Consider the following 115343-nt stretch of genomic DNA (forward strand, 5'->3'; position numbering starts at 1 on the left):
GCCGTATTGATTTTTTCCGGTGAAGCCAGAACGATGGTTTCCGCCGCCCTGGCGGAAAATGCGCGTTTGATGCACGCTTCTTCGTAATCGCCCGTGGTTAATCCCACTTCCGGGTGGATCCCTGTTGCCCCCATAAAAAACAGATCGGCCTGAATATTGCGGATACCTTCCACCGCCGCCGCGCCAACGGTAACGATGGAGTGTTTATACACCCGACCGCCAATCAGAATGATTTCGATGAGAGGATGATTCACCAGCTCCAGCGCAATGCCCGGACTGTGCGTGACTACCGTAATGTTGAGATCGTCCGGCAGACAGGCAATCAGCTCGGTGGTGGTCGTACCGCCATCCACAATGACCACCTGGCCGTTTGAGATAAGCGTCGCGCCTTTCTGCGCCAGTCGTTTTTTAGCATCGGTTTTGAGCGTTTTTCGCTCCACAAACGTACCAACGGCGGAAGAGGCAGGCAGCGCGCCGCCGTGGACCCGCTGTAAACGCCCTTCTGCCGCCAGCTCCCGCAGGTCACGGCGAATGGTGTCCTCCGAAACCGCAAAACGGCTGCTGAGCGATTTTGACAACACCTGTCCTTCTGCGGCGAGCAGATCGAGAATCAATTTTTTACGCTGATCGGTAAGCATCGGTTTATTCCTGGTTTTGCACGATAACTCTTGATCGTGCACGAATATGCTGTTTATGATGCCTACTCTACAAACGCAGGGCCTCTCAGGCAACAAAAACGTGCAGAAATACGCAATTCTGCGCACTCTTTTTCTTTAGTGAGGACATGATGACAGCACAACTTATCTTGATCGCCGGACCGTATCGCAGCGGTACAGACGGTAAACAGGCATTGATTGATGCGAATTTGCACCGTCTGGAAGCCGCCGCGCTTGCCGTCTACCAGCGCGGGCATATCCCGGTGATTGGCGAATGGCTCGCCTTGCCGCTGGCGAAAGCGGCGGGTTCAACCTCGCTGGGCGATGACATCAGCGAAGCGATGCTTTATCCGGTCGCACATCGGTTGATCACCCGCTGTAACGCCATTTATCGTATTCCCGGCGCTTCCCGAGGCGCGGATAAAGATATCGAGATCGCCCGCCAACTGGGACTGAACGTCTACACCACTCTGGAGGCTATTCCGCAGGCCTGATGATAAATTGTGCAGATATCAATCACCTGCCGGTATCTGCACCGCCTTGCCGTCCTTGCGAAGCCCACTATAGTTAATGTTGCATTACCTCAAATTTCCACGCCAACCCTCCGTTGTGCATGACATACCTAAAAGCCTATTCGCCATTCTAAAGAGAGGTTATTCAATGCAACTCAATACCATCGCCAGAGGCTTCATCCTCGCTGGGATGCTGACGTCATATTCCCTGCCCCTTCTGGCTGTCGAAGCGCCGAAAGACGCCACAGCCGCCACCCAACAGGCCAATAACGCGCTTTATAATCAACTGCCCTTCTCGGATAACACAGACTTTACCGATGCGCATAAGGGCTTTATCGCCCCGATACCGCAGGAGGTAATCAAGGGTGAACAAGGCAATGTGATCTGGAACCCCCAACAGTACGCGTTTATTAAAGAAGGCGATAAAGCGCCGGATTCAGTCAACCCAAGCCTCTGGCGTCAGGCGCAACTGATTAACATTAGCGGCCTGTTTGAAGTGACTGACGGGGTATATCAGATCCGCAACCTCGATCTGTCCAATATGACGATTATCGAAGGAAAAGAAGGTATTACCGTTGTTGACCCGCTGGTTTCAGCGGAAACGGCAAAGGTCGGCATGGATTTGTACTATAAGAATCGCGGAAACAAACCAGTTGTGGCCATCATTTATACCCACAGCCACGTTGACCACTATGGCGGCGTGCGCGGCGTGGTGGATGAAGCGGATGTGAAGTCCGGCAAAGTGAAAATCTACGCGCCCGCAGGTTTTATGGAAGAAGCGGTGTCGGAAAATATCATGGCTGGTAATGTGATGAGCCGCCGGGCCAGTTATATGTACGGCAACCTGCTAAAGCCTGATGTCAAAGGCCAGGTAGGCGCGGGACTGGGCACCACGACGTCTGCAGGTACCGTCACGTTGATCGCCCCGACCCACTACATCACCAAAACAGGGCAAAAAGAGGTGATTGACGGCCTGACCTACGATTTCCTGATGGCGCCAGGCTCTGAAGCCCCTTCCGAAATGTTGTGGTATATCGAAGAGAAGAAAATCATCGAGACCGCCGAGGATGTCACCCACACGCTGCATAACACGTATTCTTTGCGCGGCGCCAAAATTCGCCAGCCGTTGCCGTGGTCAAAATACATTAATGAAGCGCTCAATTTATGGGGTGATAAAGCCGAAATTATCCTCGCCCAGCATCACTGGCCGACATGGGGTAACGACAATGTCGTGAAACTGCTGAAGAGCCAGCGCGACCTGTACCGCTATATCAACGACCAGACCCTGCGCATGGCGAATCAGGGGCTCACCCGCGACGAGATCGCCGCTAACTTTACACTGCCGCCGTCGCTTGCCCACACCTGGGCGAACCGCGGCTACTATGGTTCCGTCAGCCACGACGTCAAAGCCACTTATGTGCTCTATCTCGGCTGGTTTGATGGCAATCCGGCTACCCTTGATGAGCTGCCGCCGGAAGAAGCGGCGAAGAAATTTGTCGAATACATGGGCGGCGCGGATGCCATTCTGCAAAAAGCGAAGCAGGATTACGATCAGGGGAATTACCGTTGGGTTGCGCAAGTGGTAAGCAAAGTGGTTTTTGCCGATCCGAATAATCAGGCGGCAAGGAACCTGGAGGCGGATGCGCTCGAACAGTTGGGTTACCAGGCGGAATCGGGTCCGTGGCGTAACTTTTATCTGACTGGCGCACAGGAATTGCGTAATGGCGTGCAAAAAATGCCTACGCCTAACACCGCCAGCCCGGATACCGTGCGGGCAATGACGCCGGAAATGTTCTTTGATTATCTCGCGGTTCACATCAACGGTGAAAAGGCGGCGGATGCGAAAGCAGTGCTTAATATTGACTTTGGGGAAGACGGCGGGAAATACAAAGTGGAGCTGGAAAACGGCGTCCTGAACCATACCGCAAACGTTGAAGATCCGCAGGCAGACGCGACGATCAGCCTGTCGCGCGACGCACTGAATCGCATTGTGCTAAAAGAGGAAACGCTGAAAGAGGCCACGGACAAAGGTGACGTAAAAATCACCGGCAATGCGGAAAAACTCAACGAACTGCTCGGCTATATGGATAAGTTCGAATTCTGGTTCAATATTGTCACCCCGTAATCAGCGTATGCCCGGCTCACTGCCGGGCATCGCTTTCTCCGTTTCCGCACTTATACAATTTCATTGCGCTTAAGCACCTGACGTAACGTCGGTAACTGGCAAACCGCATCCGCTATCGCGCTGATATTGGGCGTGTTGTCCTGAAACCAGTCGTGTCCCGGTCCCCATGTGCGCATCACGCAGAGGTAGCAGTCCAGCAGGGTTAACTGCTCGCCAAACGCATACGGCTCAGCGCTGAGCTGGTCATTTAGCCACAGATAGAGCGATTTACGGTATTCGATAACGTTTTTTTTCAGCGCTTCTGGCGCTTGCGGCGACCAGCGTTCAGGGTAATCGGCAAAGGTATAGGTCGGATAGACGTTAGCGACCAGCCAGATCAGCAAACGTTGAAACTGCTGTCGTTCCGCACTGCCAACAGGGGGAGCCAGTTCGGGACGGCGGTCGAGGACCATAAGCGCGATGGCCGCCGTTTCGCTCATTACCTCGCCGTTTTCCAGCGTTAGCGTCGGCACCTGACACAGCGGATTCAGCTTTAACAGTAAATCGCGCTGCGGCCCGTCGCGGTCAAATCCGCTGACATCAACGAACTGATAGGGAATGTCCGCCAGCGTAAGCATCAGCTCGCTAATCGCCGAACCCCAGCCCGGCGCGCCGTAGATCTTAATCATGCTGCCTCCACCCGGTTAAAAGAGTAAGTGTAGAGTAACCTGGCAGATGCCGCCCGTAGCCCGATCCGGCGCGTTGCAGGTGCGCATTGCTTATTTATTACGCAGACTGACCATTCGTATTCGTATATTTTGCGCCGTTTATTATTTGCAGGTAGGATGCTTCGCCGGTGGTTTTATCCGTACACAGAATGACGGGAAAAATTTACCGCGTCGCGGCGGCTGTCGCGACAACAGTATTCTCACTTAGACAGGTAACAGGAAACGGAATGAATACACAAGACACCACGGCGTCGGCGCAGCACGCGGCGAAACGACGCTGGTTGAATGCCCATGAGGAAGGCTATCACAAAGCAATGGGCAACCGTCAGGTTCAGATGATCGCCATTGGCGGCGCCATTGGCACCGGGTTATTTTTAGGCGCGGGCGCACGCCTGCAAATGGCCGGTCCGGCGCTGGCGCTGGTTTATCTCGTTTGCGGGATTTTCTCGTTCTTTATCCTTCGCGCGCTGGGCGAACTGGTTCTCCATCGCCCTTCCAGCGGCAGCTTTGTCTCTTATGCCCGCGAATTTCTCGGTGAAAAAGCCGCTTATGTGGCCGGGTGGATGTATTTCGTCAACTGGGCGATGACGGGAATTGTCGATATCACCGCCGTGGCCCTGTATATGCACTACTGGGGCGCGTTTGGCGACGTACCGCAATGGGTCTTTGCTCTCGGCGCGCTGGCCATCGTCGGCACCATGAACATGATTGGCGTAAAATGGTTTGCCGAAATGGAGTTCTGGTTCGCGCTGGTGAAAGTGCTGGCAATTGTGATCTTTCTGGTGGTGGGCACGGTCTTTCTGGGGTCCGGCAAACCGCTGGACGGCAACGCCACCGGTTTTCATTTGATCACCGATAACGGCGGATTCTTCCCTCACGGCCTGCTGCCCGCGCTGGTTCTGGTGCAGGGTGTCGTCTTTGCGTTTGCCTCTATCGAACTGGTCGGCACCGCCGCCGGTGAGTGTAAAGATCCGCAGACCATGGTGCCTAAAGCCATTAACAGCGTGATCTGGCGTATCGGCCTGTTCTACGTGGGTTCCGTGGTGCTGCTGGTTCTGCTGCTGCCGTGGAATGCCTACCAGGCCGGACAAAGCCCGTTCGTCACGTTCTTCTCAAAACTTGGCGTGCCCTATATTGGCAGCATCATGAACATTGTGGTGTTGACCGCCGCGCTCTCCAGTCTGAACTCCGGCCTGTACTGCACCGGACGGATTCTGCGCTCAATGGCGATGGGCGGCTCCGCCCCGAAATTTATGAGTAAGATGAGCCGCCAGCATGTGCCCTGGGCGGGCATTATGGCGACGCTGGCGGTGTATGTTGTGGGCGTCTTCCTCAACTACCTGGTGCCTTCCCAGGTTTTTGAGATCGTCCTCAACTTCGCCTCGCTGGGCATTATTGCGTCGTGGGGATTCATTGTGGTGTGCCAGTTGCGCCTGCGCAAGGCAATCAAAGAGGGCAAAGCCGCCGATGTCAGCTTCAAGCTGCCGGGCGCGCCGTTCACCTCCTGGCTGACGCTGCTTTTCCTGTTAAGCGTACTGGTGCTGATGGCGTTTGACTATCCGAACGGCACCTATACCATCGCTTCCCTGCCGCTGATCGCCATTCTGCTGGTTGCTGGTTGGTTTGGCGTTCGTAAACGCGTTGCGGAAATCCATCGCACTGCGCCATAAAAAATGACAAAGGCCTGACCGACGACGCCGATCAGGCCTGCTTTTCAACGGCGTCGACTAATCCGCTTCGATAAGCTGCGCCACGTCATTCCTGTTGATTTCCCGTGCATTCCCGTCCTGATCGGTATAGCGGGTCATTCCCGTCTCTTTATCAAGCTGCGGTTTTCCCTGCGTGACGATGGTTTGCCCGCTTTTGGTAGTCATAACGTAATTCGTGGAGCAACCTGCCAGCGCGAACAGCATCACGCCAGCGCAAAGGCAGAACAGTGGCTTTTTCATAGCATTCCCAAGTGATTCATTTAACCGAAGCGGGACAGTGTAATTCCCTGGGCTTATTCAGGCTATCAGCGGGATGTAACGAGGCGTATCGGTGGGTATGGGAACGTGAATGGAGGGGTTTCCCCCTCCTGCGGGTTTACAGCGCAATACGAATCACGTCGTCTGGCTGCGTGGCTTCTTTTTCGCGTGTCGACTTCTGCTTCACACTCACGTACAGGGTCTTGCCGTCTGCCGACAGCGCCAGACTGTTCGGGAAGGTCGGCGTATCGAAGGTTTTCACTACCTTGTAGCTTTTCGCGTCAATCACGCTCACTTTACCGGCCTGACGGTGGGTGACGTAGGCTTCATTACGCGCCGGGTTAAACAGCACGGCCAGCGATTCCGGCGCAGCGACTTTCGCCAGCACGTTGCCGTTGCGGGTGTCGACAACCAGCACTTCCGCCGCTTTCGAGTCGGTAATAAACGCGCGGTGACCGGCTGTGTCCAGGCTCAGATTAATAAAGAAGTGCTCTTTACCGTCATCAAGCAGTTTCTTACGGCTGATGATGTTGTTCGTGGCGGTATCGATGGTGATCAGCTCGCCGTCCGCATTGGTGGTGTAAAGACGCTTCGCGCCGCTGTCGATAGCCAGACCCGTGCTCATTTTACCGGTGTTTTCAATGGTCGCTTTCAGGGCGATCTTTTCGCCGTCCACCACCCAAATCGCGCTCTCTTTGCCAATCCCGCTGATATACACCGTATTCGTTGCTTCATCGGCAACCAGCTCACGCGGCTGCAGCGGACGGACATCTTCGGAGCGTTTGCGGGCGTCCAGCACCAGTCGTCCTTTCACTTCGCTGGTCTTCGCATCGATGGCAGTGACCGCGCTATTCACCGTGTTACCAAACCACAGCGTCTGGGTCGCGTTATTAATGGTGGCGCCAAACGGTTTGAGATCGTTGTGAATGATCTGCGTCACGTCCAGCGTGACCGGATCGAGACGATAAACAATACCGCCTTTATCCAGCTTGCGACTTTGCGAGGTGGCGAGCCACAGCGCGTTTTCCTGTTGGCTGTAGGCCATTTCGTAAGCGCCCTTGCCCACGCCTTTACGCAGCATCTCTTCTGCCGCCTGAGTGCTGAACGATGAGGCAACCAGCAGTGAACCTAACAGTAAAGCACCACGCAGGCGCGGGGAAAACTGATGACGAAAATGCATGACGACTCCCTTTGATATATCGCTATTTTGCTGCTTCACATCGCTTCGCTGAGCAAGATCATGGTTTTGCTCTCTTTTATAAATGGGAATGGTAATCATTATTTGTCAGAAAGTGGAGCACTTCTTCGCATCCTGACTACAATCTTCTTAATTTCTCCATTAATTCTTAACGCATTGTGCCGTTAAAATTTTCAAAATTTTACAAACGAATTAACATGTAACTTACATACCTATGGGTACGTTCACTTTAACTGGCCTTTTTTCATGAAGATTATTTCCATACGATATACCGCAGTTCCCGCTCTGCTCTTTCCACTCGTGTTCTCTCCGCTGGCCGCAGCGGACAGCGAAGCCGATGAACAAACGCTGATTGTCAGCGCCTCACCCCAGGCCGTTTCTGAACTGGATACCCCCGCCGCCGTCAGCGTGGTCGAGGGCGAAGATATGCGCCGGGCGGCGCCGCGCATCAATCTTTCCGAATCCCTGACCCGCGTGCCGGGCCTGCAGGTGCAGAACCGACAAAACTATGCTCAGGACCTTCAGCTTTCTATCCGTGGCTTTGGGTCGCGTTCAACTTATGGCGTGCGCGGCATTCGATTGTATGTTGACGGCATCCCGGCAACGATGCCGGACGGCCAGGGGCAGACGTCAAATATCGATCTCAGCAGCGTGCAAAACGTTGAAGTACTGCGCGGTCCCTTCTCCGCGCTTTACGGCAATGCTTCCGGCGGGGTCATGAACGTGACGACACAAACCGGACAACAGCCGCCGACCATCGAGGCAAGCAGCTATTATGGAAGTTACGGCAGCTGGCGCTACGGGTTAAAAGCGACCGGCGCGTTGGGCGATGGCACCCAGGCTGGCGATGTGGACTACACGGTGTCGACGACCCGTTTTACTACCCACGGCTACCGCGATCGTAGCGGCGCGCAAAAGAATCTCGCCAATGCGAAACTGGGCGTGCGTCTCGACGAGGCAAGCAAGCTGAGTCTGATTTTTAACAGCGTCGATATTAAAGCTGACGATCCCGGCGGCCTGACCGAAGCCGAATGGCGCGATAACCCGCAACAGTCGCCGCGCGCGGAGCAGTATCACACGCGTAAAACCATCAAGCAGACGCAGGCCGGACTGCGCTATGAACGACAGCTTAGCGCCCAGGACGACATGAGCGTGATGATGTATGCCGGGCAACGTGAAACCACCCAGTATCAGTCGATCCCGATGGCCCCTCAGCTCAGGCCGTCCCATGCGGGCGGCGTTATCTCGCTGCAGCGTCATTACCAGGGCATCGACAGTCGCTGGACGCACCGCGGGGAACTGATTGTACCCATGACGTTTACTGCCGGGCTGAACTACGAAAATATGAGTGAGAACCGTAAGGGCTACACAAATTACCGTCTCACTGACGGCGTACCAGAGTACGGCCAAAAAGGCGAGCGCCGCCGGGACGAGCGCAACCTGATGTGGAACGTCGACCCCTACCTGCAGACGCAGTGGCAACTGACCGACAAACTCTCCCTTGATGCAGGCGTGCGCTACAGTTCGGTCTGGTTCGACTCTAACGATCGCTACGTGACGCCGGGCAACGGCGACGACAGCGGCGATGCCAGCTATCATAAATGGTTGCCAGCCGGATCGCTGAAGTATGCCGTGACGGACGCCTGGAACCTCTATCTGGCAGCGGGCCGCGGTTTTGAAACGCCGACCATAAACGAGCTTTCCTACCGTGCGGATGGGCAAAGCGGGATGAATTTCGATCTTAAACCTTCCACTAACGATACGATAGAAATTGGCAGCAAAACCCGTATCGGCAACGGACTGCTGACGGCGGCGCTGTTCCAGACCGACACGGACGACGAACTGGTGGTGGATTCCAGCAGCGGCGGTCGGACAACGTATAAGAATGCGGGCAAGACCCGGCGTCAGGGGATAGAACTGGGGTGGGATCAGCGTTTTGGCGAAAACTGGCGCGTCAACGCCTCCTGGACCTGGCTGGACGCCACCTACCGTAGCAACGTCTGCAACGACCAGAACTGCAACGGTAACAGGATGCCGGGGATCGCCCGCAACATGGGTTTTGCGTCCCTGGGTTATGTGCCGGATGAAGGGTGGTATGCCGGAGCTGATGCCCGCTACATGGGGGATATTATGGCTGACGATGAAAACACCGCCAAAGCGCCCTCTTATACTGTCGTAGGGCTGAATACCGGATATAAAATCAACTACAGTAATCTGACGGTGGATGTGTTCGGGCGCGTCGACAACCTCTTTGACAAAGCGTATGTTGGCTCGGTCATTGTGAATGAATCGAACGGCAGATACTACGAACCTGCTCCGGGGCGAAATTTCGGCGTGGGTGTTAACCTCGCATGGCGTTTTGAATAACCTGCGTAATAAAGGTAGTCATAGCGGGGAGATTCCCCGCTAAATTTAAGCAGTACTTAATTAAGGTATTGTCGTTTAACGATGGCGACATTTTTATTGATGATGTCGATTAAACAGTCGCGACTGGCCTCTTTATTTCCTTGGGCAATAACCTTAAATAATTGATGGTAATGATCGACACTGTGTGGATACGCGCCCTCTTTTTCCAGATCATAGAGAAAATGCAGGCTTGGCCCCATTTGTACCCACAGCTGTTCGATCATTTCGCACAGCGTCGGCATGTTGGCGAAGTGATAAATTTTGAAGCGTAACGCCCGGTTTGCCCGCAGTCGCTCGGCTACCGAGCCTCTTTCATGCGCCTGCTGATACGTCGCAAGCAGCGCCTCCAGGAGTTCCATCCGTTCCGGCGTGATCCGCCCCGTGGCTTCCATAACCGCCATCCCTTCCAGTTCACAGCGAATACGGATGATTTCCGCGAATCGCGCCATATTGATTTCCGGCACCATGAAGGCTTGCGCGGGCGCAATGGTTAACGCGCTGGCAGACACCAGACGTAACAGCGCCTCACGCACCGGCGTGATACTGATCCCCAACTCCTCAGCAATATTTTTGGTAATTAATCTGGCGCCAGGCTTCAGCTCGCCCAGACTTAATCGATCTTTTAATCCTCTTTCAACGTGTGTTGTCAGACTGATGTGCTGCGACTTTTCCGTACCAGGCATTCTATTTCTTCACCTCATCATATAGCCAATCGCAATTAAACCTGAAAGATTTAATTGTTTAAGATTTCGCCTGGTGAAAAAATAAAACGACAACCGTGATCATTTACCCGCGTTATTTTAACGGCCCTGGCAATTTAAATTGCCTTGCACGCGGTGATTTAATTAAAGCCGGAAATTTAAAAACTGCCCATTTTTTTATGGCGGCCAGGGCCGCCATGTTTGTCAGTCATCTTCCGCGACGCGAATCACGACTTTGCCAAAGTTTTTACCACTCAACAGACCGATGAAGACCTCTGGGGCGTTTTCCAGTCCTTCCGTCACCTGTTCACGGTAATGAATCTTACCTTCTTTAACCCAACGTCCCATCTGCTGTTGGAACTCATGAATACGGTGACCATAATCCTGCGCAATGATAAAACCCTGCAGACGAATGCGTTTCTTCAGTATCGTCGCCATCAGCAGCGGCAGTCTGTCCGGCCCGGCGGGGAGTTCTGTCGCGTTATAGCCGCTGACCAGACCGCAAAGCGGGATCCGCGCGCAGGTATTCAACAGCGGAAGTACAGCGTCGAAGACTTTACCGCCGACGTTTTCATAATAGACATCAATCCCCTGTGGACAGGCATTTGCCAGTTGCTCTGCAAAGTCATCCGCATGGTGGTCCAGACAAACGTCAAAACCCAGCACTTCAGTGGCATGACGACATTTTTCCGCGCCGCCGGCAACGCCGACCACACGGCAGCCTTTGATCTTGCCAATCTGCCCCACCGTCGCCCCGACTGGACCGGTTGCGGCGGCAACCACCAGCGTTTCCCCCTCTTTCGGCAGACCTATATCCAGCAAGCCCATGTAAGCGGTGAAACCGGGCATCCCCAATACGCCGAGTGCCCAGGATGGCTGTTCAGGATCGTTGCCGAGCTTCACCAGCCCCGCGCCGTCGGAAATATCATAATCCTGCCAGCCGCTGTAGCTCAGTACCCATTCACCAGGCTTGTAGTCTGGATGGTTTGACGACACGACGCGGCTCACCGTTCCGCCGACCATGACCTCACCCAGCGCGACCGGCGGCGCGTACGACGGTTCGTCGCTCATTCGTCCGCGCATATACGGATCGAGGGAAAGGTAAACCGTGCGCAACAAAACCTGGCCTTCGCCCGGGGTGGCGACCTCGTCCTCTTCAAGACGGAAATTGTCCGCCACGGGCGCGCCATGGGGTCGGGAAGCTAAAACCCAGCGACGATTACGGTGTTCTTGTTGACCCATGATGTTCTCCTCAGCGTTTGGCATGAATCCATCAATAGTAGCAGGCCGCGCCTGTCTTTAACGTCCCGCGAGGTTTAAACGCACAACGAGGTAAACGCAGGTTTGCGCTGTTTCATTGATAAAACGGCAATCATTGGGCGGCCCCAGCTCAAGACAATCGCCCGCTTTCATCTCGTGGCGGGTTTCACCCTCAACGAACACCAGTTCCCCGTGCTGAAGCCAGATCAACTGCCGCGCCTGTACATAGGCTGAGGCGGGCATCGGGATATCACTTCCTGCGGGAAGCTCAATTTGCACCAGATCGAGAGGCAAGTCGCTGTGTGGCGAAACGTGGCGGCGCAAATACTGGCTCTGCGGATCGTGCCAGACGGGTTGATCCGCCGCACGCAGCAGTTTGCCTTCCTGCATTTCGGCGCGCGCAATCAGCGTTGACATACTGATGCCAAAGGCGCCGGAAAGCCTGCCGAGCAGCGTCGCCGTCGGGCTGCTTTCCGCACGTTCGATTTTATGGATCATCGCCCGTGAAACGCCCGCGCGTTCAGCCAGTTCAGTCAGCGACCAGCCGCGGGATTCTCGCTCAATGCGAATTCTTGCACTGATGCGTTGATTTATGCTGTCTTCAATAGTATTCATATCGTAATACTATAGTGAACATTTCCTGAGGTTCAAGATGCTTATTCGATTCGCGAGCAAAGAGGATTGCGGGGATATCGCAGCGATCTACAACCACGCCGTATTACACACGGCGGCGATCTGGAACGATCAAACCGTAGACGCCGATAACCGCATGGCCTGGTTCGAAGCGCGTCAGTTGCTGGGGTATCCGATGCTGGTAGCTGAAGAAAACGGTAAGGTGACGGGGTATGCCTCCTTTGGCGACTGGCGCAACTTTGACGGATTTCGCCACACGGTGGAACATTCGGTGTACGTTCACCCGGATCATCAGGGGAAAGGAGTTGGACGCCAGCTATTGAGCCGCTTGATTGAGGAAGCGCGCGCCTGCGGCAAGCACGTGATGGTCGCGGGCATCGAGTCGCAAAATCAGGCTTCGCTGCATCTTCATAGCACGCTCGGGTTCAAAATCACCGCGCAAATGCCGCAGGTAGGGACCAAATTTGGCCGCTGGCTGGATCTGACATTCATGCAGCTTCAGCTTGACGATCGTCTGCAGCCGGACGCGCGCGGATGAACACATCGCTGACGCTCGCCTTTCTGATCGCCGCGGGTATCGGCCTGGTGGTGCAAAACACTCTGATGGTGCGCATCACCCAGACCTCTTCCACTATTCTGATCGCCATGCTGCTGAATTCGCTGGTCGGCATCGTGCTGTTTGTCACTCTATTGTGGTTTAGGCAGGGTATGGCGGGATTTGGCGAACTGGCCTCCAGCGTTCGCTGGTGGACGTTAATTCCTGGTCTGCTGGGTTCGTTTTTCGTGTTTGCCAGCATCAGCGGCTATCAGCATGTGGGGGCGGCGACCACGATTGCCGTGCTGGTCGCCAGTCAGCTTATCGGCGGACTGGCGCTGGATCTCCTGCGCAGCCACGGGGTACCGCTGAGGGCGCTGATTGGTCCGGTTTGTGGCGCGGTGATGCTGGTGGTGGGCGCATGGCTGGTGGCAAGACGTTCGTTTTAACGACCGCCCTGCCGCCATCTGGCCCATCACAGGATCGTGCCGCCTTTTGTCAACTGCTCGCGGCGCGCTTCGGCGTCTTCTTTATGCTGCCGGCCATGATGCGCGATGGCGATTCTCAACCGTTGCTGCTGGGTGTAACGATCTTCGCGGCTTAATTCGCCATCGTCGCTCAGGGCGATCAACAGCGTGTTCATCTGGGCAATAACGCTTTCCGCAATCGCGGCATCAACGCGGGCGCTAACCTCATCCAGGTGCGACATAGCTTCTCCTTTTCAACAGACTGATGAAACCTTCATCATACGCTGAAATCCGTTCGCTTGCGGCATTTAATCCGTAATGCATATCCGTCAGTTTCCCTTAAGTCTTTTTCACAACGTCAACCCCTCTATGGCGGGATAATTCGCCCCTTTATGCCTTTCTTCCACCGTTTGCTCGCGTTATGACGCCGTAAAGTAGATGCGTGAAAAAGTCTTAAGGACCCTAACGTGGCAAAAACTCTCTTGCGCAGCGGCAATCTTGATGACTATCAGGCCGTCGGCGGTGGCGGCCAGGCCGTCTTTGATTCAGCGCTGCAAATTCGTGAAACACTCCGGCTGCGAAAGCAACTGGCGATGGTCGATTGTCTCGCCATTCCGCAAATTAACGACAGCGGTGACCGGGTGGACTGGTATTCTCCTGTAGAAGGCCAGGCCGTTGCGTGGAAAGCGGCTGACGTTGATGCGCGCCGTCGCGCCCTCCGCACGCTTTCCGCGACGCTGGACAGCGCCGCTGCCCTGAGCCGCAAGAGCCTGCAATCCGGAAAAACGGCGTTACAGCTTTTCGGCTCCTTGCTCGAAAAAGCGGTACAATTTCCCGGTGAAAACCACGTCTTCCTGGTGGATGGGAAACCGGTTATCACCTTCTGGGGTTTTATCAACCTTAACGAAAACGTGCGTGACGATGTGCTGGCATGCCTGTATCTCGAAGATTCGCCCGAAGCGGCCATTCACGCTGACCCCGTCCCTGCAGAAGAAACCGCGCCAGAGAACGCTTTTCCCCATGCGGATGAACCACTGCTGTCAGTCCCCGTCGTGCCGGTAACTCCGCCCGTCTCTGATACCATCAGCCCGCTAGTCGCGCCGTCCATCGTGGCGGAGGAAAAAGCGTCCGCGAAACCGGCGCGCCGACTGCCGCTGTGGAGCGTGCCGGTTGCCGCCGTCACCATTGCCGTGCTTGTCGCGCCGCTGCTCTGGCACGCGCAAACCCCCGCGGTCGCGACGGAAAGCGTCAGTGCGCCGCAACCCGCAATGCCTGCTCTGCCGGAACTGACCGCCACGCTACCGCTGCAGCAGGCGCACGTTATTCCGGAGGAGAAAAAGACCCCGCCCGCCGACGCGCCGGTGGTCATTGCTGCGATACCGAAAGACGCGCTGGTCATGGAGGCTAATCAGGTGAAGGCCGGTACGACCCGTTTTCTCAACGGTCGCTGGCGCGTAGTAATGGAGGTGAAAGACCCCGCGACCGGGAAAGCGCCCTCGTTGCGCTATCAGATCCAGAATAACAAAGGGACAGCGCGGCTGGTGCATGGCGACAGCATTGTTTGTCGCGCCGAGCTTTTTTCCGGTCTGCATCAGAGCGGCGAGCTCATGATCAAAAGCCGTGGAAATGCGCGCTGCGCCGATGGCTCCCGCTATCCGATGCCGGAAATCACCTGTAAAGCCGGGACAAATGACGTCGCCGCCTGTACCGCACGCTTCGACGGGCAAGCGGAGATTCCGTTGACGTTTAAAAAGATAGGTGCCTGATCTTATGCTGGTGAATTTGTGTGATTACAAACAGAGCGTCACGCTCATCGCAAACAGCGGCGTTCAGTTTCTTGACTTCGGCCTGACGCCGCAGGAGTCGGCACATCATGGCCGTTTTGTGCGGAAAACCGCTAACGGCCCGCTGCTGCGTCTGGACTACGATCTGGTAAACGGTCGCTACACGCTGCCGGCGCGTCCGGGAATGCAGCCAGAAGTGGTTAAACCCGAAAGCACACAGTCGCTACAGTACTCGCTTGCGGTACTGGACGGCGTCTGGCTACCGCTGCCGTTCCTGCGCTTCAACCCGCCGCGCACCTTTGTTGAGGGTCCGGATAACTGGGCGCGCGTGCAGGTTCGCAAACTCGCCTTACCTGACAGCGCAGGTCATACCCACCGCGTTACGCTCGCGCTCGACAGTCAGTTGAGCGATGCGACTCCCTCCGCGCTCGCCCCCAGTGAAAACGATGTACTGAACGGTACCCGCTTTGCGCTGGCCTGGCGCGATGACGAAGTGGCTGATTTTCTCGATCAGACGTGGATTGATGGCTGGCTGCGCGAGGTGTTTTTGCATCATGTCAGCCAGGTGGAAAACCGTCCGGAACAGGCCATCAATCAGGCGCTGCGCAGTTTTGAATATCAGGCGCACTGGCTGAATCTGCTGGCGTTACTCGGCGAACAGCTAACGGTGCCAGAGGTCAGGCTGGTCACAGAGACGCTGAGCACTCCCGCGATTCCGGTCGATTTGATCCTTGACGTTGGCAATACCCACACCTGCGGCGTGTTGATTGAGGATCACGGCGATGCCAACGACGGCCTGCGCCAGACGGCAGAACTGCAGGTGCGATCGCTGAGCGAGCCGCAGTTTTTGAACGATCCGCTGTTCACCAGTCGCCTTGAGTTCTCGGAAGCCCGCTTCGGCAAGCAGCATTTTTCCGTCGAAAGCGGACGCGAAGACGCGTTTATCTGGCCGTCGATTGTCAGGGTCGGCGACGAAGCGCGTAAACTGGCGATGCAACGAACCGGAACCGACGGCAATAGCGGTATTTCCAGTCCCCGCCGCTACCTGTGGGATGAAACGCCGGTACTGCACGACTGGCGCTTCAGCCAGATGAACAGCAAAACCCAGCGTGAACCCCTCGCGACCGCCTTTCCGCTGATGAATCTGATGAATGACGACGGCCAGCCGCTGTACGCGCTGCCGCAGGATGAACGCCTGCCGGTATTCTCCCCGCAGTACAGCCGCAGCACCCTGATGACCCATATGCTCTGCGAGATCCTCGCCCAGGCGCTGGGGCAGATCAACAGTGTGGCGACCCGTCTGCGGCTGGGGTTTCCCGCATCGCCCCGCCAGTTGCGTACGCTGATCCTCACCCTGCCCTCGGCAATGCCAAAGCAGGAGCGGGAGATCTTCCGCCAGCGTATGTTTGAAGCCATTGCCCTTGTCTGGAAAGCCATGGGGTGGCATCCGCAGGACGACGACTTTAGCAGCCGTAAACAGCAGGAAAAAAGCCGGGTGCCAGTGCCTGAGATCCAGATGGAATGGGACGAAGCCAGCTGCGGGCAACTGGTGTGGCTGTATAACGAAGCAATCTCCCATTACGCCGGACGTAGCGAAGCCTTTTTCCGCACAATGGCGCGTCCGGACCGCCAGCCCGAGCCGGGCGAAAGCAAAGGCCGGGCGCTGCGCGTTGCCTCGATTGATATTGGCGGCGGCACCACTGACATGGCGATTGTTCACTATCAGTTGGACGACGGCGTCGGTACAAATGTTAAAATCACCCCGCGCCTGCTGTTTCGCGAAGGATTTAAGGTCGCAGGCGATGACATGCTTCTGGATGTCATTCAGAGATGCATCTTACCGGCGCTGCAAACCCGGCTGCAGCAGGCAGGCGTTACCGATGCCGCCGCCCTGCTCGCCACGCTGTTTGGCGATTCCGGGCGCATAGATACCCAGGCGGTGCTGCGCCAGCAAACGGCGCTTCAGCTGTTTATGCCGCTGGGGCACGCGGTGCTTTCCGCATGGGAAAAGTGCGACATCAACGATCCGCTGGCCGGGGTGCATGCCACCTTTGGCGAGCTGTTACCTCAGCGCCCAACCCGCAACGTCATGAACTACATTCAGCAGGCCGTCGACCATGCGCTGCCGCCCGGCACGCCAGCGTTCGATGTGCTTAGCGTGCCGTTACAGGTGCAGTTCAGCCAGTTGCAAGAGGCGATGCTGGCCGGGCAATTCACCCTTACGTCGCCGCTGCATGCGGTGTGCGAAGCCATTTCGCACTATTGCTGCGACGTGCTGCTGGTGACCGGCAGGCCCGCCTGTCTGCCTGCGGTGCAGGCGCTGATCCGCCATCTTCAACCTGTTCCGGTCAACCGGATCGTATGGATGGATAACTACCGGGTGCATGAATGGTATCCGTTCAACCAGCAGGGACGGATCGGCAACCCGAAATCCACTGCCGCCGTCGGTGCGATGTTGTGCAGTCTGGCGCTGGATCTGCGTCTGCCGCGCTTTAACTTTAAAGCAGCCGATATCGGCGCCTGGTCAACGGTACGCTATCTCGGCGTGCTGGATAACACCGTCAACATCCTGCGCGACGAAAATGTCTGGTATCGCGATATTGATCTGGATAAACCCGGCGAAAAGCTGGATACCCGCGTCCACTTTCCGTTGCGTGGTAACGTGACGCTCGGTTTCCGCCAACTGGCGAACAGCCGCTGGCCCGCAACGCCGCTCTATACGCTGAGCATCAACTCCGCCGAACTGGCTAAAAATATTGCCGGTGACGGTGTGCTGAACGTACGGCTTCAGTTGCGCGGCGGCAGCAAAGAGAACGGTCCCGAATCGTTTGTCCTCAGCGACGCCTGGTTACAGGACGGCACGCCCGTTCCGGCGGATGCCCTGACCTTAAAATTAAATACCCTGGCTGACCGTCGACACAGCGGCAGTCATTACTGGATCGACAGCGGGAGCGTGTACCTGAAATGAGCAAAACGTTAACCCTTTCTCAGGCCGCTATTGCCTGGGTAGAGCGCACCCGCCGCTACGCCGTCACGCTGGATGCCGAAGCAGACGCGCTGTTGACGCAGCTTCACGCCGCGAACGCCACGGAGATTGCGCTGGAAACCGCCCGTCAGTCACGCGCCTGTATCGGGCTGTACGGTTATTCCCAGTCAGCGAAAGCCCATTTACTTTCCGCCCTGTGCAGCAGTGGAAACGGCAGGATGAATGTGGTGATGCCGGACCGCTATTTCGACTATTTCAGCCATATTAACCCCGGCCATGCCGCCGCCAACATGGCGCTACGCTTTACGCGGCAGGCCAGTTCGCCCGATGACGAGTGGCCGTTACGTCTGCGGCTTCTCGCCGAAGCCGAACTGGTGCAAATCTTTATTACGATGGCCCACACGCAGCCAGCATGCCGCCAGGCAGAAAAAGCGATGATTGAATCGCGTCTCGAAAAATGGCGGTCGCTGCGCCAGCGTCATCCCGTCCCCGGCGTTACGGCGGCGGAAGTCGCCACCGTCGCCCGCTTCTGTCGTCAGTGCCGACCGGCTTCTCAACAACAGATTGACGATGCGCTCTGGCATCAGTTCGCGCTTGTGCTTCCGTATGTTGATCTCACTACCCGCGCCAGCATCTGGTCGCTGCTGTGGGGCGAACAGCCGGAACTAACGCAGCAGTGGCTGGCGCTGGCGCATGTGCTGCAACAGACCGGTAACGCTGGCGAAGTTGCTGCGCCGCTCAGCCTGCTGGTCGATCAGTTTGGTTTACCGTCCGAGCGTTTTATTACCCAGGAAGCCCATGCCTCACCGGAAGCGCAAAATGACGTGGTGGTGCATCCCGTGGTGGAAGGCGCGCTGCTGGCGGCCGTGAGCCTGCCGCAAGATCCCCTTGCGTTGCTTACCCGCGAGCTGGTGCTGAGCGTGGAGGACGGCGTACTTGACGAGGTCGATCTGCTGGATATTCCGCTGGCGCCCGTCACCTCTCCACAGCCCTTATGGCAGGCTAAACTCGGCTGGCTGCTTGAGCACTATCGTCAGCAGCGGCAGCCTGACGTGTTAGTCATCTGCAATGCCACCGCTAACCGCACGCAAACGCCCGCTACCGCCAGGCGGCTACTGAACTGGGTCCACGAAACCCAACCCTTGCGCGACACAGCGCTACCGGGCGTAGTATGGGCGATCACCCCGCAGGACGCGCGCTTTGTAAGCGGAGAGAATCTGGATGAAACCATCCAGCAACTGATGGGCAATCCCGGTCAGCACTGGGGCACCCTTCAGGCGCTGGATAAAAACAGTCTGCAACGATTGATCGAATGGCTGTCCCACGCCACGTCGTTCCCCCAGCGGCAAGCACGCATTGAGGCGCTTCATGCCCGGCATCGGCAGTATCTGCGTGAACTGCTGTGCCTGCTGCCTGACAACCTGTCCAGCGCCGAAACGGTTGTCCGTGAATTACAGCAACAGGCAGCACATCACGGCGATCTGCTGGATGGCCTTGTTCCCGAGGTGCAACAGTTTGAGAGCCTGCTCCAGATACGCCAGCCGAGGGAAGAAAAGGTTAGCGGGCTGTTCAACGACGCTGTCGATCTTTTTGCGGAGGTTCACGACGCGCCTCAAACGGTTGGGGGTAATGATACCGGCGACCGGGCGCACAAACTGTGGATCAACCATCTTCGCCAGTGGAGCCGCGACGACAGCAATGCCACACGTTTAGGTCTGAAGCCCGCCACGCTCAGGCAGGTGGTCGCAATACTGATCGCCGCCAGCTACCGCTTGCAGCTTGCGCAGCAGTTACAGCAAATTGTGCAACAGGACGAGAACTGCGGCGCGCAGTTGCACGCCAACATCGCCAACTTTGTCGCCTGGCTCGGTTATGCCGACGTTGAGGAAAGCGAACGCCCTGCCAGTCGAATGGCCAAAGGCGAGACGATTTTCAGCGCGGCAAAACGTCCACCTATGGCACGCCTGACAGCGTTAAACGACCGGCCGGTACATGCCGCCAGCCGCTACGTCTATGACTGGCTGGTGGCGCTGTATACGCGCGCGCAGGAGAACAATGGATTCAGCCATCCACATGAAGTGACGCCAGAGGATAAAAACGCGCTGAACACGCTGTTGAATGGGGGACAATAACAGGCAGGAGGTGCATCACCGCCCTCCTGTTCAGCCGTGTTAAAACAGCGAAAACAGCAATGCGACCGGGAAGCTCATAGGCCAGGTCGCTCCCACCAGAAAGGCGCTCAAAAAACGGATACGTTTTTTATCGTGCGATAAAAACCAGGTGATGAGAAAAGTCAGTGCGGCCATTACCGCATAAAAAACGAGCATTTTTTGATACAAAGACATTGACGGGACATCCGGCCAGAGAAGTGAAACGCGCGCAATATGCTCTTTTTTTTGATGTACATCAAGTTTTATCGCTCTGGTCTGGCGCTGTTCCGATTTTGTCGCTGCCGATGAATAACCCCGGGTTGTCCTATTGCGCAATTTGCGATCCCGAACTATACACAAAGGGGTAATAACTCAGGGTGGCCTAAATGAATGTCTCAAGCAGAACTGTCGTAGTGATCAATCTTTTTGCTGCCGTCGGACTGGTAACGCTTATCTCATTGAGATTTGGTTGGTTTATTTAATTTTTACATCCCTGCGGCGCAGACTGGCAGAGAGATTTTTCTCTCTGCCTGCAACGTACGATCTTTTCCCGCCCGTTCGATCCCGCACTGATCATAAAGGCTATGAATGTTTAACCATGACGTGACGAATAACGGTGTAATCTTCAAGCCCATACAGCGACATGTCTTTCCCATAACCTGACATTTTCTGCCCACCGTGCGGCATTTCGCTGACCAGCATAAAATGGGTGTTTACCCACGTACAGCCATACTGGAGCCTGGCGCTAACCCGGTGCGCGCGCCCAACATCCTGTGTCCACACCGACGAGGCCAGACCGTACTCCGAGTCGTTGGCCCACGTCAGCACCTGTTCCTCGTCGTCAAACGGCGTCACGCTCACTACCGGGCCGAAGACTTCCCGCTGCACGATTTCGTCCTCCTGTTTGGCCCCCGCCAGCAGCGTCGGCGCAAAATAATAGCCGGGACCGTCCACCTTCTGTCCGCCGGTAACCACCTTAATGTGTCCAAGCGCTTTGGCCCGTTCGACCGCTTTTGCGACCCGCTCAAGGTGCGCCAGTGAACTCAGTGGCCCCAGTTCAGTAGAGTCTTCCTCCGGCGCCCCCGTTTTCAGGCTGGCAACCGCCGCCCCAAGTTTCTCCACCAGCGCGTCATAGATCCCCTTTTGCGCATAGATTCGGCAGGCGGCGGTACAGTCTTGTCCGGCGTTATAAAAGCCGAACGTACGCACGCCCTCGACCACGGCGTCAATGTCGGCATCATCAAACACGATAACCGGCGCTTTGCCGCCCAGTTCCATGTGTGTACGCTTAATGGCGGGCGCGGTATGACGGATAATGTGTTCGCCAGTGGCAATCGAACCGGTTAACGACACCATGCGCACTTTTTTATGCCCGGTCAGCAGATCGCCAACCGTTTTACCACGACCAAACAGCACATTCAGCACGCCCGCCGGAAAGATATCTTTGGCCAGTTCGGCAAGTTTGAGCGCGGTCAGCGGCGTGATTTCGGAGGGTTTTATCACCACGCAGTTACCGGCTGCCAGCGCAGGCGCCAGTTTCCACGCGGCCATCATCAGAGGATAGTTCCACGGCGCAATTGAGGCGACGACACCCACCGGATCGCGCCGGATCATAGAGGTGTGTCCTTCCAGATATTCCCCGGCAGCCATACCGTTGAGACAACGAGCGGCGCCGGCAAAGAAACGGAACACATCGACAATCGCCGGGATCTCATCATTGAGCGCGCAATGCAGCGGTTTCCCACAGTTGCGGGACTCCAGTTCGGCAAAAACCTGCGCGTTCTGCTCTATCGCGTCAGCCAGCGCCAGCAACCGTTCACTGCGCGTTTTAGGCGTCGTTTGTCCCCATTCGCTGAACGCCCTGTCGGCTGCGCGAACGGCGGCGTCAACCTGCGCAGGAGAGGCTTCGGCTATTTCCAGAAGCACTTTGCCCGTCGCCGGATTATAGACGGGCTGCCTCTCGCCTTCACCGCAGACCAGCTCGCCGTTAATCAGTAAGAGATGTTGCATAGCATTTTCCCATGTCATTGTTTATTTACCGTTTCCGGCGACGCTGTCACGACAGTCGTACCGCGGAATGTTGTTCTTTCCACAGAATAGTCGGCGCACAGAAAGCCCACCGCCCAGAGAGAAGAAATTTGACCAGGATGTGACGTAACGCGCATTACGTCGCGGACAAGGGTAAAGAGTCTCTCTTCCCTAATATAGACAAGGCGTTAGCGAGCAAAAGGAAAATTGACGGGTATTGATATTTCCTATGAATGACAGGCAAAAGCAGGCTCATGGATAATCAGAACCTGTTTTACACATTACGACGCGCTATTTCAGCTGTTCGCGAATAAGCTGACCGAGTTGTTTAACGGCGCTCTCCTCTCTTTCCCCCCACTGCCAGGCGGTGTTGAAGCGGAAAAAACGTTTCCAGGTGTCCGAGGTGGAAAACATTTTCCCGGGAGCGATACTGATTTGGTGCGCCAGCGCCTGCGCGGTCAGTTCTCCTGCATCCATTGATTCCGGCAGTTCGAGCCAGAGAAAATAGCCGCTGTTGTTATGATGGAACTTCACGTCGGCAGGCAGGTGACGCAGCAGCGATTGCCAGGCCTGTTGTTTGCGCTCAGCAAGCTGACGGCGCAAGCGTCTAAGATGGGCGTCATAGCGACGGGTAGACAGGTAATCGACCAGCGCCAGCTGCATGGGCGAACTGGTCGACAGCGTGCTCATTAATTGAAGGCGCTGAATAGTGCGGGCGTGCTTGCCGGCAGCCACCCAACCAATGCGAAAGCCCGGAACCAGACACTTCGAGAATGAAGAACAGTGCAGGATCCGGTCGCTGCGATCCCAGGCTTTGGCGGGTAATGGTTTTTCGCGGCCAAAGTAGAGTTCGCTGTACACGTCATCTTCAATCAGCATCACATTATGCTTGTCAAGGAGCGCGACTAGCCGCGCTTTTTTCGCCGGACTAAGCGTAAAGCCAAGCGGGTTCTGACTGTTGGTCATCAACCAACACGCTTTTACCGGATAATCCTGTAACGCCTGTTCCAGCGCCGCGAGATCGATCCCCTCTTTCACGTCGGTCGCCACTGACAGCGCTTTAAGCCGCAATCGCTCCAGCGCTTGCAGCGCGCCATAGAAACAGGGGTTTTCCACAATCACCCAGTCGCCGGGCTCGGTGACCGCCTGTAAGCTCAGATTAAGCGCTTCTAACGCACCGGCGGTGATGACAATGTCATCCGGCGAGACGGTTATGCCCTGCTGGGCATAGCGACGGGCGATGGCATGACGCAGCTCTGCGTTGCCAGGCGGCAGATTTTCGAGCACGCTCATGGCGGTCGCGGTTTTGCTCACCTGCGCCAGCGAGCGGTTAAGCTGCTGGAGCGGAAACAAGCGCGGATCGGGAAACGCCGAGGCGAACGGCATGACCGAGGCATCACGGCTGGCCTGTAACATCTCAAAAATAGAGGTATTGATGTCGACAGCCTCGTCACGCATCACCTGGGCTGGCTGCACGGTCGGCTGGAGAATCGGGCGTGGCGCGACGTAATAGCCGGACTGCGGACGCGCAATAATTCGCCCCTGACTTTCCAGCAGTTGGTAAGCATGTCCGACGGTCATGAAGCTCATGCCGCTGCTGGCGACCTGTTCGCGCAGAGACGGCAGACGATCGCCGGGTTGCCAGACGCCAGAGGCGATCTGTTCGCAAAGTTGTTCAGCCAGACGCTGGTATTTTTTCATTCTGGTTTCTCGTCGGTCAATGCAGGTGAGCCTCGCAGTGTATAACAGTGAATAAAATTCACAACGATTTGCAAACTGTTATGGTTAAATATGCCTGTTCTGTTTCTGCCCCTCATTGCCTCACACGCCTAGAATTGCGCTGAATCAATTTTTAGTGCGGAGTCAGGCATGTTTGGTCTTGATGCGTTTCACCTGGCAAGGATCCAGTTCGCCTTTACGGTTTCTTTTCACATTATCTTTCCGGCGATCACCATTGGGCTTGCCAGTTATCTGGCGGTGCTGGAAGGCCTTTGGCTAAAAAGCAAAAATCCGGTCTGGCGCTCGTTGTACCTTTTCTGGTCAAAAATATTCGCCGTCAATTTCGGCATGGGCGTGGTTTCCGGTCTGGTGATGGCCTATCAGTTCGGCACCAACTGGAGCGGCTTTTCGGAATTCGCAGGCAGTATTACCGGGCCGTTGCTTACCTATGAAGTGCTGACCGCTTTCTTCCTTGAAGCCGGATTCCTCGGGGTGATGCTGTTTGGCTGGAATAAAGTCGGTCCGGGTTTGCATTTCTTCTCAACCTGCATGGTGGCGCTTGGCACCCTCATTTCCACCTTCTGGATCCTGGCGTCTAACAGTTGGATGCAAACGCCGCAGGGGTTTGAGATCGTCAACGGCCAGGTTGTGCCCGTGGACTGGTTCGCCGTTATCTTCAATCCTTCGTTCCCTTATCGCCTGCTGCATATGTCCGTCGCCGCATTTCTCAGTAGCGCGCTGTTTGTCGGCGCTTCGGCAGCCTGGCATCTGCTGCGCGGCAACACAACGCCAGCCATTCGCACGATGTTTTCCATGGCGTTGTGGATGACGCTTATTGTCGCGCCGGTGCAGGCGTTAATCGGCGATATGCATGGGCTGAACACCCTGAAACATCAGCCAGCTAAAATCGCCGCGATTGAAGGTCACTGGGAAAACCCGCCGGGTGAGCCCACGCCGCTGCTGCTGTTTGGCTGGCCGGATATGGAACAGGAACGCACCCGCTATGGACTGGCGATCCCGGCGCTGGGAAGCCTGATCCTGACGCACAGTCTGGATAAACAGGTTCCGGCGCTAAAAGAATTCGCCAAAGAGGATCGCCCTCACTCGACGATCGTGTTCTGGTCGTTTCGCATCATGGCCGGCCTGGGCATGTTAATGGTCCTGCTGGGGCTCTGTGCGCTCTGGCTGCGCTACAGGCAGCGCCTCTACACCTCGCGCCCGTTCCTGCGCTTTGCGCTATGGATGGGACCCTCGGGGCTCATCGCCATTCTCGCGGGCTGGGTGACCACTGAGGTCGGACGCCAGCCGTGGGTGGTGTACGGTTTACAGCGTACTGCCGACGCGGTGTCGGCCCACGGCGATTTACATATGAGCATTTCGTTGCTCGCTTTCTTTGTTATCTACAGCTCTGTCTTTGGCGTCGGCTACAGCTACATGATTCGCCTGATCCGCAAAGGGCCGCTGGAAGATGATTCCGCGCCGCCGACGGGCACACCCGCCAGGCCGCTTTCCGCCGCCGTCCTCGATTCTCAACATGAGGCACATCGCTAATGGGTATAGATTTATCGGTTATCTGGTTTGTGATCATCGTCTTCGCCACGCTAATGTATATCGTGATGGATGGATTCGATTTGGGTATTGGCATTCTGTTTCCTGTCACACGAGACGCAGAGGATCGTGATGTGATGGTCAATAGCGTCGCGCCGGTATGGGACGGTAATGAAACCTGGCTGGTGCTGGGCGGCGCGGGGCTGTTTGGGGCTTTCCCGCTGGCCTATGCGGTTATTATCGATGCGCTGACCATTCCGTTGACGCTGATGCTGATCGGACTGATTTTTCGCGGCGTGGCCTTCGAGTTTCGCTTCAAGGCCACGCCAGCCCACCGCCCATTTTGGGACCATGCTTTTCTCGGCGGGTCGATTCTGGCTACCTTCGCACAGGGGATCGTGGTTGGCGCAGTGATCAACGGTTTCCCGGTGACCGGTCGCCGCTACAGCGGCGGGCCGTTCGACTGGTTAACCCCCTTCACTCTGTTCTGTGGCGTCGGACTGGTCGTTGCCTATGCGCTCTTAGGCGCAACCTGGCTGGTGATGAAAAGCGAAAATCCGCTGCAGGATAAAATGCGCAGCGTCGCGAAAAAACTGCTGCTGGCCCTGCTGTTGTCAATCGCGATAATCAGCCTCTGGACACCGTTAGCGCATCCGGCGATCGCCGACCGTTGGTTTACGCTTCCCAACCTGGGTTATCTGCTGCCAGTTCCGGTGCTGGTGATCGCGTTCAGCGTCTGGTTATGGCGCACACTAGGTCGTCCGGAAAACCACACGTTCCCGTTTGTGCTGACGCTCGGGCTGATCTTCCTTGGTTTCAGCGGCCTGGGCATCAGTATCTGGCCGCACATTATTCCGCCTTCGGTTACCCTCTGGCAGGCAGCCGCCCCCGCCCAGAGTCAGGGGTTTATGCTGGTCGGTGCGCTGCTCATCATTCCGGTGATTTTGGTGTACACCTTCTGGAGTTACTATGTGTTTCGCGGCAAAGTGCAACATGGCGAGGGGTATCACTGATGCAACATTCTCTCTGGAAACGCCTGATGTGGCTGGTCATCCTTTGGGGCGGCAGCGTGTTGGCGCTGGCGGCGGTGGGCATGTTTTTTCGCCTGCTCATGACCGCGGCGGGGTTTAAAGCGCATTAAGCGGACACCTCGCCGGATGTCGGCTTTGGGCCAGGCGTTAACCGGCGGAAATAAATACCGACACAAAGGCCCGGTAAACGCCACCGGGCTGATGTCGCAAAGGATTAAGGTTTACGCTTCGGCAGCGTTTTCATCAGATCTTCCGGACTGACGGAACCCACCACGCTGCCCGGCAGCGGCATTTTAAGAATGTGATTTTTAATCTTGCCGATAACGTGCATTTCACACGGGCGACAGTCAAATTTCAGCGTCAGCACCTCATCACCGTTGACCAGTTGCATTGGCGTCGCTTTCCAGCTTTTGATGTTACCTTTCGCCTGTTTCGGGCACAGATTAAAGGCAAAACGCAGGCAATGCTTGGTGATCATCACAGGCACATCGCCCTTTTCTTGATGCGCTTCATACGCCGCGTCGATCAACTGTACGCCATAACGATGGTAGAACTCACGCGCCTTCTGGTTATAGACGTTTGCCAGAAAACTCAAATGCGTCTGCGGGTAGACCGGCGCGGGATCTGAGACCGGTTTGCGCACGCCGCGTTTGTAGCGGGCAAGTCGCGCCTTATCCAGCATCTCAATGGCTTCCCGACGGAACGCGTTGAGCAGCCCGTTTGGCACAAACAGCGCACCGGGTAGGTTAACCTGAATGTCACGCGCGTAGTAGAGCGTCTGCCCCAGCTTCGCCAGCCCGTCCTTGAGGTTACTCAGCGCTTTTTCAGCGTTGTTGGCGTCGTCAAACTGACCGTCCAGCGTGTGCGTTACGCTCACCCCTTCCTCGCTGGTTAACGTCAGGATCAGCTGTTCCTGCCAGCCGCCGAGTTCGATATCCACCGCTACCCGCCGCTCGCTGGAGGTTTTGGTTAACGCCTGCTGCCAGTTATGATCGAGATTACGGTTCAGTGGATGTCGCGGGCGCACTTTGTGCAGGTCGGCAGGCATCTCGTTCGGCCAGACGCGATAACTGTTTTCCCCGGTTTTTTCGACAGTATTGGCACGAAAACCAACCACCTCACGTTTGATCAGTACGTTCAGGCCATCGCCGTTCGCCAGTGGTTCACTGGCTTCAACATCAAGGTGATCTTTCGCCACTTTCAGCACTTCGCCAACGGGTAAGCCGATGAATTTTGGTGAGTCAAAGGCGCCAATATCGCCTTTGCGCGCATTGACAAAATAATCGGTGCTGCCGCGATGGAACGTTTTATCCGTGGACGGGATAAAGAAATGCTCGGTGCGACCGGAAGACGCGCGCGCCAGATCGCTGCGCTCTTCAATGATCGCATCCAGCATTTGCCGATAGTGGGCGGTGATATTTTTTACGTAACTCATGTCCTTATAACGCCCTTCAATTTTGAAGGAGCGTACACCTGCATCAATTAACGCGCCGAGGTTAGCGGTTTGATCGTTGTCTTTCATCGACAGCAGATGTTTCTCGTAAGACACAACCCGGCCCTGATCGTCCTTCAGGGTGTACGGTAAACGGCACGCCTGGGAGCAGTCGCCGCGGTTGGCGCTACGTCCGGTCTGGGCGTGAGAAATATAACACTGGCCGGAATATGCGACGCAGAGCGCGCCATGCACGAAAAATTCGAGAGTGGCATCGGTCGCCTGATGAATCGCCTGAATTTGCGCAAGGCTCAGCTCGCGCGCCAGCACAATCTGGGTGAAACCGACGTCAGCCAAAAATTTCGCTTTTTCGACGCTACGGATGTCGCATTGCGTGCTGGCATGCAGTTCAATCGGCGGAATGTCAAGTTCAAGGATCCCCATATCCTGAACGATCAGCGCGTCGACGCCGGTCTGGTAAAGATCGGTAATCAGGCGCTGGGCGGGTTCCAGCTCATCGTCATGAAGAATGGTGTTCAGCGTAACAAAGATTTTCGCGCCAAAGCGATGGGCAAACGGCACCAGTTCGGCGATATCTTTCAGGCTGTTGCTGGCGTTATGACGCGCGCCGAAGCCGGGACCGCCAATATAAACGGCGTCCGCGCCGTGTAAAATGGCTTCGCGGGCGATGGCGGTGTCACGTGCCGGGCTTAACAATTCAAGGCGATGTGGGTGCTGGCGCATAGCGTTGTTTTTATCCAGTAGCAGCAAAATGGCGGCTATTGTAGTCAGAAGCGCGGCATTGCGAAATAGTTTTCCCGCTTAACTGCGCGGGTAATGAATCAGCGAATGAAAATGGACTGTTTGCGCGCTGGTGTTGCGATAGGCATGGGCGTGATCACCGGCGAAACGAACGCCTTCTCCGGTTTTGATCGTCCGCCACTGCGCGTTAATACACATCTCCAGCTCGCCATAGATCACCACGACGTGCTCAATTACCCCCGCCTCGTGCGGCGTGGATTCGCTGAGCGCGCCGGGCGCCAGAAGAATGGAAAAATGGTCGAAGCAAAGTTCCGGATCCCACGGAAACAGCGGCGTCACCACCATTTCCTGCTGCTGAGGATCAAACGTCGGCAAAGGCGTCGATTCCGGCGGTGAAATAAACGTAGAAAACGGGACATTCAGCCCGGTGGCGATCTTCCACAGGGTCGCCACGGTCGGGCTGGATTCGTTCCGTTCGATCTGCCCAAGCATGGCTTTCGACACCCCTGTCGCGTCCGCCAGGCGCGACAGGCTCCAGCCGCGCTGGGTGCGCAACGTTTTCAGCGTGCTCGCCAGATACTGTGTGAGATTGTCCATACGCGTTCTCCCAAAAACAGCAGCTTACCACTTGTGCGCTATAACGCTCAAATGGTAGATTCAAGCGACCGTTATAACGCACAAGAGGTTGCTATGCGCGCTTTCTCGCTTCCGCTACCGACGCTTCTGTCAGGGTTTGTGGCGGTCCTCATCGGCTATGCCAGCTCGGCAGCTATTATCTGGCAGGCCGCCGTGGCCGCAGGCGCCAGCGCCGAACAGATCGCCGGCTGGATGACCGCGCTCGGCATCGCCATGGGCGTCAGTACGCTGGGCCTGTCACTGTGGTATCGCGCTCCGGTATTGACGGCATGGTCTACACCTGGCGCGGCGCTGTTGGTCACGGGCTTGCAGGGGGTAACGCTGACGGAAGCGGTTGGCGTGTTTATCGTCGCTAACGCGCTGATTGTCATCTGCGGAATAACGGGTCTGTTTGCGCGCATGATGAGGATTATCCCCCACTCGCTCGCCGCCGCGATGCTGGCTGGCATTCTGCTGCGTTTTGGTTTGCAGGCCTTCACCAATCTGGAGGGCCATTTGATGCTGTGCGGCAGTATGTTGCTGGCCTGGCTGGCGTTAAAGCGAGTTGCTCCGCGCTATGCCGTCATTGCCGCACTGTTCACGGGCGCACTGGTGGCATGGCTTGAGGGCGAAGTGGTGACCCGTACGTTGAGCGTCGCTCCGGTTATACCGACGTTTATTGCGCCTTCGTTTTCTCTGGCGCACGCGTTAGGCGTGGCGGTACCGCTATTTCTGGTCACAATGGCGTCACAGAATGCGCCCGGCGTAGCGACAATGAAGGCCAGCGGCTATGACGTGCCTGTTTCACCGCTGATCGTGGTGACGGGCCTGCTGGCATTGCTGTTATCGCCATTTGGCGTGTATTCCATCTGCATTGCCGCCATCACAGCGGCAATCTGTCAAAGTTCGGATGCGCATCCGGATGCGTCAAAGCGCTGGCTGGCGGCAGCGTCAGCCGGGGTGTTTTATCTTCTGGCGGGGATTTTCGGCAGTTCGATTACCGGCATAATGGCGGCGCTACCGGTGAGCGGCGTGCAGATGCTGGCAGGATTAGCGCTGTTAAGCACCCTCTCCGGCAGTCTGTATCAGGCGCTGAACCATGACGCGGATCGCGATGCGGCTATCGTCACGTTCCTGGTCACCGCCAGCGGTGTGACGCTGTGGGGTATCGGCTCGGCATTCTGGGGGCTGATGGCGGGTGGTGTCTGCTTCGCCACGTTAACCTTCTCCCGCCGCGCGTAGCTGCGAGGGTGTTTTCCCCGTCACCTGCTTAACGCGGTTGCTGAAATGGCTCGGGGAGCTGAACCCGCAGGCCAGCGCAATGTCGGTTAACGGTTGACGGGTGTGACACACCAGTTGCTTCGCCAGCGCCATGCGTCGCTGCATCACATACTGATGCGGCGCCATTTTCATCGACTGGCGAAACATACGGGCGAAATGAAATTCGCTGAGCGCCGCCTCGCGGGCTAAGTCGGCAAGTGTCAGCGGTTCCGCCAGATGGGCATCGATGTACGCCAGCACGTTGCGCAGCGTCACGGGCGCCAGTCCGCCGGTTACGGTAGGCAGGCGCCACTGGACGTTGCTGTAGTGCTGGATCAAGTGAGTCATCAACAGCGACGAGGCCGCGCTCAGCGTCAGGTGATTGGCGGGCTGCTGCCAGTCGTTACCGAGAAAAAACTGGCGATAGACGGCGGTGATACCCGGGTCGTTGCCAAATAACCGTTCTTCGAGTGTGAAACGGTAAGGACTTTTGTCCCACACTTTTTCGCCCACTTCGCGCAGGTGCACATCGGTGCAGTAAAGATGCACAAAGGATAAGTCGTCGCGAATATCCCACGTCGATTCGCTCTCTTTTGGCATCAGACAAAACCGATCCGGCCCGCCGCCGTTTTCCCAGCCGCTGGACGTTTTGTGATAACTCTCATAGCCATCCTCAATGTACAGACTGAGGGTGTGATGATCGCAATATTGCGTAATGGTATCGCGCTTGTTCGACCAGGCCGCCAGCTGGACGCCAGAATGCAGCGCGACTGACTCATGCAGCACAGCATTATGTTTGCGCAGGTTTTCAAACGCATCGTAGGACCGGGACATATCACCATATCGACAACATTTAGCAGATCCTCAGTCTATCGCAGGTTGCCGCGCTTACCATGCCCTCAAAGGAAAAAAGCGCAAGATTTTGCAAGTGTGGCGCAAGGGGATGAAAGCGCATTCCCGGCAATTTTGTGACAGTGAGTCATCGTTTGATAAGAGGTAAAACGTGATGAATGCATTGTTGTACTGTCTGGTGGTAATGATTTGGGGCACGACGTGGATCGCCATTTATCTGCAACAGGGCCCCGTGGCCGCCCCGGTGTCTATCTTCTGGCGTTTTGCCGTAGCGACGGCGCTGATGATGGTCATTCTTCTGGTACGGGGCAAACTGCGCAAACTGACGCCCCGCGACCATCTGTTCTGTCTGTTGCAGGGCGCGTGTGTCTTTTGTTTTAACTTCTGGTGTTTTTATACCGCCGCCGCGTGGATCAACACGGGGCTGGAATCGGTGATTTTCTCTATGGCGGTGCTGTTTAACGCAGTGAACAGCTTTATTTTCTTCGCACAAAAGCCGCCAGCTCGCTTCTTTGCCGCTGCCGCGCTGGGACTGACGGGGATCGTGACGCTGTTCTGGCAGGATCTGGTCGGCAGCGGCTTTAGCCAGGAACTGCTCTGGGGAATTGGACTTAGCGCACTGGGCACCTTCGGCTTTTCACTCGGTAATATGATCAGCCTGCGACATCAAAAGAACGGGCTGGAAATCATGACCACGAACAGTTGGGCAATGCTGTACGGTACGCTTTTGATTGCCATCATCGCCCTGCTGCGCGGCGACAGTTTTATGCCGCAGTGGACCGTCAGTTACCTGGGCGCCCTGCTGTATCTGGCGGTTTTTGGTTCGGTGATTGCTTTTGGCGCTTATTTCACCCTGGTCGGGCGTATCGGCCCCGGCAACGCCGCTTACAGTACGCTGCTGTTTCCGCTGGTCGCGCTGTCGATCTCCACTTTCTACGAAGGCTATGTCTGGCAGATGAATGCGGTCGTGGGGCTGGCGCTGATCTTACTGGGCAATCTGGTGATGTTCGCAAAACCGCCAGCGCTTTTGCGTCGGCGGCTGGCGTAGTCACAGCGCCATCGGGCGATGGCGCGAGAAGAACGGCGTTATTTCTGGCGAACTTCAAACATGGTGGCGTCGGTGGCCATGTTATCCACGACCTGCTTAAGCGTTTCAAACGCCATCGGCGTACTTTCGTTGTTCAGATCTTTCCCTTCGCCCTGGCGAACCACTTTAATAACAGGCTTGTTGGTCGCCGCGTCGATTAACTCGCCTTCAAAGTAGAGATGGGTGTCCATGGTACGGTGTCCCGTCGCCATTTGCGTTCCGGCAACCAGCAGCGCAACCGGCACCACTTCATAGAACTGCAACCCTTCTTTGCTGGCGTCAACACCGGTAATGGCGCCACGGAAGATCAGGCTACGCGGGCCAGGCGTGGTCACCAGCGGTTTACGCTGCGCAATGGCGCCTTTCATTTTGGTGTTAGTGTAATTCAACAACTCGTCGAGGACCTTCTGACCGACCTGCGTGTTCGGCTTGGGTACCGGGTAATACGTGATGGGCGTCCAGACAACGCTGTCGTAATTGGCGGCATTATAGTCAGGATCAACCCAACGCAGCACCGGCTGTCCTGATGCCGATGTCGTTTCCTCGAGGCTGGAGTAATCCTTTAAAAAGCCAGAATATTTTTCCGGTTGTGTGATTTTTGACGCACAACCGGATAAGGTCAGTAACCCTGCAAGCATAGCAACGCTGAAAAAAGTACGAGTACGCATGAAACGATCCCTTAAATGTGCACATATGCATGCGCAATAATAGCAAAGGGAAATCATTTATGTTGCATTAAAAATGGTAAGTAAACCACACTTTACCGACCCTTTTTTGTCCAGAAATAAATGGCGTACTCATCCTTCCGGCATCACGCCATTTTGCGAGCTAACAGGGTGGCAAAACGCAGCTTAATCCGGTTGCCGTTCGCATCGGTACGATGTAGCTCACCAACATCTTCATTGTATTTCAGCTGCTCCCAACCTGCGTAGTAGTCGCGCAGTTCCCCTTCCCTGAAGGCAAACGGAAAACCAACGGTGCAGGGGTAGTCTGCCGTATCCATCGCCGCGACGATCAGGTTATACCCTCCCGGTTTAGTACAACGCTGCATGTTAGCGATGAGCCCCGGGATCGTGTTGGCCTCAAGGAACATCAATACCACGGTCGAGAGGATAAAATCGTACTCGCCGTCAAAACGTAGAGCATTAAGATCCACCACGTTGGTTTGCAGATTCTCCAGCCCTTCGGCTGCTTTAATACGCTCAACATTCTTGATGCTCATCGGGTTTTTATCCCATGCGGTCACATCAAAACCGTTCGCTGCCAGATACAGACTATTACGGCCATTGCCGCAGCCCAAATCCAACGTTTTACCCGGCTTAACCACCCTGACAGCATCCAGCACTTCAGAATGGGTGCGGGTTAAATCATATTTTTCAGTAAAGTAATGTTCGTCGCGAAGGGTCATTTTTTATCCTCAGTTTTTAACAGCGCCGAACGTTCAGTGCGGATAAGCAGTTTACCTTCCACCAGTAACGCGAACGTACGGACCAGCAATAATGCAATAATAACATTCGTAAAGATGAATAAAGGCACGGCGAGGCTGTGGAAAAAACCGGACTCGCTGGCATGACCGAGATGCAGCCCTGTCGTGGCCAGCGCTGACACGCCGAACGAGAAACTCCAGAAGGAGGCATTAAAGGGTTGTGACAAATACCACGGCATCAGCCGCAGCATAAAAAGCAACTGAAGCAGGCCATAGCCAAACAGCATCTTCGCCAGCGTATCGCTTTCGCCGCCGTTAACGCTAAGCCAGGCGCTACAGGCCACCAGCGCGGGCGCCAGTTGAATGCCAAGAGATGTCCGCAGTACGGTGGGGAGTTCTCCGGCGCTACGCAGGCGCTGCAGGATCACCGGCTCAAGGCTGAGCCACGAAAAGACCCCCGCGCCCAGAAAGACCAGACCGGCATCGGTATAACCCAGCGCGCCGCAGGCCATCGCGCTGATAAAATTATTGGCGACGGTCGGCAGATACAACCCCGGCGTGGTGGCCTCTTGTGGATGTGCGCCGCGCCACAGCCCCGCCGTTTGCCAGGCGGCATAGGCCAGTTGGATCACCACGCCTATGCTGAACAGCGCCACCGCCAGCGGCCGGCTCCAGGGAACAAACCCGATAGCGACCAGCATTGTGGTCGCCGGAAACAGGCTGACAAAACTGCTCATGACCGGATGGCGAATTTCCGCAATCACGCTGTGCGGAAAACGCACCAGCCGGGTCATAAATGCCAGCGTCAGCAGTCCCCATATCGCCATCGCCAGGATCACCAGCGCGTCGCCAATCCAGTGGCTGACGGCCCAAATATGACTGGCATAGCGCCAGGCAAAGCCCATCCCAATAGTCCCCAGCACCATGCCAAAATAGCCGGCGGGCAAATTCAGAACACAATCACCTGCTTTTTCTTTACGCATTTTGTTTAATTTATAAAGTATATTTTAAATGCATTTTATGTAATTTCTCTGCGTTTAGCCAGCGACGTAAAATTTGCTACGGTTATAGTGAGCGAAACCACGGATACCTTGTATGCAAAAATACCGCCTTGATGAGACCCCGCGCGCCTTCAGCTATCAGGAAAACGATCGGAAACAGCATGTCCTTTTGCGCCAGATTATCGCCCTGATTGACTTCAACGATGTCAAAGCCGGCGATGTCGGCGGCTGGCTCGATCACGAAAGCGCATTGTCTCAGGAAGGCACGTGCTGGATCTACGATGAAAATTCGCTGGTTTTTTCTGGCGCTAAAATCAGCGGAAACGCCCGCATCACCCAGCCCTGCGTCATTCGCGACGGCGCACGTATTGGCGATAATGTCTGGATAGACCACGCGGAGATAAGTCACGGCGCTGAAATAAGTGACAACGTCACTGTTCAGGCGTCCACCGTACGCGGTGAGTGTCGGTTGTCCGGCGATGCACGCATTCTGCACCAGTCAGAAATTTTTGCCGCGCGGGGAATGACGACCGAATGCGATCAACTTTTACAGATTTACGATCGTGCCACGGTCGCTCATTCTCAGATTGTACATCAGGCGCAAATCTATGGGGACGCCATTGTCACCCATGCGTTTATCGAACACCGGGCCGAAGTGTTTGATTTCGCGCTTGTTGAAGGCAACGCTGAAAATAACGTCTGGTTGTGTGATTGCGCCAAAGTATACGGCCACGCGCGCGTCATCGCGGGTTTCGAGGAAGACGCGATCCCCACTCTACGCTACAGTTCGCAGGTTGCCGAACAGGCGACGGTAGAAGGCAACTGCGTGCTCAAACATCACGTAATGGTGGGTGGAAAGGCGCGACTGTGCGGCGGCCCGATGTTACTTGACGATCACGTGTTGATTGAGGGCGATGCGCGTATTAACGGCGAAGTAGTGATCGAAAATCACGTGGATATTGGCGGTTCAACCGTTATCGAGGCTTCAGGCGATGAGGCCATTCATCTGCGTGGCCCCAAAGTCTACCAAGGCGAGCAGTATATCACCCGCACCCCGCTGGTTGGCTCAGTCTGATGACGCGCTGATAATACGGGCATAAAGGTTCACGTCGTCATAGCGGCCGTTCAGGTATTCAGCCTGTTTCAGACAGCCTTCCAGTTCAAAGCCGTTGCGCCGGGCAACCTGATTACTGGCGTGATTGGCCACCCGACATTTAATCACAAAGCGCCTCACCTCGCCGCGCTCAGCGTAGTGGCGCATTAGCGCCTGAAGCGCGCGTGACATCGTGCCTTTTCCCTGATGCGACTCATCCAGCCAGTAACCGATATATGCAGCTTTATTTAATGGCTCAATCTGATTAAACGACAGTACGCCCACCAGTTCATCGCCGGCCATAATCATGTACATTTTCGCATAGCCGCGTTGATGCAACAGGATATTCCCCTGCACGCTTTTACGCGTGTCTTCTTCCTCGCGCACTGACGCAGGCCAGTTCAGCGACTGCTGCAGCCAGGCGCTGTTTTTGCGCACCAGCTGATGCAGTGGCGCAATATGATGCTCCGCAACCGCCTGCAGCTGCAGGTTCTCGCCCGCGTTGATTGTTTCTGTCATATTGACTCCTGTTTTGCCGTACCGCCGCCCAGCATTCTGTTTAGCAGATTTTTCAGCGGTAATGCAAACACTTAGCCAAAACAAGAAGGGCCTCCCGATGCGTGGGAAGCCCTTTTCAGAGAACGGGAGCGGTTATACCTGACTCTCGTTAGCACTCTCTTTCTGTAAGATTTTGAGCATATCGTCCTTTAGCTGGAGTTTCTGTTTTTTAAGGCGAACGACTTCGAGATTGTATCCCCGACCATCGGCGCCTTCCAGCCTGGCTATTTCGTGATCAAGGTTATTGTGCTTTTCGAAAAGAGACAGAAAGCGAGGGTTCTCGGTTTTCAGTCGGGAAATCAGATCTCTGTATTCTGGAAACATACGCTCTCCCTGTTAGTGAACAAACGCGTGTATAAGAAATACACATCTTCAGCTTACTCATTTGAGTCAGGGAAAAATGCGAACGGGATCGTGTTTAGTTCTTGTACAGATATTTCGGGGAAACGCTGACGCCCCTTGCCTTGCAAAGGGCGTCGCGAGGATCAACGCATCACGCGATCATCGACATAGCGACGCTTGTCCGGCGCGGGAGGAAAATACTGATACAGCCAGGTTTCGCTAATCGCCTCGCCCTGGCAACGCAGGAACACGCGCATATCCACCGGTTCGGTCGAATCAGAGGTAGGATACCAGTCAAACTGGATGCGGTAGCCGTCGAACGGTTCGACGTAGAGAATTTCAATCTGCTTCGCTTCGCCGCTGGAAAGCGTAATCACCGGCTCAATGCCTTTAGGCGCCGCAGCTTTCAGATCGCCGCCAACGAAATCAATGGCAAAACGACGCGCCCATTTTTCCGGATAATGCTCGCCCGGTGCCCAGCCTTCCGGAAATCCGCCCATACCGGTACGGGTAGCCATCACGCGCGCCAGCGGCGAACGAACCGGCGGCTGCGCGCTCCAGTACAGTCGGTATTTGTACGTCAGTTCATCTCCCGCCTTGATCGATTTTTCCGGCTGCCAGAAACAGACCACGTTATCCAGCGTTTCGCCCGTGGTCGGGATCTCCATCAGCCCGATGGTGCCCTTGCCCCACTGGTTACGGGGCTCCACCCACAGGCTCGGACGCTTGTTGTACCAGCCCATAATGTCCTGATAGTGGCTAAAGTCCCGATCCAACTGCAGCAGACCGAAGCCTTTCGGGTTGTTGTCGGTATAGGCGTTAAACTGCAATTTTTGCGGGTTGTTCAGCGGGCGACAGATCCATTCGCCGTTGCCGCGCCACATCGCCAGTCGGTCAGAGTCGTGGATCTGCGGATGAATGGTATCGCACATGCGGCGTTCGTTATTGCCGCAGCTGAACATGCTGGTCATCGGCGCAATACCCAGTTGTTTGATGTCCTTGCGGGCGTACAGGCGATTTTCAACGTCCATGATCACCTGGCTCTTCTCACAGTGGATCACGAATTTATAGGCGCCGGTAATGCTTGGGCTGTCTAACAGCGCATACACGGTAAACGTGGTGGCCCCCGGCTTCACTGTATCAAACCAGAAAGCGGTAAAGTCCGGGAACTCCTCTTTCGTGTCGGTGTAGGTGTCAATCGCCAGACCACGGGCAGACAGGCCGTACTGATAGGTATCGTCCACCGCGCGGAAATAGCTGGCGCCAAGGAATGACACGACGTCACGTCGCGCCAGTTCGGGCGCTTTGAATACGCGGAAACCGGCAAAACCGAGGTCGGTTTGGCCCTCAAGCTGTTTAGTGTCCACGCCCGCGTCGTTATATTTGAACAGCTCCGGGCGGAAGTGGATTTCACGCGCCATATGCGTGGCGGCGTCGACAGAGAACATGCGCACCCGGCGACGGAAGCCCATCCCCACGTGGAAGAACTGAGCATCCAGTTGGCGGCCCTCGACGTTATTCCACAGCGACCGGGCGGCGTCATACTGAATGCTGTTGTAAGCCTGAGGCGTCAGATTCGCCAGGGTGTCCGGCAACGCGCGTGGCGCGCCGCCCCACGGTTTCTGCGCGAGATCGTGGGCCATGGATTGCAGCACCGAATAATCAAACCGCACAGTTTGCCCGTCGGCGATATCTGATTCGGCCGCGTATGCGGCGCGGGTAAAGAGTGAAGCAATACCGCCGGTACCGCACACGGCGGCCATTGCCATTGAACCTTTAATAAATCGTCTGCGATTCATACCTGAAAATCAGTCCTTCTGGTCTCGTGAATGGTCCCGCGCTGGCGCTCGACAGCGGCAAGAGGAAGCATAATTCTGACCGCTCACTCTAGACAAATTTCATTAATAATCCAATTGTTGGCCGCTGATTATCTGAGCAAAACGTAAAATATTTTCTGTCGATCGGAACTGACTGATTCCCATGTAAACTTGCTTCTCGCGACCTTCAACTTTTGCAAAGCTAGTCGAGACTGACGTGTTGGGTCATGACTCGCTTAAACAGCGCCAGACGCGCGCGCATAAACCGGTTTTCAACCTTGAAACCCGCTCGCTTGTTCAGGCCGATTCGCAGCAGCCGGTCGCGTCCTTTGATACAGGCAGGCCAGCGTACCGGGCCGTGAAGCGTATCGCAGGTACGGCTGGCGTGACGGGCAAAGTTGACCCAGTAGTCGGCGACCTGCGCGGCGAAGGCCAGATCGTTTTCATTCACGTAGTCTCGCGCAGGCTCGGCGAGCGTGAGGGTATCAAACACATAAGGCACCTCGTTGCCATGCCACGCGCCGTTGGCGTAGGTATCGTGCTCGGCTTCCGCCACATAATCGAACCAGTAGCGCCAGCAGGGTTCTCCTACCCGCTGCTGCGCCTGCATCACCACATAGCCGAGCGCGGTAAAGGCCATGTCGCGACACACCTGACGCCCCAACTCTTCGTCCCCTTTCACGCCGGGATAGAGCAATTTAATCAGGCCGAGACCCAGCCTGCGTTCGCGGCGCAGTTTCTGGATTTGTTCAGCCAGATCGACGCCGAAAACGGCCATCACACTCGCTTCGTCACTGTTGGAACCGATCATCAGCGGGACCGGATGCTGCTTCGCCGCAAAAAAGACATCCAGCATCGGTTCGGGCAACACGGCGTCGCCAGAGATCGGCGTCGGGGCGATTTTGTACGGCGCGCCGAGCGGCCAGAAAGCCTCTGCCGGAATCGCACGCAGCTGTTCAGCCGTCGCGTTTTGCAATCCGAAGTGCCCCGCCAGCGCAATACCGTTTTCAAGGGCAATCTCGCGCGGCGTATCCGGTAAGGTGTAACCGCTCTGCACAATCGCTTTGTGAAACAGGCCGTTGCCCTTAGGCGACGCCAAAAGGGAAAGTACGCTGCGCGCGCCTGCGGATTCACCAAACAGCGTCACGTTCTGCGGATCGCCGCCAAACGCAGCGATATTTTCCTGTACCCAACGCAGCGCGGCGATTTGATCGAGCAGCGCAAAATTATTCACGCACTCATCGCTTTCCCCTTCCAGCGCCGGATGAGCGAAAAAGCCCAGGTGACCCAGACGGTAATTGACGGTGACGACCACAACCTCGCGCTTCGCCAGCGCAAGGCCGTCATACGGTGGAAGGCTTGCAGCGCCCAGGGTATAGCCGCCGCCATGAAGCCAGACCATCACTGGCAGCGGTGCGCGCCGCCCGGCAGGAGACCAGACGTTAAGGTAGAGACAGTCTTCGGAGAACGCGCCCGGATCGCCGCCGCCCAGCGCTTTACAGTATTCGATGTCCTGCCAGCTGGCACGGGAAAACGTATCAGCCTGACGCGTACCGGACCAGGGAGTGACCGGCTGCGGCGCGCGCCAGCGCCGTTCGCCGACCGGCGGCGCGGCATAGGGAATACCGCGCCAGATATGAATGTCTTTCTCAACGACACCGATCAGTTTTCCCTGTACGGTATCGGCCAGCGGAATAGTGGGATTTACCATGTCCATGTTTACCCGGTAATTGCAAATTCCTACAGCATACCTTGATTAAAGCAGGCCGCAACGCCGTTTACTGCGCTCCTCCGCCTCCTGGTACAGCGTAAACTCGTCCAACACCGGGCATCCCAGCGCCTGCTCAAACGCGTCGCGGCTGGCATTACCATGACGGCGCGCCTGGGTTTCATTTCCCAGGTTTGACTGGAAAATGCCCGCTGCGCTGACCGGTAAAAAATCTTCGTAGGTAATGGGCTGCGCCGCCACCCAACCGCGTTCAATGTGGGGCTGCGGGTCGTCACCAGGGTGAATGGCATGACGATGCGCTTCGCCCGTCGGCGTCAGTCGATAGCGAAACCAGGCCAGCCCTTGCTGGCGCAACAGGAATTCGCTGTCAGGAAATGCTTTAAACACCTCCTGCAAATGCAATTGATGCGTCAAATTGTCTTTCCCGGTCCCGGCGCGCTGGAGCAGCGCGTCATAAAGCTGCCGTCCTTTGACGGTCAGCGCCACCCCACGCTGCTCAATTTCGCCAAAGCGCGCGGTATGTGTGCCCTGCTTTTCGCCAGCAAACAACACGGGTTCTTCCAGCGCTTTAAAGCTGGTCTGGCGCAGCAGGATCGGCACGTCGCGACGCGGCGGGCCTTCAATCAGTATTTTGGGTTCGATACCGCATTCCGGCATCATCGCCTGTACACGGTCAATATCCAGCGTGCGCGGCGTGAGATGATTAATATGGCAGCCAGGAAAACAGACCACGTCGGCAATCAGCCGGTGCTCATTATGCAGCGCCAGATAGGTTTGCGCGTCCACGGTAGCATGACGGTGCCAGCGGAACGTTTCCAGCGCTTCCTCGACGAACTCCTGCGCCTGTGCCGCGTCGAAACCGTTTTGCTTGTCCCAGACATCAAGCAGTTCCCGGCAACGCGGCGTAAAAATATCACGTTGGGCGAGGATTTCCGCCGCGCGCTGACGTAACGCCGCATTTTCAATCAGCTCCAGGCGAAGCAGCGAAGTAAAGACCCGGAAAGGGTTTCGCGATAACGAGGCGTCATCGACGGGCCGGAACGCCGTCGAATGCACCGGTACGCCAGCCTGAGAAAGATCGTAATAGCTGACCGGAAACATGCCCATGATCGCAAACATGCGCCGTAACGTGGAAAGTTCCTCTGCCGTCCCGACGCGTATCGCCCCGTGCCGTTCTACGTTCAGACGGGCCAGTTCGTCGGCGTTAGCCAGTTTTTCGTGCAAGGTGGGGTTATTTTCCAGTACCGCCAGATTCACATCAGCGACCAGTTCGAGCAGCGTGCCGTACTGCGGAACTTCCTGCTGGTACATCGCTGACATTGCTTGCGAAAAATGTTCCCGAATCTCATCTGCCGTGATGCTGTTCGCCATAATGTCATGTCTCCAGTGAATGTTACCTGGAGTGTAGAAAAGGCCGTTCATTCCGTGGGGAAGAATTTACAAAGTGTGATCCCGCCGAAAATCGGCCCGTCGCGTTGCGCCCCCCCCTTCTATAACTCACGGCTATGTAATAATCGACATAAATTCACTTTTAATTAACATTGTATTTACAGAAACTCTGACAGGCGACCTGAAAACAATAATTCTCTTACCCGTACAGGAGCTCGCTATGCAAGATAACCGTTTCGCCCGCGAGGTCATTCATCGCGACTACAACAGCCATCCGCCGGCCTTTGCCCCTGGCTACAAAACCAGCGTGCTGCGTTCGCCGCGCAATGCGCTGATCTCTTTGCAAAACTCATTATCGGAAATCACCGGTCCGGTATTCAGCGATAGCGATCTGGGTCCGCTGGACAACGACCTGATCATGAATTACGCCAAAGACGGTTTACCGATTGGCGAACGTATTATTGTCCACGGCTATGTTCGTGACGGCTTCGGTCGTCCGATGAAAAATACGCTGGTTGAAGTCTGGCAGGCGAATGCGGGTGGCCGCTACCGCCACAAGAAAGATCAGTATCTCGCGCCTATCGACCCCAATTTTGGCGGCTGCGGACGCGTGTTAACCGATGAAAACGGCTACTATTTTTTCCGCACCATCAAACCAGGTCCCTATCCGTGGCGTAATCAGGCCAGCGACTGGCGTCCTTCGCATATTCATTTTTCACTGTCCGGCGATGCCTTCGCCCAGCGTCTGATCACCCAGATGTATTTTGAAGGCGACCCGCTTATCAGGCAGTGTCCCATTGTCAGAACCCTCAACAACGACGACGCTGTTCGCACCCTGATTGCCGAACTGGACACACACGCCGCCGTTCCGCTGGACTGTCTGGCGTACCGTTTCGATCTGGTGCTGCGAGGCCAGCGCGCCACACTGTTTGAAAACCGGACTCAGGGGGTCGCACGATGAAAGATTATTTACCGGAAACCGCCTCACAAACGGCGGGACCGTATGTGCATATTGGGTTAGCGCCGGACGCGGCAGGCTTTCAGATCTTTGAGAAAAACGTCAGCGCCACGCTGACCAACAGCCATACCGAAGGTGAGCGCATTACCCTTGAAGGCCGGGTGATCGACGGTTCCGGCACACCGGTGCGCGATGTGCTGCTGGAAATCTGGCAGGCCAATGCCCACGGACGGTATAACCATCCAGCCGACCATCAGGAAGATAAGAAACTTGACCCTGATTTCCGCGGTTGGGGACGCGCCTGTTCCGACTTCGACAGCGGCGTCTGGCGCTTTGAAACCATCAAACCGGGATGCGTCGTCGGGCGTGACGGCAGGGTCATGGCGCCGCACGTTAACCTGTGGATTGTCGCCCGGGGCATCAATATTGGCCTGCACACCCGGGTGTATTTTGCCGATGAACCTGAGGCGAACCAGCGCGACCCGGTGCTAAACCTGATCGAATGGGAAGTTCGCCGCCAGACGCTCATTGCCCGGCGTGTTCAGCGCGGCGACGAGACGGTCTATACCTTTGATATTCATCTGCAGGGCGAAAAAGAAACGGTCTTTTTTGACGTTTAACGGTAGCAGCGGGCTGGCGCTTCAGCCCGCTGACGTTTTGCATCAGGCCAGATGCTTCTCCAGCCAGGGCAACATCTGTTTCTTACGACTCAGCATACCCTCGACCGTCACGGGCTGCGACAGCGCCGGCTGATGTGAACCGGCAAACCACAGCTGCGAATGCCCGGCGTTAATATCGGTCAGCATCAGCGCCACCAGATCCGCGCCGTTGCGGGTAGCGTATTCCGCCATCTCGCCTCGCAGGGCTTCCAGCACGCCGGATACCTGATCCAGAGAGTAAAGCTCGATCTGCGCGACGCTGACCTGCAACCCATGAAGAGTGAAGCGCTTGATATCCTTTTGCAGAAGCGCGCTGGCGGTTAAGCCTTCCACGCTGGTTTTCGCGCTTAATAATCCCTCACTAAAGGCGCTTAACGTCACGCCTGCCTGTTCCGTCAGTTCGGCTACCGCCTGACGATCGTCGTCAGTGGTCGTGGGCGATCTTAGCGTGACAGTGTCACTTAACAGGGCGCCCAGCAGTAATTGCGCTTGCGCGGAGGTGACTTGCACCCTGTGCTGCGGCGTCATTAACTGCCACAGCAATGTGGCGCTGCTGCCAACCGGTTTAATCCACACCTCCGGCGGCAGGCGGGTCATTAGCCCGCCCAGTCGGTGATGGTCAATAATGCCAACAACATTGCTGGACTGAAGGGTTTCCGGCCCTTGTGATGGCTCCGTAAAGTCCACCAGCCAGACGTCAAGCCCGGTAAGCGGCAGGGTCAACAACGGCGGCATGTCCAGCCCCGCCTGTTCGAAGATAAAGCGGGTTTCGCGATTCGGTTCGCCGAGACGCCAGGCCGTGGCCGGTAAGCCGCGCATCTGAAGCCAGCACGCGGTCATATACGCCGAGCATATCGCATCGCTGTCTGGATTAAGGTGGCCTATGACATGAATCATTTTCCCCTCCGCAGAGAAATCGCTGTTACTTAAATGAGTTAAATGTTAATTATATTTTGCAATCAAGTTATCAAAAACAAACAACTTTACTTGTCACCGGCACGGCTCTGTTTTTAACATCGCTTATGGAAAAAAATAGTTTGTTCAGTCAGCGCATCCGATTGCGCCATCTTCATACATTTGTCGCTGTCGCTCAACAAGGAACACTGGGGCGTGCAGCCGAAACCCTTAACCTCAGCCAGCCCGCGCTGTCAAAAACGCTGAACGAGCTGGAGCAGTTGACCGGAACCCGCCTGTTTGAACGCGGGCGACTTGGCGCCCAACTGACCCTTCCGGGGGAGCAGTTTCTGACCCATGCGGTAAAAGTGCTTGATGCGCTCAATACGGCCGGACAGGCGCTAAACCGTAAAGAAGGTCTAAACAATGATGTAGTGAGAATCGGCGCGCTGCCCACCGCTGCGCTGGGTATCCTGCCTGCGGTGATTGGCCCGTTTCATCAACAGCAAAAAGAGACCACCCTGCAGGTGGCCACCATGAATAACACTATGCTGCTGGCGGGACTGAAATCCGGCGAGATTGACATCGGCATTGGCCGGATGTCCGATCCGGAACTGATGAGCGGCCTGAATTACGAACTGCTGTTTCTCGAGTCATTAAAGCTGGTTGTCCGCCCCGGCCATCCGCTATTGCAGGAAAATGTCACTCTCAGTCGGGTCATGGAGTGGCCCGTGGTGGTGTCGCCGAAAGGCACCGTGCCACGGCAAAACGCCGAGGCGTTATTGCAAAGCCAGGGCTGCAAGTTGCCCACCGGCTGTATCGAAACGCTTTCGGCCTCGCTGTCGCGCCAGCTTACCGTCGACTACGACTACGTGTGGTTTGTGCCATCCGGGGCGGTGAAAGAAGATCTGCGCCAGGCGACACTGGTCTCCCTGCCGGTGCCGACCCAGGGCGCGGGCGAGCCCATTGGTATTCTTACCCGCGTGGACTCAGCGTTTTCTTCCGGCGCGCAAACGCTGATAGGCGCGATTCGTAAATCCATGCCGCTATAAACGCAACCGCCTGGCCGGATGGCGGCGTGAATGCGCCCTATCCGGCCCGTGGTTGATAACCGTCAGAAGGTTTCCCAGTTGTCTGTGCCAGCCGTGACCGGCGTCGGAACAGGTTCCGGCGCGCGGCGGGCCGTTATCGTCCGCGTGACGCCGCTTCCGCTCTGTAAACGAAACGCGCCTACGGCTTCCGTCAGTCGTGCGGCCTGCTCCTCCAGTGACGCGGCGGCGGCAGAAGCTTCTTCCACCAGTGACGCATTCTGCTGAGTGACTTTATCCATCTCGGAAATCGCCTGGCTTACCTGGACGATGCCGCGACTTTGTTCATCCGACGCCGCTGCAATCTCCAGCATGATATCGGTCACCCGTTTCACCGCGTCGACAATATCGGTCATGGTGTTCCCCGCCGCCACCACTTCGCCAGACCCCTGATCGATAAGACGCACCGATTCGCTGATCAAGCCTTCTATCTCTTTTGCCGCCTGGGCGCTACGGCTGGCGAGTGTACGCACTTCGCTGGCGACAACGGCGAACCCGCGTCCCTGCTCACCGGCGCGGGCGGCTTCAACCGCCGCGTTGAGCGCCAGGATATTCGTCTGGAACGCAATGCTGTTAATCACGGCGGTAATTTCGGAAATCTTCTTCGAACTGGTGGAAATATTGCCCATTGTCTGCACGACGCCGGACACCATCTGGCCGCCACGGCTGGCTTTACCAGACGCGTCTTCCGCCAGTTTACTGGCGTGGTGCGCATTGTCGGCGTTTTGTTTTACCGTCGCGGTCAGTTGTTCCATGCTGGCGGCGGTCTGTTCGATTGCCGCCGCCTGCTCCTCGGTACGCGACGACAAGTCGGTATTGCCTGCGGAGATCTCGCTCGTGCCGCGATAGATTTCCTCTGCCCCCTGACGCACCGCGCCGACGGTGTTTACCAGCGAACGCTGCATCTGCTGCAAATGGCGGCTCAGACGGCCAATCTCGCTGCGACCTGTCGGCTCATCCTGCATGGTGAGATCGCCCGCCGCGATTTGCTCAATGCGCTGGGCGGCATGTTGTAACGGACGAATCACGGTGCGACGCAGGACGATAAAGGTCATCAGCGTCAGCACTAACGCCAGCGCAAAGGCGCCAATCATAAACATTACCCCTAAACGGGTGCGTTGATGCGCCTGCTCGCTTAAGTGTGTAGCGCGCGCCGTGCGTATCTCAATGGCCTTCAGAAGGATTTTGTTGTAGTTGGCGTCAAGCTGCCGCGCCTGTTCGCTTTCGTGATTAATGATAGCTTCGAACATGCCGTTTTTGGCGTATTTCAGCATAGGCTGTAGACCGGCCAGGTATGCCTGAAAACTGCTGTTCAGATCGCCATCCAGCGCTTCATCAGCAGGGGTTTTCACCGCCCGCGCCATATAGGTATTAAACCCATCTTCAGACTGTTTAATCCGCTTTTCCGCCGCCGCGATATTCGCTTTCATGTCGTCCATTTCGGCAATACGGCTTGCCGCACCGGCGTGGATCATGTTGATCCGCGCGGTACGCAGATGGTTAGAACTGTTTGATAACCCCATTCGCACCTGAATTTCATCCGTGACATCGCGCTGATCGCGGTCAGCCTGCATCAGAAAATAACCGGCCAGGCCGGAGCTCAGCGCGAAAAGTAAAAGGATGCCACCGAGAATGGAGGAAAACAGCGGAACCAGCCTGATTTGATGCAGGAAGCCCAGCTTATGCGGTGCTTGCATCGATGATGTGTTGTCCATGACCGTCGACTCTCTTATTGGATTTATGCGTGATACACGCCCGTTAGATAGTCATCGGCATTCAGGAAGGTTTACTTATCGCAAAAAGCGCTGACTTCGTCACACTTTGACAACATTTTTGCTAAAGAAAGGAGAAATGCCAGCGGAGGCTCCGCTGGCAAAGGGATTACTTATCGCCGAAATGGATAACGGTACGAATCGATTTGCCTTTATGCATCAGGTCAAAGGCCTCGTTGATTTGTTCCAGCGGCAACCGGTGCGTAATAAACGGATCCAGTTGGATCTTACCCGCCATCGCCTCTTCTACCATCCCGGGCAGTTGCGTACGCCCTTTTACACCGCCAAACGCGGAACCGCGCCAGACACGGCCAGTCACCAGCTGGAACGGACGCGTTTTGATCTCCTGACCCGCACCGGCTACGCCAATAATGATGCTCTCGCCCCAGCCTTTGTGGCAGCATTCCAGCGCGGCGCGCATGACGTCGACATTACCGATACATTCAAAGCTGAAATCCACCCCCCCGTCGGTCAGGTCAACAATCACGTCCTGGATCGGCTTATCGTAGTCCTTCGGGTTAATAAAGTCGGTCGCACCCAGCTCGCCCGCCAGGGTGAATTTCTCCGGATTCGTGTCAACGGCAATAATGCGCCCGGCTTTCGCCTGAACCGCCCCCTGAATGACAGCCAGACCAATTCCGCCAAGCCCAAAGACCGCAACGGTATCGCCTTCTTTTACCTTCGCCGTGTTGTGGACGGCACCGATACCGGTGGTCACGCCACAGCCCAACAGGCAGACTTTGTCCAGCGGTGCCAGGGGATTAACCTTCGCCAGCGAAATCTCGGCGCACACGGTGTATTCACTGAAGGTGCTGGTGCCCATATAGTGATAAATGGGTTCGCCTTTATAAGAGAAACGGGTAGTACCATCCGGCATCAGACCTTTACCCTGCGTGGCGCGTACAGCCTGGCACAGGTTGGTTTTTCCGGATTTACAGAATTTACATTCGCCACATTCTGCGGTGTAAAGCGGAATAACGTGATCGCCGGGTTTCAGGCTGGTGACGCCTTCCCCCACCTCGACCACCACACCGCCGCCTTCATGGCCGAGCACGGCCGGGAACACGCCTTCCGGATCGTCGCCGGACAGGGTAAACGCATCGGTATGGCAAACCCCGGTATGGGTAATCTTCACCAGTACTTCGCCTTTTTTGGGCGGCGCAACGTCAATTTCAACAATTTTAAGCGGTTGACCAGGGCCAAAAGCAACTGCAGCACGTGATTTCATATCTCTCTTCCCTATTATTGCGAGGTGATGTGTTTATTTTAGATAAGCGCGAAGAAGGTGACCGATTTCCGCCATTCGCACAGCACGCTGGTCCGGCGTGGTTTCTCCACTCACCAGTTCATCTTTGAGATGGATTTCAACCATTTCGCCCATCAGACCATTAGACGCACCGCGGACAGCGGCAATCTGTTGCAAAATAGCCAGACAAGGTTCGCCAGACTCCAGCGCGCGTTCGAGCGCATCAACCTGCCCTCGTATGCGCCTGACGCGGGTCAGGATCCGTTTTTTATCTTCAGGTGAATGCGGCATAGGCCCTCCTACATACTATAGGGGGGTATAGTAACAGGTACAGGCTATCATTGAAATAAAGAGATCCCTGAAAGACATAGGCCCCGGTTGATCTTTTTCTCCACCGGGGCCGAAAGGTACAGCAGACAATATCAAAGCCAGCATCTTACATAGCGCACGCCAGACCCCGCGCGTTCGACGATCAGCGTCCGTTTTTATCCCCGCTTACGGGGCATCATGCGCAGCAACGTATTGTCCTTCCACATATAGTGATGCATCAGCGCGGCGGCGGCGTGTAACGCAATGACCAGGTAGCCCAGGTTCGCCAGCACAATATGCCAGGATTTCAGCATAGCCACGGCATCTGGATTGGCCTGAGCCGCATGCGGCATCACCATCCCAAACGCGAACCACGGATTTCCGCGGTTATACATCATCATCAGGCCTATCACCGGCAACGCGATAAACAACAGGTAAATGATCAGATGCCCAAGATGCGCCAGGCCGGTCATCATCGGCTTAGGCTTTGGCTCAATCGGCGGCGCGGGGAATTTCAGTCGAACGACGAGCCGCGCGACCATCAGCGCCAGTATGCTCATCCCACATGAAACATGCACCATATTGATAACCGGACGGTAGCTGCGAGGGAACAGCCCACGAAACTCCATCGCGCAGTACGCCACAATCACCAGTAAGAATACCAGCCAGTGAATTCCAATCTGCAGGCCTGAATACTTATTGCCCATAATACGTCCTGAGTAAATTCGTAAAGCGTCAACATAGCGAGCTTTTGTTAAAAATTCATTAACTTTTCTTCATCGTTTTTCAGTCAGTTAGGCTTAACGGCAAGAAGTGCGATTGCTCATCCCGCCAGAGTGAACTAAGCCTGGAAAGGAAAAAGAGACCGCACTGCTACATCCTGACAGGAGTAAACCATGAGTAAAATTGGCATTAACGGTTTTGGTCGTATTGGTCGTCTGGTACTGCGTCGTTTACTGGAGGTCAAAAGCGACGTCGATGTCGTCGCCATTAACGATCTCACCTCGCCGAAAATCCTCGCTTATTTGCTGAAGCATGATTCCAACTATGGTCCTTTCCCGTGGAGCGTTGACTTCACCGAGGATGCGCTGATTGTCGATGGCAAAGAGATTGCCGTGTATGCGGAGAAAGACGCGAAAAATATCCCATGGAAGGCCAAAGGCGCGGAAATTATCATTGAATGCACCGGATTTTACACCTCGAAGGAGAAATCTCAGGCGCACATTGATGCCGGGGCTAAAAAAGTGCTGATTTCCGCCCCCGCTGGCGACATGAAAACCATCGTCTATAACGTTAATGATGACACGCTGCAGGCAAGCGATGTGATTGTCTCGGTCGCATCCTGCACAACTAACTGTCTGGCGCCAATGGCTAAAGCGCTCCACGACAGCTTTGGCATTCAGGTGGGCACCATGACAACCATTCACGCCTATACCGGCACCCAGTCACTGGTCGATGGTCCCCGAGGAAAAGATCTGCGCGCCTCCCGCGCGGCAGCGGAAAACATTATCCCCCATACCACCGGCGCGGCGAAAGCCATTGGTCTGGTGATCCCGGCACTGAGTGGCAAGCTGAAGGGCCATGCTCAGCGTGTCCCGGTGAAGACGGGCTCCGTTACGGAACTGGTCTCCATTCTGAATAAAAAAGTCACCGCCGAAGAGGTGAACAACGCACTGAAACAGGCCACCGATAACAACGAATCTTTTGGTTACACCGACGACGAAATCGTCTCATCGGATGTTATCGGCTCGCACTTTGGCTCTGTGTTTGACGCCACTCAAACAGAGATTACCGAGGTGGGCGATCTGCAACTGGTGAAAACCGTGGCCTGGTATGATAACGAGTATGGATTCGTCACCCAACTCGTTCGTACGCTGGAAAAATACGTTACGCTTTAACAACAAGGCGGAGAGGCTCCTCCGCCCTTTTTTCTTCTGCTCGCCTGCGCTGTGAATACCCCGGCCTTTACGCTACGACTGGAGATAAACCACCTGCGTTTGCAGATACTCGTTCAGTCCGTGCTTACCGTCCGCGCCACCGATACCTGATTTGCGCCAGCCCGCGTGGAAACCCTGCATGGCTTCAAAGTTCTCACGGTTGATGTAGGTTTCGCCGAACCTGAGTCCCTTGATAGCTTTCATCGCCACATTGAGATTCTGCGTATAAATCGACGAGGTCAGGCCATAGTCGCTGTCGTTCGCCATAGCCAGCGCGTCATCCAGCGTATCAAAGACGACGACGGGCAGCACCGGACCAAAAGTCTCTTCATGCATGATCGCCATCTCCTGGCGCACATCCACCAACAGCGTCGGTGGATAGAAGTAGCCTTTCCATTCCACCGCGTGACCCCCAAGCACCACTTTCGCGCCTTCTTCAACCGCACGCGTCACTTTTTGCGCCACACGTTCCAGCGCAGCCGCATTAATCAACGGTCCCATCGCAATGTCGTTACGCTCGGCGGGATTGCCAAACTGAACCGCTTTCATCGCGTCAGCCAGACGCGTGACAAACCGATCGTAAATGCCTTTCTGGACATACACCCGCTCGGCACAGTTACAGACCTGCCCGCTATTAATGATGCGAGAATCAACAATCGCCTTCACCGCCAGCGCCAGATCCGCATCGTCCATAACGATAGCTGGCGCTTTGCCCCCCAGTTCAAGGCATACTTTGGTGATGTTCTTCGCGGCGGTGGCCATAATTTTTTCTCCCGCCGTCACGCTGCCGGTCATGCTGACCATCGCCACCTTAGGATTCCCCGCCAGCTCCTGTCCGACTGTTTCACCACGACCGAGCACAAGGTTAAAGACGCCGCGCGGCAAACCAATATCATCGACGATCTTCGCAAAAGCGATGGCATTATTCGGCGTAAACTCGCTCGGCTTGATCACGATGGTATTGCCCGTGAGCAACGCGGGCGCCAGTTTTCGGGCGATCAGGAAGAACGGGAAATTCCACGGCAGGATACCGGTGGTCACGCCCAGCGCGCGCTTAAACAGCAGTATATTCTCGCCGGGACGATCGCTTTGCAGAATCTCGCCCTCGTAACGGCGCGCCCACTCGGCCATATAGTCAAGATAATCGGCGGTAAATGACACTTCCACCTCCGCCAGCTGTTGGATCTTGCCGCCCTCGGCAACAATCAGCGCGCTGATCTCATTAGCTCGCTCGCGGATGCCAGCGGATATTTTGCGTAACCATCCTGCGCGTTCAATGGCCGGCAGCGCTTCCCAACCGATCTGCGCCCGTTCTGCCGCCTCAATCGCTTTACGCGCATCTTCCGCCCGCCCGTCCGGGATACGGGAAATCACCTCTTCCGTCGCCGGGTTGATGACATCAATCCAGGCTTCTCCGTGCCAGGTCACAAACTGTCCGTCGATATACATAGGATGTTGTACGGGTACTGACATGCGCTACTCCTGTGATTGAAATGTTTTTAACAAGTGAAATTGTTGTTAATAAACATCAATCATGCCGTCAGTATTCCAACTGGTGTTTTGATAATGTGAGCGGCCTCATAAAAGAGGCCGCTCAGGGGCAAAGAACGCCGCTGGCAAGGGCAGCAAAAATGCCCGTTTGGGAGAAAACAAGGCTAAACGGGCAGGGTTCAGCGCAAAGCGCGATCGCTGAGGGCCGCATAGAGTGCTTCATCGTCGTGCAGCGTTTGCCATGCGGCTTCCACGTCCGCCGGAAAATCAACGTGAACAATAAAGTCGCGACCGCAAGGTCCGTAGCCCGATTCGTCGTTACGCAGGCGTGGTATTTCGCCCGCCACCAGCGCTAAATAACGCTCAATGGTCCATACGCGATCATCAATGTTGGAAAAAGCAAGACCGTCGTCATGCCGGCAAAGCAGCGGTGTGAAGCCAGGATGACTTAACCAACGCGGCGCATCCGGGTTGTCACGGGTTACCCGGCGAAACGTCGCAATAGTGCGCCGCTGCATGGTGGGGTCCTGAACCACAATCGCCGTATTGATGGGATCGGTGGCCTCGGTAAGCAGGCTGACGCTAAAACGGGCATTTTCACCGCAGTTAGTGGAACGTTCTTCCAGCCAGATTTTATCCGCCGGGATCTGCCAGAACTGGCGTGCGATATCTGCAAGGATAGCCGCTTCGGTGCGTCCGGTGGTACGAATCGTATTGTAACGGGGATGCTGCGCAATGGCGGCATACAGAAAGGTCGTTGAGTGCCCGATCCCGCCGGTAATCAACAGTGGAATAGATTGCTCTTTCGCGATGCGGCAGGCGGCATCAATGGTGGGGATCACGGCATTACCGGCAAGCACGACGCAGTCGGCCGGATAAGCCGCACCGCCGTGAAAGTCATCCTGCGCCAGCCACTGCCCTACAGTATTAATCGCCTCAAGGGAGGCGTCGGAAATGTTCAGGAACGTTCGCATAGTGGGCTCCTCCTCTTTCTCAGCAGCCTACCGCAGCCCGACAGGATAAACAGCAGATCTCTCTGAAAGGTTAAGCGTTAAATTTCGCCGCTTTTTTTGTCACATTCATGAAATAACCAGAAACGTCTAAAAACGTATCGGTTGCACCTGTCGATTATCCTGTTTTTAAGCCGTTTAATAAATCATCCCTGTCATATCTTCTGCTCTCACAGAAAATTCGCCTGGTAAATTGCCTTATTTTTGGCGCATGTCTTTCGCCTCCCTCTTGTCAAATGTAACCAATCTACCTAGTTTGATTAACAATTTCACAACCAACCGACTGTTTCAGGTTGCACCTTCCGCACCGCCAGGTGTCACCTTTTTCTACTCTCTGGCTGAGGTTTAACGTCAATGACAACGCATGAAAGTAGCACTGCCATTCTGAAGAAAAACAAAAAAGTCCTCATCGCCAGCCTGACCGGCAGTGCGATTGAGTGGTTCGATTACTTCCTGTATGGCACCGCCGCCGCGCTGGTGTTTAACAAGATTTTCTTTCCGATGGTTGACCCGGTTATCGGTCTGATCCTCTCGTATCTGTCTTTCTCTCTGACCTTTTTCATTCGCCCGATCGGTGGTGTTGTCTTTGCCCATATCGGCGACCGGATTGGCCGTAAGAAAACGCTGGTCTTAACGCTGTCGCTGATGGGCGGCGCGACGGTGATGATTGGCCTGTTGCCGACCTACGAGATGATTGGTATCTGGGCGCCCATTTTGTTGATTCTGATGCGTATCATTCAGGGAATGGGGATAGGTGGCGAATGGGGCGGCGCGCTGCTGCTGGCCTATGAATACGCGCCGGAAAAACGTAAAGGCTTTTTTGGCAGTATTCCCCAGGCGGGGGTCACCATCGGCATGCTGATGGCGACGTTTATCGTGTCGTTAATGACGCTGTTCAGCGAAGAGGATTTCCTCTCCTGGGGATGGCGCATCCCGTTCCTGCTCAGTTCCGTACTGGTGCTGCTGGGGCTATGGATCCGCCGCGATATTGACGAAACGCCGGATTTTCAGAAAGTGAAGCAATCCGGACAGGTCGCCAAAGCGCCGCTTCGCGAGACGCTCACCCATCACTGGCGTGAAGTGCTGATCGCCGCAGGACTCAAAGTGGTAGAAACCGCGCCATTTTATATTTTTTCGACCTTTGTGGTCAGTTACGCGACGACAACGCTCACCTACCAAAAGTCGCAAGCGCTGGAAGCCGTTACCCTTGGCGCGCTGGTGGCTACGGTAATGATCCCGCTGATGGGCCTGTTGTCGGATAAAGTGGGCCGTAAACGGATGTATGCCGTCAGCGTCTGCCTGCTTGGTCTGTTTATCGTGCCGTGGTTTCTACTGCTCAATACCGGCACGACCTGGGGAATCGTACTGGCGACGGTGGTGATGTTCGGCATTCTCTGGGCCCCCGTCACCGCGGTTCTCGGCACGCTCTGCTCAGAAATTTTCAGCGCTAACGTTCGTTATACCGGGATCACCCTGGGTTACCAGATTGGCGCGGCACTGGCTGGCGGCACTGCCCCGCTTATCGCGACGGGTCTGCTGGCGAAATATAACGGCGACTGGGTGCCGGTGGCGTGGTATTTGCTCGTCACTGTCGCTATCTCCCTCACCGCCATCTTCTTTGCAAGTCGGGTAAAACGGTCTTCTGCTATTCACGCTCAGCCGAACGAACTGTAATAGTCATAAGCCTCACCCGGTATTTGCCGGGTGAGGCGCTACGTTCACGTCACAGTGCAAACAATTACCCGTTTATCTGCTCCATCGCCTGTAAAATACGCTTATCTGAAATCGGATAAGGCGTACCGAGCTGCTGCGCGAAGTAACTGACGCGCAGCTCCTCTATCATCCAGCGGATCGCCTTCACATCTTCATCTTCACGTCGCGCAGGGGGCAATTTATTGAGCCACTGCTGCCACGCCTGCTGCACGCTCTCTACTTTCAGCATTTGGGCGCGGTCGCGGTGCGGATCGACAGCCAGCTTCTCGAGCCGTTTTTCGATCGCCTGTAAATAGCGCAGCGTGTCGCCGAGACGTTTGAAGCCGTTTCCGGTGACAAAGCCGCGATACACCAGCCCGCTCATTTGCGCTTTAATATCCGACAGCCCCAGCGCCATCGTCATGTCCACGCGCCCTTTCAACCGCTTGTTGATGGCAAACACGGCAGTCAGGATCTGCTCAACCTGCTTTGCTATCTCCACCACGGTGTCGTTCAGTTCGGCACGCACCTTTTCGTGTAACGCGGTAAAACCTTCCTCTGTCCAGACCGGGCCGCCGTTGGCGTCGATCAATTTGTCTACGCCACAGGAGATACAGTCGTCTATCAGTTCCAGCACCTTCCCATACGGGTTGAAGTACAGACCCAGCTTAGCTTTGTTCGGCAGCTTCTCGTGCAGGTACTTAATGGGCGACGGTATGTTCAGCAGCAGCAAACGCCGCAGGCCGGACCACATTGCCTGCCGCTGTTCCAGCGGGTTATCGAACAGTTTGATCGCCACACTGTCGCGCTCGTCCACCAACGCTGGCCAGGCTTTGACCTTATAATTGCCGCGTTTCTGCTCGTAGCTTTCCGGAAGCTGGCCAAAACTCCAGATATGCAGGCCGCTCTGTTCGATACCGTCGTCCGCCACGGCAGACAAGGTTTCCTGAACCTTGCCCTTCAGCGCCTCTTTCAGCGCCGTTAACGAACGTCCTTCCTGCAGTTTTTTGTTCTTCTCGTCGACAACGCGGAACGTGACTTTCAGATGATCGGGCACCTGTTCCCAGTGCCAGTCTTCGCGGTCAACCGTCACGCCGGTCATGCGGCGCAGCTCACGCTCAAGGGCCTCCAGTAGCGGCAGTTCGAGCGGGGTTACACGGCCTAAAAACGCCTCAGCATAATTTGGCGCAGGGACAAAGTTGCGCCGTACTGGCTTCGGCAGCGACTTGATCAGCGCAATCACCAGCTCACGGCGCAGGCCGGGGATCTGCCATTCAAAACCGCTCTCGTCCACCTGGTTCAGCAGCGGCAGAGGGATGTGTACCGTCACGCCGTCGGCATCCGCGCCCGGTTCAAACTGGTAGCTCAGGCGCAGCTTCAGATTGCCCTGATGCCAGAAGTTGGGATAGTCCAGCTTGCTGATCTTTTCCGCCCCCTCTTTGATCAGCATGCTCTTTTCAAAATTGAGCAGGTCTGGCGTTTCCCTGCTGACCTTTTTCCACCAACTGTCAAAATGACGCGCCGAAATCACGTCATGGCTGATGCGCTGGTCGTAGAACTCAAACAGCGTCTCATCATCCACCAGAATGTCGCGGCGACGCGATTTGTGTTCCAGCTCTTCGACCTCAGCACGCAGCTTCAGGTTATCGCGGAAGAATGCGTGCCGCGTTTGCCAGTCGCCTTCGACCAGCGCGTGGCGGATAAACAGCTCGCGACATAACGCCGGATCGATCTGGCTGTAGTTCACCTTGCGGGCGGCGACAATCGGTAAACCGTACAGGGTGACCTTTTCAGTCGCCATCACTGCGCCCTGCGCCCGCTCCCAGTGCGGTTCACTGTAAGAACGTTTAATCAGGTGCTGGGCAACAGGCTCCACCCAGTCCGGATCGATTCGCGCCGCAATACGGCCCCACAGACGGCTGGTTTCCACCAGTTCTGCCACCATCGTCCATTTTGGCGGTTTCTTGAATAAACCAGAGCCGGGGAAGATGGAGAAACGCGCGTTGCGTGCGCCGGTATATTCCTGCTTGTCGGCATCCTTCATCCCGATATGCGACAGCAGCCCGGTAAGCAGCGCAATATGAATTTCACGGTATTCCGCCGGTTCGCTATTGACCGGAATGCCCAGCTCTTTCACCACCTGACGCAGTTGGGTGTAAATATCCTGCCACTCGCGCACCCGCAGGTAGTTGAGGAAATCCACGCGGCACTGGCGGCGGAACTGGTTCGATGACAGCGCCTTCTGCTGCTCGCCGAGATAATTCCACAGGTTTACGAATGCCAGAAAATCGGACTCTTTATCGTGGAAACGACGATGTTTTTCATCCGACGCCTGCTGCTTGTCCATTGGCCTTTCGCGCGGGTCCTGAATGGAGAGCGCGGAGGTGATGATCATCGCCTCGCGCACGCAGCCGTGTTTTTGCGCTTCCAGCACCATGCGCGCCAGGCGCGGATCCACCGGCAGCTGGCTGAGCTGGCGACCCAGCGGCGTTAGCTTATAGGCGTTCGCCTGTTCGTCAGTCGTAATCGCGCCCAGTTCTTCCAGCAGGCGCACGCCGTCCTGGATATTGCGCTTGTCCGGCGCTTCGACAAACGGGAACGCGGCGATATCGCCCAGTCCCAGCGCGGTCATTTGCAGAATAACCGACGCCAGGTTGGTACGCAGAATCTCCGGATCGGTAAACTCCGGGCGCGACAGGAAATCGTCCTCGGAATAAAGACGAATACAGATCCCTTCCGAGACGCGACCGCAACGCCCCTTACGCTGGTTAGCGGAAGCCTGAGAAACCGGCTCGATAGGCAGACGTTGTACCTTTGTACGGTAGCTGTAACGACTAATGCGCGCGGTGCCGGGGTCAATGACGTACTTAATACCCGGCACGGTGAGCGAGGTTTCCGCCACGTTGGTCGCCAGCACAATGCGCCGTCCGCTGTGGGACTGGAACACCCGGTTCTGTTCGCTATTGGAGAGCCGGGCATACAGCGGCAGCACTTCCGTATGGCGTAAATTGAGCTTATTAAGCGCGTCGGCGGTGTCGCGGATTTCGCGTTCACCGCTCATAAAGATCAGAATATCGCCGGGGCTTTCACGTCCCAGTTCCTCTACCGCATCGAAAATAGCCTGTAGCTGGTCGCGTTCGGTATCGTCCGCCTCTTCTACAATCGGGCGATAGCGCACTTCCACCGGATAGGTCCGTCCTGACACCTCTATAATCGGCGCATTGTTGAAATGTTTTGAGAATCGCTCCGGATCGATAGTCGCGGAAGTAATGATAACTTTCAGGTCCGGGCGACGAGGCAACAGCTCTTTCAGATACCCCAGAAGAAAATCGATGTTCAGGCTGCGCTCGTGCGCTTCATCGATAATGATGGTGTCGTACTGCATCAGCAGACGATCCTGCTGGATTTCCGCCAGCAGAATACCGTCGGTCATCAGCTTAACCATCGTGTTATCGCTGACGTGGTCGTTGAAACGCACCTTATAACCGATGCAGCCGCCCGGCTCCGTTTGCAATTCTTCAGCAATACGGTTCGCCACGGTACGCGCAGCCAGACGGCGCGGTTGCGTATGGCCAATCAGCCCTTTAACCCCGCGCCCCAACTCCATGCAAATTTTCGGTAGCTGGGTGGTTTTTCCCGACCCGGTTTCCCCGGCCACAATCACCACCTGGTGATCGCGAACCGCTTCAAGAATGGCCTGTTTTTTCTGGCTAACCGGCAGGTTTTCCGGATACACGATCGCCGGACGTGACGCTTCGCGTAGCACGACTTTACCGGCTGCCTGTTCGATCTCTTTTGCCATTTCCTGGTAAATGGCCTGTTGTGCATCAGGATTTTTAACCTTCTTCACGCCGTGGAGGCGGCGAGCAAAACGCTGGCGATCGCGCAGCATCAACGCATCTAACTGCTGTTGCAGGAGGTGGAAGGTTAATTTTTGTTGTTCTGTCATAAGGTTAGATGGCAGTGCTCTGCCTGGTTAAATCTCTTTAAATTGATAGGTATAGAGTACCACATCAGCGCATGTTGTGTGTCGTTCAATAAATTCGAACATAGGCTTCGATATATTGCGCTATCTCTGTGGCAGGATTGTGAATAAAGTGTCAACACGCAACGGGGCACAGCCCATTCAAACACCTATAAGGAAACACCCATGAGCAAGGTATTAGTTCTTAAATCCAGTATTCTGGCAGGGTACTCTCAGTCTGGTCAGTTGTCTGATTATTTTGTTGAACAATGGCGTGAAAAACATCCCGCTGATGCCGTAACCGTACGCGACCTGGCGGCAAACCCTGTTCCGGTTCTGGATGGCGAACTGGTCGGCGCTCTGCGCCCGAGCGATGCGCCGCTGACGCCGCGTCAACAGGAAGCGCTGGCGCTGTCTGATGAGCTGATTGCTGAACTGAAAGCCCACGACGTAATCGTCATTGCCGCCCCGATGTACAACTTTAACATCCCGACACAGCTGAAAAACTACTTCGATCTGATCGCACGCGCTGGCGTCACGTTCCGCTATACCGAGAAAGGGCCGGAAGGTCTGGTCACCGGTAAACGCGCCGTGATCCTCTCCAGCCGCGGCGGTATTCACAAAGATACCCCGACCGATCTGATCGCGCCATACCTGAAAGTGTTCCTTGGATTCATTGGGATCACCGACGTGAACTTTGTGTTCGCCGAAGGAATCGCCTACGGACCGGAAGTGGCATCAAAAGCGCAGTCCGACGCGAAAGCCGCTATCGACAGCGTAGTAGCCGCGTAAGCGCTCACCTCCCGCTGCGGCGGGAGGTGTTCATTTTGGCTGATAACTCAGATACCCCACCACACCGCGACTCGCGCCATCACTGGGATGATTCACCCCATCGGTTACCTCAACCGGTGAAAAGTCAAAAGGCGAGACGTCTTCAATACAGGCCACGTTCACGCCATACTGATCCGGACTGGAACGGCGCTGGTGAAAGGTGTAGATCCCGCAGACTGAACAAAAATAATGCTTCGCTTCGCCAGTATTAAACCGGTACTCCGTGAGCTTATCGCGCCCGGTGAGGACGTCGATACCGTCGAGCGGCGCAGAAACCACCACGGCGCCGCGCATCCGGCAAAACGAACAGTTACAGCGGCGCACGGTGTGAAACCCGTCGCTAAGCTGAACGGTAAAGGTGACCGCGCCGCAGTGGCACTGAGCAGAATATTTTTTTGTCATCATGTTGTCCCGCAATGAGTCGATAACGCCGTTGCAGTGGACAGTATAGAAACAAACGCTCAAGACAACGTGCCTGATAGCGCAAAACGGTGCGCTATCAGCCAATTTGCTTTATTGCGAAAGCGTCAACAACTGCGCCCGGAGGTTATCCATGAACGCGCGCTTGTCGGGATCCGCATACATCGCCCCGCCAATGGACACATCGATAAACAGCGGCAGCGGTATCCGGTTGCCCTTCGCCATTACCCGTTCGGTTCCGGTCAGCCAGACAGGAATAATCGGCACCTCCGGAAAACGCTGGCTCAGATGCCATAACCCGGACTTCAGCGGCGCCAGCTTTCCAGGCTCGCCGCGGGTACCTTCCGGAAACAGAATCAGCGTCTTGCCTTCTCGTAGCGCCTGTTCGCAACGGGCCAACGGGTTAGCGTCGCCGCCTTTACGCATCACCGGGATAATGTTGAGAATATTCAGCGCAAACCAGGCCATCCACTTATTACGCAGAAAATAATCCGCCGCGGCAACCGGATGCACCTGACCCTGACGACGTAAAGAAAACAGCGAAAGCAGCGCAAACACGTCCATATGGCTGTTGTGATTCGCCACAATAATCGCCGGACCGTGTGTCGGCAGACGTTCCCGGTGCCGGACACGCAACCCCAGCCATAGCCAAATGACCGGCCAGACAACACAAAGAGTAAACAGAGTACGAAGTAGTCGCGTCATGGTAGTTAAAAGTAAAAATAGCGGATGAAATGAAAGAAGACCGGCGCAGTGAAGATAAGTGAGTCCAGCCTGTCGAGAATACCACCGTGTCCGGGCAAGAGAGTGCCGCTGTCTTTGACGCCACAATCCCGTTTGATCGCCGACATCACCACGTCACCACAAAACCCCGTCACGCCGATAATCACCCCGGCAAGCAGCGCCATCGCCCCGCTCATTGGTGTCAGTAACGGCCCTAACAGCAGGGCAACCAATGCCGTTGTCGCCACGCCGCCCAGCAATCCTGCCAGCGTTTTATTCGGACTGACCGTCGGCGTGACCTTAATGCGCCCGAACGACTTACCCCAGATGTACTGCGCAACGTCGTTAAATTCCGTCAGACCGACCAGAAACAGCACCAGTAGCGCGCCGGTCTGTTTGCCATCAGCAGGAAGCACCAGCAGAAAAGCCACATGGCTGAACGCAAACACGGTGGTCATTAAACTCCAGTGCAGTTGGGAAGCGGTACGCAAAAAGCCCTGCGTGTCGCCGGCGATCACCATTCGCGCGGGAAGGAATAAAAAGACATATACCGGAATAAACACCACAAACATGCCGTACCAGCCACTGCCGATAAACCCGTAGTTAACCGGAATAGCGATAAACATCCACAACAGCGGCATACGGTCAGCCTGACGGGACGGCGCCAGGGTCAGAAACTCTTTCAACGCCATAAAGCTGACCAGCCCGAAAAAGGTCAGCGCCAGCCAGGCAGGACTCAGGATCGCCAGCGAAAACAGCACCACGATGACCCACCATGTGCGAATGCGTAGCGTTAATTCGCGCCAGTCTTTCTCCGGACGCAGCGTAACCAGTAGCACATTAACCACGCTTGCCGCCAACAGCAGCGCGAATACCGCCGCCAGGGATGTCTCCAGCATCATCACTTCGCCACCTCGACCCGCAACGCGCTGCGACAGCGATTACCCGCCGTCCACAGCAGCAGAAGGATGGCGCCACACCAGACGGCGTTATTCCATGTCGCCAGCTGTGGCCACAGCGTCAAAAGCAGTCCCCAGCAGCCAAACAGCAGCGCGCGATCGCTTTTGCCTAACGGACCCGCGTAGCTGCGCACGCCGTTAATGGTTTGCGCCAGCACGCCGCAAAATTCCGTCATTGCCGCACAGAACAGCATCGCCACAACCAGCATTGGGTTACTGTCCGGGATCAGCATAAACGGCAGATAAAGCGCGAGGTCGGAGAGGACATCGCCGGTTTCATTGAGAATCGCACCCAGCCTTGACTGCTGATTGCACTCTCGCGCCAGCATGCCATCCAGCGCATTAAGCGGCATGCGCACAAAGAGCACGACTGGCAGGAGGACCAGCAGTTCCAGACGGGGGAAACACACCAACACGCCGCCCGTCAGGAATGAGAGCGCCATCGCGGCAAGGGTAATGTGATTAGCCGTCACGCGGTGTCGGTGCAGCCAAAACATGAGGGGACGCAAAAGCGCCTGAAAAGCGGGCTTAATTTGATAGAGGGTCATTATCATTCCCTGATAATTAAAAAGTCGCGTAATAATGCCTGACTTTATCGATTGATGCGCCATCGCCCCCTGCTATCAGACAACATTTCAGAATTTATCAGTTATTTCCGCAGCCACTTACCGTTGATTCCCTGCACGTACTCGCCCGGACGGGCGCGCTCAACCAGCTTTTGCCCGGCCATTTTCGCGACCTCCTCTACCGGAATATTGTGGCTTTCAGCAAGCTGCTGGTAGCTGACGCTTCGCGCCTGGTTGATCTCTTTCACCAGCGTCCGGGTTTCGGCATCCTCTTTCAGCGCCACGAGGTAGCCGTTCAGGGTCTCCCCAACCCGTCCTTGCGTTCTGGCCTCATTGAGGGTCAGCGCCAGCGCATTTCCGCTCAGCAGGCTGAGAATCAGCGTCGTCAGAAGTAATGTTCGTTTCATCCTAACCTCAGAACAAGTCGCTACGTGATTTGAGCAGGCTTTCTACGTCTTTATCCACTTTGATGTGGATCTCATGCTCAATCCTGACATTCATGTTGATAGTGATTGGCTCTTTTGGCGCCGCGACTTCAATGCGCGGCGTACAGCCCGTCAATACCCCTGACAGGAGTAGCGCCAGCATGGCTGTCATCATTTTCATTGGGAGTCCTCACATTCCTTGCCTTCCGGGCAGTGTTTCAGGGGCAGCGTTGCGTTCTGTTCAAGCCATGCCTGTAGGTTGTCGCCAAAGCGCAGACTGCGCCAGAGCGCAAATACATTTTCTTCGTGGGTGTAGTTGAGATTGACCGTCCCCGACTTACCTTCTACGCGACTGTTGCCGGTGATGGCCGCCTGCATGGTCAGTACGCCGAGATTGTCTAAATTGATTTTGGTCCAGGAATGGGCGATCTCCATGTAACGCAGCCAGTTGATCGCCGCGCCCGCCGCCATATTATCCTTCACCACCGCATCGGCGGTGTCTTTGTCGATGCGCAGGGTCATTGGACCCGGATTCGTTAACCAGCCGTCTTTAATGATCCATTTTTCATTATTCAGCCACAGTGGGAGCGCGCCGCTGACCGGGCCGGACAGGGCAAATTGCTTGGGATTCACTGCGCTTATCAGCTCGCTGGACGAAATATTTTCCACACGAATCAACGCCGGGCCATGCTGCGGCATACGCAACTGCTGCATCCTCACCTTACCGCCCAGCACGTCGACGCTGACGTCGGTGAGTAACAGCGGCTCCTCTTCACGCCAGGGGTACGCGCCCTGCAGATCGGCGCTGAGATTGGTAGCTGTCACCTGATTGACCACTTCGGCGATCCGCAGCGAAACCGGTCCGCGCGTACCCAGTTGCCACGTACCGTTGCCAAAACGGAATGGCAACACGAAATCCACACCGTTGATCTGGTTGTCGGGCATCCATGCGCTGCCGCCTTTGAGCACACCGTGGCCGCCCGCTTCAAACCCTTGTTCCGGCGCGGCAGAGAACGCGACCTGGGCGTAGAGCTCGCCTTCGCGCAGAGTCATTTTCCAGTCTGGCGGCACCAAAGGTTGAAACACCGTTAGCGACTGCTGCGGCCACCAGGCCTGTCCGCGCAGACGAATGCCGTCCCAGCGTCCGTTAACCCGAACCGGCCCAATCGCCCCGGCATGTAAATCGCCTTTGAACTGGAACAACGTCGGATCGCTACCGTCAACGCTGAACTTGAGCGTCGACGGCGGCAACACGCTGCCGCCCGAAAAATGGGTTTCGCCAGCGTCGAGCGAGAGCGCGCCGCTAAACCGCGGCTGTGCTTCATCGCGCACCCACTGAACCGGCTTGTCGAGTATCAGCCGCGGGGAGTCGATCGTCATGGTGCCGTATTGAAGCTGATTAAAGCCAGTGGAGAGATCGGTCAGGGTGATGACCTTATCGCGCCATTCCCCTTTTCCCGCCACGTCCCAGGCGGCATGCATAGGGGTAAAACGGCCCTTCCCCCAGTAGCGCCACTGCCAGCGCCCTGCATCCGGCAGGAAATCGTTCGCCAGACCGTCGAGATGCAGCACAAAGTCACCCATTTGATTTTCATGCGCGCGCAAAATGGCCTGCAGACGACCGTCCACGCCGCGCTGCGTCACCGTCACCCCTGCCAGCGGCCAGCGAATCTCATCAATGTCCAGCGAGTCGATGACCCGCCCGCGCGAACGCAGCAGCGCGCCAGGCTCAAAGGCCAGTTGCGGATCGCTCAGGCTTCCGCTCAGTTGGGCGGGTAGCCTGGCGTAAAAAATCAAATCGTCCTGCTTCGCTTCGCCGGTTAACTGAAGCGGCATCGCGCTATTATCCATGCTGAGTTTGCCTGGGCCAAAGGTCAGCACCGCGTTTCCTTTGCCCGCGTCGCCCTGGGTAAGGACATTAAGGCGACCGCTAATCAGCGCCCTTTCTGTCCCCTCCTGCCAGTTATCAACCTTAATGCCCAGACGCCCGCTTAAGGGAAAATCCTCATACGGCCACGTCCAGCGGCCGTCGCTGATGGAGAGTTGCTGAGACGTAAGGCTCCACGGCAGGTCGAGCAACGGCTCATGCTGCCCGCGCGCCATCACGATCAGTTGCCCCGTATTGTCACGCCATTCCAGTTCCGCATCCACCAGCGAAGGCGCCTGCGGCAGAGTCAACGTCGCAACGCTATGACCGCTTGTCGGCAGCCCATCCGGCACCAGCGGCATCGTGAATTCACCAACCAGTCTGACGGGCGGCTGCCCTTCAAACGCCGTCACGTCCAGTTCACTCACGGACAGCATCTGGCCGCGCAGTTGCGCCCGAAGGGTGACCTTTTCCCCCTGATAGCGCACTTGTTGAACCGACGGGGTAAGCGAAAGGTTCAGTTTTCCCTGCCATACCTGCCAGGGAGAAAGCGCCACATTGTCGATAGTGACCCAGGTATTCGGCAACATCGCCTGCCACTCGGCAAGGGTGCGAGGCGCGGCGGGCGACGACTCGCTTTGCGGGAGTTTAGCCAGGCAGGCGGAATCAAGCTGAAGGGTTTTAATCGTAAGCTGCCAGCGGCTGGGATGGGAAATGTCCGCATGGGTGACGCGCGCCAAAGGACATTCACCGACTAAATATGTCATCTCAGGAATATGCAAGCCCTGACGCGTCAGGCGTGGGCTTTGCTCAAAGGCTATGCGCGTCCCGAGCGGCAGCCAAATGCCCGCCAGCGTTGGGACCCACCACCCAAGCGTCATCACCAGCGTCAGCGGTATGAGGATAACCAGCAAAGCGATCGCCAGAACGGCTTTGTATTTACCCTTCATGGGCAGTTAATATCCTGATTTAGCATTAAATTAAGCCGAATAAGGCCACTATTGTGTCATGTTTGCCGAAACATGCCCAGTTTAAGGATAGATGCTCTAGAATTATTCATTATATGTATCACTTTCAATACTTTTTTATATTTTGTAAAATAATTTGAATTCAATACGTGTGATTCAACATCACTGGAGAAAGTCTTATGAAACTCGCCGTATACAGCACTAAACAGTACGACAAGAAGTACCTGCAACAGGTTAACGAGGCTTTTGGCTTTGATCTTGAATTTTTTGACTTTTTGCTGACGGAAAAGACAGCGAAAACCGCCCATGGCTGCGAGGCCGTCTGTATTTTCGTAAACGATGACGGAAGTCGACCGGTACTTGAAGAGCTGAAGAAACAAGGCGTTAAGTTCATCGCGCTGCGCTGCGCGGGTTTCAACAACGTCGATCTTGACGCGGCAAAGGAGCTGGGTTTACAGGTCGTGCGCGTGCCGGCCTATTCGCCGGAAGCCGTCGCTGAGCACGCCGTTGGTATGATGATGACGCTGAACCGTCGCATTCACCGCGCTTATCAGCGCACCCGCGATGCTAACTTCTCGCTCGAGGGCTTAACCGGTTTCACTATGCACGGTAAAACAGCCGGGATCATTGGTACCGGTAAAATTGGCATTGCCGCTCTGCGCATCCTGAAAGGTTTTGGTATGCGACTGCTGGCGTTCGATCCCTACCCGAGCGCTGCTGCGCTTGAGCTGGGGGTGGAATATGTCGATCTCGCCACGTTGTTTGCCGAGTCGGATGTGATCTCCCTGCACTGCCCATTAACGCCGGAGAACTATCATCTGCTTAACCACGCGGCCTTTGACCAGATGAAGGATGGCGTGATGGTGATCAATACCAGTCGTGGAGCGCTGATCGACTCCCAGGCGGCTATTGAAGCGCTGAAAAATCAGAAAATTGGTTCGCTGGGTATGGATGTTTACGAGAACGAACGCGATTTGTTCTTTGAAGATAAGTCTAATGACGTCATTCAGGATGATGTGTTCCGTCGGCTTTCCGCCTGCCACAACGTCCTGTTTACCGGGCATCAGGCCTTCCTCACGGCGGAAGCGCTGACCAGCATTTCAGAAACTACGTTGCACAATTTGCAGCAGTTAATGAACGGTGAATCGTGCCCTAACGCCCTGTTTTAACGCTCATCCCTCCCACGTTTGGGAGGGGTTTTCAGATTTTCCCCAAAGCCATATTCGGTAAGATCGTTATTCTGTTATTGATTGTTAAGATTCAGAGAGTTGATATGAAGAAGGTAGTCGCGCTGGTTGCGCTGAGCCTGCTGATGGCAGGTTGTGTGAGTAATGGAAAAGTGTCTGTCAGCCGCGAGCAGCTACAGCATCATCGCTTCGTGCTGGAAAGCGTGGACGGAAAACCGATCGCGGCAAGCCAGCAGGCTCCCGAGCTGAGCTTCGGAGAAAAGATGACGATCTCAGGCAAGATGTGTAATCGCTTCACCGGTCAGGCCACGCTGTCAGATGGCGAGCTGAAAGCCAAAAATCTGGCAATGACGCGGATGATGTGCGCCGACCCGCAACTTAATCAACTGGACGCCACGCTGAGCGCCATGCTCAGCAAGGGTGCACAGGTAGACCTGACCGCTAACCAGCTTACGCTGGCGACGGCGGAACATACTCTGAGCTATAAACTGGCCGACTTAATGCAGTAGTATCAATAACTACCACAGCTTCCCGCGGCGAGAGATTGTTCGCTACAGCGTTTGCCGTTGGGAAGCGCGCACATACCAATGGCAGAACCGTCCAGTTGACGGGCGACAGAGAGCGATCCCCCTATCATGGCGCAATTGGCCTCGCCGGAGCTGGTCATCGCCGCTCTTAACCCCGGAGCGACATGCGCCGCCGTCGCCTGCTGAACAGGTTCATTGTCACTGCTGCACGCCGACAATAATAACGCGGCACATCCTACCCAAAACGCTGCGCGCATTTCTCTCCCCTTATCTGCTGAAAGCCAAACGAACCGCACTAATAATAGGCATGCGAAGCTGTCGCGTCGAGAGTCAACGCGCGCATTTATGCGCCGTAGCCGCATTTTATCGCGTTATTCGTGCGGTTTTTGATCTCACGCGGCCCCACGAGCCTTAAACACTCACCCGACGAGCGGTCACATAGCGCGACTGCCAGTATCGGTTTGAAAGATGTGACAACGTCACACCTTCCGAACTGGATGCATGAATAAACGCATCATTTCCGATATAAACCCCAACATGATGGACGTTTGGTTTCGTTTCGAAAAACACCAAATCACCGACGTTAAGTTCATTCTGATGTATCCGACGACCGATATGACTTTGCTCACGGGCAGTCCGCGGCAAGTGTTTATGAATCGTCGAGGCAATAATACGACGCGTAAAGGCGGAGCAATCAATGCCACGGCGGCTGTCCCCGCCCCAGCGGTAATGTGTACCCTGCCACTGTGCGAATTCACGCATAATGCGTTGTTTAAGCTGTTTGTTGTTACGCTGAGCTGACGACCGATTTACGGAATTATCAGCATAAGACAACGTAGAAAAGGTATTGAAGCCCCAGTCTTTGGCCTGAATTTTAACAAACGCAAAAGACGATGATGAGGTAGATATAAGTAAAGCAAGCAAAAATAAACGAATCATAATTTAATCAAAACAAGTAATTACATTATCACATCCTGACTTTTTCGCGCACAAAGAAGATTCACGTTATTACGTGTAAATAATATGTTTAAATTGCGTGTATCCGCAACTGGCTGGTTATTATCACTGTGCTAACAGCAAAAAATAACAAGGCTTTCCTGCCCAGTTCTGCACCCAGTGTAGAGACAGCAGACCTAAAGCCAAACTTAAATCATCTTATTAAGAACAGTCATATCCCAAGAGAACGGCAAGGATAATAATTTTCTTAAGAAATTTCTCAAAGAAAATTACGGTCCAGTTTTGGACCTCACTTAAAAAATAAGATAAAGCTGTTAAACCCACGTTAATAAACAATCGACTTTTTGATGACAACGTAAAAATATATTGCACACCTTGCCCCCGGAAAAATAAAAACGTGGGCATCATCGGGGTTAAACAAATATTAAATTTCCGATCTTGTTTCGCGATCTGTGTGTCAATTTGTGCACTCGAAAGCCGCATAACTTCAAGGGAATACAGGAAAGTCCTATACTGAAAAGATAACTATCGGGACGCCATGCTGTAGAGAGCGTCTTTCAATTTGCGCAATGTAAGGGTGTCATATGATCACAATTGACGGTAATGGCGCGGTGGCCTCCGTAGCGTTCCGCACCAGTGAAGTTATCGCCATCTACCCCATAACGCCCAGTTCAACAATGGCTGAACAGGCGGACGCCTGGGCGGGGAACGGGCTTAAAAACGTCTGGGGAGATACCCCGCGCGTGGTCGAAATGCAGTCTGAAGGCGGCGCGATCGCTACCGTGCACGGTGCGTTGCAAACCGGGGCTCTGTCGACCTCCTTTACGTCCTCCCAGGGTCTGCTATTGATGATCCCGACGTTGTATAAACTGGCGGGACAGCTTACTCCGTTCGTACTGCACGTCGCCGCCCGTACCGTGGCGACACATGCGCTGTCTATTTTCGGCGATCATTCCGACGTAATGGCCGTCCGCCAGACCGGCTGCGCCATGCTGTGCGCGGCCAGCGTTCAGGAAGCGCAGGACTTCGCGCTGATCGCCCAAATCGCCACATTGAAAAGCCGGGTGCCCTTTATTCACTTTTTTGATGGTTTTCGTACTTCGCATGAAATCAACAAAATCGTGCCGCTGGCTGACGATACGCTGCTGAACCTGATGCCACAGGCTGAAATCGACGCCCATCGCGCCAGAGCGCTTAATCCGGAGCATCCGGTGATTCGCGGCACGTCGGCAAACCCGGATACGTACTTCCAGTCGCGGGAAGCGACAAACCCATGGTACAACGCGGTTTACGACCATGTTGAGCAAGCGATGAATGATTTTGCCGCGGCGACGGGTCGTCAATATCGCCCCTTTGAATACTACGGTCACCCACAGGCTGAACGCGTGATCATCCTGATGGGGTCGGGTATCGGCACCTGCGAAGAGGTGGTCGACGAACTGCTGACGCGCGGTGAAAACGTTGGCGTGCTGAAAGTACGTTTGTTCCGCCCGTTCTCCGCACAACACCTGCTGCGCGCTCTGCCAGCGTCGGTACGTTCGGTCGCCGTACTCGATCGTACCAAAGAGCCGGGATCCCAGGCAGAGCCGTTGTATCTGGACGTCATGACCGCGCTGGCGGAAGCCTTTAACCGCGGCGAGCGTGAGACACTGCCGCGCGTTATCGGCGGACGCTACGGTCTTTCTTCGAAAGAGTTCGGCCCCGACTGCGTGCTGGCGGTCTTCACTGAACTGAGCAGCACGCAACCAAAATCGCGTTTTACTGTGGGTATTTACGACGATGTGACCAATTTGTCATTGCCGTTACCGGAAAACACCCTTCCCTCCAGCGCCCGGCTGGAAGCGCTGTTTTACGGACTGGGCAGCGACGGCAGCGTCTCGGCGACCAAAAACAACATCAAGATTATCGGTAACTCGACCCCCTGGTACGCGCAGGGTTACTTCGTCTACGATTCGAAAAAGGCCGGAGGTTTGACGGTTTCGCATCTTCGCGTCAGCGAACAGCCGATCCGTTCCGCCTACCTTGTTTCGCAGGCCGACTTTGTTGGCTGTCATCAATTGCAGTTTATCGACAAATACCCGATGGCAGAACGTCTCAAGCCTGGCGGGATCTTCCTGCTCAATACCCCCTATAACGCCGATGAGGTCTGGGCGCGTTTGCCACAGGAAGTCCAGGCGGTGTTGAATCAGAAAAAGGCGCGTTTCTACGTCATTAACGCCGCGAAAATCGCTCGCGAATGCGGTCTGGCCGCACGCATCAACACCGTCATGCAGATGGCCTTTTTCCATCTGACGCGCATTTTGCCTGGCGACAGCGCGCTGGCTGAACTTCAGGGCGCAATCGCCAAAAGCTACAGCAGCAAAGGACAGGATCTGGTGGAGCGCAACTGGCAGGCGCTGGCGCTGGCCCGCGAATCGGTTGTTGAAGTGCCGCTACAGTCGGTGAATCCGCAAAGCGCCCACCGTCCACCGGTCGTTTCGGACGCAGCCCCTGATTTTGTCAAAACGGTCACCGCCGCGATGCTCGCCGGACTCGGTGACGCGCTTCCGGTCTCCGCCTTACCGCCGGACGGTACCTGGCCGATGGGCACCACGCGCTGGGAAAAACGCAATATAGCCGAAGAAATTCCAATCTGGAAAGAGGAACTGTGCACTCAGTGTAACCATTGTGTCGCCGCCTGCCCGCATTCGGCGATTCGCGCCAAAGTCGTGTCGCCACAGGAGATGGAGAACGCCCCAGCCACTCTGCATTCGCTGGACGTGAAATCTCGTGATATGCGTGGCCAGAAATATGTGCTGCAGGTCGCTCCGGAAGATTGCACCGGCTGCAACCTGTGCGTCGAGGTGTGCCCGGCGAAAGATCGCCAGAACCCGGAAATCAAGGCGATTAATATGATGTCCCGCCTTGAGCATGTGGAAGAAGAAAAAGTGAACTACGACTTTTTCCTCGCTCTGCCAGAAATTGATCGCAGCAAACTTGAACGCATTGATATTCGTACTTCGCAGTTGATCACCCCGCTGTTTGAATATTCCGGCGCCTGTTCCGGCTGCGGCGAAACGCCGTATATCAAGTTGCTGACCCAGCTGTACGGCGATCGCATGTTGATTGCCAACGCCACCGGGTGTTCATCCATTTACGGCGGTAACCTGCCTTCAACGCCGTACACCACCGATGCGAACGGACGGGGGCCGGCATGGGCTAACTCGCTGTTTGAGGATAACGCCGAATTCGGTCTGGGATTCCGTCTGACGGTCGATCAGCATCGCGTGCGGGTGATGCGCCTGCTGTCGCAGTTTGCCGAACAGATCCCAACGGCGCTCTACGAGGCATTGCACGCCGAAGCGACACCGGACGTTCGCCGCGAACAGGTTGCCGCCCTGCGCCAGCATCTGCAAGATGTCGACGGTGCGCGCGAGCTGGTCGCCGATGCCGATGCGCTGGTTGAGAAATCAATCTGGCTTATCGGCGGAGACGGATGGGCTTACGATATTGGCTTCGGCGGTCTCGATCATGTGCTGAGCCTGACCGAAAACGTCAACATTCTGGTGCTGGACACGCAGTGTTATTCCAATACCGGCGGCCAGGCGTCAAAAGCCACGCCGCTTGGGGCTGTCACAAAATTTGGCGAACACGGCAAGCGCAAGGCGCGTAAAGATCTCGGCGTCAGCATGATGATGTATGGTCACGTTTACGTCGCGCAGATCTCGCTTGGCGCGCAGCTAAACCAGACGGTGAAAGCCATACAGGAAGCGGAGGCGTATCCAGGACCGTCGCTGATCATTGCCTACAGCCCATGTGAAGAGCACGGCTACGATCTGGCGCTGAGCCACGACCAGATGCGTCAACTGACGGCGACTGGCTTCTGGCCGCTTTATCGTTTCGATCCGCGTCGCGCGGATGAAGGCAAAGTGCCGCTGGCGCTTGACTCTCGTCCACCGTCAGATGCGCTGGCGGAAACCCTGCTTAACGAGCAGCGCTTCCGCCGTCTTAATGCGCAGCAGCCCGAGGTCGCGGAGCAACTATGGAAAGATGCCGCCGCGGACCTGCAAAAACGCTATGACTTCCTGGCGCAACTGGCGGGGAAAGCAGAAAAAGCGAACAGTGAATAACGGCCTGGCGGGATTCACCTGGAAATAAAAAAAAAGCCCGAACATCGTTCGGGCTTGTCAGTATGTTTGCTGGTAAATCAGTACGTTTCGCAATGGACCAACAAAAAGCAGAGTTTGACAATAAAGGCATATAACCCGCGCAGAATATCGCATCAAATTTAACTTGTATAATTTTTATTTTATATATTTTTGGTTAATACATTCACGCTAATTATTACTGTTACCATAGAATTATTTAATTAAGGTTTTACTTAAGACGTAACAATTCATACTTATCTCTTTACGGAACTTCTCCTTTAGCATGCTTTTACTCCCCTTAAGAGGGAGTCACAGGTAAATAATAAACGAAAGGATTATTTCGATGAAAAGAAAAGTACTGGCTCTCGTAATCCCTGCCCTGTTAGCCGCTGGCGCAGCGCATGCCGCTGAAGTCTATAATAAAGACGGCAATAAATTAGATCTCTATGGCAAAGTAGATGGTCTGCATTATTTCTCTGACAACAATAAGTCTGACGGCGATCAAACGTATGTTCGTGTTGGCTTCAAAGGCGAAACCCAAATTAACGACCAACTGACCGGTTACGGCCAGTGGGAATATAACGTACAGGCGAATACTACGGAAGGCGAAGGTTCAAATTCCTGGACCCGTCTGGCATTCGCGGGCGTAAAATTCGGCGACTATGGCTCATTCGACTACGGTCGTAACTATGGCGTACTGTACGATGTGGAAGGCTGGACCGATATGCTGCCGGAATTTGGCGGCGACTCATACACCCAGGCTGACAACTTTATGACCGGTCGTACAAACGGCGTCGCAACCTACCGTAACACGGACTTCTTCGGCCTGGTAAACGGACTGAACTTTGCGCTTCAGTATCAGGGCAACAACGAAAACCAGAACGGTCAGGAAGGCACCAATAACAACGGCCGCGATCTTCAACACTCCAACGGCGACGGTTTCGGTATTTCGACGACTTATGATATGGGCATGGGCTTCAGCGCTGGCGCTGCTTACACAACCTCTGACCGGACCAACGAGCAGGTTAACGCTGGCGGCAAAGTGGCTGGCGGCGAAAACGCGGATGCCTGGACTGCGGGTCTGAAATACGATGCCAACAACATCTACCTGGCGACGATGTATTCTGAAACCCGCAACATGACCCCGTACGGCGATGACGGCGTAGCGAACAAAACGCAAAACGTGGAAGTGACTGCGCAGTACCAGTTCGACTTTGGCCTGCGTCCGGCGGTGTCTTTCCTGATGTCTAAAGGTAAAGACCTGAGCGGCCAGGGTAACGACACCAGTAAAGATCTGGTTAAATACGCTGACGTCGGCGCGACCTACTACTTCAATAAAAATATGTCGACCTATGTTGATTATAAAATCAACCTGCTGGACGAAGACGACAACTTCTATGCTAACAACGGTATCAACACCGATGACGTTGTAGCGCTGGGTCTGGTTTACCAGTTCTAAGCTCTTCAGCCCGCTGGCGACGGCGGGCTATTCTCTGCGCTAAATCTCCCTGTCCTTCTCTGTTGCGCGCTTTGCTGTGCTGACACATGCATACCATATAATTAAAATCATAAATATGTGATGCCAAAATGTGACCATCGTCGTTATACTTACCGAGCTAAAAGGCGTTACACTTTATATGGATACATTAACAGGAGGTTTTTATGAGCAGAACGATTCTGGTACCTATCGATATTTCAGACTCAGAATTAACTCAACGGGTGATTTCCCACGTTGAAGCCGAAGCAAGGATTGACGATGCGCAGGTGCATTTTCTGACCGTGATTCCGTCACTGCCTTATTACGCATCGCTGGGCCTGGCCTACTCCGCAGAGTTGCCCGCCATGGACGATCTGAAAGCTGAAGCCAAATCTCAGTTGGAAGAGATGATAAAGCAGTTCAATATCCCGGCGGACAGAGTCCAGGTACATATTGCTGAGGGTTCGCCAAAAGACAAGATTCTGGAAATGGCGAAGAAATTGCCGGCGGATATGGTCATTATTGCCTCGCACCGTCCGGATATCACCACCTACCTGTTAGGGTCGAACGCGGCGGCTGTCGTGCGTCACGCTGAATGTTCGGTACTGGTGGTTCGCTAATCCTTTCAGCCCGCACCCCGTTGCGGGCTTTTTCTTCTCTTACCTGCCCCCTGCGTTTTGCCTGTTAAATGTGCTGACATTTTTCTCGCTAATCCGTACCATACGCTCCACGGTTTTTATATCAGACAGCGTCCGCGGATCCTTCGGCGTGATGTCGCCCCCTCTGATGCCACACAATGAATTGAGCCTCTATTACATGTCGCAAAATCAAGAAATGAGTAAGAAAGAGCAGTACAACATCAATAAATTACAGAAGCGTCTGCGCCGAAACGTGGGCGAAGCCATTGCCGATTTCAACATGATTGAAGACGGCGATCGCATCATGGTTTGTCTTTCAGGCGGCAAAGACAGCTATACCATGCTGGAGATTTTGCGCAATTTACAACAAAGCGCACCGATCCAGTTCTCGCTGGTGGCGGTGAACCTCGATCAAAAACAGCCCGGTTTTCCTGAGCATATTCTTCCTGAATACCTCGAGCAACTCGGCGTGGAGTACAAGATTGTTGAGGAAAACACCTACGGGATCGTAAAAGAGAAAATTCCGGAAGGCAAAACCACCTGCTCCCTGTGCTCGCGTTTGCGCCGCGGTATTCTTTACCGTACCGCTACGGAGCTGGGCGCCACCAAGATTGCGCTTGGACACCATCGCGACGATATTCTGCAAACCCTGTTTCTTAACATGTTCTACGGCGGAAAGATGAAAGGCATGCCGCCAAAGCTGATGAGCGACGACGGTAAACATATCGTGATCCGTCCGCTGGCCTACTGCCGGGAAAAAGATATTGAACGTTTTGCCGAGGCGAAAGCGTTCCCTATCATTCCTTGTAACCTGTGTGGTTCACAGCCGAACTTACAGCGCCAGGTGATTGCCGACATGCTGCGCGACTGGGATAAACGCTACCCGGGTCGCATTGAGACCATGTTCAGCGCCATGCAGAACGTGGTGCCGTCTCACCTGAGCGACATTAACCTGTTTGACTTCAAAGGGATCAGACACGGCGCAGAGGTGGTAGACGGTGGCGATCTGGCGTTCGATCGCGAAGATATCCCGCTACAGCCTGTAGGCTGGCAGCCAGAAGAAGATGAACATCAGCTTGCTGAGCTACGGTTGAATGTGGTTGAGGTGAAGTAAGCGTCGTTTGACGCTTTTACCCTGCCGGATAACGGCTTTGCCGTATCCGGCGTTAACGTCAAAGGGCTTACTTCAACAGGCGAACCCGACAGGACTTCCCTTTAATTTTCCCGTTCTGTAACTGTTTCCACGCCTTATGCGCCACCGCCTGACGCACCGCGACGTAGACATGCGCCGGGTGCACGGTAATTTTTCCAATGTCCGCGCCGTCCAGTCCCAACTCGCCAGTTAAAGCGCCCAGCACGTCGCCAGGACGCATTTTGGCTTTCTTCCCGCCGTCAATGCATAGCGTGGTCATATCCGCCTCGAGCGGCATTAGCGTCACGTTCGTTGGCGCATCCTGCCAGTTCAGCGTTAACTGCAACATTTCCGAAAGGATATTGGCTCGCTGCGCCTCTGCTGGCGCGCAAAAGCTGATCGCCAGACCGCTATTCCCGGCGCGGGCCGTTCGACCAATACGGTGCACATGGACCTCCGGGTCCCACGCCAGCTCGTAATTGACGACCAGTTCCAGAGACTTAATATCCAGCCCGCGCGCTGCCACGTCCGTGGCGACCAGCACGCGTGCGCTGCCATTAGCAAAACGCACCAGCGTCTGATCGCGATCCCGCTGTTCCAGATCGCCATGCAGCGCCAGCGCGCTTTGCCCCGCTGCGTTCAGCGCATCGCATACCGCCTGACAATCTTTCCTGGTGTTACAGAACACCACACAAGACTTTGGCTGGTGCTGGCTGAGTATTATTTGCAACAGCGGAATTTTGTCCTGGGGAGCCGTTTCGAAGAACTGCTGTTCAATGGCCGGAAGCGCATCAACCGTATCGATCTCAATGGTTACCGGATTTCGCTGAACGCGGCTGCTGATCGCGGCAATCGCCTCGGGCCAGGTCGCCGAAAACAGCAGCGTCTGGCGTGACGCAGGGGCAAAGCGAATCACCTCATCAATGGCGTCGCTAAACCCCATGTCCAGCATCCGATCCGCTTCATCCATCACCAGCGTCGAAAGCGCATCCAGCGAAACCGTGCCTTTTTGCAGATGGTCCAGTAGCCGTCCAGGTGTCGCCACGATGATGTGCGGCGCGTGCTGGAGAGAGTCGCGCTGCGCGCCAAAGGGTTGGCCGCCGCACAGGGTCAATATCTTGGTATTCGGCAGGAAGCGTGCCAGACGGCGCAATTCCCCCGCGACCTGGTCGGCCAGTTCACGCGTCGGGCATAACACCAGCGACTGGGTTTTAAACAGAGCGGCGTCGATATGCTGTAAAAGCCCAAGGCCAAACGCCGCCGTTTTACCGCTGCCGGTTTTGGCCTGAACCCGAACATCCTGCCCGGCCAGAATCGCCGGTAGCGCGGCGGCCTGAACAGGCGTCATCGACAAATAGCCCAACTCGTTGAGGTTATCGAGCTGGGCGGCGGGCAGAACGTTCAGGGTTGAAAAAGCGGTCACAATTTAATCTCGCGGTAACGACTCACAGTCAGCAGGCGCGTATCCTCGCAGATCTGCGCCTGTGATGCGACAATTTAATCGGTTCTTCATCAGGCGGTGGGTCAGGCATGGGCTGCGGACGCGGCACCGGGTCAGGAACAGGAACCGGATCGGTCGGTACAGGATCGGAAAAACGAATTTCCAGTTTCAGTGACACCATCAGACGAGTCATTTTTGCCTCCGGTAGATCGTGGGCTCCCTTTTAGGGTAGTCGTTGATAACCTGCTGGCAAAAAAAAGCCGACTTATTTAAGTCGGCGTCGTACGAATCAATTGTGCTATGCAGTAATTCAAAAAAGGAAGTAAGACAATATGGAGCGCAACGCCCATCGCTTGACGTTGCATTCACCTGCGAGAATGATATTGCCGCGAACGGGCGCGATGTTTATTGACTTCGCTCAATTTTAAAGCCGTTTTAGCAGAAGAAATCTCTTAAAAGCCCCGTTTTTACAACCATTTACTACGATGCAACCATAAAGTAACACCACCAATCACAACCACTAACAGAATGCAAAAGATCGAAAAACCAAAACGCCATTCTCCCCCAGGAATACCCCCCAGATTGACGCCAAATAGCCCGGTCAGAAAGGTGCTGGGCAAGAATACCATTGCCATCAGCGACATCGTATAGGTCCGACGGGCCAGTGACTCTTGCATGACCTGCGCGATCTCATCCGCCATTACGCCGGTACGGGCGATACAGGCGTCGATCTCATCCAGTCCGCGGCCCAGCCGGTCAGCAATATCCTGCATCCGGCGCCGCTGGTCATCGCTCATCCACGGCAAACGCTCGCTGGCGAGCCGCGCATAGACGTCACGCTGGGGGGCCATGTAGCGTCGCATGACAATCAGTTGCTTACGCAGCAGCGCAAGAAATCCCCGCGGCGGTATTTGCTGATCGAGCAGGTTGTCTTCGAGGTCGATGATCCTGTCGTGCAACTGTTCAATAAATTCGCTGGCATGGTCGGTTAACGCATCACAAACGTCCACCAGCCAACCGCCGCAGTCAACGGGACCGGTGCCTTCCTGCAGATCGCTCACCACGTCATCCAGCGCCAGCACTTTACGCTGGCGGGTGGAGACAATCAGCCGTTCATCCATGTACAGACGCATCGCCACCAGCTGGTCCGGACGTTCATCGGTGCTGCCGTTAATGCAGCGCAGGGTTATGAGCGTTCCTTCTCCCAGACGGCTGACGCGTGGGCGTAGGCTTTCCCCTGCCAGCGCGTCCCGAACATTGTTTGGCAGTAACGGCGTTGTGGCCAGCCACTGCGCGCTGTCGGGGTGCGTATAGTTAAGATGTAACCAGCAGGGATGCGCGCTGTCGATAAGATCGTTATCCTCCAGCGGCTTCACCCCGCCTTTGCCATCCAGCAACCAGGCAAACACCGCATCCGGCACACTCACTTCCGACCCTTTTATGGCTTCCATTTCGCCTCCCCTACGTCGCGCTTTTCTGGTTAGTCTAGCTATCGGCGTAGGTTAAGCAACTTCTCGTTATCCCATAATGCTGATATTTATCATGAAAACCTGGGCTGCCCGTGCTGTTGCGCCGACGTAGTGGTGGCAGATAAACGAAACTGCTGCGTCTTAGACTGCAACTCAACCACCTGCCGTTTCAATACTGCAGAAGAACCCGTTAATTCCTCTACCATCAGCGCATTGCTCTGGGTAACACTTTCCAGTTCGCTCATGGCCTGCGATATCTGGTTGATGCCTTTTTCCTGCTCCACGGTAGTGGCAGAAATTTCATGCATGAGCTGGCTTAATTGCCCTGCGCCCTGGACGATGATCTGCATATTTTTTTCTGTTTCGCTGACCACCTCCGCCCCCTGCCGAACATTTTTATGGGTTTCTTCAATCAGCATTTTTATATTTTTCGCCGCTTCTGCGCTTCGGTGCGCCAGATTCCGGACCTCTGTCGCCACCACGGAAAATCCTTTTCCGTGTTCACCCGCGCGTGCCGCTTCTACGGCAGCATTTAACGCCAGAATATTGGTCTGAAAAGCAATATCGTCAATCAGCGTAATGATTTCCGTCATCTGCTGCGCGCAGTGCGCGATGGATTCCATATTATGTGAAACCTGCGCCATTAATTCGCTGCCGTGATACGCGCACTGTTTTGACGTATCGGCCTGATGATTGGCCAGACGGGTGTTATCAGCATTATTACGGGTGCTCGCCGCCATTTCTTCCATACTGGCCGCGGTCTGAATCAGTGAGGACGACTGCTGCTCGGTTTTCACCGAAAGTTCCGCACTGCGGGCGGCGAGCTGTTCAGACAGCGACAGCGCGGTGTGAGAAGAATGGCGGATCTCACGCACCAGCGTCGCGATATTACCCGACAGGCTGTTAATTCCGGGAATGAGTCTTCCCGCACAGTTATTACCAAACGCAGGGATTATCACCCCCAGATTTCCGGCGGTAACTTCGGCAATACTTCGCTTAACCGTGTTGATCGGCGTGACAAGATATATTGTCATATACCACCATAAAAACAATAACGCTGTCAGCGAGATCACATTCGTTAAAACAACCAAGCGGATATTTGATGAGAAAAGTATATGAACAATATTGAATAACAGGAAAACGCCTACCAGGAAGCCAATAATAAACGTTCTGACACTCATGTTTTTTAACATTTCAGATCCGGGAGAAAATACATTGCAGGTGAATAGTTATATAGCATCAGGAAACACTATTTTCATCTGCTTTTCACATTGCGCCAACATTTACGATATACCATGGATAATTTCACTAAACGCCACTCCCCATCACCTTAATTTGCAGTAAGGACGCATAAAACACGGACAATCTGCTATTTACTCCTTTCCGTTGTTTTATACTTAAGCCACGCAATATCTCTGCGCAGATAATTTCATCAGCGCTTAACTGTTTAGTTTTTACTATTTTTAATTCCGCTTCTGTTTTTGCCTGCAGACAGCGATCCCCGTACGGCCATTTCAGCGCTGCTTTTTTTAGGCGTTGCCACGCCGTTTCCTCATGCGTAAGAGTGAAACCCTGCTAGATTAAAACTTGCGCACTTATCTGGCTCGCATATTGCCGCCGTCTCGCCACGCTTGCTTCTTGTTCTGTTTTTTTGCGCTTACGCAACATGTCATGATTAAAAAACAGGATCCATAAAAATGACCCACAACTTTAACGCTCTGGATTTATTGACCCTGCCTGTCTGGATCGTCTTTCCGCTCACGGGGGAAATGTTGTTTGCTAATCGCGCCGCCGCTGCGCTTATGCCGGAAAATGACTTCAATCAACTGCGTCAGGGCGCGTATTCTGTTCATGCGCGCCGCCAGCTCGCAGATTACATCACCGATTTACGCAGCCGCCGGGATATTATCGAAATCCTGACCGTAAGCCGTGACAATACGCCGGGCACCCTCTCGTGCCGTCTTTCGTTAAGACAACTGCCTGACGATCGCGAGGTGATTCTGTTTGAAGGGATAGATATCTCGACCGTTCAGGGGTTAAAAGCGAGCCGTTCGGTGGCCTACCAGCGCAAAAAACAGGGATTTTATGCCCGTTTTTTTCTGACCAACACCGCGCCTATTCTGCTGATTGATCCCTCGCGCGATGGACTGATTGTCGATGCCAATCTCGCGGCGCTCAATTTCTACGGTTACAGCCTTGAGGCGATGTGTCAAAAGCATACCTGGGAAATTAATATGCTGGGACGACAAATCTTACCCATCATGCATGAAATTGCCCGGTTGCCCGGCGGCCATAAGCCATTACATTTTGTGCACAAGATGGCGGACGGCTCTCCCCGTCATGTCCAGACCTATGCGGGGCCAATCGAAATCTACGGCGATCGCTTGATGCTATGCATTGTCCACGACATTACCGAACAAAAACGGCTGGAAGAGGCGCTGCACTATGCGGCATTACACGATGCGCTGACCGGTTTACTTAATCGCCGCCAGCTTTATCTCCTGACTGACCCCGAACAGAGAACCCCATTTTCCCTGGCGCAGGATTACAGTCTCCTGCTCATTGATACTGACAGGTTTAAGAGCATTAACGATATGTACGGGCATTTAAAGGGTGATGAAGTACTCTGCGCGCTGGCGAACTGCCTTCAGCAGAGCGCGCGCCAGGGCGATCGGGTTTTCCGTTGGGGCGGCGAGGAGTTTATTCTGCTGTTGCCGCGCACGCCGCTGGATGATGCGCTTTTACTGGCGGAAGCGATTCGCGCGTCGGTGGCAAAGCTCACGCTGTTGGGCCTGCCGCGTTTTACGGTGAGTATTGGCGTGGCGCAACATGAACCAAATGAAAGCCTTGATGACCTGTTTAAACGCGTTGATGCTGCCTTATACCGGGCCAAAAACGCAGGGCGCAATCGGGTACTCGCAGCCTGACAGAGACATTTCCGGCGACGCTTCAGGTCGCCGGCAGCGTGTCTTACAGACCGGCGGCATCACGCTCATCGAAAACCTGCTGCGCCAGATGCAGCGTAGCGTTGGCGGCAGGTAAACCACAATAGAGCGCGGAATGCATGATCAGTTCTTTTAGTTCTTCCCGCGTCACCCCGTTATTAAAAGCAGCATGCAAATGCATCTTCAGCTCCGCTTCCCGGTTGAGCGCTATCAGCATCGCAATGGTGATGAGGCTGCGCGTATGGCGTTCCAGCCCGGGGCGGCTCCAGATGTCTCCCCAGGCATAGCGGGTAATAAAATCCTGAAAATCGGCGTTAAGCGAGGTCAGGTTTTTCACGGTGCGATCGACATGCGCATCGCCCAGTACGCTGCGACGCACCTTCATGCCTTGTTCAAAACGGTCTTCATCCTGCATTCTGTCCTCCCAGAAATGACAGCAGCGCCGCGTTCACCGCGTCTGGCGCTTCAATCGTGGATAAATGCGACGCCTTCACCACGACCATCGTTGAACCCGCAATGCGCTGGTGCATATACTGCGCATCGGCCACGGTGGTCACCGGATCGTCATCTCCGGCAATAAGCAAAACCGGGCGCTGAATGTCGGCTATCTCGTCACGCATATCGGCGGTCGCCAGCGCATCACAACAGGCGGCATAGCCTTGCGCAGACGATTCTACGAGCTGCTGACACAGGTCGGCCACGGTCTCTGCTGACGCCAGACGAAACGGCAGACTAAACCAGCGCTCAGGCGCGCTGGCGGCAATCGCGGAAAGCCCGCTGGCGCGGACCTGCTGCGCCCGGTCGCGCCAGCCGGCTTCATTACCTATCCGCGCCGCGCTGTTTATCACGGTCACACTGCGCATTCGTTGCGGCTGATGGCATGCGAGCCATAAACCGGTCAGCCCGCCCATTGAAATACCGCAAAAATGTGCTGTCGGGATGTCCAGATGGTCCAGAAGCGCAATTACATCCTGCCCGAGCCGCGCGAGGTCAGTTTCTCCCCGTTTACGCGTTTCGCCGTGTCCATGCGTGTCGTAACGCAGCACCCTGTAATGCGCGGTTAACGCCGCCATCTGCGGTTCCCACATGGTCAGCGTCGTACCCAGTGAATTCGATAACACCACCACCGGGGCGTTATCCGGCCCTTCAATCTGAAAGTTCAGTTCCATGCCGCCGCTCCTCATAGCGCGAAAGTACGCGCTGGACAAAGTGTTCTGCGCTGCCTGTGGCCTGCGTCGGGTCAAGCAGCGCTGTTAAACGAGATTTATCTACATGCGCGGTCACGCGTGGTTCATCGACCAACACCGACAGCAGAGAACACCGCTTTTCGATTGCACGATGGCAAAGATCTTCCATCAAATGATGCGCTTCTTGTTTACCGACAAACGCTGCGAGCGCCAGGGTCACCGACTCTGCCATCATCAGGCCATGCGTGATCTCCAGGTTCTCAAGCATCTTTGGCGGGCAGACCTGCATCCCTTCAACCAAGTGTTGCGTTTCCTGCATCGCGTGACCGACCAGCATGATGATTTCCGGCAAGACTTCCCATTCGGCCTGCCAGCCGCCGAGCGCCCGTTCATGTTGTTGAAGCTGACTGCTGTAGAGGGTTGCCATTAACCCCGGCGTTCGTTGCATCGCAGTCAGAATGGCGGCGCAGCTTACCGGGTTACGCTTATGCGGCATAGTGGAGGAACCGCCACGTCCGGCGGTAACGGGTTCGCTCACCTCCGCCACTTCGGTCTGCATCAGCAGTGCGAAATCCTGAGCGAATTTGCCCAGCGTTCCGCCGATCCCGGCATACCACGCGGCCACTTCCAGCATACGATCGCGCTGCGTATGCCAGGGCGTATCCGGCAGCGTAAGGGCCAGCTCCTGCGCCAGACGCGACGCCACCGGCAGCGCGTCCTGCCTGAGCGACGCCAGCGTGCCCGCCGCGCCGCCGAACTGGACCACCAGCACACGCGGAAGCAATTGCTGTAAGCGCTCCTGCCAGCGTAATAACGCGTCGAGCGTTCCGGCAAGTTTCAGACCCCACGTCACCGGCAACGCCTGCTGCATCCAGGTCCGTCCCGGCATGACGGTTTGCTGATAACGCGATGCCTGGCTGGCAACGGTATCCACTAACCGTGCGAGATGCGCACGGGTTGCGTTCAGCGCCGCGCGCAGTTGCAGCACCATCCCGGTGTCAATAACGTCCTGACTGGTAGCGCCCCAATGTACGTAGCGCGCCGCGTCAGGATCATCGGCTTTTACCTGTGCGGTTAACTGTTTGACTAAGGGGATTGCCAGATTTCCCGCCGCGCGCGCCGACTCTGCCAGCGTATCCGCATCAATACGTTCTGCGCGACAGGCACGGACGATCGGCCCGGCGGCGGCGACAGGGATCACGCCGCAAGCCGCCTGCGCCCTTGCCAGCGCGGCTTCAAAGTCGAGCATCCCCTGGATCACCTGCTGCTCTGAGAATTCTGCCGTCAGCGCCGTTCCGCGCATTAACGGGGTTAACAAATGCATTTCTGCTCCTTAAACCCTTTCGATTATCAGCGCGATGCCTTGTCCAACGCCGATACACATCGTGCAGAGACCATAACGCCCACCGGTTCGCTGTAGCTGATACGCTGCGGCCATCGCCAGCCTTCCCCCGGATGCCCCTAGCGGATGCCCCAGCGCAATTGCGCCGCCATTCGGATTCACCTGCGCGGCCTCATCAGGCAAACCCAAATCGCGCATGACCGCCAGCGCCTGAGCGGCAAACGCTTCGTTAAGCTCAATGACGTCCATTTGTGCAAGCGTTAATCCGGTCAGCGCCAGCACCTTACGTACCGCGGGCGCGGGACCAAAGCCCATAATACGCGGCGCGACGCCTGCCGTCGCTACGCCAACAATGCGCGCCAGCGGCTGCAATCCCTGCTGCGCCATTGCCTGCTCGCTGGCGATAAGCAGCGCGCAAGCGCCATCATTAACCCCGGAGGCATTGCCTGCCGTCACCGAGCCATCAGGCCGCACGACGCCCTTCAGTTTTGCCAGCGCATCAGCCGAGGTGGCGCGTGGGTGTTCGTCGGCGCTGAATATCCGCGGCTCGCCCTTTGGTTGTGACACTGTCACAGAAACCAGCTCCCGGTCAAAAAGCCCCTGCTCCTGAGCCGCCGCTGTACGTTGCTGGCTGCGCAGGGCAAACGCATCTTGGTCGGCCCGCGAAATGGCAAACTGTTGTGCGACGTTTTCTGCCGTTTCTGGCATCGAATCCACACCATATTGCGCCTGCATTTGCGCATTGATAAAACGCCAGCCAATGGTGGTATCTTCCATTTTCATGCTGCGGCTAAAGGCGCTTTCCGCCTTCCCCATGACAAACGGCGCGCGCGACATGCTCTCGACGCCGCCAGCAATCATCAGCTGCGTCTCTCCGCTCTTGATCGCCCGCGCGGCAATGCCTATCGCATCAAGACTGGAGCCGCAAAGCCGGTTCACCGTGCTGCCCGGCACGCTTTCCGGCAAACCCGCCAGCAGCAACGCCATTCGTGCCACGTTACGGTTATCTTCCCCTGCCTGATTCGCACAGCCGTAGATCACATCATCAATCGCCGCCGGATCGAGATTCGGATGGCGCGCCAGCAGAGCTTTCAACGGAATGGCCGCCAGATCGTCCGCCCGTACGCTCGCCAGCGTCCCGCCGAAGCGACCAAACGGCGTGCGCACCGCATCGCAGATAAATGCCTGATTCATCTTAGTTCCTTATGCGCTTTGCGCCAGCTGTTCAAACCCCAGCGTCACCGGCGTGATACGCTGCAGCTCTTCAAAAGAGAGTCCGTTGAAAATTTCCCGCGCCACGGGGCCTTTTTCGGTAATGTCGATCACCGCCAGATCGGTGTAAATACGACTGACACATCTCATTCCGGTTAACGGATAGGAACAGTGCTCTACCAGCTTACATTCTCCCTCGCGGGTTAAGTGATCCATCATCACGAACACCTGACGCGCGCCGATCGCCAGATCCATCGCCCCCCCTACCGCCGGGATCGCATCGGGCGCGCCGGTGCTCCAGTTCGCGAGATCCCCTGATGCAGAAACCTGATATGCCCCCAGTACGCAGATATCAAGGTGACCGCCGCGCATCATGGCGAACGAATCGCCATGATGGAAATAACAGCCGCCCTGCAGCAGGGTGACATACTCTTTTCCGGCATTGATCAGTTCGGGATCCTCCTCACCCTCCGCAGGCTTCGGTCCCATGCCGAGCAGACCGTTTTCGCTGTGCAGGAAGATTTCTTTGTCTGCGGGCAGGTAGTTGGCGATCCGCGTAGGCAAGCCAATACCAAGATTGACGTAAGCCCCTTCGGGAATATCCTGCGCCACGCGTTTCGCCATTTCATCCCGTGATAATCTTTTCATTTTTCCTCCTCAGGCACGCAGCGCTGTTTCTGCCAGGTTTTCCAGCGAAAATACGCGCTGGACAAAAATGCCCGGCGTAATGATATGTTCAGGATCGAGTTCGCCCAGCGGAACCAGTTGATTCACTTCGACGATAGTGGTGTGCGCGGCCGTCGCCATGATCGGTCCAAAATTCCGCGCCGCTTTGCGGTACACCAGATTTCCCCAGCGGTCAGCCCGGTGCGCTTTAATCAGCGCGAAGTCGGCTTTTATCGGATATTCAAGCACATAGTTTTTACCATCAATGCAGCGGGTTTCTTTACCCTCCGCCAGCGGGGTGCCATAGCCCGTTGGGGTATAAATTGCGCCAATTCCGGCACCGGCTGCCTGGATCCGCGCCGCCAGATTCCCCTGCGGCACCAGCTCCAGCGTCACCTCTCCGTTACGGTATAGCCCGTCAAAAATCTGCGAGTCCACCTGGCGCGGAAAAGAGCAGATCATTTTACGCACCCGTTTCGCTTTCAGCAGCGCCGCGAGCCCCACTTCGCCGTTACCCGCATTGTTGTTGATGATAGTGAGATCCCGGGCCCCCTGGTCTATCAGAGCGTCAATCAGCCGGGTGGGCTGCCCCGCCGTACCAAATCCACCAATCATGATGGTGGCGCCATCCGGGATCCCGGCAATGGCCTCCTCCAGCGAAGGCACACTCTTATCAATCATCTGGTCGCTCCTTGTTGTACGTATTTCGCACGTTTTAGCGTTGTTCGCACAAAATGTGACCCACTTAACGAAGCCAGGCAAGGGCGATAATCGAAATATGGTGCGATAATCGAACGATGTGTATATTTGTGCGAAGAATGTGATCGATGGCGAACAATGAGGGGAAAACAGTGGAAAAACATCCGGACGATCGTCTGAGCAACGAAGCCGACCCGTTTAAGGGCGACCCGAATTTTATGGCCTCGCTGGCACGCGGGCTGGAGGTGATTCAGGCGTTTACGCCGCAGCGCCGGGTGATGTCGATATCGCAGATCAGCCAGAAGACCGGCATTCCGCGCGCAGCGGTACGCCGCTGTCTGTATACGCTCGGTAAACTGGGGTTTGTCTATGCTGAAGACGGTAAAAATTTTGAACTGCGCCCCCGGATCCTGGCGCTGGGGCATGCTTACCTCGCCTCGACGCCCCTGGCGCGCGCCACGCAGCCGGTACTCAAGCATCTGAGCGATATGCTCAATGAATCCTGCTCCATCGCCACGCTGGACGGCGACGATATTCTCTATATTGCCCGCGCCTCCAGTTCGCGGATCATGACCATCGATCTGGACATTGGCAGCCGCCTGCCCGCGTGGTCTACCTCAATGGGCCGCGTACTGTTAAGCCACCTTTCGGAAGATAAACTGAATGATATGCTGGGAAGAATCACCATGATTCGCTACACCTCGCAAACCGTCGATTCTGTTTCAGCCCTGCGCGCGGAGCTAAAAAAAGTGCGGCAACAGGGCTACGCGCTTAACGATCAGGAACTGGAGATGGGACTACGGTCAATTGCCGTACCGTTAATTAACGCCCAGGGACAGGTACAGGCAGCGTTGAATGTGGGCGTCCATGCCGGACAGGTTTCCGCGGAGGAACTGCGGACCCGGGTACTGCCAGAACTGCAAAAAGCCGCGCAGGAGCTGTCGCTGTTGCTACATTAACGGCTGCGTTTGGCGTGGCGTTCCCAGTTCTCCTGTTTTGCCTGTGCGGTTTTACGCAGCGCCACGTAACAGGCACCGCTGCCGCCGTGATGCGGCAGCGCCGTACAGTACGCCTGCACATCATCAAATTCGGTCAGCCAGCGCGCCACATAACTGCGCACGATATTCGCGTGCGAGTGATCGTCCCGCCCTTTACCGTGAATGATGAGCACATTACGTAAGCCATCCTGCAAAGACTGGAGAATAAAGCGGAACAATTGCTGGCGACAGACTTCCACCGGCTGGCGCAATAAGTTCAGGCTGGCCTGCTGACCGTATTTTCCGCCACGCAGTTTATCGAGCACGCCCTGCTGTAGCCCCTCGCGGCGAAATTCCAGCGGTTGCGCCAGCGGGACAATGTCCAGAAAACCGGTGGTGAGGAAATTATCAAGCTGCAGCGTGTCGATACGCTGCGGCTTACGCGCGTTGCGCACCGGCTGCCAGTGAACGTCTGTACAACGTTTGAGAGGCTGGACATCCTCCATGGCGTCAAGAAACAGCGCTTTGTCGTCAAGGTTCATGCTTCATCCTCCCGTTTTTAAGACAACCGTTATCATAACCGTCCCCCTGAATAGCGACAATGGTTTACAGAAGTTTCCAGTAAGCGACGATGAATCCATGTTTGTCCGTGCTATCAGCGCAGAATTTTAACGGGTGATACACTCCCAGTTTATCCGCAATTAAACTATCTGATTTAACTTATGATTTTTTAAAATCAATCACTAATACCGGCTGGACCCCCAACACCGCTCTTGCTATAAGTCATTACCCGCATTCAGGAAAACATCCGGGATTACTTAAGGAAATACTGCTGTGTGTACTGTAGAGTCTGGCGATGTCGACAGACTCTTTTTTTTATCCCAAATCAGGGGTATAGCGGCATGGAAGTTCGCCATGCTAGATTGATGACGGCTAATTAGCGGTACTGATACGAGGCGTCGAATGCTGACACTACTGGAAGATAAAATTGCGACCCCGCTGGGACCATTGTGGATCCTCTGCGACGAACAATTCCACCTGCGCGCCGTGGAATGGGAACAGCATAGCGACCGAATGGAACAACTGCTGGATATTCATTATCGGGCCGGGGGGTATTCCCGCATCCCGGCGAAAAACCCCGGCGGGCTGGCCGATAAACTGGCTGACTATTTTGCCGGGAATATCGATGTGATTGACACTCTCCCCACCGCAACCGGCGGAACGCCCTTCCAGCGCGACGTCTGGCAGATGTTACGCACCATTCCAAAAGGACAGGTGATGCACTATGGTCAGATGGCGGAACAGCTTGGTCGCCCCGGCGCGGCGCGCGCGGTGGGCGCAGCCAATGGCTCGAATCCCATCAGTATTGTGGTGCCTTGCCATCGCGTCATTGGCCGAAATGGCGCCCTGACCGGCTACGCTGGCGGTGTACAGCGCAAAGAGTGGTTACTGCGTCACGAAGGCTATTTGTTACTCTGAGTCCAGGCAATTCGTGCCTTCTTGCTCACACTTTTGCGTAAAGATGCCTCACTCAAGGTGAGGTTTTTCAACAAGATAGAAATATTTCCCGCTCACTTTCCGGAATTATCCGCTATTGCGCTCTGCTCAGACTTACGTGCCCACCAAAAAGATGTTAAAATTGACAAATATCAATTACGGCTTGAGCAGACCTATGATCCCGGAAAAGCGAATTATACGGCGCATTCAGTCTGGCGGTTGTGCTATCCATTGCCAGGATTGCAGTATCAGCCAGCTTTGCATCCCGTTCACACTTAACGAGCATGAGCTTGATCAGCTTGATAATATTATCGAGCGTAAAAAGCCGATCCAGAAAGGGCAAACCCTGTTTAAAGCAGGTGATGAGCTGAAATCGCTCTACGCCATTCGTTCCGGTACGATCAAGAGCTACACCATTACCGAACAAGGTGACGAACAGATTACCGGCTTCCACCTCGCGGGCGATCTGGTTGGCTTCGACGCTATCGGCAGTGGCCATCACCCGAGCTTTGCACAGGCGCTGGAAACCTCAATGGTCTGTGAAATCCCGTTTGAAACGCTGGACGATCTGTCAGGCAAAATGCCCAATCTGCGTCAGCAGATGATGCGCCTGATGAGCGGCGAAATCAAAGGCGACCAGGATATGATCCTGCTGCTGTCAAAGAAAAACGCGGAAGAGCGCCTGGCGGCATTTATCTATAACCTTTCTCGTCGTTTTGCCCAGCGTGGCTTCTCACTGCGCGAGTTTCGTCTGACCATGACCCGCGGCGATATCGGTAACTACCTCGGCCTGACTGTCGAAACCATCAGCCGTCTGCTGGGGCGTTTCCAGAAAAGCGGCATGCTGGCAGTAAAAGGCAAATACATTACCATCGAGAACAGTGAGGCGCTGGCGGTGCTTGCCGGTCACACGCGTAACGTCGCTTAATCTTTCCGCAACTTCTCCAGAAACCCTTCTGTCGAATCGCTAAATTTTCCTGATTTATTGATCTGACAGAAGGTTCTTCCCTGTTTCATTTCTCGTTATTGGGTTACTCTTTTAGTTACAGACTGCGGTGACAGTTGTAAGGAGACCCTGTATGGCTATGTATCAAAACATGCTGGTGGTTATCGATCCGAATCAGGACGATCAACCTGCGTTACGGCGTGCGGTTTATTTGCATCAACGGATTGGTGGCACCATAAAAGCCTTCCTGCCGATCTATGACTTTTCATACGAAATGACGACCCTGCTGTCGCCAGACGAGCGTACGGCAATGCGTCAGGGCGTCATCAGCCAGCGGACCGCATGGATCCGCGAACAGGCGAAATACTATCTCGAAGCAGGCGTTCCGATTGACATTAAAGTGGTCTGGCACAACCGTCCCTTTGAAGCCATCATTCAGGAGGTCATCAGCGGCGGACACGATCTGGTGCTAAAAATGGCCCACCAGCACGATAAACTGGAAGCGGTGATCTTCACGCCGACCGACTGGCATTTATTGCGTAAATGTCCGAGCCCGGTATGGATGGTCAAAGACCAGCCGTGGCCAGAAGGCGGGAAAGCGCTGGTGGCGGTGAACCTTGCCAGCGAAGAACCTTATCACAATGCGCTGAACGAGAAACTGGTTAAAGAAACCCTGCAACTGGCCGAGCAGGTCAACCATACCGAAGTGCATCTGGTTGGCGCCTATCCGGTCACTCCCATCAACATTGCTATTGAACTGCCCGAGTTCGACCCCAGCGTGTATAACGATGCGATTCGCGGTCAGCACCTGTTGGCGATGAAGTCTCTGCGCCAGAAATTCAGTATCGACGAAAAAGTCACCCACGTAGAGAAAGGATTACCGGAAGAGGTGATCCCGGATCTGGCTGAACATTTGCAGGCGGGGATTGTGGTGCTGGGCACCGTGGGGCGTACCGGTATCTCCGCCGCGTTTCTTGGCAATACCGCGGAACAGGTTATCGATCATTTGCGCTGTGACCTGCTGGTCATCAAACCCGATCAGTATCAGACTCCGGTAGAACTCGACGACGACGAAGACGATTAACCGTAAGATTAATAAGCGAAAGGCCCGAATGTCGGGCCTTTTCTTTTACGGTTTGTCATCCCCACCGAGGAAGTAAATCCCCAGCGGTATCGCCAGTAAAATCGTAAAGACCAGGCTGTAGACACAAATCATCGACGACTGGATGACGTACATTGATGTCGTCCAGTCCGCCAGCGGTATGTCGTACTGCTCAATCACCCCGCCAATGGTCGCACGCGTGACGACAGTCGCAGCGATGATGAATACGCCAAGCAGGCAAAGCAGGAATTTTTTTCCTCTCGCCGTCTTAAGCTTTCTCATGATCATGACGATCTCCTTCTGTAAGTGAAAGCTCCGTTACTTGTGCGTAACAATACCATGACATTGTGCTAAAGTCTGCTGTCATGTTCCGTCTCTTTACATTACATCCCTGTCAAATATTCAGTTTGGTTACAAACAGTCTGTCCATAATTGGATAATTTGAGCATTGCTATCCTATTTTCTACCCTCCAGAATAATCACTATCGGGGTGAACTTTTCATTAAAGTTGTCTCACATGTAATCTTATTTATGTCTATGGGTGATTGGGTATGGCGGAGATTTTTATTCAGGGCGACGATCATTACGCCCGAGTAGCCGTTGAGCATTTGGTAGCAAAAATAATAAATCATAATTCAAAAGCGTTAAATCCCGGTGCCAGCATAGCGGTTTTCATCTTTGAAAAATCGTGGATTGACGTATCAGAACTGAAAGCGCTGACCGCGTGTAATGCGGAACGTATTTTAATTATTGGCAATCCTCAGCTGTTAAATTTTTTGTCACTGAAAGTGGACGATCGCAAGATGTTCTATTGTGAGATCAATATGCCCCTTGTAACCATTGAAGCCAGACTGGCTCTGCTGTTACGTAAAAGAAAAATTGCTATCCCTTTGTGCGAGGTGAGAAGCCCCAAAGAGCCACAAAAGATGCTCAACTGGAAGGAATTCATGATCATTTCACTGTATATCAGCGGCATTTCCGTCAGGGGAATCGCAGGCGTAATGCAACTGGACAGTAAAACGGTTTATACCTATAAAAGTCTGGCGATGCGCAAAATGGGACTGCGTAATAAAGTGAGTCTGGTCAGGCACTGGTGTCACTATCATTAATATACCGCCTCAGTGATTTTTCACTGAGGCGTGCTTGCATGTCATCCAAATATGAACGCCTCTTTTTTCCGCGCCTGAAAATGGATGAAATTCATTATTAAACTGTTATTCTTTTGTGCTCTTACGACACGTTTATTACGCTTAGCTGACGAGCGATTAACGGAAACCGCTTCTGTTTGCGCTGTCGGTATTATTTTTCTTGCATCGTTAACTCTGCAAACGGATTCATTTGATAATGAAGGAGTGCGGCGCATTGCACGACTGTGTTACCTGTCTGTAGAAACAGGTGCGAGCGCTTGCGCCACTCTCTGTTGCGCGGCATGGGCAATCTGTGCCGCGACTGGCATGGCATCTCCCTGCCGGGGCGGGTACCTGAATAGCCCCTGTGTGACCAGTCAGAAATGCCATGCTTACATTCAGTGCTTCACGATATACATCGTCCGGCTGTAGGCCACATCTTCCGGGTTGGCGATCGGATACCCCTTCAACCAGGGTTTGATTAGCCGTCCGTTGGTATACTGATAAATCGGGGCGATGGGCGCTTGTTCCATAAGAATTTTTTCAGCCGCATTGTAATCGGCGTTACGCGCCTGGGCCGTATTTTCCAGCGTGGCCTGGGTAAGCACTTTGTCATACGCCGGGTTATTGAAGCGCGAAATATTGCCGGAATGGGTCGACGTTAGCAGCGACAAAAATGTCGACGGTTCGTTGTAATCGCCAACCCAGGAGGCGCGAATAACGTCAAAATTGCCGGTGTTGCGGCTGTCGATATAGGTTTTCCATTCCTGATTTTGCAATTTTACCTCTACGCCGAGATTTTTCTTCCACATCGAGGCCACTGCGATGGCAATCTTCTGATGATTTTCGGAAGTGTTATACAACAGCGTCAGCTTGAGCGGTTTCTGCGGTCCGTAACCCGCCGCGCGCAACAGCGTTTTCGCCTGCGCATTCAGCTCTTCCTGGCTCATTTGTTCGAATGGCGACGGCTCAGGTGTAAAGCCTGCGGTGACATCCGGCGTGAAACGCCAGGCCGGTTTTTCGCCCGTTCCTAACACTTTCCCGGCCATAATACGACGGTCAATGGTCATGCTCAGCGCCAGACGCACGCGGGAATCCGCCGTAGGGCCTTTTTGTGTATTGAACGCGTAATAGTAGGTCCCCAGTTGCGGTGGTGTATAAACCTGACCGGGAATGTCCTTAAGCAGCTTTTGATACATGTTTTTCGGAAAGGACTCGGTGATATCAATATCCCCTGCCAGATAGCGTTTTGTGGCGGCGGATTCCTGATTGATTGGCAGAAAAGTGACCTTTTGCAGGACCGTTTTCGCATTGTCCCAGTATTGCGTATTCGGCACGACCACCAGCTTTTCGTTCACCACCCTGTCCTTCAGCACGTAAGCGCCATTGCCGATAAGATGACCCGGTTTGGTCCAGTCCTTCCCACTTTCGACGTTGGCTTTTTGCACCGGATAAAACGCAAAATTTGCCGTCAGATTGGCGAACCACGGCAGCGGTTTATCCAGCTGGACTTTCAGCGTACGGGCATCCACGGCGCTAACGCCGAGTTTGTCCGGCGTCGCGTTGCCATCAATAATCGCCTGCGCGTTGTTGATGCCTGCCAGCGCCGCGAACCATGCGAAAGGAGAAAGGGTCTTCGGGTCAACCAGCCGTTGCCAGCTGTAGACAAAATCCTGCGCGGTGACAGGTGTACCGTCAGCCCAGCGGGCGTTCTCACGCAGGGTAAATGTCCAGATGCGGTTATCGTTGCTTTTCCATTGAGTGGCGACGCCGGGGATGATTTCCCCCTTTTCGTTCTGATTCACCAGCCCTTCATAAAGATCGCGGATGACCTGGATCTCCGGCAGCCCTACTGCTTTCGCCGGATCGAGCGTTGCCGGTTCGTCTTTGATATGGCGAACCAGCTCCTGTTTCTCTGCCAGTACCGTACCGCCGGGAACCTCCGCAGCCCAGGAGTAAGAGATGCTGCTTACCATCAGCGCACAACAGGTGACTGCAACAGAGTGCTTCATACGATTCCCTCAAAACGGCTTATCATTAATGGCGTAATTATTTGTTTCGCCATAGGGAAATGCAAATACCTTCCGGCAAAAAATTGATATCACGACCAAATATCCGGACGCGTGAAATCAATTTGATTATCGGCAAAAATTGCACAACACTGCGAAGACAATCCTCAGCAATCCGAGACGCTTATGACCGTTACCCGCCCACGCGCCGAGCGCGGCGCATTTCCGCCCGGCACTGAACATTATGGTCGATCGCTGTTAGGGGCCCCGCTGATCTGGTTTCCGGCTCCGGCGACAGATCGTGAAAGCGGTTTAATCATTGCGGGAACGCACGGTGACGAAAATTCGTCGGTGGTTACCCTTTCCTGCGCGCTGCGCACGCTGACGCCGTCGCTGCGCCGCCATCATGTGATCCTTGCGGTGAATCCGGACGGCTGTCAGTTAGGGCTGCGCGCCAACGCCAACGGCGTCGACCTGAACCGCAATTTTCCCGCCGCGAACTGGAAAGCCGGGGAAACGGTCTATCGCTGGAACAGCGCCGCCCCTGAGCGCGATGTGGTGCTATTAACGGGAGACCATCCGGGTTCAGAGCCGGAAACGCAGGCGCTTTGCCAGCTCATTCATCAGATTCATCCCGCGTGGGTGGTGTCGTTTCACGACCCGCTGGCCTGTATTGAAGATCCTGCCAGCAGCGAGCTGGGGGAATGGCTGGCGGAGGCATTTTCCCTGCCGCTGGTGACCAGCGTGGGCTATGAAACGCCCGGGTCTTTCGGCAGTTGGTGCGCGGACCTGAATTTGCATTGCATCACTGCGGAATTCCCGCCGATCTCAGCAGATGAGGCCAGCGAGATCTACCTCCAGGCGATGTCCAGTCTGCTGCGCTGGCACCCTAAAGATGCAATTGTCCTGTCGTAAAGTGCAGCGACGGCTCCACGTCAACGGCCAGCCAGGTGGGGCCATCGAGATCGGCATACGTGACCTGCGGCGTGAGCGGTAGCGCCGCGCCGATCGCCCGCGATGTACAGAGCATACAGCCCAGCATCAGCGAAAAACCCTGCGCGCGAGCCTCTGTCGCCAGCGCCAGCGCCTCGGTCAGTCCTCCGGTTTTATCCAGTTTTATGTTGATCATTTCATAGCGTCCGCGCAGCGCCTTGAGACTGCTGCGGGTATGGCAACTCTCGTCGGCACAGAGGGGTAAAGGATGGATAAAATTCTCCAGGGCAACGTCATCCTGGGCCGGGAGCGGCTGTTCAAGCATGGCCACACCGAGATCCGCTAACAGTTGGCAGCGCGCCGCCAGGCCTTCCGCACGCCAGGACTCATTGGCATCGACAATAAGCGTCGCCTCCGGCACAGCCGAACGAATCGCCACCATCCGCTCGCTAATCAACCTGTCATCCAGTTTCACCTTTAACAGTCGCGCGCCCGTTTCCCACAGTGCCGCCGCGCTGGCGGCCATCTGTTCTGGCGTACCGATCACCACCGTTTGCGCCGTGGTGATCTCCGCGTCCAGCGTAACGCCGACAGCGTCGGCAAGCGTTTGCTGCTGCTGGCGAGCGCTAAGATCCCATAACGCGCAGTCAACGGCATTACGCGCCGCGCCAGCAGGAAGCACCTGCTGAAGTGCTTGCCGGGTCAGTCCCTTTTCCAGTTGCGGAACGATACTCATGATTTGCGCAAGGACAGACGCGTCGCTTTCGCCGTAGCGCGGATACGGCGTGCATTCCCCGATCCCTCTCACGCCATTTTCTTCCAGTTCAACCACCACCACCCGCGCTTCACTTCGGCTGCCGCGGGCAATCACAAAGGGAGTGTGTAACGGCCAGGCTTCCTCGTATACCTTTACTGCTCTCATCTTTTCTCCTCATGCGAAAACGTGGTCGTTTGTGCGTTACGCAGAAATAGCGTTTGCTGTGTTATCGGCTGTTGGCATAAACTAGCTACGACGTTAACTATATGTAAACAGGAAGATAACCATGTCACAAACCGTTCATTTCCAGGGCAACCCGGTTGCAGTCGCCAACGCCATTCCACAAGCGGGTAGCAAGGCGCAGCCTTTTACCCTCGTGGCAAAAGATCTGTCCGACGTCGCGCTGAGCCAGTATGCGGGCAAGCGTAAAGTGCTGAACATTTTCCCGAGCATCGATACCGGCGTTTGCGCGGCATCGGTACGTAAGTTTAACCAACTGGCCACCGAGATCGAGAATACCGTTGTGCTGTGCGTGTCTGCGGACCTGCCGTTCGCCCAGTCTCGCTTCTGCGGCGCGGAAGGCCTGAGCAACGTTGTTACGCTTTCTACCCTGCGCAACCCTGAGTTCCTGAAAAACTACGGTGTAGAAATCACCGATGGCCCGCTGAAAGGCCTGGCTGCGCGTGCCGTGGTGGTGATTGATGAGAACGACAACGTGATTTTCAGCCAACTGGTAAACGAAATCACTCACGAGCCTGATTATGCTGCGGCGCTGGACGTGCTGAAAGCATAATTGCCAACGGGTGCGCCGGATAGCGGTTGATGCTTAATCCGGCCTACCGGCGCCCCCACAGGCCTGATGCGGATAACGCAATCAGGCCTTCCAGAGCGATTCCCCTTCCCCTTTATTCTTCACCCTTCTTCTGGCTCAGCCCATATTCCCGCAGCTTATTGGCGATAGCCGTATGCGACACGCCCAACCGTTTTGCCAGTTTACGCGTACTCGGATAGTTACGATAAAGCTGGGTTAACACCGAACGCTCAAAGCGGCTGGTGATTTCATCCAGCGAACCTTCCATTGCGTCTTCGCCTACCGCCACGGCGGAGGCGTCGTAATCCGGCAATAAAATATCCTGCGGCCGCAGTTCATAACCCTCAAGCTGGGTCAGCGCGCGATAAACGGCATTTTTAAGCTGTCGCACATTGCCCGGCCAACCGTAACGGGTCAGGACTGTGCTTAAGTCGGCAGAGAGTTTAGGACGCGGTACGCCCTGCTCGTCGGCAAAACGCGCCACGAACAATTCGGTCAACGGCATGATGTCCTGCGGGCAATCGCGCAGCGGCGGCAGATTCAGGGTCAACACGTTAAGACGATAGTAAAGATCTTCCCGGAACACCCCTTTCTGCACCAGCTCAACAAGGTTTTTCTGGGTAGCGCAGATCACACGTACGTCAACGTGCACTTCGTGATCTTCTCCGACACGGCGGAACGTGCCGTCGTTCAGGAAGCGCAGCAGTTTAGTCTGCATCCGCGGCGACATCTCGCCAATCTCGTCAAGCAGGACCGAACCGCCGTTCGCCTGTTCGAAAAAGCCTTTTTTGCCTTCCGGCGCGTGACCAAACAGCTCACTTTCAACGGCGTCCTCGGGGATCGACGCGCAGTTGAGCGCCAGATAGGGTTTCCCCGCGCGCGGGCTGGCCTGATGGCAAGCATAGGCAAACAGATCTTTTCCCGTACCGGTATCGCCGGTAATCAGCAGCGGCGCGCTGAGGGTCGCCAGCTTACGCGCCTGCTCTACCACATGTTTCATTTTGGCGCTGACGGCGATGATCTGGCTGAACGCGCTGACGTCCTGCGTCGCCAGGTTTTGCAGCTGGCGGCCCATACGGATGGTCGAGCGTAGCATCACTACCGCGCCGGTCAGCATCTGCTGCTCGGTTTCGCCCTGCAGATACACCGGGGTGATTTCCATCAGGAAATTCTGGCCGTTAATGACCACGTGCTCGTTATGCGAATTTTGCGGATTTCCCTCCAGCCAGCGCTGAAAGTTAAAACCGTTGATCAGTTGGGCAGCGGTATGATTGCGCATCCGCTCCAGGTTGAGCGCAAAAAGTTGACAGCTTGCCGGGTTCGCCATGTCGATTTTGCTTTTCAGATCGAGCGACAGAACCGGTTCCGGCAGGGCTTCAAGCAGCGCGCTCAGCGCCAGATGCTCTCGCTCAGAAGGCATCCACGGCACCGTTCGCACGTCCGTCACGCCGGATATACGGCGAATCTCCGCCATCAGGCTGCTGAAGTGATTGAACTCCAGTTCGGCAAAATTGAGGTAAATTCGCCCAATCGGATCTATCTCTATACCGCGTAAATCAATGCCGCGCAGCACCAGCAGGTCGAGTAATTCACGGGTCAGACCAAGACGGTCTTCACAAAAGACTTCCAGACGCATGGGGAGAACCTTCACCTGAATAAAGAACGTTAAATAAGATGATAAGCCAGGATTCGGATAGCAGGAAGGATTCTGTCAACAAATATTGACAGCATGATGGAAAAACAGGCGTTTCGGCGTAAAGATACGCGGTCAACGCCTGTCTGGTCAGGATTTTTCCCGGGCAGCGGCGTTTTTCTGCAAGGTCTCTTTCACCTGCCCAATAAGCTGACGACGAAAATCGCCCAGTCGCGGTTTATCATCCTCCATCCACGGCAGCGGGCGGCAAAGTTCCATCGCTTTGATGCCCAGACGCGCGGTCAGCAGTCCGGCGCCAATGCCCTGCGCGGCGCGCGTGGATAAGCGGGCGGCAAGATCCTGCGACATCCAGTCCATACCGACTTCTCGCACCAGTTCGCTGGCGCCGGCAAAGGCGATGTTCAGCAGGACCAGACGGAACAGACGCAAACGGCTGTAATAGCCCAGCTCAATGCCGTACAGCGCGGCGATACGGTTAATTAACCGCAGGTTACGCCAGGCGATAAACGCCATATCCACCAGCGCCAGCGGACTGACGGCGATCATCAGCGTAGACTCCGCCGCCGAACGGCTGATTTCACGTCTTGCCTGCGCATCCAGCACCGGTTGCACCAGATGCGCATACAGGCTGACGATCTCACGATCGTTCTGGGTCTCGTGTATCGAGGCGTACCACCGCTGTAGCGCCGGATGTGATTGATCGATTCCCGCCTGCCGGGCCAGCTTTTCACAAAACGCGCGGGCTTTCCCGGTTCCGTGGCTGTGCAGCAGTTCCCGGGCGTCGTCGCGTTCGTGGGCGCGCTGGCGTAAGCGCCACAGACGTCGCCATTCCGTCGCCACAGAACCCACGCCCGCGCCGATAATCAATGCGCCGGCAGCGCACCCACCCAGCGCCACCCAGTCCTGAGTTTGCCAGGCATTGAGCGTCCACTGGACACCCTGGCCCACGACGCTGGCGCCAAACAGCGCCAGCCCGCCCATGACCATTTTGCGCCACAGGCTGCGTTTTGGGCGCAATGCTGCGTCAATCACCGCTTCGGCTTGCCCTTCTTCTTCCAGCGGTTCGTCGATGTTAGCCGGAGCGAAGCTTTGCGCCTGCGCCTCGCTAAACGTCTGCTGCGCCCTGAACATCGGATCCTGCTCCGGCTCAAGTGGACCGGCGAAATCGATACGCGGTTTTAACGGCTCGCTCATCGCAATTTATCTCCTATTAAAAATTCCAGCGCGGCATCCAGGCGAATGTGCGGCAGCGGTTTGTCGACATCCATTTTTTGCGGACGAAACGCCTCAAACTGAAAGCCCTGACTGTCCCAGAAAGCCTGCCCGGGCAGACGTGCGGGCACCTCACCTGGGTAGACAGTCAGCGGCGCGCCATCGCTTAAGCGATTCCCCCGCAGGGCCGGGATTTTTTCGCCGTTCACGTCAATCAGCCCGCTGGTGGTTGCCTGAACGGAAGCCAGCCCCAGACAGTCCATACTGATCCCCTCAAAGGCCGCGTTCTGCCAGGCGTCCTGAATCAGCTGTTGTAGAAGCGAGACCATATTGGCGTGCTGGTCGAGTGTCACGTGGTCCGCTTTGGTCGCCGCAAACAGCAGCTTATCAATCACCGGCGAAAACAGCCGCCGGAACAGCGTGCGTTGACCGTAATGGAAGCTTTGCATCAGTTGCGTTAAGGCCAGACGCATATCATTGAATGCGTGTGGTCCGCTGTTCAGAGGTTGCAGACAATCAACCAGGACAATCTGGCGATCGAAACGCAGGAAATGATTTTTATAAAACCCCTTTACGACCTTTTCGCAGTAATAATTGAAGCGTTCGCGCAGCATGCCGGCGTTGGTGTGTTTATCCGCCTGCGCCAGTTTTGACTCTCCCCAGGCATCGACGTCCGGCCACGGGAAAAACTGCAGCGCCGGCGCGCCGGCCATATCACCGGGCAGCACGAAACGGCCGGGCTGGATAAAATGTAGCCCTTCCTGCTTGCACTGGTGAAGGTAATCAGTCCAGGCGGCGGCAATCTCCGCCAGCCGATTTTCATCGGCCTGCGCCAGGGGATCCAGCCCTTCGCTGAGCTTGCGCCACGTCGCCGACCATTCTGCGCGCTGCCCCTGAAGCAGCCCGGTCATTTGCCGCGACCAACTGAGGTAATCCTGCGCCAGCATCGGCAAGTCGAGCAGCCACTCCCCCGGGTAATCGACAATTTCCAGATACAGCGTTGATGTGTCTTTGAAATGACGCAGTAACGAGTCATTGGATTTGTAGCGCAGCGCGAGGCGAATTTCACTGACGCCACGGGTTGGCGTCGGCCAGGTCGGCGGCTCGCCATACAGCTGCGCCAGCCCTTCATCGTAGGTGAAACGCGGAATGCCGAAATCACGCTGCGGCACCCGTTTTACGCCAAGCAGGCGTTCTTCACGCACCGCACTGAGCAAGGGCAAACGCGCCCCGGCATGAATGTTGAGCAGTTGGTTAACCAGCGCGGTGATAAACGCTGTCTTTCCGCTCCGGCTCAGTCCGGTAACCGCCAGGCGTAAATGCCGGTCGACGCCGCGATTGACCAGCGCATTGAGTTCATTGGTGAGTCTCTTCATCGCCATCCCGTTATGCCTGAAGGCCAGAAAAAATTATAACGTATACCGGTTATGATGGGGGCAGGTTATTGATTATCAAGCGGCTGTGGACGGGGCGTCGGCTTCATATCAGTTCGTGTCTTATCTGTTCTTATTACGGCTCGAGTATTAAGAACAGAAAAAACACTCAGAAGAACATTATCAAATTATATTCACACCATATTTACTGTTGGCAAAACAAAAGTAACACTCCGTATACACGGCATATTTTAATATTCATAGACGAATATTTACATATCATGATATAATACGATAGAAAAAACGCAGATTATTAACCTGCAAGTAATGTAAATAAATTTTCGAGGAGCGAATTCCAGTGGGACGTAAATGGGCCAATATCGTTGCTAAAAAAACGGCTAAAGACGGTGCAACGTCTAAAGTATACGCAAAATTCGGTGTGGAAATCTATGCTGCAGCGAAACAAGGTGAACCCGACCCAGAATTAAACTCATCTCTAAAATTCGTTATTGAACGTGCGAAACAAGCGCAGGTTCCAAAACACGTTATCGATAAAGCCATTGATAAAGCCAAAGGTGGCGGAGATGAAACGTTCGTCCAGGGACGTTATGAAGGCTTTGGACCCAATGGTTCAATGATTATCGCTGAAACGTTGACGTCAAATGTTAATCGTACGATTGCGAATGTACGCACGATTTTCAATAAAAATGGCGGGAATATCGGGGCGGCAGGTTCTGTCAGTTATATGTTTGACAATACCGGCGTGATTGTATTTAAAGGAACAGACCCTGACCGTATTTTTGAAATTTTGCTTGATGCTGAAGTTGATGTTCGTGATGTCACCGAAGAAGACGGAAACATCGTTATTTATACTGAATCCACAGACCTTCACAAAGGCATTGCAGCGTTAAAAGCGGCTGGAATCACTGAATTCACAACAACATCATTAGAAATGATCGCTCAATCAGAAATTGAACTTTCACCAGAAGATTTAGCAATTTTTGAAGGGCTTGTTGATGCCCTTGAAGATGACGATGATGTTCAAAAAGTTTATCATAACGTTGCAAATCTCTGATCCTAAATGAGTTAGGCAGCAGCATTTCCAACCGGGTGGTTGATTATAAAATAACCCTCAAAATCCAGCGCAGGCACCTTTTTCACTAAGCATCGGAGCGATGTAGAAGGTGGTGCCCGCAAACGCTATAAACAGATCGTGGTATCCTTTTCATGGTGATCCTGGTGTAGTGGCAGGTTTCATTCTGCGTGGGCTGTGGGTCATCTATACTTTCGATGATTTTTCCCTTAACCCGGAGAACACCATGCTCGAACTTCGCCCTGACTGCGAATGCTGCGATCGCGATCTGCCGCCAGAATCAACGGAAGCCTTTATCTGTTCGTTCGAATGTACCTTTTGCAGTGATTGCGTGACTCAGCGGCTTCACGGCAGTTGCCCGAACTGCGGGGGGGAATTGGTTCGACGTCCGGTACGTCCCGCAGCGGCCCTGTTGCAATATCCGGCCTCAACGCAGCGCCGTCATAAACACCGGGCGTAAAACCTTCCTGTTTCAGGTCAGGTTGTTGATTATCCAACACGTTATGTTGTCAACGACTGGCTAACTCCATAAGATGGGTGGCATTAACTCTCTGATGGAGTTCCTGAATTATGTCGCCCACTATTTATGATATTGCCCGCGTTGCGGGTGTGTCGAAGTCGACGGTTTCCCGAGTACTTAATAAGCAAACCAATATATCGCCCGAAGCGCGGGAAAAAGTCCTGCGCGCCATCGACGAATTACAGTATCAGCCCAACAAACTGGCCCGCGCCCTGACCTCCTCTGGCTTTGACGCCATTATGGTCATTTCCACCCGCTCCACCAAAACCACCGCCGGAAATCCGTTCTTCTCTGAAGTGCTGCATGCCATTACCGCCAAGGCCGAAGAAGAAGGTTTCGACGTGATTTTGCAGACGTCACGCAGCAGTGAAGACGACCTGCAAAAATGTGAGAGCAAAATTAAGCAGAAAATGATCAAGGGCATTATTATGCTCAGCTCGCCTGCGGATGAGTCCTTTTTCGCGCGGCTGGATAAATACGATATTCCGGTGGTGGTTATTGGCAAAGTGGAGGGTCAGTACGATCATGTCTATTCTGTCGATACCGATAATTACCGCGACAGCATTGCGCTAACCGATGCGTTGATCAACAGCGGCCACCGGCTTATCGCCTGCCTGCACGCGCCGCTGGATTATCACGTTTCCGTTGACCGGGTGAATGGCTATAAGTCCAGCCTTCAGGCACACCATTTGAAGATCCGCGATGAGTGGATTATCGACGGCGGTTACACCCATGAATCCGCGCTATGCGCCGCCAGGGCCTTGCTGAGCCAGAGCACATTACCGGATGCCGTCTTCGCCACGGACAGCCTGAAATTAATGAGCCTTTATCGTGCGGCAGCGGAATTGAATATTGCCATTCCGCAGCAGCTCGCCGTGGTGGGCTACAGTAATGAAATGCTGTCATTTATTCTGACGCCGCCGCCGGGCGGTATTGATGTGCCAACGCAGGAACTTGGGGAAGAAAGTTGCGCCTTGCTGTTTAAATTAATTCGCGGCAAAAAGGGTCTGCAACATATCACCGTCACGACCCAAATCGCTCTTGCGGGATCGCTGGCGTAAAAACGGGGCGTATTCTGCCCCGTGAGTGAGTGCGTTATCCATAACGCCTGTCAGCGCTGCGCCGCCATCCGGCCGTGCGTTGACAATTAGAAAGCGTAATTCACGCCAACACCGGCGTAGTGGAAATGATCCCGCTCGCCTTCATCGTGATCCTGCCATTCAAACGCATATTCCAGCGTCATGGATAATCCATTCTGGAAATCATAGGCGTACAGCATACCGAGACGGTTGAAATCATGACCTTCGCGTTCGATGTCGTCCTGCCAGTCCCAGTTGCTCCAGCGATCAAGACCAATACGGGTGTATGGCGTCAGCGTGGTGTTGCCTAATGCTACCGGTAGATAGGCGCGAATTTCCTGCGTCGAGAATTCACCGTTGTTCCGCGACTTGTCGATATTGAAACCGCGCTCAAGGTAATAATTGGTCACCAGGGAGAACGTTTCGTTAATATTCCATGTAAAACCCGTCTCCGTTTCGACGCGGCTGTCGGAATAACCGGTTGTCGATAAATCATTAACGAACTGATACAGGGACAACCAGCCGCCAAAGCGCACGTTATCGCTAATCTTAATATCCCAGTCCGGCGACACTTTCCAGCGCTGCATATTCGCAGTGTCTTTACCCGGTTCATTAACGTAGTGATAGCCGTAATTACGGAAACCGCCGGTCAGACCAAAATTGACGTCGTCGCTTTCCAGAAACTGATAACGCACTTCCAGTTCCGGGCGGTCAAACCAGGTGCCGCGCTTACCCGCGCTGTAATCAACCGGCCCTTCCTGATAATACGCCAGCGAGATTTTCCACGGCCCGTTGGCGGCGTTGAAATAGACGGAGGGCTCAGCCAGTCCGTCCATATCTTCACCCTGGCCTTCGACGTTTTCGATTTCATACATGGCGCCGACATTAAAATGCCAGTCATTATTTTCTGCAGCCTGCGCGCAGGCCATTCCTGCGCACATCAGCAGCGCAGTAGAGGACAGTAAGGTTTTCATTATTATTCCTTGTATAAATACAGATAAATAAAATGAGCTAAAGCCAGGAGAACAGGTTCTCCCGGCAAGTTTTCTCGTTAAATAGCGAATTCAGTTTCTGCGTCAAAGAAATGGCATTTCGCCATATCAAAATGAATGGTGATATTGTCTCCTGCGTGATAATCATTAACCGCTCCGGCACGGACCACCAACTCGTCCCCCCCAATGGTGGTGTACAGCATAAATTCCGCGCCGGTCAGTTCTGCGACGCTTATTTTTGCCGCCACGCTATTTTCCTGTTGCGACTCGGGATGAATATCCTCAGGACGAATACCCATCACCACCGCTTTATGTTCGTACCCTTTTGCTCTCAGCCCCTGTAATTTGTCTTCCGGAATGGTTAATTTCAGGGTTTCGGTTACAAACTGATTGCTGTCGATCGCGCCGCGAATAAAATTCATTGCCGGTGAGCCAATAAATCCCGCGACAAACATATTTGCCGGGTGGTTATAGACCGTTTTCGGCGCGCCCACCTGCTGTACTATCCCGTCTTTCATAATGACGATACGCGTCGCCATGGTCATCGCTTCCGTCTGGTCGTGCGTCACGTAGATCATGGTGGTGTTCAGCTTCTGGTGCAGCTTGCTGATTTCCGCGCGCATCTGCACGCGCAGTTTGGCATCGAGGTTCGACAAGGGCTCATCCATCAGGAACACCCCGGCTTCACGCACAATAGCGCGTCCTAACGCTACGCGCTGACGCTGACCGCCGGATAACGCGCCCGGTTTGCGCTTCAGATAGTCCCGCAAGCCAAGGATCTGCGCCGCCCAGTTGACGCGTTCATCAATAATGGTCGGGTCAATCTTCTGCATTTTCAGCCCAAACGCCATGTTGTCGTACACGGACATGTGCGGATACAGCGCGTAGTTCTGAAAGACCATCGCGATATTGCGCGATTTTGCCGGAACATCGTTCATCCGTTTGCCGTCGATCAGCAGATCGCCAGCGCTGATCTCTTCCAGTCCGGCAATCATGCGCAGCGTGGTGGATTTACCACAGCCTGACGGACCGACAAAAACGATGAACTCTTTGTCTTCGATCTCCAGGTTAAAATCTTTCACTACATGAACCTGGTTGTCGTAAATCTTCTGAATATGTTGCAACGAGAGCTGTGCCATAGTGATTCCTTTACTTGTCGTGTTGCCAGAAAGCCGATAAGCACGGCCACGTCAGAGAGTCTGTCGCCGGAAGCAGCAAACCTGCGCCCGTCAAGCCCGAGCCAATGCCTACCGAGCGCATGCCGCTGGCATTGATCGCATCGATTCCAGCCTGTGCGTCTTCGATTCCGATACAGGCCTGCGGCGGTATGCCGAGTCCCTGACACGCGGCGAGGAAAATCGCTGGGTCCGGTTTGGAACGGGCTACTTTTCCGGCATCGGCGCAATAATCAAAAAAGTGTTCAATTTCCAGCGCCCTGAGAATGGTGGGGGCGTTCAGGGAGACTGATGCCAGGCCAATTGCTATCTGTCGCGCGCGCAGTTCGCCGAGCAGTTCACGGATCCCCGGCAGGATGGAATCGGCGGTTAAATCGCGCAGAGAGTGAACGTAAAGCGCATTCTTACGTGCCGCCAGCGCCTCGCGCGCCTGCTCGCTGAATTCCCCCTCTTTCCCGCCGTGACGTAAAATACGCAGCAATGACTCCCCCCGACTTATCCCTTTCAGGGTGTCGTTAAATTCCTCGTCGATCGCGATCCCGATGTCTGCGGCGACCTGTTGCCAGGCAAGGAAATGCAGATGCGCGGTGTCGGTGATCACCCCATCGAGATCGAACACTATCGCCTGTAGTTTCATTCACCCTCCTTTTGTGTGGTAGCGGTCCCATTGGTGGGCAAAATAAAGCCAGCGAGGGAACAGGTCTGCTCACCGTTAACGGTCAGCGCCGTCCCGTTCAGCCATAGGGTCACCGGACGAGTGCTACTGATACGCGCTTCCTGTCTCGACAGCGAAATGCGCAGTTCGCTTCCCTGCCACCGAAGTGGAAAGGTCAGTTGCCGCCAGGCGTCTGGTAACGCAGGGTTAAGGTGCAACTCGCCTTCGCGTACGCTTAATCCGGCGAAGCCCTGGATCGCACCAAGCCAGATCGCTCCCGTTGCCGCCGCATGAATGCCGTCATCGCAGCTGTGCGGATCGTCACCAAGATCGATTAGCGTCCCTTCTCGCCAGAAACGGTAACCTTGTTCGGCATCGCCACAGCGCGCGGACACAATACCGTGAATCGATTTGCTCAATGAGGAATCGTGAATCGTTCGCGGTTCATAGAAGTTCAGGTTGCGCAGGCAGACGTCGGTCGAAAACCGCTCAGGCAGCATGTAGGTCAACATCACGACATCGGCCTGTTTGAGGATCTGCATCTCGTTGACTTCCGCCCGCGAATAATCGAGCAGAATAGTCTGCTTGCCCGCTTTCGCCTTATATGTCGTGAGATCGATGACGGGCTTACTCAGGAAGGTGTCATCCTGCGGCAGTACGCCGTCCTCCCCTGCCTCCGGCAGCCATAGGTGCGCGAGAAAATGCGCGGCGCGATGAAGAAACGCCTCATCCGTGCAGCCAAAGCGGCGGGAAAAACGCAGCGCCTGGGCAACGTTGTAATGCGCCATGTAGTTGGTGAACGCGTTGTTGTTGACGTGCTCGGTATATTCATCCGGGCCAATCACGTCATGAATTTCCAGCCGTCCGTTGACGTCTGTCGCACGACTCATCCAGAACCGCGCTGTTTCCTGGAGCAGCGTCAGCCCTTCGCGTGCCATAAACTGGTCATCGCCCGTTGCCTGCCAGTAAGCGACCACCGCCCATGCGATATCAGCGACCAGGTGATGTTCCGCCAGCGCGGAAGCCACCTTCTGACGCAGCCCGGTCCGGATGTTAATGGCCGCGTATTCCGGAGTCTCTTCTTCGCCGCTGCGGGCACTCTCCCAGGGAAACAGCGCGCCATGCCAGCCATTGCGCCGCGCTTTTTCACGGGCGCCCGGCAGGTTGTGCCAGCGGTAGCGCAGAAGATTGCGCGCCACTTCCGACTCGGTAAACAGGTGGAACGGCAGTAAAAAGACTTCGGTATCCCAGAACACATGGCCTTTGTAGCCTTCGCCGGTCATGCCTTTCGCACCGATGCTGCTGCGCTCGTCATGGGCTGGCGTCATGCTTCGCAGATGATAGAGCGCAAAATCCAGCGCCCGCTGATCCGCATTGTCATGGCTGGCGACCTCGACCCGACAGCGCTGCCACCAGTCGCCCCAGTTGGCGGCGGACTCCGTCAGTAAGGCCTCATAACCCTGCAGCGCGCAATTTTCCAGCGCGCGTCGTCCCTGGCGGGCCCAGGTATCCAGTGACAGATTGCGACTGCTGGTCCACTCAATCCAGGTGAACTTTTCCAGCGTCAACCGTTCGCCCTGGGCGACCTGCGCGGTGTTATGCTGCAACAGGCGACGCTCTTTCGCCGTAAAACAGGACTGCACCTCGCCCTGCACGCGACACCAGGTCGAGACAGAAATATCGCTGCGGCCATCCTGGGTGGAATAAATGCCTTGCAGAAGATGCTGGCCAAACACCCGCACCTGCGTTTCATCCAGATGCTGGCGGCCATGGTTGGTCTGAGTGGCGTCGATGCCGGTGGACACAGATACCGTCGCCGCCGCGTCCAGCGGCGTGATGGACAGTTGCATCGCCACCAGCGGCAGTTGCGTCACGGAAGCGAAGCGGCGGCTCTCGATGGCGAAACGCGCGCCGCCGGGCGCGCGCCAGACCAGTGCGCGCGTCAGCTCGCCACAGCTAACATCCAGTTCGCGCCGCCAGCTTTCAATCGTGCCGCTAAGCAGGGAGAAAATGTCCCCGTTCAGCTGAATATCGACGCCAATCACATCCGGCAGGTTCACCAGTTCATTGATTTCCCCCTTGCCGGCCCGGTGATAAAGTCCGGCAAGATACATCCCGCGCGTCTGCTGCGTGTAGCCTTCTTCGTGGCTGGCGCGGATCCCCAGATAACCGTTGCCTGTCGCCATCAGCGAGGCGTATTTATTCAGGCTGTGCGGGCAAAAACCCGGATCGGATAACATCACTGGTTTACTCATAATTCAACGCACATCCCTGTTTCGGCAGATTCATACAGCGCCGCGACCAGCTGTTGGATCACAAAGCCCTGCTCGGCGTCGGCGATGGTGACCGGTTCACCCTGAACGTGGTTCACGAAAGCTTCCATACTGCGATAATGGCGTTGATCATCGGCGCGCTCCCGCTGCGTCAGAATAGTCAGTTCGCCGTTGTGATCGGTGTAGACCTGCGCCGGGAACAGCGTTGCGCCTGCTTTATCGCCGCAAAAATTCACATTCATTATTGATTGTTCAGGAATATTCAGTGCAAAAGAGGTTTCGAGGCGCAGAATACTGCCGTTATGAAATTCAATGGTGCCGAATAGCGAATCTTCCACGGTATAGGTCTTGGGATCCCATTCGCCGAACTGGCCGTTATTTTTCCGGGTGCCGATCTTCTGAAAGCTGTGCGCGGTAACGCGTTTCACCAGCGGGAATCCCAGAACGTACATTGCCGCATCCAGCATATGTACGCCAAGGTCGATCAACGGACCGCCGCCCTGGAGCGCTTTATTAGTAAAGACGCCCCAGCCGGGCACGCCGCAGCGGCGCAGCGCTCTGGCATTGGTAACATAAATTTCGCCGAGCACGCCTGCCGTCACCTGCTCGCGTAACAGTTGCGTGTCGAGAGCAAAACGGTGATGGAAATCATACGCCAGTACTTTGCCCATCCGGCGCGCGGTATTGCACATTTCCAGCGCCTGTTCCGGGGTCATGGCCGGGGGTTTTTCGCACATCACGTGGCAACCGGCTTCCAGCGCCATCATGGTATGTTCATAGTGAAAACGGTTTGGCGAACAGATACTCACGATATCCGGCTTTACGCTTTGCAGCATGCGCTGCGGATCGTCCCAGACCTGCGCATGACCGTATTTTTCTGCCAGCGATTGTGCCTGAGACAGGCGGCTGTCACAGACAGCCACCAGTTCCAGATCCTCGCGGGTGCAGTAGTACGAAGCATGAACCTTATCCGCTACCTGTCCTGCGCCAATAATGGCCACACGCAGCGGGGAGCTTGTCATTGCACTTTTCACGGAAACCTCTTAGCAGGTACGCAACCAGGCCAAAGACTGACGGTAGGCTTCCGGCAGGTTATCCGCCCGGACGCGCCCTTCGTACACCACATAGCCCTGATACTGATCCGCGCGCAGTTGGTCGAACAGCATTTTGAAATTCAGCGTGCCGGTCCCCGGTTGATAGCGGTGGTTGTCAGCAATATGCACGTGCCCCAGCAGGTCGCGGTTATCGTGCAGCGCCTTCGCCATATCGTCTTCTTCAATATTCATGTGGTAGAAATCACCGATGATCTGCACGTGCTTCAGGTCGTTCTCCACGATGTAACGACGTGCATCCGCCAGCGTGTTGATCATGTGATCCTGATAGCGGTTAAGCGGCTCCAGATAAACGACCGTCCCGGTGCGTTCTGCCACTTTGTCGAGATAACGCAGTGAATCGCTGACCATTTTGCGGTCGCCTTCCAGGCTGCGCGGCGAGGTCATCGGCGGCAGACGGAAGGTGAACATTCCCCAGGCTGCCGGGACGATGATCCCTTGCCCGCCGACTTCAGCCAGCGCTTCCAGAATGCGCTCAATCTGCTTAAGACCGTTCAGACGACGCTCTTCAATAAAGTCGCCAATCCAGCCGTCGTAGCCGCCGCAGGCCGTGGTCACCGGCAGGCCGGTTTCTTTGATTGCCGCTTTGACTTCGTCGAGGTTGTTGACCAGCAGTTTGCCGTCGATTTCGAAGCCGTCGAAGCCCATCTCTTTGATATAACGAAACTTCTCCAGAATGTTTTCCGGAAAAAATGCCTGATTCTGCGTTCCAATTTTCATTTTTGTCGTCCTGTCCCTTAAAACGTCACGCCCATTTTGATGCTCTTTTCCGGATGTCTGTCGACGTACTGCATATAGCTTTCCGGGCTGTCTGCGAACGTCACCACCGGGTCGATCAGGTCTTCGCAGTTCAGATACCCATTCATCAGCAGTTCCCAGCAGGTTTCTTCGATACGTTTACGGCTCCAGCGCGGATAGTCCGGATTCGGTTCGCTACAGGCGCGCGAGAAGACGATTTTGGCGTTGTTGAAGTGCGCTTCGCGACCGAGGTTGAACCCTTCGGCGAATGGTTTCGCGAAAGCGACGTAGGAGATAGTGCCACCGTAGGCCAGTCCGCGCAGCGCGGACTGCAACGCGTCAGCATAACCGCTGGTTTCGATGATCACATCAGCGCCCTGCTTACCGGTCAGCTTTTTGATCTCCATCCCCACGTCGGTGCCGATTGGGTTAAGGCAGAAATCGGCGCCATGACGACGGGCGATATCACAACGATGGGCGATCGGGTCAACGCCAATCACCACGGACGCGCCCGCTTTTTTCGCCAGTTGCACCGCGATCTGACCAATGGCGCCGAGCCCGACGATCACCACGAAGTCGCCCACACGCACGTTCGCATCGCGCACGCCGCTCATCGCAAACTGCGCTGGGTCGTAACACACGGCATTTTTCCACGAACGACCTGCCGGCATTTTGCGCAGCTTGTAATTATTCACTGCATTGATGATGACCGTTTCGGACAACGGACCGTAGCCGCAGACGCTGTCGCCCACCGCATAGTCGGTGACGCTGCTGCCGCATTCGATAATGTCGCCAACGATCATATTGCCAAGCTGGAACTTGCCAAATTCGATACCTCGCGGCGCGCCTTCCGGACGCGGCATAAACATCTGCCACTCACCGTTGAAATCTTCGTCAATAAACGGGCTGGCGGCGCGAAAGTCGACCACTTCCGTACCGTGCTTCGGCGCGCCAAAGCGCACGCGGATCCGCACCTCATGAGCCTCAATAGCCCGGTCTTCATATTCCACCAGTGCCGCCACGCGCGGCGCTGTTGCGACTAACTTTTTCATCTACAACTCCTTGATTAAAAACTGGCCGCCTTAGCCCTTCACGCCACCAGCGGTCAAACCACTCTTAATAAAACGTTCGGAAAGCGCATACATAATGACGACAGGCAGTGCCGTCACCAGCGACGCCGCCATCATGCGTCCCCAGATGTAATCTGGCGTGCTGAACAGGGTGTTCAGTCCCACCGGCAACGTGAAGTTGCTGGCGCTGGAGAGGAAAATGGAGGCAAACAGATAGTCGTTCCACGCCACCATGAAGCAGTAGACAAAGACCGACACCAGCCCCGACATCGCCAGCGGAACGGTAATACGGAAAATAATTTGCAGACGGTTCAACCCATCCATCATCGCCGCTTCTTCGATCTCATCCGGAATGGTGTCGAAGTAGCTTTTCAGCATGAACACGGCGGTCGGCAGGGTCTGGGTCACCATTGTGACGATCAACGCCATTTCGGTGTCGTAAATCCCGAGCGCGGTGATGATCTTGAACAGCGGCACCACCAGCAAAATGCCGGAGAACATGTACACTGTGTAAAAGCTGGCGTTGATGGTCATCCGCCCTTTAAAGCGCAGGCGGGAGAGCGCATACGCGCCCAGCGTCCCCAGAAACACGGCCACGACCGACGACACCACCGACACCACCAGGCTGTTGCGGAAGTAATCGACAAAAGGAAAAATCAGCGGGTTAAAAATGTCGACATAGTGTTCCAGCGTCCACTGCTGCGGCAACAGCGTCGGATGCAGCGAAATCGCCTCTTTCGCGCTTTTGAACGACGTCATCAGCATCACGAAAAAAGGAAACAGCGTGATAATAAGAAAGACGATCAGGCCGCAGTAAAAAACGACACGTCCGAGTTTGCGTTTATTTGTTGCCATTGAGGTTCACCCGTTTTCTGGTCAGCAAAATGACGGCGAAGATAATGATGAAAAGCACCACCGAGATCGCTGCCGCTTTCCCTAAGTCATTAAAGGCAAAGGCCGTTTTGTAGAGATAGACCCCGAGAATATCGACCTTGGTGGTCAACAGATACACGTCGGCGAACATGTAGAACATCCAGATGGTGCGCAGCGTAATCACCGTCGCCAGTACGGGCATAATCGCTGGCAGCGTGACAATGCGAAAACGTTGCCAGGCATTAGCGCCGTCCATTTCCGCCGCTTCGTACAGTGACTTATCAATGGTCTGCAAAATCGCCAGAAACGAGATAAACGCATACGGGAAGTAGCGCCAGATGGCGAACAACACCACCAGCACAAAACTGCTGCCGGGATTGTCGAACCACAGCGGCGCCTGATCGTAGAGATGCAGCAGATCCACGCCGAGATAGTTCACAATGCCGTAGCCGTTGTTGAACATGTACTTCCAGGCGAACACCAGCGAAATCGACGGCGTCACGTAGGAGAGGATCACCAGTGAACGCGCCGTCTTGCGCAGGCGGAATTCACGGTTGAAGAACATCGCTACGCCCAGCCCGAGCACGGTACTGCCTGCCACCACCAGCGCGGTGTACCACACCGTCATCCACAGCGAATGCCAGAATCCGGGATCGGAAAGGATGCGAATGTAGTTGCTCAACCCCACAAAGGTGGCGTCGATGCGCGGGTTTAGCGGCAAGCGCAAAAAGCTGATTTCGATGTTCGATATCATCGGCCAGGCCACCAGGCCGCCCAGCAGCAACAGGCTGGGCGCCAGGAGCAGCAGCGCAAAAGGCATATCGGATCGACCTGAAAATAATCGGGTCATAACTGCGTTCCTCTTAGCCATTAACGCTGCTCAATCAGGGTATCCAGTTTTTTCTGGCTTTCCTGAAGCGTTGAGGACAGATCAGCTTTGCCGACTGTCACGTTATGCACCATCGAACTGACGACACCGGATCCCGTCACATCGCCCATACGGGTAAAGTTTTTGTCCCCTACCGCGCCAAACACCTGAATGTTCGGCAGTTCCGCAATCAGTTGCCCCGGCAGCTCGCCTAGCGCTTTGATGACGCCGTTGTCCTGCCAGGTTTTGGTGCCCACCACCGCTTTGTTCACCGGCAGCGCCGCGCCCGGCGACATCATCACCCAGTCGGCGATGTTGTCGGCTTGTTCCATGAACGCGACAAATTTCTCGGCCGCTTCGGTTTCTTCTTCTTTCTGGCCGCTGGTAATGGTCAGCGAAGTCAACATGCCGTAAACCGCCGACGTCTCTTCGGTTGGCACCACAAACCCGATGTTCTGCGGATCGCCCTCCTTCATGATGGCTGGCAGAATATACGTCGAATACATCGCCATTGGCGCGGTGCCGTTCATGAAAGCGTCTTTCACCTCCATGATGTCGTTGGAGCCTGGCATGGTATTGGCTGCCAGATCGCGGTAATAGCTCAGCGCACGGGTCATCTCCGGCGTGTTGAGCGTGATGTGTCCCTCAGCGTTAAACACATTCGCTTTATTTGAGAGCGCGAACTGGGAGAAAGACTGCTCGGTCAGCACGCTTTCCGCGGTGGGCAACGCGATGCCATATTTCTTATGCGCCGGATCGTTCAGGGTCTGGGCGACATTCAGCAGATCCTGCCAGTTTTTCGGTTCGTTGAGTCCGGCGTTAGCCAGCACGTCTTTGCGATACCAGATGCCGCCGATCCAGGCGCTCACCGGCACCCCGGTCCACGCGCTGCCGTCTTCAGTGCGGACAATCCGCAGCACCCCGTCATAAAAAGCATTTTCGCCCACGGTCTGGATGACATTCGTCACCGCTTCCCGGTCAATGAGCTGCTCTTTGTCCATCACTTTCGCGTAGTCATGGCTGGTTTCGATCACTTCCGGCAGTGACCCGCTTCTCGCAAGCGTAATGACCTTTGTGTTATAGGCGTCTTCTTCCACCGGAACCTGCTTCACGGTGATCTCAGGATTCGCTTTTTCAAACCGTTCAATAAGCGTAGTAATAACGGCCTGACGCTCCTGTTCGACAGACGAGTGCATAAATTCAATCGTCACATGGTCGGGTTTATCTTCCTTACAGCCTGAAATCAGGGCGCAGGAAACCAGTGCTGATAACAGCACAATTTTTGTTTTAAGCATCAGATGTTCCTTTTATTTTTTAATCCACATAACCTGCCAGGGTTGCAGCGTTAATGTTTCGCCGGAAACCAGGGTTTCCGTCATTAAATCGATGCCGGAGTTTACCCCCGCGTCAACGGTCTGAATGCAATCACTGAAGTTAAATAAAGCCGTGATTTTTTCGTCGGTATTCGCCGCGCGAACGATTTTCATTACCGCAGGCGTAATACTGCAAATGGTAAAATCACTTTCCGGATGGAAGGCGTGATTATTTCGGCGAATCTTCACCAGCCGCGATAAAGATTGATATACCTGATGACGCAGCGAATCCTCTGCCATTAATTCATTTTCAATCGCTTCTCGCTGATATTTCTTACGGTTAATCGCCCGGTTATAACCTAATTTTTCCACGCCTTCGTAATCATTACGTGAGCCGAGAATACTTTGAATATAGATGGCCGGCACACCCGGAAAGGTCAATAACAACGCATGAGCCAGCATAAATTTCGCCAGACGTTGTGAATCGCTGCTGTCGCGCGAACTTAACGCATCCATGTAGGTGACATTGATTTCATACGGGCTGCGCGTACCGTCCGGGTTATTCTTCCAGTTAACCAACGCCCCTTGTTTTTGCAGGTCGGCGACTAACGCTAAAATATCGT

Annotated in this window: 106 protein-coding genes (2 of these 106 only partly in view); 39 read left to right on the forward strand and 67 right to left on the reverse strand. The window is 55.1% G+C overall.

Features of this window, described 5'->3' with window-relative positions; translation table 11 throughout:
- Positions 1-638: the 5' portion of a DeoR/GlpR family DNA-binding transcription regulator gene (locus tag CSE01S_RS01080; protein WP_042283104.1), read on the reverse strand. 118 nt of this gene lie to the left of the window's left edge; the window shows 638 of its 756 coding nt (coding positions 1-638); the start codon lies at positions 636-638; its stop codon lies off the left edge, out of view.
- Positions 639-787: 149 nt separating this feature from the next.
- Here CSE01S_RS01080 and CSE01S_RS01085 point away from each other — a divergent pair, with 149 nt between their 5' ends.
- Together CSE01S_RS01085 and CSE01S_RS01090 are read left to right on the forward strand one after the other, a co-directional pair.
- Positions 788-1150: a TIR domain-containing protein gene (locus CSE01S_RS01085; RefSeq protein WP_042283106.1), complete on the forward strand. Its 363-nt coding sequence runs from the start codon at positions 788-790 to the stop codon at positions 1148-1150.
- A 166-nt stretch (positions 1151-1316) separates the two neighbouring features.
- Positions 1317-3293 carry an alkyl/aryl-sulfatase gene (locus CSE01S_RS01090; protein WP_042283108.1) on the forward strand — a complete coding sequence of 659 codons (1977 nt, stop codon included), beginning with the start codon at positions 1317-1319 and terminating at the stop codon, positions 3291-3293.
- A 50-nt stretch (positions 3294-3343) separates the two neighbouring features.
- Here the strand turns inward: CSE01S_RS01090 and CSE01S_RS01095 are convergent, their stop codons facing one another.
- Complete coding sequence (locus CSE01S_RS01095; RefSeq protein ID WP_042283110.1) at positions 3344-3961, reverse strand: glutathione S-transferase family protein; 618 nt, start codon at positions 3959-3961, stop codon at positions 3344-3346.
- A 266-nt stretch (positions 3962-4227) separates the two neighbouring features.
- Between CSE01S_RS01095 and ansP the strand changes: the two genes are divergently transcribed.
- Positions 4228-5670 carry an L-asparagine permease gene (ansP, locus tag CSE01S_RS01105; protein WP_042283115.1) on the forward strand — a complete coding sequence of 481 codons (1443 nt, stop codon included), beginning with the start codon at positions 4228-4230 and terminating at the stop codon, positions 5668-5670.
- 57 nt (positions 5671-5727) lie between these two features.
- Here the strand turns inward: ansP and CSE01S_RS01110 are convergent, their stop codons facing one another.
- Entirely contained in the window at positions 5728-5949 is a 222-nt protein-coding gene (locus CSE01S_RS01110; RefSeq protein WP_042283117.1) for a YgdI/YgdR family lipoprotein, read from the reverse strand.
- 136 nt (positions 5950-6085) lie between these two features.
- The gene (yncE, locus tag CSE01S_RS01115) at positions 6086-7147 is read right to left on the reverse strand and encodes a 7-bladed beta-propeller protein YncE (protein WP_042283119.1); all 1062 of its coding nucleotides are present in this window, start codon (positions 7145-7147) and stop codon (positions 6086-6088) included.
- Positions 7148-7411: 264 nt separating this feature from the next.
- Between yncE and pqqU the strand changes: the two genes are divergently transcribed.
- On the forward strand, positions 7412-9532 hold the full coding sequence (pqqU, locus tag CSE01S_RS01120; RefSeq protein WP_042283122.1) for a TonB-dependent receptor PqqU: 2121 nt from the start codon (positions 7412-7414) through the stop codon (positions 9530-9532).
- 56 nt (positions 9533-9588) lie between these two features.
- Here pqqU and CSE01S_RS01125 read toward each other — a convergent pair whose 3' ends face one another.
- The 3 genes from CSE01S_RS01125 to CSE01S_RS01135 all read right to left on the reverse strand — a co-directional run bounded on the left by CSE01S_RS01125 (position 9589) and on the right by CSE01S_RS01135 (position 12147).
- The gene (locus CSE01S_RS01125) at positions 9589-10254 is read right to left on the reverse strand and encodes a GntR family transcriptional regulator (protein ID WP_042283124.1); all 666 of its coding nucleotides are present in this window, start codon (positions 10252-10254) and stop codon (positions 9589-9591) included.
- 222 nt (positions 10255-10476) lie between these two features.
- Positions 10477-11514 carry an NADPH-dependent curcumin/dihydrocurcumin reductase gene (gene curA / locus CSE01S_RS01130; RefSeq protein ID WP_042283125.1) on the reverse strand — a complete coding sequence of 346 codons (1038 nt, stop codon included), beginning with the start codon at positions 11512-11514 and terminating at the stop codon, positions 10477-10479.
- Between the two features lie 57 nt (positions 11515-11571).
- On the reverse strand, positions 11572-12147 hold the full coding sequence (locus CSE01S_RS01135; RefSeq protein WP_042283127.1) for a helix-turn-helix domain-containing protein: 576 nt from the start codon (positions 12145-12147) through the stop codon (positions 11572-11574).
- Positions 12148-12184: 37 nt separating this feature from the next.
- Between CSE01S_RS01135 and CSE01S_RS01140 the strand changes: the two genes are divergently transcribed.
- On the forward strand, positions 12185-12703 hold the full coding sequence (locus tag CSE01S_RS01140; protein WP_042283130.1) for a GNAT family N-acetyltransferase: 519 nt from the start codon (positions 12185-12187) through the stop codon (positions 12701-12703).
- Positions 12700-13149 carry a DMT family transporter gene (locus CSE01S_RS01145; RefSeq protein ID WP_042283132.1) on the forward strand — a complete coding sequence of 150 codons (450 nt, stop codon included), beginning with the start codon at positions 12700-12702 and terminating at the stop codon, positions 13147-13149. The genes CSE01S_RS01140 and CSE01S_RS01145 overlap by 4 nt, the downstream gene beginning before the upstream one ends.
- A gap of 26 nt (positions 13150-13175) precedes the next feature.
- Here the strand turns inward: CSE01S_RS01145 and CSE01S_RS01150 are convergent, their stop codons facing one another.
- On the reverse strand, positions 13176-13409 hold the full coding sequence (locus CSE01S_RS01150) for a YdcY family protein (RefSeq protein WP_042283134.1): 234 nt from the start codon (positions 13407-13409) through the stop codon (positions 13176-13178).
- A gap of 225 nt (positions 13410-13634) precedes the next feature.
- Between CSE01S_RS01150 and CSE01S_RS01155 the strand changes: the two genes are divergently transcribed.
- Genes CSE01S_RS01155 through CSE01S_RS01165 form a run of 3 tightly spaced genes read left to right on the forward strand, consistent with a single transcriptional unit; the run spans position 13635 to position 20069 of the window.
- A complete protein-coding gene (locus CSE01S_RS01155) occupies positions 13635-14933 on the forward strand; it encodes an SrfA family protein (protein WP_042283136.1) in 1299 nt (432 codons plus the stop codon).
- A gap of 4 nt (positions 14934-14937) precedes the next feature.
- A complete protein-coding gene (locus tag CSE01S_RS01160) occupies positions 14938-17919 on the forward strand; it encodes a virulence factor SrfB (protein WP_042283138.1) in 2982 nt (993 codons plus the stop codon).
- Positions 17916-20069 carry a virulence factor SrfC family protein gene (locus tag CSE01S_RS01165; RefSeq protein WP_042283140.1) on the forward strand — a complete coding sequence of 718 codons (2154 nt, stop codon included), beginning with the start codon at positions 17916-17918 and terminating at the stop codon, positions 20067-20069. The genes CSE01S_RS01160 and CSE01S_RS01165 overlap by 4 nt, the downstream gene beginning before the upstream one ends.
- A 39-nt stretch (positions 20070-20108) precedes the next feature.
- Here the strand turns inward: CSE01S_RS01165 and ortT are convergent, their stop codons facing one another.
- Positions 20109-20282, reverse strand: coding sequence for an orphan toxin OrtT (ortT, locus tag CSE01S_RS01170; RefSeq protein WP_042283144.1), 174 nt, complete (start codon positions 20280-20282; stop codon positions 20109-20111).
- A gap of 191 nt (positions 20283-20473) precedes the next feature.
- On the opposite strand from ortT, the gene yncL reads away from it, so the two are divergent.
- Positions 20474-20569, forward strand: coding sequence for a stress response membrane protein YncL (gene yncL, locus CSE01S_RS21995; RefSeq protein ID WP_072014929.1), 96 nt, complete (start codon positions 20474-20476; stop codon positions 20567-20569).
- Between the two features lie 100 nt (positions 20570-20669).
- Here yncL and patD read toward each other — a convergent pair whose 3' ends face one another.
- Both patD and CSE01S_RS01180 read right to left on the reverse strand, forming a co-directional pair.
- A complete protein-coding gene (patD, locus tag CSE01S_RS01175) occupies positions 20670-22097 on the reverse strand; it encodes an aminobutyraldehyde dehydrogenase (protein WP_042283146.1) in 1428 nt (475 codons plus the stop codon).
- Between the two features lie 309 nt (positions 22098-22406).
- Complete coding sequence (locus CSE01S_RS01180; RefSeq protein ID WP_042283148.1) at positions 22407-23816, reverse strand: aminotransferase-like domain-containing protein; 1410 nt, start codon at positions 23814-23816, stop codon at positions 22407-22409.
- A gap of 168 nt (positions 23817-23984) precedes the next feature.
- Between CSE01S_RS01180 and CSE01S_RS01185 the strand changes: the two genes are divergently transcribed.
- Genes CSE01S_RS01185 through CSE01S_RS22000 form a run of 3 tightly spaced genes read left to right on the forward strand, consistent with a single transcriptional unit; the run spans position 23985 to position 26523 of the window.
- On the forward strand, positions 23985-25385 hold the full coding sequence (locus CSE01S_RS01185) for a cytochrome ubiquinol oxidase subunit I (protein ID WP_042283152.1): 1401 nt from the start codon (positions 23985-23987) through the stop codon (positions 25383-25385).
- Positions 25385-26395: a cytochrome d ubiquinol oxidase subunit II gene (cydB, locus tag CSE01S_RS01190; RefSeq protein WP_042283154.1), complete on the forward strand. Its 1011-nt coding sequence runs from the start codon at positions 25385-25387 to the stop codon at positions 26393-26395. The genes CSE01S_RS01185 and cydB overlap by 1 nt, the downstream gene beginning before the upstream one ends.
- A complete protein-coding gene (locus CSE01S_RS22000; protein WP_001164804.1) occupies positions 26395-26523 on the forward strand; it encodes a DUF2474 domain-containing protein in 129 nt (42 codons plus the stop codon). Before cydB ends, CSE01S_RS22000 begins: the two co-directional genes overlap by 1 nt.
- A 104-nt stretch (positions 26524-26627) precedes the next feature.
- On the opposite strand, the gene CSE01S_RS01195 is transcribed toward CSE01S_RS22000, so the two are convergent.
- Positions 26628-28589 (reverse strand): peptidase U32 family protein, encoded by a 1962-nt coding sequence (locus tag CSE01S_RS01195; protein WP_042283157.1) that lies wholly within the window; start codon positions 28587-28589, stop codon positions 26628-26630.
- Between the two features lie 78 nt (positions 28590-28667).
- Positions 28668-29204, reverse strand: coding sequence for a helix-turn-helix domain-containing protein (locus tag CSE01S_RS01200; protein ID WP_042283159.1), 537 nt, complete (start codon positions 29202-29204; stop codon positions 28668-28670).
- Positions 29205-29297: 93 nt separating this feature from the next.
- Here CSE01S_RS01200 and CSE01S_RS01205 point away from each other — a divergent pair, with 93 nt between their 5' ends.
- Positions 29298-30464 (forward strand): benzoate/H(+) symporter BenE family transporter, encoded by a 1167-nt coding sequence (locus CSE01S_RS01205; protein WP_042283162.1) that lies wholly within the window; start codon positions 29298-29300, stop codon positions 30462-30464.
- Here CSE01S_RS01205 and CSE01S_RS01210 read toward each other — a convergent pair.
- On the reverse strand, positions 30441-31316 hold the full coding sequence (locus tag CSE01S_RS01210) for a helix-turn-helix domain-containing protein (protein WP_042283165.1): 876 nt from the start codon (positions 31314-31316) through the stop codon (positions 30441-30443). The two genes, CSE01S_RS01205 and CSE01S_RS01210, sit on opposite strands and share 24 nt — an antisense overlap.
- A gap of 172 nt (positions 31317-31488) precedes the next feature.
- Between CSE01S_RS01210 and CSE01S_RS01215 the strand changes: the two genes are divergently transcribed.
- Entirely contained in the window at positions 31489-32382 is an 894-nt protein-coding gene (locus CSE01S_RS01215; RefSeq protein ID WP_042283167.1) for a DMT family transporter, read from the forward strand.
- Positions 32383-32420: 38 nt separating this feature from the next.
- Here the strand turns inward: CSE01S_RS01215 and CSE01S_RS01220 are convergent, their stop codons facing one another.
- The 3 genes from CSE01S_RS01220 to tehA all read right to left on the reverse strand — a co-directional run bounded on the left by CSE01S_RS01220 (position 32421) and on the right by tehA (position 34830).
- Positions 32421-33089: a DUF3313 domain-containing protein gene (locus CSE01S_RS01220; RefSeq protein ID WP_042283170.1), complete on the reverse strand. Its 669-nt coding sequence runs from the start codon at positions 33087-33089 to the stop codon at positions 32421-32423.
- Between the two features lie 143 nt (positions 33090-33232).
- Positions 33233-33829 (reverse strand): tellurite resistance methyltransferase TehB, encoded by a 597-nt coding sequence (gene tehB, locus CSE01S_RS01225; RefSeq protein ID WP_042283172.1) that lies wholly within the window; start codon positions 33827-33829, stop codon positions 33233-33235.
- Positions 33826-34830, reverse strand: coding sequence for a dicarboxylate transporter/tellurite-resistance protein TehA (tehA, locus tag CSE01S_RS01230; protein WP_042283174.1), 1005 nt, complete (start codon positions 34828-34830; stop codon positions 33826-33828). The genes tehB and tehA overlap by 4 nt, the downstream gene beginning before the upstream one ends.
- 112 nt (positions 34831-34942) lie before the next feature.
- Here tehA and ydcK point away from each other — a divergent pair, with 112 nt between their 5' ends.
- Complete coding sequence (gene ydcK, locus CSE01S_RS01235) at positions 34943-35923, forward strand: YdcK family protein (protein WP_042283177.1); 981 nt, start codon at positions 34943-34945, stop codon at positions 35921-35923.
- Here the strand turns inward: ydcK and rimL are convergent.
- The 5 genes from rimL to hglS form a co-directional block, all read right to left on the reverse strand.
- Complete coding sequence (gene rimL / locus CSE01S_RS01240) at positions 35915-36460, reverse strand: 50S ribosomal protein L7/L12-serine acetyltransferase (protein WP_042283180.1); 546 nt, start codon at positions 36458-36460, stop codon at positions 35915-35917. The genes ydcK and rimL overlap by 9 nt on opposite strands.
- A 132-nt stretch (positions 36461-36592) precedes the next feature.
- Positions 36593-36823 (reverse strand): HP1242/YdcH family protein, encoded by a 231-nt coding sequence (locus tag CSE01S_RS01245; protein WP_042283183.1) that lies wholly within the window; start codon positions 36821-36823, stop codon positions 36593-36595.
- A 161-nt stretch (positions 36824-36984) separates the two neighbouring features.
- On the reverse strand, positions 36985-38640 hold the full coding sequence (locus tag CSE01S_RS01250) for a glucan biosynthesis protein D (protein WP_042283186.1): 1656 nt from the start codon (positions 38638-38640) through the stop codon (positions 36985-36987).
- A 220-nt stretch (positions 38641-38860) separates the two neighbouring features.
- Positions 38861-40369 (reverse strand): carboxylesterase/lipase family protein, encoded by a 1509-nt coding sequence (locus CSE01S_RS01255; RefSeq protein ID WP_042284691.1) that lies wholly within the window; start codon positions 40367-40369, stop codon positions 38861-38863.
- Positions 40370-40414: 45 nt separating this feature from the next.
- Positions 40415-41758: a 2-oxoadipate dioxygenase/decarboxylase HglS gene (gene hglS, locus CSE01S_RS01260; RefSeq protein ID WP_042283188.1), complete on the reverse strand. Its 1344-nt coding sequence runs from the start codon at positions 41756-41758 to the stop codon at positions 40415-40417.
- Between the two features lie 238 nt (positions 41759-41996).
- On the opposite strand from hglS, the gene pcaH reads away from it, so the two are divergent.
- On the forward strand, positions 41997-42737 hold the full coding sequence (gene pcaH / locus CSE01S_RS01265; RefSeq protein WP_042283191.1) for a protocatechuate 3,4-dioxygenase subunit beta: 741 nt from the start codon (positions 41997-41999) through the stop codon (positions 42735-42737).
- Complete coding sequence (gene pcaG, locus CSE01S_RS01270) at positions 42734-43354, forward strand: protocatechuate 3,4-dioxygenase subunit alpha (protein ID WP_042283194.1); 621 nt, start codon at positions 42734-42736, stop codon at positions 43352-43354. Before pcaH ends, pcaG begins: the two co-directional genes overlap by 4 nt.
- 42 nt (positions 43355-43396) lie before the next feature.
- Here pcaG and CSE01S_RS01275 read toward each other — a convergent pair whose 3' ends face one another.
- A complete protein-coding gene (locus CSE01S_RS01275; protein WP_042283197.1) occupies positions 43397-44290 on the reverse strand; it encodes a manganese-dependent inorganic pyrophosphatase in 894 nt (297 codons plus the stop codon).
- Positions 44291-44415: 125 nt separating this feature from the next.
- Here CSE01S_RS01275 and CSE01S_RS01280 point away from each other — a divergent pair, with 125 nt between their 5' ends.
- Positions 44416-45339, forward strand: a complete 924-nt coding sequence (locus tag CSE01S_RS01280) for a LysR substrate-binding domain-containing protein (RefSeq protein ID WP_042283201.1) — start codon at positions 44416-44418, stop codon at positions 45337-45339.
- Between the two features lie 62 nt (positions 45340-45401).
- Here the strand turns inward: CSE01S_RS01280 and CSE01S_RS01285 are convergent, their stop codons facing one another.
- The 4 genes from CSE01S_RS01285 to cybB all read right to left on the reverse strand — a co-directional run bounded on the left by CSE01S_RS01285 (position 45402) and on the right by cybB (position 49409).
- Complete coding sequence (locus tag CSE01S_RS01285; RefSeq protein WP_042283206.1) at positions 45402-47090, reverse strand: methyl-accepting chemotaxis protein; 1689 nt, start codon at positions 47088-47090, stop codon at positions 45402-45404.
- A 166-nt stretch (positions 47091-47256) separates the two neighbouring features.
- Complete coding sequence (locus CSE01S_RS01290) at positions 47257-48375, reverse strand: S-(hydroxymethyl)glutathione dehydrogenase/class III alcohol dehydrogenase (RefSeq protein ID WP_042283208.1); 1119 nt, start codon at positions 48373-48375, stop codon at positions 47257-47259.
- A 33-nt stretch (positions 48376-48408) separates the two neighbouring features.
- Positions 48409-48684: a metal/formaldehyde-sensitive transcriptional repressor gene (locus CSE01S_RS01295; protein ID WP_003833178.1), complete on the reverse strand. Its 276-nt coding sequence runs from the start codon at positions 48682-48684 to the stop codon at positions 48409-48411.
- Positions 48685-48878: 194 nt separating this feature from the next.
- Positions 48879-49409, reverse strand: a complete 531-nt coding sequence (gene cybB, locus CSE01S_RS01300; RefSeq protein WP_042283210.1) for a cytochrome b561 — start codon at positions 49407-49409, stop codon at positions 48879-48881.
- Between the two features lie 189 nt (positions 49410-49598).
- On the opposite strand from cybB, the gene gap reads away from it, so the two are divergent.
- On the forward strand, positions 49599-50600 hold the full coding sequence (gene gap / locus CSE01S_RS01305; protein WP_042283212.1) for a type I glyceraldehyde-3-phosphate dehydrogenase: 1002 nt from the start codon (positions 49599-49601) through the stop codon (positions 50598-50600).
- 72 nt (positions 50601-50672) lie between these two features.
- On the opposite strand, the gene aldA is transcribed toward gap, so the two are convergent.
- Both aldA and CSE01S_RS01315 read right to left on the reverse strand, forming a co-directional pair.
- Positions 50673-52112: an aldehyde dehydrogenase gene (gene aldA / locus CSE01S_RS01310; protein ID WP_042283215.1), complete on the reverse strand. Its 1440-nt coding sequence runs from the start codon at positions 52110-52112 to the stop codon at positions 50673-50675.
- 197 nt (positions 52113-52309) lie between these two features.
- On the reverse strand, positions 52310-53104 hold the full coding sequence (locus tag CSE01S_RS01315) for a YdcF family protein (RefSeq protein WP_042283217.1): 795 nt from the start codon (positions 53102-53104) through the stop codon (positions 52310-52312).
- Between the two features lie 390 nt (positions 53105-53494).
- Between CSE01S_RS01315 and CSE01S_RS01320 the strand changes: the two genes are divergently transcribed.
- Entirely contained in the window at positions 53495-54814 is a 1320-nt protein-coding gene (locus CSE01S_RS01320) for an MFS transporter (protein ID WP_042283219.1), read from the forward strand.
- 64 nt (positions 54815-54878) lie between these two features.
- On the opposite strand, the gene hrpA is transcribed toward CSE01S_RS01320, so the two are convergent.
- Positions 54879-58781 (reverse strand): ATP-dependent RNA helicase HrpA, encoded by a 3903-nt coding sequence (gene hrpA, locus CSE01S_RS01325; RefSeq protein WP_042283221.1) that lies wholly within the window; start codon positions 58779-58781, stop codon positions 54879-54881.
- A 201-nt stretch (positions 58782-58982) separates the two neighbouring features.
- Between hrpA and azoR the strand changes: the two genes are divergently transcribed.
- Positions 58983-59588, forward strand: a complete 606-nt coding sequence (azoR, locus tag CSE01S_RS01330) for an FMN-dependent NADH-azoreductase (protein WP_042283223.1) — start codon at positions 58983-58985, stop codon at positions 59586-59588.
- Between the two features lie 30 nt (positions 59589-59618).
- Here azoR and CSE01S_RS01335 read toward each other — a convergent pair whose 3' ends face one another.
- The 7 genes from CSE01S_RS01335 to CSE01S_RS01365 all read right to left on the reverse strand — a co-directional run bounded on the left by CSE01S_RS01335 (position 59619) and on the right by CSE01S_RS01365 (position 65537).
- Positions 59619-60032: a GFA family protein gene (locus CSE01S_RS01335; protein ID WP_082636892.1), complete on the reverse strand. Its 414-nt coding sequence runs from the start codon at positions 60030-60032 to the stop codon at positions 59619-59621.
- Positions 60033-60140: 108 nt separating this feature from the next.
- Entirely contained in the window at positions 60141-60752 is a 612-nt protein-coding gene (locus tag CSE01S_RS01340) for a lysophospholipid acyltransferase family protein (protein ID WP_042283227.1), read from the reverse strand.
- A 5-nt stretch (positions 60753-60757) separates the two neighbouring features.
- On the reverse strand, positions 60758-61672 hold the full coding sequence (locus CSE01S_RS01345) for a phosphatidate cytidylyltransferase (protein ID WP_042283230.1): 915 nt from the start codon (positions 61670-61672) through the stop codon (positions 60758-60760).
- Complete coding sequence (locus tag CSE01S_RS01350; protein WP_042283233.1) at positions 61672-62277, reverse strand: CDP-alcohol phosphatidyltransferase family protein; 606 nt, start codon at positions 62275-62277, stop codon at positions 61672-61674. Before CSE01S_RS01350 ends, CSE01S_RS01345 begins: the two co-directional genes overlap by 1 nt.
- Positions 62278-62378: 101 nt before the next feature.
- Complete coding sequence (locus CSE01S_RS01355) at positions 62379-62702, reverse strand: YdbL family probable chaperone protein (RefSeq protein ID WP_042283235.1); 324 nt, start codon at positions 62700-62702, stop codon at positions 62379-62381.
- 7 nt (positions 62703-62709) lie between these two features.
- Complete coding sequence (locus tag CSE01S_RS01360; RefSeq protein WP_042283238.1) at positions 62710-62901, reverse strand: YnbE family lipoprotein; 192 nt, start codon at positions 62899-62901, stop codon at positions 62710-62712.
- Complete coding sequence (locus CSE01S_RS01365; protein WP_042283241.1) at positions 62898-65537, reverse strand: YdbH family protein; 2640 nt, start codon at positions 65535-65537, stop codon at positions 62898-62900. Before CSE01S_RS01365 ends, CSE01S_RS01360 begins: the two co-directional genes overlap by 4 nt.
- A gap of 197 nt (positions 65538-65734) precedes the next feature.
- Here CSE01S_RS01365 and CSE01S_RS01370 point away from each other — a divergent pair, with 197 nt between their 5' ends.
- Positions 65735-66724 carry a 2-hydroxyacid dehydrogenase gene (locus CSE01S_RS01370; RefSeq protein ID WP_042283245.1) on the forward strand — a complete coding sequence of 330 codons (990 nt, stop codon included), beginning with the start codon at positions 65735-65737 and terminating at the stop codon, positions 66722-66724.
- 104 nt (positions 66725-66828) lie between these two features.
- Positions 66829-67251 carry a heat shock protein HslJ gene (hslJ, locus tag CSE01S_RS01375; RefSeq protein ID WP_042283246.1) on the forward strand — a complete coding sequence of 141 codons (423 nt, stop codon included), beginning with the start codon at positions 66829-66831 and terminating at the stop codon, positions 67249-67251.
- Positions 67252-67253: 2 nt separating this feature from the next.
- Here hslJ and CSE01S_RS01380 read toward each other — a convergent pair whose 3' ends face one another.
- Together CSE01S_RS01380 and CSE01S_RS22010 are read right to left on the reverse strand one after the other, a co-directional pair.
- Positions 67254-67526, reverse strand: coding sequence for a putative hemolysin (locus tag CSE01S_RS01380; protein WP_042283247.1), 273 nt, complete (start codon positions 67524-67526; stop codon positions 67254-67256).
- Positions 67527-67680: 154 nt separating this feature from the next.
- Entirely contained in the window at positions 67681-68208 is a 528-nt protein-coding gene (locus tag CSE01S_RS22010; protein WP_072014930.1) for a C40 family peptidase, read from the reverse strand.
- Positions 68209-68810: 602 nt separating this feature from the next.
- Between CSE01S_RS22010 and nifJ the strand changes: the two genes are divergently transcribed.
- The 4 genes from nifJ to ttcA all read left to right on the forward strand — a co-directional run bounded on the left by nifJ (position 68811) and on the right by ttcA (position 75582).
- On the forward strand, positions 68811-72335 hold the full coding sequence (gene nifJ, locus CSE01S_RS01395) for a pyruvate:ferredoxin (flavodoxin) oxidoreductase (RefSeq protein WP_042283253.1): 3525 nt from the start codon (positions 68811-68813) through the stop codon (positions 72333-72335).
- A 361-nt stretch (positions 72336-72696) separates the two neighbouring features.
- Positions 72697-73812, forward strand: a complete 1116-nt coding sequence (gene ompC / locus CSE01S_RS01400; RefSeq protein ID WP_042283255.1) for a porin OmpC — start codon at positions 72697-72699, stop codon at positions 73810-73812.
- A gap of 203 nt (positions 73813-74015) precedes the next feature.
- A complete protein-coding gene (gene uspF, locus CSE01S_RS01405) occupies positions 74016-74450 on the forward strand; it encodes a universal stress protein UspF (protein WP_042283257.1) in 435 nt (144 codons plus the stop codon).
- Positions 74451-74646: 196 nt separating this feature from the next.
- Positions 74647-75582, forward strand: a complete 936-nt coding sequence (ttcA, locus tag CSE01S_RS01410) for a tRNA 2-thiocytidine(32) synthetase TtcA (RefSeq protein ID WP_042283261.1) — start codon at positions 74647-74649, stop codon at positions 75580-75582.
- 67 nt (positions 75583-75649) lie between these two features.
- Here the strand turns inward: ttcA and dbpA are convergent, their stop codons facing one another.
- From dbpA to CSE01S_RS01430, 4 genes are all read right to left on the reverse strand, one after another.
- Positions 75650-77023, reverse strand: coding sequence for an ATP-dependent RNA helicase DbpA (dbpA, locus tag CSE01S_RS01415; protein ID WP_042283268.1), 1374 nt, complete (start codon positions 77021-77023; stop codon positions 75650-75652).
- A gap of 28 nt (positions 77024-77051) precedes the next feature.
- Positions 77052-77222 (reverse strand): proline-rich small protein YnaL, encoded by a 171-nt coding sequence (gene ynaL / locus CSE01S_RS23460; protein WP_373322593.1) that lies wholly within the window; start codon positions 77220-77222, stop codon positions 77052-77054.
- A gap of 286 nt (positions 77223-77508) precedes the next feature.
- On the reverse strand, positions 77509-78492 hold the full coding sequence (zntB, locus tag CSE01S_RS01425) for a zinc transporter ZntB (RefSeq protein WP_042283273.1): 984 nt from the start codon (positions 78490-78492) through the stop codon (positions 77509-77511).
- A gap of 89 nt (positions 78493-78581) precedes the next feature.
- Complete coding sequence (locus CSE01S_RS01430) at positions 78582-79703, reverse strand: methyl-accepting chemotaxis protein (protein ID WP_042283276.1); 1122 nt, start codon at positions 79701-79703, stop codon at positions 78582-78584.
- Positions 79704-80207: 504 nt separating this feature from the next.
- On the opposite strand from CSE01S_RS01430, the gene CSE01S_RS01435 reads away from it, so the two are divergent.
- A complete protein-coding gene (locus tag CSE01S_RS01435) occupies positions 80208-81437 on the forward strand; it encodes a sensor domain-containing diguanylate cyclase (protein ID WP_042283277.1) in 1230 nt (409 codons plus the stop codon).
- 43 nt (positions 81438-81480) lie between these two features.
- Here CSE01S_RS01435 and pcaC read toward each other — a convergent pair whose 3' ends face one another.
- From pcaC to CSE01S_RS01465, 6 genes are read right to left on the reverse strand one after another with little or no spacing between them, the layout of a single operon-like run.
- Positions 81481-81870 (reverse strand): 4-carboxymuconolactone decarboxylase, encoded by a 390-nt coding sequence (pcaC, locus tag CSE01S_RS01440; RefSeq protein ID WP_042283278.1) that lies wholly within the window; start codon positions 81868-81870, stop codon positions 81481-81483.
- On the reverse strand, positions 81860-82624 hold the full coding sequence (pcaD, locus tag CSE01S_RS01445) for a 3-oxoadipate enol-lactonase (protein ID WP_042283279.1): 765 nt from the start codon (positions 82622-82624) through the stop codon (positions 81860-81862). Before pcaD ends, pcaC begins: the two co-directional genes overlap by 11 nt.
- Entirely contained in the window at positions 82602-83966 is a 1365-nt protein-coding gene (locus tag CSE01S_RS01450) for a 3-carboxy-cis,cis-muconate cycloisomerase (RefSeq protein WP_042283282.1), read from the reverse strand. Before CSE01S_RS01450 ends, pcaD begins: the two co-directional genes overlap by 23 nt.
- Positions 83967-83975: 9 nt before the next feature.
- Positions 83976-85178, reverse strand: coding sequence for a 3-oxoadipyl-CoA thiolase (gene pcaF, locus CSE01S_RS01455; protein ID WP_042283284.1), 1203 nt, complete (start codon positions 85176-85178; stop codon positions 83976-83978).
- Between the two features lie 9 nt (positions 85179-85187).
- Entirely contained in the window at positions 85188-85844 is a 657-nt protein-coding gene (locus CSE01S_RS01460) for a 3-oxoacid CoA-transferase subunit B (RefSeq protein ID WP_042283286.1), read from the reverse strand.
- Positions 85845-85853: 9 nt separating this feature from the next.
- Positions 85854-86543 carry a 3-oxoacid CoA-transferase subunit A gene (locus CSE01S_RS01465; protein WP_042283288.1) on the reverse strand — a complete coding sequence of 230 codons (690 nt, stop codon included), beginning with the start codon at positions 86541-86543 and terminating at the stop codon, positions 85854-85856.
- A gap of 170 nt (positions 86544-86713) precedes the next feature.
- Between CSE01S_RS01465 and CSE01S_RS01470 the strand changes: the two genes are divergently transcribed.
- Positions 86714-87520, forward strand: coding sequence for an IclR family transcriptional regulator domain-containing protein (locus tag CSE01S_RS01470; RefSeq protein WP_042284694.1), 807 nt, complete (start codon positions 86714-86716; stop codon positions 87518-87520).
- Here the strand turns inward: CSE01S_RS01470 and smrA are convergent.
- Positions 87517-88080 carry a DNA endonuclease SmrA gene (gene smrA, locus CSE01S_RS01475; RefSeq protein ID WP_042283291.1) on the reverse strand — a complete coding sequence of 188 codons (564 nt, stop codon included), beginning with the start codon at positions 88078-88080 and terminating at the stop codon, positions 87517-87519. The genes CSE01S_RS01470 and smrA overlap by 4 nt on opposite strands.
- A 421-nt stretch (positions 88081-88501) precedes the next feature.
- Between smrA and ogt the strand changes: the two genes are divergently transcribed.
- From ogt to uspE, 3 genes are all read left to right on the forward strand, one after another.
- Positions 88502-89017: a methylated-DNA--[protein]-cysteine S-methyltransferase gene (gene ogt, locus CSE01S_RS01480; RefSeq protein WP_042283293.1), complete on the forward strand. Its 516-nt coding sequence runs from the start codon at positions 88502-88504 to the stop codon at positions 89015-89017.
- 193 nt (positions 89018-89210) lie between these two features.
- Positions 89211-89963 (forward strand): fumarate/nitrate reduction transcriptional regulator Fnr, encoded by a 753-nt coding sequence (gene fnr / locus CSE01S_RS01485; protein WP_042283296.1) that lies wholly within the window; start codon positions 89211-89213, stop codon positions 89961-89963.
- Positions 89964-90114: 151 nt separating this feature from the next.
- Positions 90115-91065: a universal stress protein UspE gene (gene uspE, locus CSE01S_RS01490; protein ID WP_042283298.1), complete on the forward strand. Its 951-nt coding sequence runs from the start codon at positions 90115-90117 to the stop codon at positions 91063-91065.
- 45 nt (positions 91066-91110) lie between these two features.
- On the opposite strand, the gene CSE01S_RS01495 is transcribed toward uspE, so the two are convergent.
- Positions 91111-91371, reverse strand: coding sequence for a DUF2534 family protein (locus CSE01S_RS01495; protein WP_042283301.1), 261 nt, complete (start codon positions 91369-91371; stop codon positions 91111-91113).
- Between the two features lie 263 nt (positions 91372-91634).
- On the opposite strand from CSE01S_RS01495, the gene CSE01S_RS01500 reads away from it, so the two are divergent.
- A complete protein-coding gene (locus tag CSE01S_RS01500; RefSeq protein ID WP_042283302.1) occupies positions 91635-92192 on the forward strand; it encodes a LuxR C-terminal-related transcriptional regulator in 558 nt (185 codons plus the stop codon).
- Positions 92193-92608: 416 nt separating this feature from the next.
- Here CSE01S_RS01500 and CSE01S_RS01505 read toward each other — a convergent pair whose 3' ends face one another.
- Positions 92609-94222 (reverse strand): peptide ABC transporter substrate-binding protein, encoded by a 1614-nt coding sequence (locus tag CSE01S_RS01505; RefSeq protein ID WP_042283304.1) that lies wholly within the window; start codon positions 94220-94222, stop codon positions 92609-92611.
- Between the two features lie 183 nt (positions 94223-94405).
- Between CSE01S_RS01505 and mpaA the strand changes: the two genes are divergently transcribed.
- On the forward strand, positions 94406-95134 hold the full coding sequence (gene mpaA / locus CSE01S_RS01510; RefSeq protein WP_042283306.1) for a murein tripeptide amidase MpaA: 729 nt from the start codon (positions 94406-94408) through the stop codon (positions 95132-95134).
- Here the strand turns inward: mpaA and ycjG are convergent.
- Positions 95109-96074 (reverse strand): L-Ala-D/L-Glu epimerase, encoded by a 966-nt coding sequence (gene ycjG, locus CSE01S_RS01515; protein WP_042283308.1) that lies wholly within the window; start codon positions 96072-96074, stop codon positions 95109-95111. The genes mpaA and ycjG overlap by 26 nt on opposite strands.
- Before the next feature lie 121 nt (positions 96075-96195).
- Between ycjG and tpx the strand changes: the two genes are divergently transcribed.
- Complete coding sequence (gene tpx / locus CSE01S_RS01520; RefSeq protein WP_042283311.1) at positions 96196-96702, forward strand: thiol peroxidase; 507 nt, start codon at positions 96196-96198, stop codon at positions 96700-96702.
- A 112-nt stretch (positions 96703-96814) separates the two neighbouring features.
- Here tpx and tyrR read toward each other — a convergent pair whose 3' ends face one another.
- From tyrR to CSE01S_RS01535, 3 genes are all read right to left on the reverse strand, one after another.
- Complete coding sequence (gene tyrR, locus CSE01S_RS01525) at positions 96815-98356, reverse strand: transcriptional regulator TyrR (protein ID WP_042283314.1); 1542 nt, start codon at positions 98354-98356, stop codon at positions 96815-96817.
- 147 nt (positions 98357-98503) lie between these two features.
- Positions 98504-99568: a YcjF family protein gene (locus tag CSE01S_RS01530; RefSeq protein WP_042283317.1), complete on the reverse strand. Its 1065-nt coding sequence runs from the start codon at positions 99566-99568 to the stop codon at positions 98504-98506.
- On the reverse strand, positions 99565-100962 hold the full coding sequence (locus CSE01S_RS01535) for a YcjX family GTP-binding protein (RefSeq protein ID WP_042284697.1): 1398 nt from the start codon (positions 100960-100962) through the stop codon (positions 99565-99567). Before CSE01S_RS01535 ends, CSE01S_RS01530 begins: the two co-directional genes overlap by 4 nt.
- A gap of 355 nt (positions 100963-101317) precedes the next feature.
- On the opposite strand from CSE01S_RS01535, the gene CSE01S_RS01540 reads away from it, so the two are divergent.
- From CSE01S_RS01540 to CSE01S_RS01545, 3 genes are all read left to right on the forward strand, one after another.
- Positions 101318-102034, forward strand: coding sequence for a YebC/PmpR family DNA-binding transcriptional regulator (locus CSE01S_RS01540; RefSeq protein WP_042283320.1), 717 nt, complete (start codon positions 101318-101320; stop codon positions 102032-102034).
- A 244-nt stretch (positions 102035-102278) separates the two neighbouring features.
- Entirely contained in the window at positions 102279-102512 is a 234-nt protein-coding gene (locus tag CSE01S_RS22015; RefSeq protein ID WP_072014946.1) for a DUF1272 domain-containing protein, read from the forward strand.
- Positions 102513-102622: 110 nt separating this feature from the next.
- Positions 102623-103633, forward strand: coding sequence for a LacI family DNA-binding transcriptional regulator (locus CSE01S_RS01545; protein WP_042283323.1), 1011 nt, complete (start codon positions 102623-102625; stop codon positions 103631-103633).
- 86 nt (positions 103634-103719) lie between these two features.
- On the opposite strand, the gene CSE01S_RS01550 is transcribed toward CSE01S_RS01545, so the two are convergent.
- From CSE01S_RS01550 to CSE01S_RS01600, 11 genes are all read right to left on the reverse strand, one after another.
- Positions 103720-104625: an OmpG family monomeric porin gene (locus CSE01S_RS01550; RefSeq protein WP_042283326.1), complete on the reverse strand. Its 906-nt coding sequence runs from the start codon at positions 104623-104625 to the stop codon at positions 103720-103722.
- A 77-nt stretch (positions 104626-104702) separates the two neighbouring features.
- Positions 104703-105782 (reverse strand): ABC transporter ATP-binding protein, encoded by a 1080-nt coding sequence (locus tag CSE01S_RS01555; protein ID WP_042283328.1) that lies wholly within the window; start codon positions 105780-105782, stop codon positions 104703-104705.
- A gap of 10 nt (positions 105783-105792) precedes the next feature.
- On the reverse strand, positions 105793-106455 hold the full coding sequence (gene pgmB / locus CSE01S_RS01560; RefSeq protein WP_042283331.1) for a beta-phosphoglucomutase: 663 nt from the start codon (positions 106453-106455) through the stop codon (positions 105793-105795).
- Positions 106452-108728: a glycoside hydrolase family 65 protein gene (locus tag CSE01S_RS01565; protein WP_072014931.1), complete on the reverse strand. Its 2277-nt coding sequence runs from the start codon at positions 108726-108728 to the stop codon at positions 106452-106454. The genes pgmB and CSE01S_RS01565 overlap by 4 nt, the downstream gene beginning before the upstream one ends.
- Entirely contained in the window at positions 108725-109780 is a 1056-nt protein-coding gene (gene ycjS, locus CSE01S_RS01570) for a D-glucoside 3-dehydrogenase (protein ID WP_042283333.1), read from the reverse strand. The genes CSE01S_RS01565 and ycjS overlap by 4 nt, the downstream gene beginning before the upstream one ends.
- A 9-nt stretch (positions 109781-109789) precedes the next feature.
- Positions 109790-110578, reverse strand: a complete 789-nt coding sequence (ycjR, locus tag CSE01S_RS01575; RefSeq protein ID WP_042283336.1) for a 3-dehydro-D-guloside 4-epimerase — start codon at positions 110576-110578, stop codon at positions 109790-109792.
- A 17-nt stretch (positions 110579-110595) separates the two neighbouring features.
- Positions 110596-111648 (reverse strand): D-guloside 3-dehydrogenase, encoded by a 1053-nt coding sequence (gene ycjQ / locus CSE01S_RS01580; RefSeq protein WP_042283340.1) that lies wholly within the window; start codon positions 111646-111648, stop codon positions 110596-110598.
- Between the two features lie 30 nt (positions 111649-111678).
- Positions 111679-112521, reverse strand: a complete 843-nt coding sequence (locus CSE01S_RS01585) for a carbohydrate ABC transporter permease (protein WP_042283344.1) — start codon at positions 112519-112521, stop codon at positions 111679-111681.
- A complete protein-coding gene (locus CSE01S_RS01590) occupies positions 112508-113389 on the reverse strand; it encodes a carbohydrate ABC transporter permease (protein ID WP_042283345.1) in 882 nt (293 codons plus the stop codon). The genes CSE01S_RS01585 and CSE01S_RS01590 overlap by 14 nt, the downstream gene beginning before the upstream one ends.
- Positions 113390-113409: 20 nt before the next feature.
- Positions 113410-114702, reverse strand: a complete 1293-nt coding sequence (locus CSE01S_RS01595; protein WP_042283349.1) for an ABC transporter substrate-binding protein — start codon at positions 114700-114702, stop codon at positions 113410-113412.
- Between the two features lie 12 nt (positions 114703-114714).
- Positions 114715-115343, reverse strand: the final stretch of a protein-coding gene (locus tag CSE01S_RS01600; RefSeq protein WP_392397373.1) for a sugar phosphorylase. The gene runs 1054 nt beyond the window's last position; the window shows 629 of its 1683 coding nt (coding positions 1055-1683); the start codon falls outside the window, past its right edge; the stop codon is at positions 114715-114717.

Origin of the sequence: Citrobacter sedlakii NBRC 105722 (assembly GCF_000759835.1) — a bacterium.
Taxonomy (GTDB): Bacteria; Pseudomonadota; Gammaproteobacteria; order Enterobacterales; family Enterobacteriaceae; genus Citrobacter_A; species Citrobacter_A sedlakii.

What these genes read in the sequence shown, in the direction of transcription:
- CSE01S_RS01085 (WP_042283106.1), top strand. Translation starts at nt 788, where the DNA reads ATGACAGCACAACTTATCTTGATCGCCGGACCGTATCGCAGCGGTACA.
- CSE01S_RS01090 (WP_042283108.1), top strand. Translation starts at nt 1,317, where the DNA reads ATGCAACTCAATACCATCGCCAGAGGCTTCATCCTCGCTGGGATGCTG.
- CSE01S_RS01095 (WP_042283110.1), bottom strand. Translation starts at nt 3,961, where the DNA reads ATGATTAAGATCTACGGCGCGCCGGGCTGGGGTTCGGCGATTAGCGAG.
- ansP (WP_042283115.1), top strand. Translation starts at nt 4,228, where the DNA reads ATGAATACACAAGACACCACGGCGTCGGCGCAGCACGCGGCGAAACGA.
- CSE01S_RS01110 (WP_042283117.1), bottom strand. Translation starts at nt 5,949, where the DNA reads ATGAAAAAGCCACTGTTCTGCCTTTGCGCTGGCGTGATGCTGTTCGCG.
- yncE (WP_042283119.1), bottom strand. Translation starts at nt 7,147, where the DNA reads ATGCATTTTCGTCATCAGTTTTCCCCGCGCCTGCGTGGTGCTTTACTG.
- pqqU (WP_042283122.1), top strand. Translation starts at nt 7,412, where the DNA reads ATGAAGATTATTTCCATACGATATACCGCAGTTCCCGCTCTGCTCTTT.
- CSE01S_RS01125 (WP_042283124.1), bottom strand. Translation starts at nt 10,254, where the DNA reads ATGCCTGGTACGGAAAAGTCGCAGCACATCAGTCTGACAACACACGTT.
- curA (WP_042283125.1), bottom strand. Translation starts at nt 11,514, where the DNA reads ATGGGTCAACAAGAACACCGTAATCGTCGCTGGGTTTTAGCTTCCCGA.
- CSE01S_RS01135 (WP_042283127.1), bottom strand. Translation starts at nt 12,147, where the DNA reads ATGAATACTATTGAAGACAGCATAAATCAACGCATCAGTGCAAGAATT.
- CSE01S_RS01140 (WP_042283130.1), top strand. Translation starts at nt 12,185, where the DNA reads ATGCTTATTCGATTCGCGAGCAAAGAGGATTGCGGGGATATCGCAGCG.
- CSE01S_RS01145 (WP_042283132.1), top strand. Translation starts at nt 12,700, where the DNA reads ATGAACACATCGCTGACGCTCGCCTTTCTGATCGCCGCGGGTATCGGC.
- CSE01S_RS01150 (WP_042283134.1), bottom strand. Translation starts at nt 13,409, where the DNA reads ATGTCGCACCTGGATGAGGTTAGCGCCCGCGTTGATGCCGCGATTGCG.
- CSE01S_RS01160 (WP_042283138.1), top strand. Translation starts at nt 14,938, where the DNA reads ATGCTGGTGAATTTGTGTGATTACAAACAGAGCGTCACGCTCATCGCA.
- CSE01S_RS01165 (WP_042283140.1), top strand. Translation starts at nt 17,916, where the DNA reads ATGAGCAAAACGTTAACCCTTTCTCAGGCCGCTATTGCCTGGGTAGAG.
- ortT (WP_042283144.1), bottom strand. Translation starts at nt 20,282, where the DNA reads ATGTCTTTGTATCAAAAAATGCTCGTTTTTTATGCGGTAATGGCCGCA.
- yncL (WP_072014929.1), top strand. Translation starts at nt 20,474, where the DNA reads ATGAATGTCTCAAGCAGAACTGTCGTAGTGATCAATCTTTTTGCTGCC.
- patD (WP_042283146.1), bottom strand. Translation starts at nt 22,097, where the DNA reads ATGCAACATCTCTTACTGATTAACGGCGAGCTGGTCTGCGGTGAAGGC.
- CSE01S_RS01180 (WP_042283148.1), bottom strand. Translation starts at nt 23,816, where the DNA reads ATGAAAAAATACCAGCGTCTGGCTGAACAACTTTGCGAACAGATCGCC.
- CSE01S_RS01185 (WP_042283152.1), top strand. Translation starts at nt 23,985, where the DNA reads ATGTTTGGTCTTGATGCGTTTCACCTGGCAAGGATCCAGTTCGCCTTT.
- cydB (WP_042283154.1), top strand. Translation starts at nt 25,385, where the DNA reads ATGGGTATAGATTTATCGGTTATCTGGTTTGTGATCATCGTCTTCGCC.
- CSE01S_RS22000 (WP_001164804.1), top strand. Translation starts at nt 26,395, where the DNA reads ATGCAACATTCTCTCTGGAAACGCCTGATGTGGCTGGTCATCCTTTGG.
- CSE01S_RS01195 (WP_042283157.1), bottom strand. Translation starts at nt 28,589, where the DNA reads ATGCGCCAGCACCCACATCGCCTTGAATTGTTAAGCCCGGCACGTGAC.
- CSE01S_RS01200 (WP_042283159.1), bottom strand. Translation starts at nt 29,204, where the DNA reads ATGGACAATCTCACACAGTATCTGGCGAGCACGCTGAAAACGTTGCGC.
- CSE01S_RS01205 (WP_042283162.1), top strand. Translation starts at nt 29,298, where the DNA reads ATGCGCGCTTTCTCGCTTCCGCTACCGACGCTTCTGTCAGGGTTTGTG.
- CSE01S_RS01210 (WP_042283165.1), bottom strand. Translation starts at nt 31,316, where the DNA reads ATGTCCCGGTCCTACGATGCGTTTGAAAACCTGCGCAAACATAATGCT.
- CSE01S_RS01215 (WP_042283167.1), top strand. Translation starts at nt 31,489, where the DNA reads ATGAATGCATTGTTGTACTGTCTGGTGGTAATGATTTGGGGCACGACG.
- CSE01S_RS01220 (WP_042283170.1), bottom strand. Translation starts at nt 33,089, where the DNA reads ATGCGTACTCGTACTTTTTTCAGCGTTGCTATGCTTGCAGGGTTACTG.
- tehB (WP_042283172.1), bottom strand. Translation starts at nt 33,829, where the DNA reads ATGACCCTTCGCGACGAACATTACTTTACTGAAAAATATGATTTAACC.
- tehA (WP_042283174.1), bottom strand. Translation starts at nt 34,830, where the DNA reads ATGCGTAAAGAAAAAGCAGGTGATTGTGTTCTGAATTTGCCCGCCGGC.
- ydcK (WP_042283177.1), top strand. Translation starts at nt 34,943, where the DNA reads ATGCAAAAATACCGCCTTGATGAGACCCCGCGCGCCTTCAGCTATCAG.
- rimL (WP_042283180.1), bottom strand. Translation starts at nt 36,460, where the DNA reads ATGACAGAAACAATCAACGCGGGCGAGAACCTGCAGCTGCAGGCGGTT.
- CSE01S_RS01245 (WP_042283183.1), bottom strand. Translation starts at nt 36,823, where the DNA reads ATGTTTCCAGAATACAGAGATCTGATTTCCCGACTGAAAACCGAGAAC.
- CSE01S_RS01250 (WP_042283186.1), bottom strand. Translation starts at nt 38,640, where the DNA reads ATGAATCGCAGACGATTTATTAAAGGTTCAATGGCAATGGCCGCCGTG.
- CSE01S_RS01255 (WP_042284691.1), bottom strand. Translation starts at nt 40,369, where the DNA reads ATGGTAAATCCCACTATTCCGCTGGCCGATACCGTACAGGGAAAACTG.
- hglS (WP_042283188.1), bottom strand. Translation starts at nt 41,758, where the DNA reads ATGGCGAACAGCATCACGGCAGATGAGATTCGGGAACATTTTTCGCAA.
- pcaH (WP_042283191.1), top strand. Translation starts at nt 41,997, where the DNA reads ATGCAAGATAACCGTTTCGCCCGCGAGGTCATTCATCGCGACTACAAC.
- pcaG (WP_042283194.1), top strand. Translation starts at nt 42,734, where the DNA reads ATGAAAGATTATTTACCGGAAACCGCCTCACAAACGGCGGGACCGTAT.
- CSE01S_RS01275 (WP_042283197.1), bottom strand. Translation starts at nt 44,290, where the DNA reads ATGATTCATGTCATAGGCCACCTTAATCCAGACAGCGATGCGATATGC.
- CSE01S_RS01280 (WP_042283201.1), top strand. Translation starts at nt 44,416, where the DNA reads ATGGAAAAAAATAGTTTGTTCAGTCAGCGCATCCGATTGCGCCATCTT.
- CSE01S_RS01285 (WP_042283206.1), bottom strand. Translation starts at nt 47,090, where the DNA reads ATGGACAACACATCATCGATGCAAGCACCGCATAAGCTGGGCTTCCTG.
- CSE01S_RS01290 (WP_042283208.1), bottom strand. Translation starts at nt 48,375, where the DNA reads ATGAAATCACGTGCTGCAGTTGCTTTTGGCCCTGGTCAACCGCTTAAA.
- CSE01S_RS01295 (WP_003833178.1), bottom strand. Translation starts at nt 48,684, where the DNA reads ATGCCGCATTCACCTGAAGATAAAAAACGGATCCTGACCCGCGTCAGG.
- cybB (WP_042283210.1), bottom strand. Translation starts at nt 49,409, where the DNA reads ATGGGCAATAAGTATTCAGGCCTGCAGATTGGAATTCACTGGCTGGTA.
- gap (WP_042283212.1), top strand. Translation starts at nt 49,599, where the DNA reads ATGAGTAAAATTGGCATTAACGGTTTTGGTCGTATTGGTCGTCTGGTA.
- aldA (WP_042283215.1), bottom strand. Translation starts at nt 52,112, where the DNA reads ATGTCAGTACCCGTACAACATCCTATGTATATCGACGGACAGTTTGTG.
- CSE01S_RS01315 (WP_042283217.1), bottom strand. Translation starts at nt 53,104, where the DNA reads ATGCGAACGTTCCTGAACATTTCCGACGCCTCCCTTGAGGCGATTAAT.
- CSE01S_RS01320 (WP_042283219.1), top strand. Translation starts at nt 53,495, where the DNA reads ATGACAACGCATGAAAGTAGCACTGCCATTCTGAAGAAAAACAAAAAA.
- hrpA (WP_042283221.1), bottom strand. Translation starts at nt 58,781, where the DNA reads ATGACAGAACAACAAAAATTAACCTTCCACCTCCTGCAACAGCAGTTA.
- azoR (WP_042283223.1), top strand. Translation starts at nt 58,983, where the DNA reads ATGAGCAAGGTATTAGTTCTTAAATCCAGTATTCTGGCAGGGTACTCT.
- CSE01S_RS01335 (WP_082636892.1), bottom strand. Translation starts at nt 60,032, where the DNA reads ATGATGACAAAAAAATATTCTGCTCAGTGCCACTGCGGCGCGGTCACC.
- CSE01S_RS01340 (WP_042283227.1), bottom strand. Translation starts at nt 60,752, where the DNA reads ATGACGCGACTACTTCGTACTCTGTTTACTCTTTGTGTTGTCTGGCCG.
- CSE01S_RS01345 (WP_042283230.1), bottom strand. Translation starts at nt 61,672, where the DNA reads ATGATGCTGGAGACATCCCTGGCGGCGGTATTCGCGCTGCTGTTGGCG.
- CSE01S_RS01350 (WP_042283233.1), bottom strand. Translation starts at nt 62,277, where the DNA reads ATGACCCTCTATCAAATTAAGCCCGCTTTTCAGGCGCTTTTGCGTCCC.
- CSE01S_RS01355 (WP_042283235.1), bottom strand. Translation starts at nt 62,702, where the DNA reads ATGAAACGAACATTACTTCTGACGACGCTGATTCTCAGCCTGCTGAGC.
- CSE01S_RS01360 (WP_042283238.1), bottom strand. Translation starts at nt 62,901, where the DNA reads ATGAAAATGATGACAGCCATGCTGGCGCTACTCCTGTCAGGGGTATTG.
- CSE01S_RS01365 (WP_042283241.1), bottom strand. Translation starts at nt 65,537, where the DNA reads ATGAAGGGTAAATACAAAGCCGTTCTGGCGATCGCTTTGCTGGTTATC.
- CSE01S_RS01370 (WP_042283245.1), top strand. Translation starts at nt 65,735, where the DNA reads ATGAAACTCGCCGTATACAGCACTAAACAGTACGACAAGAAGTACCTG.
- hslJ (WP_042283246.1), top strand. Translation starts at nt 66,829, where the DNA reads ATGAAGAAGGTAGTCGCGCTGGTTGCGCTGAGCCTGCTGATGGCAGGT.
- CSE01S_RS01380 (WP_042283247.1), bottom strand. Translation starts at nt 67,526, where the DNA reads ATGCGCGCAGCGTTTTGGGTAGGATGTGCCGCGTTATTATTGTCGGCG.
- CSE01S_RS22010 (WP_072014930.1), bottom strand. Translation starts at nt 68,208, where the DNA reads ATGATTCGTTTATTTTTGCTTGCTTTACTTATATCTACCTCATCATCG.
- nifJ (WP_042283253.1), top strand. Translation starts at nt 68,811, where the DNA reads ATGATCACAATTGACGGTAATGGCGCGGTGGCCTCCGTAGCGTTCCGC.
- ompC (WP_042283255.1), top strand. Translation starts at nt 72,697, where the DNA reads ATGAAAAGAAAAGTACTGGCTCTCGTAATCCCTGCCCTGTTAGCCGCT.
- uspF (WP_042283257.1), top strand. Translation starts at nt 74,016, where the DNA reads ATGAGCAGAACGATTCTGGTACCTATCGATATTTCAGACTCAGAATTA.
- ttcA (WP_042283261.1), top strand. Translation starts at nt 74,647, where the DNA reads ATGTCGCAAAATCAAGAAATGAGTAAGAAAGAGCAGTACAACATCAAT.
- ynaL (WP_373322593.1), bottom strand. Translation starts at nt 77,222, where the DNA reads ATGGTGTCACTGAAACTGGAAATTCGTTTTTCCGATCCTGTACCGACC.
- zntB (WP_042283273.1), bottom strand. Translation starts at nt 78,492, where the DNA reads ATGGAAGCCATAAAAGGGTCGGAAGTGAGTGTGCCGGATGCGGTGTTT.
- CSE01S_RS01430 (WP_042283276.1), bottom strand. Translation starts at nt 79,703, where the DNA reads ATGTTAAAAAACATGAGTGTCAGAACGTTTATTATTGGCTTCCTGGTA.
- CSE01S_RS01435 (WP_042283277.1), top strand. Translation starts at nt 80,208, where the DNA reads ATGACCCACAACTTTAACGCTCTGGATTTATTGACCCTGCCTGTCTGG.
- pcaC (WP_042283278.1), bottom strand. Translation starts at nt 81,870, where the DNA reads ATGCAGGATGAAGACCGTTTTGAACAAGGCATGAAGGTGCGTCGCAGC.
- pcaD (WP_042283279.1), bottom strand. Translation starts at nt 82,624, where the DNA reads ATGGAACTGAACTTTCAGATTGAAGGGCCGGATAACGCCCCGGTGGTG.
- CSE01S_RS01450 (WP_042283282.1), bottom strand. Translation starts at nt 83,966, where the DNA reads ATGCATTTGTTAACCCCGTTAATGCGCGGAACGGCGCTGACGGCAGAA.
- pcaF (WP_042283284.1), bottom strand. Translation starts at nt 85,178, where the DNA reads ATGAATCAGGCATTTATCTGCGATGCGGTGCGCACGCCGTTTGGTCGC.
- CSE01S_RS01460 (WP_042283286.1), bottom strand. Translation starts at nt 85,844, where the DNA reads ATGAAAAGATTATCACGGGATGAAATGGCGAAACGCGTGGCGCAGGAT.
- CSE01S_RS01465 (WP_042283288.1), bottom strand. Translation starts at nt 86,543, where the DNA reads ATGATTGATAAGAGTGTGCCTTCGCTGGAGGAGGCCATTGCCGGGATC.
- smrA (WP_042283291.1), bottom strand. Translation starts at nt 88,080, where the DNA reads ATGAACCTTGACGACAAAGCGCTGTTTCTTGACGCCATGGAGGATGTC.
- ogt (WP_042283293.1), top strand. Translation starts at nt 88,502, where the DNA reads ATGCTGACACTACTGGAAGATAAAATTGCGACCCCGCTGGGACCATTG.
- fnr (WP_042283296.1), top strand. Translation starts at nt 89,211, where the DNA reads ATGATCCCGGAAAAGCGAATTATACGGCGCATTCAGTCTGGCGGTTGT.
- uspE (WP_042283298.1), top strand. Translation starts at nt 90,115, where the DNA reads ATGGCTATGTATCAAAACATGCTGGTGGTTATCGATCCGAATCAGGAC.
- CSE01S_RS01495 (WP_042283301.1), bottom strand. Translation starts at nt 91,371, where the DNA reads ATGATCATGAGAAAGCTTAAGACGGCGAGAGGAAAAAAATTCCTGCTT.
- CSE01S_RS01500 (WP_042283302.1), top strand. Translation starts at nt 91,635, where the DNA reads ATGGCGGAGATTTTTATTCAGGGCGACGATCATTACGCCCGAGTAGCC.
- CSE01S_RS01505 (WP_042283304.1), bottom strand. Translation starts at nt 94,222, where the DNA reads ATGAAGCACTCTGTTGCAGTCACCTGTTGTGCGCTGATGGTAAGCAGC.
- mpaA (WP_042283306.1), top strand. Translation starts at nt 94,406, where the DNA reads ATGACCGTTACCCGCCCACGCGCCGAGCGCGGCGCATTTCCGCCCGGC.
- ycjG (WP_042283308.1), bottom strand. Translation starts at nt 96,074, where the DNA reads ATGAGAGCAGTAAAGGTATACGAGGAAGCCTGGCCGTTACACACTCCC.
- tpx (WP_042283311.1), top strand. Translation starts at nt 96,196, where the DNA reads ATGTCACAAACCGTTCATTTCCAGGGCAACCCGGTTGCAGTCGCCAAC.
- tyrR (WP_042283314.1), bottom strand. Translation starts at nt 98,356, where the DNA reads ATGCGTCTGGAAGTCTTTTGTGAAGACCGTCTTGGTCTGACCCGTGAA.
- CSE01S_RS01530 (WP_042283317.1), bottom strand. Translation starts at nt 99,568, where the DNA reads ATGAGCGAGCCGTTAAAACCGCGTATCGATTTCGCCGGTCCACTTGAG.
- CSE01S_RS01535 (WP_042284697.1), bottom strand. Translation starts at nt 100,962, where the DNA reads ATGAAGAGACTCACCAATGAACTCAATGCGCTGGTCAATCGCGGCGTC.
- CSE01S_RS22015 (WP_072014946.1), top strand. Translation starts at nt 102,279, where the DNA reads ATGCTCGAACTTCGCCCTGACTGCGAATGCTGCGATCGCGATCTGCCG.
- CSE01S_RS01545 (WP_042283323.1), top strand. Translation starts at nt 102,623, where the DNA reads ATGTCGCCCACTATTTATGATATTGCCCGCGTTGCGGGTGTGTCGAAG.
- CSE01S_RS01550 (WP_042283326.1), bottom strand. Translation starts at nt 104,625, where the DNA reads ATGAAAACCTTACTGTCCTCTACTGCGCTGCTGATGTGCGCAGGAATG.
- CSE01S_RS01555 (WP_042283328.1), bottom strand. Translation starts at nt 105,782, where the DNA reads ATGGCACAGCTCTCGTTGCAACATATTCAGAAGATTTACGACAACCAG.
- pgmB (WP_042283331.1), bottom strand. Translation starts at nt 106,455, where the DNA reads ATGAAACTACAGGCGATAGTGTTCGATCTCGATGGGGTGATCACCGAC.
- CSE01S_RS01565 (WP_072014931.1), bottom strand. Translation starts at nt 108,728, where the DNA reads ATGAGTAAACCAGTGATGTTATCCGATCCGGGTTTTTGCCCGCACAGC.
- ycjR (WP_042283336.1), bottom strand. Translation starts at nt 110,578, where the DNA reads ATGAAAATTGGAACGCAGAATCAGGCATTTTTTCCGGAAAACATTCTG.
- ycjQ (WP_042283340.1), bottom strand. Translation starts at nt 111,648, where the DNA reads ATGAAAAAGTTAGTCGCAACAGCGCCGCGCGTGGCGGCACTGGTGGAA.
- CSE01S_RS01585 (WP_042283344.1), bottom strand. Translation starts at nt 112,521, where the DNA reads ATGGCAACAAATAAACGCAAACTCGGACGTGTCGTTTTTTACTGCGGC.
- CSE01S_RS01590 (WP_042283345.1), bottom strand. Translation starts at nt 113,389, where the DNA reads ATGACCCGATTATTTTCAGGTCGATCCGATATGCCTTTTGCGCTGCTG.
- CSE01S_RS01595 (WP_042283349.1), bottom strand. Translation starts at nt 114,702, where the DNA reads ATGCTTAAAACAAAAATTGTGCTGTTATCAGCACTGGTTTCCTGCGCC.